The sequence below is a fragment of the Erythrobacter sp. NAP1 genome, assembly GCF_000152865.1.
Lineage (GTDB): Bacteria > Pseudomonadota > Alphaproteobacteria > Sphingomonadales > Sphingomonadaceae > Erythrobacter.
The window spans coordinates 2,699,355-2,809,236 of record NZ_CH672390.1 but is presented as its reverse complement, the minus strand read 5'-3'; the positions used below and the strand labels follow the sequence as shown (position 1 = coordinate 2,809,236).

Here is a 109,882-nt window from a genome sequence, read left to right as displayed (position 1 = left end):
GATGGTGCCGACCTGCCAGGTCCGCCCGATTGCGTCGGTAAGGTGCCATTCGAGCTTGGGGGCGTAGAAAGCGCCTTCGCCCGGAAGTTCCTCCCAGCCATATTCCTCATTGTCCATGCCCGCCTCGGCGACGGCATCGCGCAATTCCTGCTCGGCCTTGTCCCAGTCCTCTTCCGACCCAAAGCGCTTCTCCGGGCGCAGCGCGAGCTTGACGTGGTAGCTGAAACCAAAGTCACGATAGACACTGTCGGCCAGAGCGCAGAACTTGCGCACTTCTTCGACCACCTGGTCCTCGGTGCAGAAAATGTGCGCGTCGTCCTGCGTGAACTGGCGCACGCGCATAAGGCCGTGGAGCGCGCCATGCGGTTCGTTTCGGTGGCAGCAGCCCATCTCGCCAAGGCGGATCGGCAAGTCACGATAGGACGTGATGCCCTGCTTGAAGACAAGGACGTGCGCCGGGCAATTCATCGGCTTGATCGCCATCCAGTCCGCATCGTCGGCGACCTTGGGCGAGGCTTCCGCTTCGCCGCTATCGTCGACGTCGGGTACGATGTCGGGCACCGCGAACATGTTCTCGGCGTATTTCCCCCAGTGCCCGGACTGGGTCCATTGGCGCACATCCATCAGCTGCGGCGTCTTGATCTCGCGATAACCACCGCCGTCCATCTTGCGGCGCATGTAAGCCTCGAGCTCGCGCCAAATGCGATAGCCCTTAGGGTGCCAGAAGACGCTCCCATGCGCCTCCTCCTGCAGGTGGAAGAGGTCCATCTCGCGGCCAAGCTTGCGGTGGTCGCGCTTGGCGGCTTCCTCAAGCCGGTGGAGGTGAGCGTTCAATTGCTTCTTGTTAAGCCAGCCCGTGCCGTAGATGCGCGTGAGCTGAGCATTGCGCTGGTCGCCGCGCCAGTATGCGCCTGCAACCCGCATCAGCTTGAAGGCCTGCGGGTCGAGCTTCCCGGTCGAGGCGAGGTGCGGGCCGCGGCACATGTCGAGCCAGTCGTCACCCGACCAGTATACCGTCAGCTCTTCGTTTTCAGGCAGTTCCTTCGCCCATTCGGCCTTGAAGCTCTCGCCCTCGCTCTCCCACTTGTCGATCAGCTGCTGGCGCGACCAGACCTCGCGGCGCAGCGGCTTGTCGGCCTTGATGATCTCGCGCATCTTCTCCTCGATGGCGGGAAGATCATCCATGGAAAACGGCTCACGCGAGGCGGGCGCCATCACGTCATAATAGAAGCCATCATCGGTCGCAGGTCCGAAGGTGATCTGCGTGCCCGGATAAAGCGCCTGCACCGCTTCGGCGAGGACGTGGGCGTAATCGTGGCGCGCGAGTTCGAGCGCTTCTTCCTCGTCCTTCGAGGTGATCAGCGCGAGTTCAGCGTCCCCCTCAAAAGGCCGGTTGAGGTCGCGAACTTCACCGTCGACACGCGCGGCGAGCGCAGCCTTGGCAAGGCCCGGTCCGATCGCGGCGGCCACATCGGCCGGCGTTGAGCCCGCTTCCATTTCGCGCACCGATCCATCGGGCAGGCTGATCTTGAGCAATTCGGTCATTCTTCAAATCCGTCTCGTTTCGCCGCGCCCTGCCACAAGCAGGCGCGCACCGGAAGGGCGGTGTGTCAGTCTTTTTGCGATTTCGGGAGGACACCGCGCCACCCGAAACCGGGTGGCGAGAGCGCCGAGCCTAGCCCAGCCGCGACCGCCCCCGGAAAACCGAGGTTGTCGTGGTGGTAGTTGTGGTCAGCGTCATGCCCATGGACCGGTAGATAGCGATCCATGGTTGCATTGTCATTACGCGAGTTGCGCACCCAGAGAACGGAAAGCCTCCGTTCCACTTTGGAAAGTTCGCTTGACATTATCGCGAATCAATGACAAGTTTCCTTTCCATAGTTGAAAGGGAGCTTTACCAATGACGGAGCAATCCAAATCTCTCCTATGGGCCGCGATCATCATCGCAGCCGCGCTCGTCTGCCTTGGCATCGACCTGAACACTGGCGCATCATTCGGTGTGATCAGCGGATTGTCGGGGGCTGCATGGGGCTCGCTCAGCAGCGACTTCAGCTGCGGGCGGAGCTGCGTACTATGACGCAGCTTGAAGGCAACGCATGGCGTACGCCCGGCCCGTGGGTCGGGTTGACCATCGGCACCGCCGCCCCGATCCTCGCTCTGGCATCTGCTGGCGCGATCGGGACCGGGCTCGCCGCAGGACTCATGATCGTGCCGCTGGCCCTCGCCATCCAGGTGGTTCGAACCATCAGGAACCCGGTCGAGTTGCAGGTTTATGGCAGCGAAGCGATGCGGACCTACAACAAGCGGATGCTTGTCGCGAGCATGGCTTATGCCGCTGGGGTCATGTGCGGGGTTGGGCTTTACAACAACGCAGAGCTCAGCGGTCCGCTCGCCTTTGTAGCAGCACTCCTTCCGACCATTCCTGCGCTCGCAATGGTGTGGGCGATGGGGCGTTACCTCACAGAAGAAACCGACGAATATCTGCGCCACCGCGCCAGCCTGTCGGCCATGATCGGCCTCGGTTTCGTGTTGGTGGCTGGAACCGTGTGGGGCTTCATGGAGACCTTTGGCGTTGCACCGCATGTGTGGGCCTGGTGGGTCGTTCCGATCTTCGCCATCGGCCTTGGCATCGGCCAGGTCGTGATCTCGAGAAATGAACGGTCGCAAGGAGACGACGAATGACCAAGCAAAACAGCAAGGCCGTGAACCGGTGCCTGGTTGCCGCGGTTTCTTCCGTACTCAGCGCGCTGGCGCTCCTGTTCCTCTGGAAGTCCGACGCCATCAACACCACGACCGCCTATATCCTTGCGATCGTCCCGGTGAGCTTGATGGTCTTCGCTTTCGTCAAGTCACTACGAGGTGCAGCGCGAAGTGGCCCTGCGGCCCAACGCTATCTCACGCGCATCGCGATTACGATGGCGTTTTACCTCATCACGCTTTTCATGGCCGAACACTTCCTTGAAGACCGCGGGGTGACGGGGCCGCTCGCCGTGCTGATCGCCCTATTACCGGGCCTTTCCTTTGCAGGTGTGATTTGGATTTTCGGCGCGCTGATCGTCGAGGAAAAGGACGAGTTCTACCGTCTGCTTTACGTGCGGCAGGGCCTGATCGCCACCGGCATTGCGTTTACGCTCGCAGCAGTCTGGGGCTTCCTTGAGACCTACAAAATTGTCGAATCGGTCGCCGCGTTCTGGTGGCCCACGATCTGGTGCGTCGGCATCGCCATCGGCGCGGTCGCAAACAAGATCAAATACGGCACCTTTGGAGAGATTCGATGAAGATGACCGTCAATCGGCTCGACAAGTTCCTCGTCCTACCGCTGATCGCAAGCCTCGTGATGATCGCAGAAATCGACGCGCCTATGGAGCAGGCAATAAAATTGTCGTCATTGATCAAGGGCGTCGCACTCGGTGGGGCCACGCTGGCTATGGCTTTGATCGTCGCAGCCGCTACCGCAATCGATCGGCGATGCAGCGAGGACTACATTTTCCAAATCCTCGCCAATGCAGCGCTCGTTGCATTGACGGCGACCATGATGATCAACCTGTTCTGGGTGCTTGGCGAGAAAGTCGTCGGCTTACCCGAATTGGCCAGCGACAATATCCTGGGCGTAGTCACGCTGTCCTGGGTCATCAGTTATTACTGGTTCCGAGTGCGGGGGATCGCACAGTGAGGGGCGCGCGATGAACAACCGCCTCAAGGTCCTTCGCGCCGAGCGGGACTGGAGCCAGCAAGATCTAGCCGACCGGCTCGGCGTTAGTCGGCAGAGCGTGAACGCGATCGAGAAGGGACGGTATGACCCGTCGCTTCCCCTCGCATTCAACATCTCCGAGGTTTTCGGCCTCCCGATTGAGGAAATCTTTAGCCGAGACTGAGCGCAAAACGAAAAGGGCGGCAATGCACTCGCCGCCCTTTTCAAAATTCAGTCTGATTGCCGCTTACGCAGTCGCGGGTTGGGGGATGCTCGCCACGGGTGCGGTCTCGCCTTCGGGCTGCGGCATCTCTTCCTCGCCCTGCTTCTTCTTGCGCATCCGGTTGATGGCATAACCGCCCACTCCGAGCGCGATCATGGCCGGAATGCTGAGGCGGCTCAGAACGAACGGCGCCGCTGCGCCAAGCACCGCGCCTGTTGTTCCACCGATATTCTTAGTCTGGTTTGCGAGTTTGCCGCCTGCGACGGCGCCGATAATCTTACCAAGCATTGCATGTCTCCTTCTACCTTTGCGAACAGAAGTGAAGCGCGATTGGTTCCAATTATCAGGCGTCTAGAGTGTTGCTGCCCGCTTGCGTGGTAATGCGCTTGGTTCCTGCAAGCTGTGTCGAACGCTGGCGTATGCCGGAGACAAAGCGATATTCGGTCGTCGCGGCAGAAGGCGTCAGCTCGACAGTCATGTAGCCGCGCTGCGAAGTATCAGCCCAAAGCAATTCGTCATTGGCTCCAACGACGCCAGCTGCGAGCGTTTGCGGCGGGATAGCAGCGAGATAGCTCTCGAAGCCCGGCGAGCTGACCGAGCAAACACCAAGCTCGACACCGACACTTTCACCTTCATGGCCGAGATTGAACGCCCAGCCATTATGCGTGTCGCCCGCCAGCACGAGAAGGTTCGCATCGGCGGCAAGCGCACTTTCGAATACGCGTTCGCGCGCAGCAGGGTATCCGTCCCATGCGTCCATGTTGAGCGGAAGGCCGGCCTCGGCAGCAAGCGACGAGGCGATCAGACGACGACGCGCATAATCGGGCAGGCTATCACCAATCAGCTCGAGCATGCCGCGCGGCGAAGAAAGCTTGCCCATCAGCACCTGCTGCACGAGAACCTGCCACGTCGTACCGCGCGCCTTCGACGATTGAAGCGCCCCTGCCAGCCATTGCTCCTGCGCAGCGCCAAGTAGCTGGCGCTCCGGATTGGCGTAATCTGCTTCTTTAAACGCGGCGAGGGCTGCGATCATGGCCTGCGGGTCTTCCTGCCCCTCGATGATCTTCGCGATGCTGAACTGTTCTTCGCGCCCCTCGAGGCGGGTGTCGAGACGGAACAGGGTAGCAAGGTCACCGATCTCGTATGCGCTGTACGGCTCATCCGAGACAGGCATCCATTCGCGATAGACGCGCTTCGCCACGGCTTTGCGAACCGACCACTCGCCCTCAGTCTCGGGCTGATGGTTTTGAGCCCCATCTTTCCAGCTGTCATTGGTGCTCTCGTGATCGTCCCAGACAGCAATCATAGGGAGGACCTGGTGCAAGCGCTGAAGATCGGGATCCTTGCGATAGGTCGCATAGCGCAGCCGGTAATCGGCTAGTGCGACGATCTCGGTCTCGGGCATCAGGCCGCGCTCCGGGTGCCGATTGCTCGCGTCGGGGTAAGTGTTACCGCCATACTCGTAGATGTAGTCGCCAAGGTGCACGGCGAGGTCGCAATCGTTTGCCTCGGCCGCATGGGCATAGGCGTTGAACCACCCAAACCCGAAATTAGAACAGGAGAAAACCGCGAGCTTGAACGAAGGCTTCGGCCCCTGCGGCAAGGTGCGCGTGCGCCCTACCGGCGACATCGAGCCGTCGGGGGCGACGAAGCGGTAAAAATACCAGCGGTCAGGGGTCAGGCCGCTCGCTGTCGCCTTTACGCAAAAGTCACGATCAGGGCTCGCCATGACTTGCCCTTCGGCGGACACGCTAGAGAATTCGGCCGTTTCGCTGATCTGCCACTCGAGCCTTGTTTCATCGTCCGAGACAAAACGCGTCCACAGCAAGACGCTGTCGGCCTTCGGTTCGCCGCTGGCGACCGAGTGCGTGAACCCTGTCCCGAAGGTTCGGGCGGTTGCCGGGGTGGCCGCTATTGCCGCCGTCGCGCCAGCAAGCGCGAAAATACCTCGGCGAGTGACTGCCGTGGCTGAGTGGTCGTTCGGGCGAGCGGGCTGTCCAGCGGGTTCGGTCTTGATCATGCGAAGCGCGATATAGCGCAGTTTTTTCGTCATCGTGACAACTATTGCACCGACCCCTTCGGTAAGGGCATGAAGTCGCGCAATGATTGACACTCAATTTCACGAAATGCCCGATGGCACTCGCATCGCGCATCGCTTTCACTCTGGCGAAGGCCCTACCCTCGTTTTTCTGCCCGGCTACATGTCGGACATGGCCGGCGGGAAGGCGACCGCACTCTTCGCTGAGGCACAAGACAAGGGGCGCGCTGCGCTTCTTCTCGACTATTCGGGCTGCGGTGAGAGCGATGGCGAGTTCGCTGACGGCTCCCTCTCCAAGTGGCGCGACGAAGTGCTTGCGTTGATTGAAGCGCGCGTCACCGGCGACGTGTTGCTCGTCGGCTCCTCGATGGGCGGGTGGCTCATGCTGCTCGTGGGGGAGGCGCTAGGTGATGGGCTCGCTGGCATGATCGGGATTGCCGCCGCGCCCGATTTCATCCGATGGGGATATTCGCCCGAGCAACGCGAGACGCTCGCTTCCGGCGGAATCGTCCTCGAAGACAATCCCTATGGCCCCGAGCCGACCCCTACGCATCCCGGCTTTTTTGCCGATGCCGAAAGGCTGCTCAGGCTGGGAAAAGAGATCGCAATCGAATGCCCGGTGCGCCTGCTTCACGGGCAACGCGATGCGGACGTCCCGTGGGAGACCAGCGTTCGGCTTGCCGAGGCACTGCGTTCGGACGAGGTACAGCTTTGCTTGATCAAGGACGGTGACCATCGGCTTTCGCGCGAATCTGATATTGCGCTGCTGAAAGCTCAGGTCGACGGATTCTACTAACGGACACCATATCGTGGCACTGATCTCCTCCCTCCTCGTTCTCGCACTGCAAGTCGGGCCCAACCCCAATGCGGGGGCATTGCCGGGTTTGCCCGATGAACTTCTCAACCGCCCACCCCGTCCAGGGGAGGAGAGCGCCGACGCATCGCCCGAAAGTGCGTGGCTTGCAGCGTGCCTTGACCTCGTGGCCGAGGACCCGGCTCGCGCGCACACGCTTGCCCAGCTGCGCCGCAATGAAACCAGCGCGACCAATCGCATTCTTGCCAATCATTGCCTCGGCCTAGCCGCAACCGAACTATCGCTATGGGACGATGCCATCACCGCATTCACGGCGGCTCGTGACGAAACGCCTGACGACGAATTGAGCGCCCGTGCGCGGTTTGGGACGATGGCGGGCAATGCAGCGCTGGCAAGCGGCGATCACGGCGGTGCAAGGACAATCCTGGAGGCGGCAAAACGCGATGCGCAAGCCTCTGCTTCCGCAGATCTGCAGTCCATCGCCGCAACAGACCTTGCGCGCACGCTCGTCGCGCTTGGCGATGGCGAGGCAGCGCTCGCAGAGCTTGAGACAGCGACGACGCTGACACCGGACAAGGCGGAAGGCTGGCTGCTCAAGGCGACCCTGCTGCGCCGGCTTGAGCGGTTCGACGAGGCACAGATCGCGATTGAACGTGCCGGACAGATTGCTCCCACCGATCCGCAAATTGGCCTGGAGGCAGGTGTGATCGCAGTCCTTTCAGGGCGCGATGAAGCGGCACGGGCAAGCTGGCAATCGGTGATCGATATTGCACCGGGCGATCCGGCGGCGCTGACCGCGCAGGACTACCTGGCACAGCTTGGACCGCCACCAACAGCAGGCGTGGAGCAGGAGCCATCATGACCGAGTTTTCCGTCCTTGACCTCGTGCCCGTTCGCGAAGGCGGGAGCGTAGGCGAGGCAATGGAAGCGAGCACCTCGCTCGCCCGCAAGGCGGAAGAACTTGGCTGCAAGAGGTTCTGGGTTGCAGAGCATCACGCCATGGAAGGCATTGCTGGAGGCGCCACCTCGGTAGTGCTCGCCCATATCGGCAACGCGACAAGCCGCATCCGCATCGGTTCTGGCGGGATCATGCTTCCCAACCACACGCCGTTCCAGATCGCTGAACAATTCGGGACGCTCGATGCGCTATTTCCCGGACGGATCGACTTGGGGCTGGGAAGAGCGCCGGGAGCGGGCCCTGAACTTCAACGCGCTCTTCGCAAGAATCTCCAGCAAGCCTCGGAATACTTTCCGCAAGACGTGTTAGAGCTGCGCGCTTTGTTGACGGGCGATGTCGAACTGACAGTCAAGGCCACGCCGGGCCTTGGCGCCAATGTCGAATTCTGGATGCTCGGATCGAGCCTCTTCGGTGCGCAATTGGCGGCAAAGCTTGGCATGCCCTACGCTTTTGCCGCGCACTTCGCGCCCGATCATCTCGACGAAGCGCTCGACCTTTATCGTCGCAATTTCGAGCCTTCCGATGCTCTCGGCGAGCCGCATGTCATGGTCGCCATCAATGCCTTTGCAGCCGACAGCGACGAGGAAGCCCGCACTCTTGCATCCAGCCAGCAACAGGCTTTCGTTGCGTTGCGCACCGGTAATCCTGGCAAACTGCAGCCCCCGATAAAGGATTACACCTCGACATTGCCTGCGCCCCACCTGGCAATGCTCGACCACGTTGGTCAGGCTTCCGCGGTCGGAAGTCGCGAAACGGTGAGGGACGCAATCGAACTCTTCATCAAGCGCACCAGAGCAGACGAAATCATCTTGTGCGGGTCGACCTATGATCCTGCGGCACGAGAAGCTTCGCTCGAGATAACGCTTGAAGCGGTAAGAGCCGTAGCGGCTTAAGCGCTTTACCGGCGCGGTTCTCGCTTGCGCCGACTCTCCAAATTCCTGTATTGCACCGAGCACAATACAAACAACCCGGCACAATAAAATTATACAAGCCAGACCGGGAGCAGGAGCAGTTAGGCGATGAGCGCAAATTCCTCAGGCGCAACCAAATCCGCGCCAGCAAGTAAGCGGAAAGCCCCTCCCAAAACGCTGGTTAAGGAGCTGAGTAAGCATCTCGCAGCCGCGATCCTGCCCGGCGACACTCCCCTTGATGGCGATGCGCTCGAAGAGTCTGCCGAATTCCTGTTGGTGACGGCCCAGTCCCGCCAACCGTCGCAATCCGCGTTAAAACTGCAGTCCGACACATCCGAGCGTCGCCTGCGTATTGCCATCGTCAATGATGACATGCCGTTCCTCGTCGACTCGATCGCCGCGACGATCACGGCGCACGGCCTCAGCATCGACCAACTGATCCACCCGGTCGTAGCGGTAGAGCGCAACGACGCTGGCGAACTCACCAGTTTGACCAAGGCCGGGGGTAAGGGATCGCCTGAAAGCCTGATCTACATCGAGACCCCTCGCGTCGATGCTCGCCAGCGCCGCGAGCTTTTGGCTGAAATCAAGGTGACGCTCGGTGATGTCCGCGCCGCGGTGAGCGATTGGCCGAAAATTCAGGCCGCGATGAAAACCGATGCGGAGTCGATTGCGGACGAAACTCCGGAAAGCGCGGCACTGCTCGAATGGCTTAACTCCGGGATGCTGACACAGCTCGGTCATGTCGTGCGCACTCGCGCCGGAGAACAAAGCGACGCCCTCGGCATCTGCCGCAAGAGCGCCAGTGAAATCCTCGCTGACACATCCTACGAACGCGCATTCGAGTGGTTTGACGTGGACGGTTCGGACGGCAAACCCCGCAACCTGCTCGTCATCAAGGCCAACCGCCTTTCGAACGTGCACCGCCGTACGCCGCTCGACATCTTCATCGTTCCTCGGCGCGAGAACGGAGAGGTAACTGCACTTTCGATCCATGCAGGGGTCTGGACCAGTGCCGGTCTCGCAACACCTCCGAGCGAAGTGCCCGTCCTGCGCACTGCTTTGAGCGATATCATCAGCGCATTGGGTTTTGACCCTCAGGGTCATGCGGGCAAGGCACTGGTCCATGCATTCACCACCCTGCCCCACGACCTCCTGGCTGGCTTCAGGCCGAGCGATATAGAGCGGCTCGCAACCGCGATGATGAGCCTGGTCGATCGTCCGCGGCCGCGCGTCGTTCTGGTGCAGTCCGCGCTGGAGCGGCATGTCTTCGCTTTCGTGTGGCTCCCGCGCGACTTCCTCTCGACCGGCGTGCGCCTCCAGATTCAGGACTTGCTGACCAAGTCCACCGGGGTCGACATGCTAAGCTGGAGCCTTGAAGTCGAAGGCTCGACGCTGGCGATGCTCCAGTTCCTGCTCGATTCGCGCTCGACCGGTCAGATGCCGGATGCCGCAAAGATCGAAAGCGAGCTTATCGATCTGCTCAAGGGCTGGAACGAGGCGGTAGAGGCGCGCCTTGCCGAAGCGGAAGACAGCTCGCGCGTGGCTGCCATTGCGCAACGGTACGCCGGGGCATTCCCGGGAACCTATCGCGCCCGCTATGGAGCCGCCGAGGCCGCGCTCGACATCCTTGAGCTGCGCGCGATTGCCACCGGCGACAATCCCGAAGCGCGCTCCTGCCGACTTTACGCGCTAGACCACGATCCGGTCGGCGACCTTCGGCTGAAGATCTATCACTCAGCCGGCGAAATGGCGCTTTCGGATGCGGTCCCGGCGCTTGAGAACTTCGGGTTCCGGGTGCTTGCGGAAATGCCGACGCGGCTTGACGATGGCAAGCTTGGGACGATCCACGAGTTTACGCTCGAATTGCCCGTCGGATCGCAGGTGAGCGACCTGCTCGATCGTGCAGACACAATCGAAACCGCCATCGCTGAAGTGCTCAATGGTCAGTCTGAGGACGATCCGTTCAACCGTCTGGTTGTCGCCACCGGGCTGAGCGCGCAGCACGCGATCTGGCTACGAGCGATCTATCGCTATCTGCGCCAGACGGGAATGGGTTTCACCATCTACACCGTGGTCGATGCGCTGCAACGTGCGCCGGGCGTGACCCAGGCGATGATCGACCTGTTCGCCGCGCGCCACGATCCCGATTTCAAGGGCGACCGCGACGCCGCCATTGCCGCCGCGATCAGTGCCTTCCAGCGCGGTCTCGGCAAAGTGAGCGCGATCAACGATGATCGCCTGCTGCGTCTCTATCGCGCCGTGATCAATGCGGTTCTGCGCACGAACGCCTTTGCGCTGGCAGCCGACGAGGCGCTGGCCTTCAAGATCAACTCATCGCTCGTCCCCGGCCTTCCGAAGCCCGTGCCATGGCGTGAGATCTTCGTCTATTCGCGCCGGGTCGAGGGCATTCACCTTCGCTCGGGCTCTGTGGCTCGCGGTGGTCTGCGCTGGTCCGACCGGCGAGACGACTTCCGCACCGAAATTCTCGGCCTTATGAAAGCGCAGAAGGTCAAGAATGCCGTCATCGTGCCAAGCGGTGCAAAGGGCGGCTTCTATCCCAAGCAGTTGCCATCGCCTGCAATCGATCGCGATGCCTGGGCTGCCGAAGGTCAGGGTAGCTACGAAGTCTTCATCCGAACCTTGCTCTCGGTCACAGACAATATCGTCGATGGCAAAGTCGTCCACCCTGACGGCGTCCACGTTCTTGATGGCGAAGACCCCTACTTCGTTGTTGCCGCCGACAAAGGCACCGCACGCTTCTCCGATGTTGCCAACGGGATCGCCGAGAAAGCAGGGTTCTGGCTCGACGACGCGTTCGCGAGCGGAGGCTCCAATGGGTACGACCACAAGGCGATGGGCATCACCGCACGCGGCGCGTGGGTGAGCGTGCAGCGTCACTTCCTCGAGATGGGCGTCGACGTCCAGAAGGACAGCGTGACGGTGGCTGGCTGCGGCGACATGTCGGGCGACGTGTTTGGCAACGGCATGCTTCTGTCCAAGGCCATCAAGCTGGTCGCAGCCTTCGACCACCGCCACATCTTCATCGATCCCGATCCCGATCCGGCGACAAGCTGGAAAGAGCGCAAGCGCATGTTCGAGCTGCCGCGCTCGAGCTGGGAAGACTACAATCCTGACCTAATTTCAAAGGGCGGCGGCGTCTATTCGCGCGACCTCAAGCGCATCAAGCTTTCCAAGAAGGCGCGCGATCTCCTCGGCATCGAGGAGAAGGAGATTGAGCCCGATGCGCTGATCAGCGCGATCCTCAAAGCCAAGATTGACCTTTTGTGGTTTGGCGGGATTGGAACCTATATTAAGGCCGAGAGCGAGAACCACATCCAGGTCGGCGATCCATCCAACGATGCGCTGCGCGTCGATGCCCGCGAGGTCGGCGCCAAGGTCATCGGCGAAGGCGCGAACCTCGGCATCACGCAAGCCGGACGCATCGCCTATTCGCTCGCCGGAGGACGGATCAACACCGACTTCATCGACAATTCGGCAGGCGTCGACTGCTCGGACAACGAGGTAAACATCAAGATCGCACTTGCCGCAGCCAAGCGCGATGGCGTGCTGACCGAGACAAAGCGCAACAACCTGCTCGCCAAGATGACCGACGAGGTTGCCGAGATCGTCCTCGAGGACAACCGGCTTCAGGCCTTGGCGCTTTCGATCGCCGAAAGCGGCGGACCCGGAGCAAGTTCCTCATACATCCGCCTGATAGAGCAACTCAGCGAAATGGGAGCGCTCGATCGCCGCAACGAAGGGCTGGCCGATGCCGACACCTATGCGCGCCGCGCTGCGGACGGGCTCGGTTTCACCCGGCCCGAACTCGCGGTTCTGCTCTCGTCAGCCAAGCTCGCGCTGCAAGACGCGATCGAGGCGAGCGGCCTGCCTGATGACCCGATCCTGGAAAGCAATCTGATCGCGATGTTCCCGGGCCCAATGCAGAAGAGGTTCGCCGACCAGATTCGCGATCACCGCCTGCGCCGCGAGCTGATCGCGACTGACCTGTCGAACCGGATCGTCAACCGTCTTGGTCTGATCCATGCTTTTGAGCTGCCTGAGGAAGAGGGCGTGGGCCTTGCTGACGTTGCTGCCGCTTTCGTGGTGGTTGAGCGCCTGTTCGACCTCAAGACGCTGTGGCAGGACATCGACGCAAAGGCGATGAGCGAGACCGCGCGCCTCAGCTTGCTCGACAGGCTTGCTGCGGCGGTTGGCAACCTGATGTCCGACGTCTTGCGCACAGGCGCTGGCCGCGTCGAAGCAAGCGCCATGATCGATTCCCTCAAGTCGGGCGTCAGAAAACTTGCCGATGGCCGGGCCGACCTCATCACCGGCGAGACCCGCGAGCGCTCCGAAGCGCTGCGCGCGCAATTCGTGGAAGAAGGCGCACCCGAGGCCATCGCGAACCGGGTCGCAGACCTGTTCGATTATGATGGATCGGTCGGCCTTGCGAGCCTCGCGCTCAAAACCGAGATTGATCCGACCGTGCTGACCCGCGCCTTTACCGATATCGGCACGCGTATAGGGCTCGATTGGGCACAGGGGACCGCTGCGCATATGACGCCGACCGACATCTGGGAGCGGCTGCTGGTCGATGGCCTTGCGCGCGATTTCCAGCATATGCGGCTTGAATTCCTTGCCAAGCTCATGCGCCGCAAGGGGGGCAAAGACGATCCGCAAGGCGCCATTGCGACCTGGGCCGATCACAACAAGGATGCCGTCACGCAGTTCCGCGCTATGATCGCGCGGGCGCAATCGCGGCCTCCTGTGGCTCCGGCAGTGCTGGCCCAGATCGCAAGCCAGGCGCGGAACCTGCTCGACCGATGATGGCTCCCGGCCCTCGCAGGTGGGGTTGACGCGGGCCATGGTTTCGGGCGAACGCCCCTGCCCATGAACGCAACTGGAAGCACTTCGGCTGACGTCGTCATCGTCGGCACTGGGCATGGCGGCGCGCAGGCGGCGATAGCACTGCGACAGCAGGGGCACGAAAGCTCGATCCTGATGATCGGTCGCGATGCCGAGCCGCCTTACGAACGTCCCCCTCTTTCCAAAGAGTATCTGGCGGGAGACAAGAGCTTCGAGCGCATGATGATCCGCCCGGAAAAGTTCTGGGCTGACAAGGGTGTCCAGCTGCGCCTTGGCTGCGCGGTTATCGAAATCGACTGGATGCGGCACGAAGTGACGCTCTCGGACGGGTCGAAGGTCGGCTATCGCAAACTCATCTGGGCAGGCGGCGGCGATCCGCGCCGGATTGATGTGCCCGGAGCGGGCCTGAAAGGCATATTCTGCGTGCGCGACAAGCGCGATGCTGACGCGATGATGGGGGCGCTCGAAGCAGGTGCAAAGCGCGCGGTCGTCATCGGCGGAGGCTATATCGGGCTCGAAGCCGCAGCCGTCCTGCGCAAGCTGGGCTGCGAAGTCACGCTGCTCGAGGTTCAGGACAGGGTGCTTGCGCGAGTCGCGGGTGAGGAGCTGTCGCGCTTTTACGAAGAAGAGCACCGCCGACAGGGCGTCGATGTGCGGCTGTCTCAAGGCATCTCAGAGATCCTGGGCGAAGACGGCAAAGTGACCAGCGTCCAGCTCGACAATGGCGAAATGCTCGCTTGCGACATGGTGGTGGTCGGCATCGGGATCGTGCCAGCTGTGGCTCCGCTCATTGCAGCAGGCGCGGCGGGCGCCAATGGAGTGGACGTCGATGTGTATTGCCGCACGACGCTCGATGACATCTACGCGATTGGTGACTGCGCGGCACATGTTAACCCCTTTGCCGAGAGCGCAGTCATCCGGCTGGAATCCGTGCAGAACGCCAACGACATGGCCAACACGGTCGCGCGGGCGATCATGGGGGACAAGCAACCCTATCACGCGCTGCCATGGTTCTGGTCGAACCAATATGACCTCAAACTCCAGACCGCTGGGCTAAGCCTAGGCTATGATGCGACTGTGGTTCGCGGCGACCCTGCCGAGCGCAAATTCAGTGTGGTTTATCTGAAAGAGGGCCGCCCAATCGCCTTCGACTGCGTCAATGCAATGAAGGATTATGTCCAGGGCCGAAAGCTGCTCGAACGAGGGATTGAAAAGGTCGACCCTGCCTTGCTTGCCGACACTGAAATCCAGCTCAAGGAACTGATCTGACATCTCATGATGGCGCCGGGTGACAGCCAGCCGATGCTCGAAGGCATCAAGGTCATCGACCTCACCAGCGTCGTGTTCGGTCCCTACGCCACACAAATCCTCGCCGACCACGGAGCCGAGGTCACCAAGATCGAGGCACCCGGCGGCGACGTCTATCGCTACAGCGCAAAGCCTGCGCAGACCCCCGGCATGGCGCCCGGCTTTATCGCGCTCAACCGCGGCAAGAAGTCGGTTGTGCTTGATCTCAAGGACAAAGAGGACGGCGCGCGCCTGCGCGAGATGCTGAGCGTAGCAGATGTGTTCATTCACAACGTGCGCGAGGCTGCGATTGAACGGTTGGGGTTCGGCTATGACGCGGTCAAAGCGCTCAACCCTGCGATCATCTATGTTCACTGCGTCGGCTTTGGTTCGGAAGGTCCCTACGGCGGATTGCAGGCCTATGACGACGTAATCCAGGCGGCGACCGGTGCGACTTCGCTCCTGCCACGCGTCGATGGTGATGAGCGCCCGCGCTACCTGCCCTCGCTGATCGCAGACAAAGTAGCTGGATTGCACGCGGCCTATGCGACGCAGGCGGCGATCATCCACCGCCTACGCACCGGCAAAGGACAGCACGTCGAAGTGCCCATGTTCGAGGCTTTCGCGAGCTTCATGATGAAAGAACATCTCGATGCGAAGACCTTCGACCCGCCCAATGGCGATGCAGGGTATTCGCGGCAGGTCGATGCCGACCGACAACCATTCCAGACCAAAGATGGCTGGATCAGCATCGTGCCCTATGTGCCGCAGCATTTCCCTTATACTGTCGGCCTTCTGGGCGACCCTCAGATGGCTGCTGAAGAGCGCTTCAACGATGTGAAAGGGATCATGTCGGCTGGGCCTGAGCTTTATCGCAGGATCGGTGAGCTTACGAAAATGAAAAGCACGCAGGAATGTCTCGACATTCTACGCGAAGCCAATATTCCCTGCATGAAGGTGACCGATCTCAACGAAGTCATCGACGACCCGCACCTGCGCGAGAGCGGGTTTTTCGAACGCAGCCAGCATCCAAGCGAAGGCGCGGTGTTCCAGATGCGCGATCCCAATCGGTATAGCGAGTGGTCGGCAGGCCCGCTCCAGCACGCCCCGCTCCTTGGCGAGAACAACGAGGACGATTAGCCCACCTTAGCGAGGCGCTCCGCCGCCCAGCTAGCTGCATCGGCGACTGCGGGATCTGGGTCGGACGTCAAATCGCGTACGCGATCGAGCATGCCCGGATCACCGCTGTTTCCAGCCGCATAGAGGCAATTGCGCACGAACCGGTCGCGCCCGATCCTCTTGATCGGTGAGCCAGAGAACAGAGAGCGAAAGCCAGCGTCGTCGAGGCACAGAAACTCGGCAAGCTTGGGCGCGGTCAGCTCTGCCCTCGGAAGAAATTCGCGCGCTGCATTGGCCTCGCTGGCAAACTTGTTCCAAGGACACACTGCAAGGCAATCGTCGCAGCCATAAATCCGGTTGCCCAGCGCCTCTCTGAATTCTTCATCGATCGGGCCCTTGTGCTCGATCGTGAGGTAGGAAATGCACCGGCGCGCATCGAGCTTGTAGGGGTGCGGGAAGGCATCGGTCGGGCAGGCATCGAGGCACGCGCGGCACGATCCGCACTGGTCGCGGTGTGGCTCCGCGGCAGCAAGCTCAAGCGTCGTGTAAATCGCGCCGAGAAACAGCCAGCTGCCATGTTTGCGGCTGACAAGGTTGGTGTGCTTGCCCTGCCACCCTATGCCTGCTGCCTCGCCAAGCGGCTTTTCCATGACAGGCGCAGTGTCGACGAAGACCTTGACCTCGGCTCCCGGCGCTTCGGCGACCAGCCAACGCGCCAGGGCTTTCAGCCGTTTCTTGACGACATCGTGATAGTCTTTGCCCTGCGCATAGACCGAAATCCGGGCGCGGTCCGGATGCGCTTCTAGCGCCATTGGGTCGATTGCGGGCGCATAGCTCATGCCGAGCGCGATCACGCTGCGCGCTTCAGGCCAGAGCCCTTGTGGCGATCGACGGTGATGGAGACGCGTCTCCATCCATTCCATCGAGCCGTGATTGCCTTCGCCAAGCCATTGTTCAAGGCGCTGCGCCCGCACAGGGTCCTCTGCCGCGCTGGCAAACCCGCAGGCGGCGAAGCCAAGGCTTCGCGCCTTCTCCATCAGCCGCTGCTCTAAGTTAAAGGTTGCCGCGTCGTTAACCACGTTTCGGGTTGCTCCCGTTCAGTTTCGCACGTTAACTCCCGCGCTCATGCACATGCAGGTAGGCCAACACATGACGCCAGACAATGCGGCAGCGCTCCACCATGACGCCGAAGCATTAGCTCGTCCCCTCGCAATCGAAGCCCGCGGTCTCGTCAAGAGTTTTGACGGCACGCGCGCTGTCGACGGAGTCGATCTTTCCGTGCCGGAGGGTGCCATTTACGGCGTGCTCGGCCCGAATGGAGCGGGCAAGACGACCACGCTCCGCATGCTTCTCGGCATCATCGACCCGGACGAAGGCGTTCGACGTGTTTTCGGACATGATCGTCCGCACGATATCGGCCGTCTGATCGGTTATCTGCCTGAAGAGCGCGGGCTCTATCCTGCCATGAAAGCTATCGAGGCGATTGCCTTCATGGGCGCGCTGCGCGGCCTGCCGCTCGCCGAGGGGCGCAAGCGCGGCATGGAATTGCTAGAACGACACGAATTGCTTCACGCAGCAGAGCGCACGATCAAGCAGCTTTCGAAAGGCATGGCGCAGACCGTGCAGCTGCTCGGCACCCTGGTTCATCGTCCGCGGCTTGTCGTTCTTGATGAGCCGTTTTCGGGTCTCGATGCGATCAACCAGGGCAAGCTTGAAGGCATGATCCGCAACCTTGCCGAAGACGGCGTGACGGTGATCTTCTCGACCCACGTGATCCACCATGCAGAGCGCCTGTGCGAAGGCGTTGCGATTATCGCGGGCGGCAAGGTTCCTTATGCAGGCAGCGTTGAGACCGCACGCGACCGTATTCCCGCGCAGGTCCGCCTCGAGACCCGGGCGCGCGATGGCGGATGGACTGCGGCCTTGCCCGAAGACACCCGCCGCGAAGGCGACTTCTTCTATTTCTCGCTTCCCGAAACCGGCGTCGAGCCGCTGCTGCGCCAGCTGATTGAAGGCGATGCGGGTATCCTTTCGCTTTCGATCGAACGCGCCGGGTTGCACGACGCCTTCGTCGCGATTGCGGGCGAAGCGGCCGCGCGCCAGCTCGAAGCCGATGCGCAGGGAGGCAACTCATGAGCGTTCACGATCAAGCCGCCATCGATGCGCGCCCGCGCCTCTCCCGGCTCGAAGCCGCCTGGGTCATCGCGCGCCGCGACTTCGTCGCCGTACTGTTCAGCCGCGCTTTCCTGTTCTTTCTGATCGGCCCGCTCTTTCCGGTAATCGTCGGCGGACTTGCCGGAGCGGTCGGCGGGCAAGTTGCGCGCGATGCAGTCGTGATCGAGGTCGGCCTTGCCATGTCTGCAGAAGATAACGCCGCCATGATCGCAGCACGCGACGAGCTCGCACCGCAATTGGGCGGAGCGGTTCCGATCCTTCGTGAAGTTCCCGAGGCGGCGAGCGGCCTATCCTTCGACGCGCGCGAATTCATGGAAGCTCGTCGTGGGAACTACGCCGCCATCGTAACGGGTACGTTGGCCTCTCCCGAGGTCGTAGGAACCAATCGACAGCTGCGCCGCTGGCAGGGGCCGGTTGAGCTGATTGCTGCGCAGGCCACCGCGGTGACACCGCTCACTATCCCGCAATCGAGCGCCCAGACTGTTGCATCGAGCGCAGCGAGCGAGCGATCCAACCGTATTCGCACCGCTCAGGCCGCGCAGATGGTGATGTTCCTCCTCACCATGCTGCTTGCCGGGATGGTGCTTTCAAACCTCGCCGAGGAAAAGGGCAACAAGATCATCGAAATCCTCGCCGCAGCCATTCCGATGGATGCCGTGTTCATGGGCAAGCTGTTCGCAATGCTGGGCGTGTCCTTCGTCGGGATCGCGGTTTGGGGTATGGTCGGTTGGGGTTTCTGGGCGCTCGCCGAAGATGCGATCCAGACTGTGACGCAAACCGACTTCAGCAACCTGCCTGGGCCCGCCGTGGGCTGGCCGCTATTTCTCGCACTGGGCATTGTCTACTTCTCGATGGCATACCTGCTGCTGGGCGCAATGTTCCTCACCATCGGCGCGATGGCGAACACGGTGCGCGAAGTGCAGACCATGTCGATGCCGGTCACAATGATGCAGCTCATGGTGTTCTTCCTAGCGGCCTACACGATCACGCAGCCGGGCACCGCGCTGGAGATGTTCGCGATCATCTTCCCCCTTTCCTCACCCTTTGCGATGCTGGCGCGCGCCGCGCTCGATCCGGCGCTCTGGGTCCATGCGGCCGCGCTCGCCTGGCAGGCGCTCGCGGTGGTGCTGCTCGTCAAGGGCGGATCGCTGTGGTTCCGCAAGCGCGTGATGAAATCGGGCGGCGCGGGACGCGAGAAGAAGAAGCGCAACTGGTTCGGCAGCAAGCCGAGCGCACCCGCAGCGCTTGAACCCGCGGAATAGGTAGCCAAAAGAAACTGACTATTGACATTGCTGTCAGTTACGGCAGGATGAGAATCAAGGGAGAGGGTCGGCAAACGTAACGGCAACGGGCTCCTCCCAAGGAGAGAGACATGGCCAGTATTGCACCCGAACGTCCCAAGGTCCGCACATCGCCCACGGCGTATGAAGCGCTGACCGAGCACTTCGCGAAGCATCCTGAAGAGCGTCCCTCCCACCCGCACAAGTGGGATCTCAGCCGGTCCGACATCTATTTCGAGGACAAGTGGCAGCCGATCGTTGCCGAAATGCAAGCGGCCGGACCGCTGCACTGGATCCCCGACAGCCCCTATGGTCCCTATTGGTCGGTCGTCGGCCACAAGGCGATCCAGCATATCGAGGCTCTGCCCGAAACCTTCTCTTCAAGCTGGGAATATGGCGGCATCACGATCCTTGAGCGCCTGTCCGAAGAAGAAATCGCCGAAAGCGGTGTCGACCGCCGCGAGCTTCCGATGTTTATTGCGATGGATCGCCCACAGCACACCGGTCAGCGCCGCACCGTCGCTCCCAAGTTCACGCCTTCAGGCATGAAGGAAATGGAGCCGGAGATCCGCCAGCGGACCGGCGAACTCCTCGACACGCTGCCGCGCGGCGAAGTGTTCGACTGGGTCGACAAGGTCTCGATCGAGCTCACCACCGGGATGCTCGCCATCCTGTTCGGTTTTCCGTGGGAAGACCGCCGGATGCTCACCTTCTGGTCCGACTGGTCTGGTGATACCGAGCTTGCGACCGTGCGCGAGCTTGACGAGATGCGCTGGGAATTCCTCCACGAGATGGCGGCCTACTTTCAGTCGCTCTGGATGGAGCGCACGATGGAGAAGGAGCCGGGCAACGATCTCATCTCGATGATGATCCATTCAGAGGCGATGAACCAGATGCGCCCTGAGGAATTCATGGGCAATCTCATCCTGCTGATCGTAGGCGGCAACGACACGACGCGCAACTCGATGAGCGGCTTCGTCCATGCGCTCGACAAGTTCCCGGACCAGCGCAAGCTGTTCGAGGAAAACCCCGAGGTCATCCCTAATGCGGTGCAGGAAATGCTCCGCATGCAGACCCCGCTCGCGCACATGCGTCGGACATGCACCGAGGATACCGAGGTGTTCGGCAAGACCATCAAGAAGGGCGACAAGGTCGTACTCTGGTACCTTGCCGCCAACCATGAGGCTGAAATCTTTCCCGAGCCGCACAAGCTCGACCTCACCCGCGAAAACGCCAAGCGCCATATCGCCTTTGGATATGGCATCCACCGCTGCGTCGGGGCGCGCCTCGCCGAGCTTCAGCTGCGCGTCCTGCTCGAAGAGATGCACAAGCGCCGCATGCGCGTGCATGTCGCAGGCGACGTAGAGCGGGTGCGAGCCAACTTCGTGCACGGTTTCCGCAAGCTCGAAGTGGAAATCACAGAGTTCTAATCGGGCCTGCCTAAGCAAGGACGAAGTGAAACTTTTCGGGCTTTTGCGACGTATTAGAGTGAAGAAACACACTCAATTCGCGAGGAATCGCCCATGCCGTTCAACCTGACCAGCCGCCGGACCTTCATCGCCGCAACCGGCGTTGCCGCTGCCATGCCGCTGCTAGCCAGCTGCGGCGGGAGCGGGACCGAGTTCCGCAAGGAACGCTCCTTTCGCATCTCCAAAACCGAAGGCCAGTGGCGACGCCAGCTGACGCGCGAGGAGTTTCGCATCCTGCGCGAAGCAGAGACGGAGCGCGCTTACACCTCACCACTCAACGATGAAAAGCGCCGCGGCATTTATAAATGCGCAGGCTGCGGCAATCGGCTGTATTCCTCGGCACACAAATATGACAGCGGAACGGGCTGGCCGAGCTTCTGGCAGCCGATCGACAATGGCGCTGTGGGCACATCGGTCGATTACAAGATCGGCTATCCGCGCACGGAGGTGCATTGCGCCGATTGCGGCGGGCACCTTGGGCACATTTTCGGCGATGGACCGCGCCCGACAGGCAAGCGGCACTGCATCAACGGCGTCGCTATGGATTTTGTCCCGGCGTAATCGTCTGCGTGTCGCGGGCCGAAACAACGCGCCAGACCTGAAGGCCTGACAGCCCCTCGATAGCGATGGGCTCAAGCCATTCAGGCTCTTCGCCCCTCACGAGCGAAGCGACAAAACCCTCGGGCGCGATCTTCGAATACATCCGCGCTTCGCCTAGGTTGGGACAAATGGCGACATAGGAGGTCCCCCGATTGTGCAGTGTGTCGTATGCTGTTCGCTCGTCGGCGAGGGCTGTTTCGATCAGCACCTTCATCGACCTGTGACCGCGATGATGGCCCGTCGCGACAACCGTGTGATCAGTAACGAGAAGCAGCTCCGGCGCTATGTCCAGCAGGGCATAGAACTCGCCGGTCGGCAACTTCGAGAGCGCTTCGCCAGCATCCTGCACGCGGCAGTCAATCGCCTTGACGGGCGGCGGGCTTGCAGCGCTTACGGCAGCACCGCTCGGCATGGCGCGTGCGGGCAAGGCGCTAGCCAGCAGCATGGCAGGAAGCGCTGGCAGCAGCGCGAAGCACACGCCAACCATCGCGGCCATTCTCGGTGCAGGGCGCTCCATTGAACGGATCGCGCGTAGCCAGTGGCGCAACTGCCAGGCAAGCGGCGCGGCGGCGAGCACGCAGGCAACGGCTCCGGCACGCGACACGAAGATTGATACGAGGAAACTAGCCGCAAGGATGATTGCGTAGTCGCTCCAGAACTGGCGCAACCAATCATGCGATCGCGAGGCAAGATTGATCGCTGCAGCCAGAGCAATCAGAGGCGTCACCGCAAATTGTAAAGCAGTGATGAGCGATTGGCGCCAGATCGGCATGCCCTCGAGGACATTTGCGTGCCAATAGCGCGCCACGACCGGATCAAGCGCTGAAAAGCCACCTCCGGTTGCGCATTGCGGTGCGTTGTAGAGGAGCATTGCAACAGCGCCGCCGCCAGCCAGCGCAAAACCCATGAGGAGAACGCCGCGTGGTGCAGGTTCGAAGCGCGAGAAAAGTGTGAGGACAAGCGCTCCCCAGCCGAACATGGCTAGGTGAATGGGACTGATCGCATCGCAGTAAGCAAGGAGATCGCCAAGCCCGCGGGTCAATCCGAAGAGCGCCGCACTGACAATTGCAAGCGCTTGAATCGCGCTTACCAACCATGCTCGCTCGTTACGACTACGAAGCCAGCGAAGCGCCAGCACTGCGAAGAAAACGGCTGCAAGTGGCAAGCCCTCGATCGAGATGGAAAGCCAGGTAGCAAGCGCACTGCCAATGACCCAGCCTCCGACCTTGGGAGAGCGCGCCATAAGGCCATTCACCGCGATCAACGCGCACACGATCTGCCAGCCGTGGTGGTCGACGCGCAATGGGCCGAGTTGGAAGAGGACCGGCACCGAAAGAGCGACCACCAAGGCAGTCAATGTCGCCTCTTCGTCACCCATCAATCGCCATGCAATACGCGAGGCGAGCAGGATAACGGCCAAGAGCGTAATTAGCGGCACCGCGATCAATGCCGTGGTCTCCGCCGCGCTCGCTCCGATGACCGGAGTGAGGACGAGGATAATCAGCGCAATTGGCAGGTCGACGAGACGCGACCAGTGCATGCCAACACCGCCATTCGGGGCATCGACCCGGTATTGGGTGAGATCGAACCAGCTTTGGCCCGCGATCAGGTCGCGCACCTGAAGCAAGCGCATGATGTCATCGGGATCAGGGAAACGCTGGGTTGCGATGGCGTTCCAGTTGACGGCGACGAGCAGGGCACTGACGAGGGCCCATGCGATGCCAGCCCGCATCAGAAAGGCGAGCGGAAAAGCAGAACGGCGACGCTCTACCAGCATGTCCCTCAGCCTCCTTCGCCGCGAAAGACGATCCGGCTGCGGATCAGCCATGTGACAATGAAGCTCACCACGATCGCGCCCGCCTTTGCGATGCGCGGATCCATGCCGCTCCAATCACCGGCACCGACTATGGCCGTAGTGAGAGCGAGGCCGATCAAGGCCGAGACTACAAACAGCGCTTTCTGCTGAGTGCGCGCGGTCCCTTTGCCGGCAACCTTGTCCTGAAACACCGCACGGCTCGACATCAGCCAATGAGCCACAATCCCAAGCGAATAGCCGACAGCGGATGCAGGTGCGGCCGCTGTCCCCAGCGAGAGAAGGGCCAGAAAGCTGCCGACGTCCACTGCAAGCGCGCCGACACTCGCGAGCACGTAACGCACAAAGCGTACGTCGCGCAGCTTGGTCAGAACGGATGCGGGAGACAGTTCCATCGCATCAAGCCGATTTGCGGATGTCTTCGTCGTATTCCTCGCTGGCCGCGATGCGCTCGGGCACGCCGCGGATCGAGGTGAGTGCTGCGACCTGGTCCTCGGACAGAGGCTTGGTCTCGGCTTCGCGCGCAGGCAGGGCGGTTTCGGCGCCTTCGTCGCCTGCTTCGTGATATTCGGCATCCTCGTTGACGCACCAGGTGTCGTAGATCCGCTTGCCAGAGATAATGTTCTCGACCGTCAGCATGGCGGTCATCATCGCGTGGTCCTGGTTGTTGTAGCGATGCATGCCGTTGCGGCCCACGAGGTGCAGCGTCGGGTGCTTCTCCTCCAGCTCCGCTCGCATCGCATCGACATTGGCTTCGTAATCGTCGTCATAGACCGGATAGGCCTTTTCCTGACGAACCACAGCGCCCGAGACGACCTTTGCCGGATCGCACAGTCCGAGGATTTCCATCTCGCGCGTTGCCTGCTTGACGAGATCTTCGTCGCTCGATGACCAGAGGCCGTCGCCTTCGAAGCAGAAATACTCAAGGCCCACGCATGCCATGTCCTCATCGGGCACCATTTCTGGCGACCAGCTGCGGAAGTTCTGAACTCGGCCTACAGCCACGCGCTCGTCGTGGATGTAGATCCAGTTGTCGGGGAACAGGTCCTCGCTTTTCACCATCAGAGCGACGGTGAGGAAATCGCGGTAGCGCAGATTGTCCGCTTGCAGCGTCGATTGCGGCAGCGGGTGGATGCGCTTCGAAAGCTCGCGCATGGGCGCTGAACTGATGACATGCTTTGCGCGGATCTGAGCGCTTCCGCCCGGTCCGCTTGCGGTCATCGACCAGTCATAGCTTTCATCGTTCGGCCCGATTTTGGCGAGGCGATCAAGCCCATGCCCCATGAGGACCTGACCATTGCCGCTCGCTTCGATGTGATCTTTTGCGGCGTCCCACATCATGCCCGGCCCAAGACGCGGATAGCGGAAGGTCTCGAGCAGAGTCTTCACCGCCTGCCCGTCATTGGGCTTCTTGTTGAGGCCGAGAGAGCGCTTGAGCCCGTCGGTCACGGCATTCCAGAGCGACAGGCCCTTGATGCGTTGCGCGGCCCAGTCGGCGCTCATCTCATCGCAAGGCATGCCCCACACCTTCTCGGTGTAGGTCTTGAAGAAGATCGAATAGAGCTTTTTGCCGAACTGGTTGGTGGTCCAATCCTCGAAACTCTTCACGTCCTTGATCGGGAAGAGCTTGTAGCGAAGATAGCTCAGCATGCAGGCGGTTGAGCGCAGGATGCCGAGATTGCGCAAAGCTTCGAAGGCGCGCAGCGGGTAGCTGTAAAACTTGCCCTCGTAATAGATGCGGCTCATGCGCGGGCGCTGGATGAAATCGTCCTCGCCGAGAATCTCGTTCCACAAGTCGACGACCTGCTGCGACTTCGAGAAGAACCGGTGACCGCCAATATCGAAGCGATAACCTTCGTGCTCGACCGTGCGGCTGATCCCGCCGACATAGGTCTCGTCCTTTTCGATGATTGCGACCGTCTTGCCCTGCTTCGTGAGCAGGTAGCCGGCCGTCAGGCCAGCAGGCCCCGCGCCAATGATCGCCACGTCACAATCGATAATACCAGGCTGCTTTTCGCCAACCACGCTCATTCAGGCCCCCGTTTGATGTGCCATTTTGCGGCTCGATGTCGGGAGTGAAGGAAATTGGTTAGCGAGGAGTAAACGTGACCGGTGAATTCCCTAAAATCGACAAGATAGCGGCACAAAATGCTCGCCACCTGCTCGCCATGCGGGTTCAGGTCAGGAGATCCGGGCACTGCAGCCGCGCTGTAAGCCGAGCAAATTCGCTTAAGGAAAGCGTGTCGTCGAAGACGACGCCGAACTCATTGTCGCGCCGCCAGCGGACCTTTGCGCGAACGTCTTTTAGTTCGTGCCCGCCATCAAGGCTTTCGATGCGCAGGTTCTGATCGATTGCGAAAACCTCGTCGCATTCGAAGCGCGCACCTTGCTGCGACAGGTTCAGAATGACTGCTTCGCTCGACTGAGTGAGTGTCTTCACCTTGATAGGGAAGCAAACGCCCAACCTTAGCCCGCGCTTGGGAAACTCGCCCGCTTCATTAATGAGCTGCGTGACATCAACCGGTTCGGCGAACTCAAAACCAGCTTCGTTGTCGCGCTCCCAGACGGGTTTTAGCTCGTACACACGCCCACCCGGCATGTGCAATTCGATGGGGTCGCCTTTGGGAGCCTTGTGGAACAGGCGGACGCAAACACCCGTTTCCGAGACGTCTCTCAGGACGCCAACAAATTCGCCATGCGAGGAGACAAGCTTCGCCGCTCGGATAAGTAAAGTGATGCGCGGCGACGCGCGTGACCCGCTTTCGATCGACGCGCCGTCCGACCCTGAGTGAGCCTGGTTCTCAGGCTCGCAGCTATCGGCGCTGTACCAATCACCCTGCGTCTGTGGTGTGCTCGCTGCTTCGCTCATCAAAAAATCGCCTATCGTGCCCCGCTCATGACATTGAGGAGGCACGAAAAAGAGGGGTCCCAATCCTTGAGCCCCCAGCCGTAGCGGCAATCCGTTAAAGGTGAGATAATGGTGCGGGTGGCGGGACTCGAACCCGCACGATCAAAGATCAGGGGATTTTAAGTAGCTCAGCGAGCCATATCTGGCGACCTATTGCTGCATAATCAGGGTCCGCGCAGTCAGGAAAACACGACATCATCACCTCATCCGACGCCCCGAGACCTACCGGGGCATCACCGAAACCGGGCCTGAGATTGGGCCTAGAAGGATGAGGCAGATGACCACCAGACTGACCCAGGCGGCGGTTTCGCGGCTCGACGACGAGCGCGAACCGGGCACGCAGGTCTACGACAGCGAGGCGAAGGGCTGCGGCTCGTCGTCGGCAAGAAGGGCACCTCGTACAAGCACGTCGGGAGGATCAACGACGGCACCGACCGGTACGTGACCGTGACCATCGGCAGGACCGACGAGGTGTCGCTTAGGGCTGCGCGTGAGCGCTCGGCAGAGCTCAGGCTGGCGCTGCGGCGCGGCGAGGACCCGAGGCGACCCAAGGTCAAGGTGCCGACCATCGAGGAGGCCATGGAGCGCTACCTGGCAGGCAGGCCGGACCTCAGCGCCGAGACTGTGCGGTGGTACCGCAAGAAGGTCGAGGTGCCGCTGGCGCCGCTGCGCAAGCTGCCGGTCGACCGGATCGACCGCGAGACGGTCCGGTCGCTGCACGAGAAGATAACGCAGAAGGCTGGCCCCTACGGCGCGAACGGCGCCATGCGGGTGCTCAAGCTGCTGCTGAACGACGTGGCCCGCACCCACGACCTAGACCCCAACCCCGTCTCGCGCGGCGTCCGCATGAACAAGGAGGAGCCGCGCGACTGGGCGGTGGGGCCGCAGGAAATGCCGCTCCTTTGGCGTCGGCTCGACGACATGGAGGATAGGGTCCGGCGCGCCTGCTGGCTTCTGATGATGGCCACGGGGCTGCGCTCGACCAACGCACGGTCGGCACGGTGGGAGCACCTTGAGGACGACGGCGTGCTGTTCGTACCGAAGGCGAAGTCCGGGCGCAGCTTCCGCCTACCACTGCCGCGCCTTGTCATCCAGGAGCTGGGCGAGGTGAAGGAGCTGACTGCGCCGCTGGAGAGCCCGCAGATATTCCCCTCGTCAGGCTCGAAGTCGGGTTACATTGAGCGGATGGCGCGGACTACAGAGTTCCCCTACGCGCCGCACCAGATGCGGCACACCTACCGCACGCACGCGCTTGAGGCTGGCATCGACTTCCAGTCGGTCACGATGCTGATGGACCACGCGAACACGCACGTGTCGTTTAACTACGTCACCCGAGCCCATCTCACCGGCCACCTTCGCGAGTGCCAGGAGCGGGTTTGCTCTAGGCTTCTGTCATACCAGGGGTCTTAGCATCAACATCCGGCCTTTTTAGCCCGATGCAAAAACCAAATCGGACACAGGCCGTATTGTGCATAAGCCAAAGGCAAAGGTGTCAATCATCTCAAATCTATTGCAACGGTAAAGAACGGAACATATCGTGTCCATCCGTCTTGAATTTGTGGGGCCCCAATGCTGCTTAAAAATGCACTAGAAATTGAAAAGGCGGCTCCGGTACGAAATGCCAATCGGCGGTTCACCTTCATTGATCTGTTTGCCGGGATCGGCGGGATGCGCATTCCTTTCGATGAGCTCGGCGGAGAGTGCACGTTCTCGTCCGAATGGGATAAGTTCGCCCAAGACACCTATGAGTTGAACTTTGGCCATAGACCTAACGGAGACATTACCAAGATCGACGCCTCGGAAGTCGGCGCTCATGACATTCTGCTAGGTGGTTTTCCATGCCAGGCCTTTTCCAATGCCGGCCTGAAGCAGGGATTCCTGGACACCCGCGGAACGATGTTTTTCGAAATCCAGCGCATTCTCGCAGAATGGCGACCGAGGATGTTTCTGCTCGAGAATGTTAAGCAGCTTCGAGGGCACGATGGTGGCCGAACGCTCGATACAATCCTTTCGATACTTGCTGGAAAAGACTCGCGGGTTCCAGACAATGTCCCGATGTCACTGGAGGCCAGGCGCTCTCTTTCGCGTAAACTCAATTACTCTGTTGGCTATCAGGTCCTGGCAGCGACAGAATTCGGTGTCCCGCAGAAGCGCGAGCGCGTCTACATTGTAGGCTTTGATCGCGACCACTTTGGAAACATCGACGCAAACGACGTTTTTGCTCAGCTAGAAAGAGGGGGGCACCCCACTCGGCTGGGCGATGCGCTAGAACCGGAGGGCGCCAATAGTCTCGCGCGCTATACCATTTCCGACAAGTTATGGTCGGGTCTCATCCGGCGCATGGCGAGACACGAAGCAAAGGGAAACGGCTTTGGTCACAAGGTGTTCAATTATGACGATCCATACTGCAACACGATCACATCTCGCTACTACAAGGACGGCCGAGAGATCTTGATTGACCAGTCTCATTTGGGACTCAACCCGCGGAGACTGACGCCCAGAGAGTGTGCACGCATTCAAGGCTTTCCAGAATGGTTCAGTCTTGACGCTTGCTCGGACACCCAGCTTTACAAGCAGTTCGGAAATTCCGTGTCTGTGCCCGTGATCAGGGCCCTTGCCGAGGCAATGCTGAGTATCGCCGCTGAAGCAGGTGAGGTGAGGGAGCAATCAGCGGTTGGTTGACATCGTTGACCCGCAAAAGCGCTCTGAAATGATGTCAGGGATTGGCGGGAAGAACACCAAACCGGAACTTTTTATACGCAAGCTCTTGCACAAAGGCGGTTTTCGATACCGTCTGCATCGCAAAGACCTCCCCGGAAAACCAGATTTGGTGCTCGGGAAATGGAGAACGGTGCTATTTGTGCAGGGTTGCTTCTGGCATGGCCATGAACACTGCCCTCTCTTTCGCTTACCGAAGACCCGCCAGGAATTTTGGGCAAAAAAGATAAAAAGCAACATTGTGAGAGATGACGAAAATCGGTCCAAATATCTTCAGACAGATTGGAAACTGATTGAAGTCTGGGAGTGCGCCATCAAAGGCAAGACACGGCTAGACCTAGATGAATTCGAAACTCTGCTGGTTGATGCGATCACTACGAGCCAGCAGAAACTCATATCGATAAGAGGTCAGCCCATATAATACCCAAGAAGCTCGTCCTTGGTGATGTTCACATAATCCAAGAGAGCCGCGCGCTTTGCGATGAGCCTCTCCAAATCATCAATGATATCATCAAATTCGGCCATGTGTAACTTTCGATGGGCGAACGGGGAGAGGCAACAAATATTATCTACAACATCCAGCGACACATCAAAGTCGGCTTGCGCTTTCATTGGTATTAAATGATGAGCCTCCATAAACGGGTAGCCCGTACTGCGAGATGTAAAGGTCGGAAGTTCTGGATAGAGTTCGCATTCAAATGAAGCATTTTTTAAGGCCTCGGCGGCGACCTTCGGATCGCGGCTCCATGCTTTCTGGGTAGACGTTATTTGAGATGGCGCTTTCTGATTTATCTCCGACTGATAATCGTCGACTTCAGGTTCAAGAATCGAGCCCCCGTCCTCAGATGCCAATCCATGCTTCCTGATGCGGTCCATAAAAACGTCAGTCGCCTGGAATAGCCAGATGTCATCTCCTCGCTCAAAAACCCCCCAGAAGTGGCCTTCCTTAACTTTGAATTCCTCGTCATTGAAATAGAGGCGAAGTTCGCTGTTGTTGGGCTTAGGATATTTGAGTTTGGGCTGAACAATCCTGCCAGTCGGGAACAGCCGGAACTCTCGCCGAGCGTCTAGCCCAGCCATTGCCAGGACCGTGTCGTTGCCGACATACTTCGCTAAGTCGTCCGCGCCGAAATGCTCGACTACAATTGTTTTTTCGTCGCTTGATACTGTTACCTGCCCGTCTTTCGCCTCGGTCCAGGTTACCTCGGAGAACGCCCCCCGAGATGCATTGAAGTACTTCTTGAGGTTAGCATCAAAAATCTCCGTACCCGCCATCGCCAACTAGCCTTCATTAATCGTGAGTTCGCCAAGGCTTAGCGGTACTCGAAATGAGTATGTTGATCCACTCGCATGTACGGAAACGCTCGACCAATGCATCCGCGCCAAATGGTCGAGGTACTAAGTCGACCTATGGGCCTGACGAAGAGAATGATGGTCAACGTCGCCGCCGTGATCCCCCATGATGTCGCCATAAGCGAGCGAGCACGGAGCGGCAGAGTGGAACAGATAATCGAAGGACTGAAGCGCATCGAAGAGATGCTGTCCGCGAAGGGCGCGGTTCCCCGCGAATACCTGAACATTGAGGAAGCGGCCGACTTCATCGGCGTGAGCCGGCAGACGCTGGACAGGTGGCGCATGGAGGCGACCGGCCCGGCGGTTCACCGCGTGGGGCGGCGCGTGCTCTACTCGCTGGCGGACCTTCGCGCCTTCATGGAGACCCATCGTCAAGAGCCTCTCCAGTGAGGTGATTCGCGCGGATTCGCGGGCAGCAAGCGAAAAGTAGACCGCTATCTATCTGATATGTCCATGGAATCGCAAATAAGGGCAGACGCAGCGCTTCAAGCACTGGCATCCTTCACGCACGTCGTGGGCTACGATCGTCCTCAACGAAACGAGAAGGCCCGCCGCGACCTACCGACGCGACGGGCCAGACCATGAAGACACAGCTTCGCAACGAGTGAAGGAGCAACCAAGCAATGTCCGAGAAGAACACTGCCGCGACAGAGCGGGTCGGGATACCAGCGTTGCCGGACGGCGACCGCCACTTGACCGCCGCCGAGGTGGCCGAGATGAGCGGGCTCAGCGTCCGCACCCTGCGCGACTACCGCTCGACCCGCGGGAGGCAGTACGGCCCGCCCTTCCGCAAGTTCGAGCGCCGGATATTCTACAGCATGAACGAGGTCATCGAGTGGCTCGACTCCCGCAGCTCTCAGCAGGGGGTGCGCCACAATGGGTAGTCGCATCACTGAACCCAGCGAGACTGCCCACCTGGATGAAGCGGGCTACCAGCTGATCCCGCTCCACCGTTGGGACAAGCGCAGGATGGACGATAGGACCGGAAAGGTCCGCGAGCTGGGCAAGGCTCCTATTGACAAGAATTGGACCACCCGGGCCCACGACAACTGCGATGCTATCGCTCGGTTGCAGCGCGGCGGAGGTAACGTCGGCGTTCGGCTCCGCGACACCGACCTCGTCATCGACTGGGATCCTCGCAACGACAGCGGGCAGTGGAGCATGGGCGACTATGTCGAATTCATCCTTCGGAACGGACTCGACCCGACCGGGTGGCCGACCGTGCGCACTGGCTCGGGCGGCTTGCACCACTACCTTACCAAGCTCGCTGACCTCCGCATCGTCGAGCGCCCCGAGGGATACCCGAGCATCGAGTTCAAGACCGTCGGGCGGCAGGTAGTCGCGCCCGGCTCGATCCATCCCACTGGCGAACTATACCGTTGGGAAGGCGAACCCGTCGGAATGTTCGGCGCGCCTGACGCACCCGACCGCTTGCTGGAATCGGCTCGCAGGCATAGCAAGCCGAGTACCGTGCCGAGCCGCTGCGGGGTCTACAGCCCCGAAGAACTGGCCAGTATGCTTGATGCCCTCGATCCGGAGGATTTCGAGGAACACGCGGACTGGCTCGAAATCATGATGGCCTGTCACCACGCCACAGCGGGGGATGGGCGTGAGGAGTTCATCGAATGGTCAACAAGTGACCCTGCATACGCGGACCATGCTGAAGAGATCGCCAGTCGGTGGGACAGCCTGTCGATCGATCGGTCCGGTGGCATTACATACCGGACGCTCCATAAGGCGCTGATTGAGGCCGGACGTGGGGACGTCATACCGAGGCCGGATCCGGCGGATGACTTCGACGACGAGTTGCCCGCTACGGCGAGCGTGAGTTCTGAGCGGCGCTGGCCCACGAAGGTGGTGTACGAGGAAAAGCACGGTGCGAAGAACGCACGTCACTTCCTTGCCCGACGCCCCGGTCGGCTGATCTGCTCCGATGGCAAGGTCTACGACCTTCGAGACGGCATCTGGCAGACGCGCTCCGAAGCGATGCTCAGGGCCGAAATCAGGAAGACCGACCCGACGGACAATCTGGATGTCGAACATGTGAACAAGATGGTCCGCGGAATATCCGACCTGCGCGCGACCGAGGCTCGCCCGTTCGATTGGCTCGAAGAGTCGCCGATCGACGCGGGTCCCGGCGACATCGCTTTGTTCAGGAACGGCCTACTCGACGTGAGGTCCAGAACGCTTCACCCGCTCGACGGTTCATACTTCGCAACCGGACTGCCGGAGCACGGGTTCGATGCCGACGCGAGCTGTCCGAGCTGGATGCGTTGGCTGGATGAGTCGCTTGCCCCCTCCTTTCACCCGACGCTGCAGGAGTGGATGGGCTACCTCATGACTGCCGACACCCGAGCGCATAAGATCATGAATCTGATTGGCGTGAAGCGCGGCGGCAAGTCGACCGCGGCGCAGGTCTGCAAGGATCTGGTGGGAAGACAGCATGTGCATTCTTCAACGCTCGAAGGGATCGCCGGAGATTTCGGGCTCGAGCCGTGCGTGGATAAGAGGCTCTTGGTGGTACCTGACGCGCATGACGTAAACAGTGCCAAGAGGGCCATTGCGCTGGAAAGGATCAAGATGTTCACCGGCGGGGACGAGGTTGACGTCAATCGGAAGAACATCTCAGTGATCCAGGCCACCCTGCCGACCAGGTTGATGGTCGTGGCGAACAAGCTTCCGAAGTTCATCGACGAAAGCGGTGCCCTGGCTGCACGGGCTATCATCATAAAGTTCGAGACGTCCTTCCAGGGACGCGAGGACCACGAACTTGCAGCAAAGCTGCGGGCCGAAATGTCTGGCATCGCGAACTGGGCGCTTGAAGGCTTGGATCGGCTCCGGTCGAACGGGCTGGCCTTCACAATTGGCGAGGCGGGTCGTTTGGAGGCCGCAACATCCGAGCTCAGCCAGTCCCCGGCGCTCCGCTTCGCGCGCGAGCGGCTCTCCATCACCTGCGACCAGCGTGACGCTGTACCGATGAGGGAAGTCTATCGGGCGTACCAGGACTGGGCGCTTACCGAGGGTCTGTCGCGGGGAGAGACCCGCAACCAGACTGACCTGGCGTCGGATCTGAACGCCGCGCTGCCTGAACTGAAATACAAGCAGCGCCGGATGAAGAGTCGAGCGGGTCGAAGAGCCAAGCAGACATACTGCCTCACGGGTGTGAGTTCTGTGGTCTCGACCGAAGACTTCGACGATTGAGCGTGAACCGTCACGTAGCCCTGTGACGCGTCAAATGTCAGGCAAACAGCTGATTTGCTTGCGAAATTACCTGATTCAGAGGTGTCACATGGAATCGCGCACAGTTCTGGCACGGGGCCGCTGACTGCGCGCGTTTCAGTATGTGGACTGTCTCATCGACAATTCTATCTACCGTCAAATGACAACAAAATCTCGATCAGTAGGCTAATCCTTACAGCGGCTTAGGTGTCAAATGACTGCGTCACTTGGTGTCACTCAACTGTGGCTGAAGCGCCAAGCCTTGTACACTGGAAGCCTCTCGCCCCACGAGCAACGCTGGCGGCGGCGTCGGCGGAATGCGCGGCATATCCGTCCCGAGCGCGCGACGGACCCGCCCGGATTCTCCGGCCCCGCGCCGATCAGGAGAGCCAGCATGGGCGCCATGCAGATCAGACCCCCGGCCGACGCCGACGCGCCGAGCCGCTACCACACCCGCGCTGTGATACCCGCCGACGTGGAGGATCGCTTCCTCGCGGCGCTGGAGGAGTTCGGCCAGGTGACCTACGCCGCCAACGTCTGCGGGATGGCGAGGCGCTCGCTCTACGACCGCCGGGGCCGCGACCCCGCCTTTGCCGCCCACTGGGACGACGCGGTCGAGGCCTTCGAGGAGACGCTCACCCGCCGCGTCATCCAGACCGCGCTCCACATGGGCACCGGCCGGTGGGTGCCCGCGCTGGACTCCGAGACCGGCGAGCCCGAGCTCGACGACGACTTCGAGCCGCTGTTCCGCTTCGACTGCTCCAACGTGGACCCGCGGATCGCCGTGAAGCTGATGGCGCTGCGGATGCGCGACCTCAACGCCAGGACCGCTCCTCTGGTGGCCGTGCAGAACAACGTCCACGCGCCGCCGACGAGCGTCGAGAGGGGCGCGCCGATCGACCTAGACGCGCTCCGCGCCGAGGTCGAGGGTGACTAGGCTCGTGGTCCTGTTCGAGGACGGCACCGCGCTCGTGGAGGGGGTCGAGGCCGAGGCCAACGTCCGGCCACCGGCGGGTCGCGACCTGCCCTTCCTGACCGAGGAGGCGAGGCTCGCCTCCTCGCGCGCCGCGATGGCCGAAGACGACCGGGAGGGGGCGGAGCTGTACGCCGCGCGCGGCGTGGTCAGCCCGGCCGAGGCACAGACGCTCCTGACCTTCGTGTCGCCACCCGACTGGGACCGCTTCGGCGCCACGCTGTGGAACGAGACGACCGGACAGGTCCACGCCGTGTTCACCTCGGAGACCATGCTCGTCGGGGGCGTGGCGGTGGCGGACTGCGTGGGCCGACCGTTCGCCGACGACGCCGCCCGGCTCGGCTGCGCCACCTGGTGTCTGCGGAACGGCCTCGACGACATCGCGGAGCGGGTCGCCCGTACGCCAGTCGGCGGCGACGGCCCGCACTGCACGTGGCCGGACGACGACCTGCCGGAGGTCGAGGAGCCACCTGTGGCGGTTCCCACCGTGGACGATGAGCCACCCGAGCCGTCACCGCCGGAGGCGCCGCGGGAGTCCGGACCGGACGCCCCGTCGAACGTGGTGGACCTGTTCGGGGGCACCTTCCCGCGTCGCGTCGAGTGACCGCGGATCCCCTTCGCCCGAAACGGCCCAATTTGCCTAGCGATAACAGCGCCCTGCGGGGCGCCTTAATCCGGACCCAATGTCAGGCCCGAAACGATGGTTCCGTATTCGGAGTAAAGGCACGCACGATGCGCGAGGACCACAGACAGCAAGCAGGAGATGGACCTATGTTCGAGGCAGCGAGGGAGCTCGTGCTCAGGGACCGCGCAAAGGCGCGGAAGGCACTGGTCGAGGAGATGGCGCGCGACGAGGCGGACGACCTGGACGCGGAGCTCGACCGGCTCGCCGACGAGGAGCGCCAGCGCCAAGAGCGTGAGGCGCGGGAGCGCGCCGAGGCCAAGGCGATGGCAGCGGCATCCAAGGAGCTGCGCGAGGTCGGCACGAGACAGCACCAGCAGGCCAAGAAGTTCGACCGCGCGCTGACACAGGCGAGCGCCGCCTTCGAGGAGCTTGAGGCGCTCGCGAACCAGGCTGCGACGCTGGAACGAGCGACCGGAGAGGGCGACGGCGTCCGACCGGTGGTCGTCGGACACGCCCGCACGGGCGCGATCGTCGCGGCCGTGTGGCACGCTGCCCGTCCGCTCGCGGAGCGCCTCAGGCTCTCGGCGGTGCCGGGCAGCCGGCGAAACTTCCGCCCGCTGGGCGACCTGTACACCAAGCCGAAGGAGAAGTGACGTGAACCTGTTCGAGAAGACCGTGGGCCGGAGCGACGAACCCCTGCTGGACGCGATCCTGCGGGTGCACGACGACGCGCCCAACGCCGAGAAGAGGGCGTGGGGCCTGCTCGCCAAGGCGGCGGAGGAGGTGGCGACCGATCAGGCCGACGGCGGCGAGGTGGACCTCCAGCCGCTCGCCGGGGCGCTGGCAGACGCCGCACGGAGACGCCGCGAGACAATCGTGTCACGCGTGATGGATGCCGACAGCGCCATGACCCGCACCGCCGCCGAGGGCGCGGTGGAGGCCACTGCCGTCGGCTCGACGCTCGCGGACATCCTGGACATGGCCGAGCGCATCGAGACCGCAGCGCCGAGCCTCGGCAAGGCCCTGGACGAGAGTCTGGCTCGGCAGGCATCGGAGCGGGCGGTCATCGAGCGCGCGAAGCAGCTTCAGGTCGAGAAGGCGAAGGCCGGTACGCCCGTTTCGCTGGTGCAGGCTATAGAGCTTGCGAAGGCATCCTCCGGCTGACCCAGTGAAAACCGGGTAAATCCTCATTTGAGTCTCTGTCCCTCTCAGGGACCATCCTTCAATTCGCACCAAATAATAGGCTACATCGGTTCTCGCATCCTTTCTTTTTCTCAGGCCCGTGAACTCATCGGGTTTTGAAGAAGGAGAAAAGACGTGAACGACAACGAAGAGAACGCTGAGCGCCTGTTGCGCATCCTTGGCGATCGGGAATGTCCCGATGACCTCGTCCGCGCAGTGGCACCGTCCTTGGCTGGTTTGGTAGAAGCACTGGACGAGCTAACGAAGGCGGTTTCCGTGGTCAGGCAGGCCAACCCCAACTTCCACTACGCCGAGGATTTCGCGCTGGCCGAACTGGTGAGCCGGACTGACCCTGCAGAGTGGCGCCACAACCCGTTCGACTGGCGCTCCGACCCTGAGGCCTGGCTTGATGGAAGCCTGGTTGATCTCGCGGTCAACTGCGCCTCCCGGTTTTCTGAAGAACAGAAGGCAGCGGCGTAGAGTCGAACCATCTAAGTCGGCGGCGCTCAATGGCGCCGCCGATAGCAGTCGGGTTCTTGCAAGCTTGATTGCGCTATGGCCCCTTAAGCAATGTCCGGATGCGACCTTTGATGTTCTCAAAAGTCATAGATAAGTGAGTTTTGGCGTTGTCGGTTAGCAAGCCGGTATGTCCGACGGCATTCCTAACTGGCTTGTAACTCACTGCATCCTTTATGAGTGAAGGATTTGGACCTGGATCACCCTTCCCTTCGATCGACTTTGCCATGTGATCCATTCCGAGGTAGCTCAAGTCGTCATTATCCCGTCGGATAGTGAAGCTGATGTTGGCCTCGCCTTTTCGCTTCGTTTCTCGATCACGCCAATCTTTGACTTCGGTCTTTGAAGGGCCGGAGAGCTCAACTTTCTCGTTGGTCATATATTTCCTGACAAGGTTTTCAGACAGGAAACAATCAACATATGCGGAGATGTTGAACTCAGCATCCGGCGCGAGCTCGTTTAGCCAGCCTTCAACTTTATCGGCGTTCTCGCCGTCCTCGGGTTTGTAATCGCCTTTGGCCTGCGAATAGAGGCTCTTGATCGTCCTCTGCTTCTTAGTTGCCCTCTTGGTGTTGTCCTCATCGCCCTCCCGGCCGCGTTCGAGACGCAGTTTGTCCCACTCGTCCAGGATGTGCGGGAGGACAGTTTGCTTGAGGTAATCCAACAGTGACTGAAAGTTTTCGTCATCTTCGACGATACCCTCACGGCTGCTGGTGAACGGATCGTTGCCAGGTGAATCCATCTCATCGAAGTGCAACTGGCCGTAGAGGTAACTCTCCAAAATGCGCTGAGTTGGAATATGCCGAATTATGTTTTTTTCGCGTAGCCTTCCGTTCACAAACAGGTCGACTGTGGCACGCTCATCTGTCCCTGTGATCTTCAGGTGCCGGGGCAACACAACCGTTGCGAGGAAGCCAGACACGTTCAATGTTGTAGTAAGGGCGATAGGCTCCGCAGCTTTCCCGGTGAAACTCTCGATGAACTCGTCCGAGTAGCTATTCACGACCCAGCAAAATTCTGTATTCCCTGCCAGGTCTTTCAAATCGTCGACCGTGACCGGATCTCCGTTCACATGGATCGTGAAGTCCTCGTCGATCACCGAGAACCGGAAAGTCATTGCTATCAGTTTGCGAAGATGCGCAATTGAGTTGCGAATATGCTCTTTGGTGCCAGCGAAATGGATGATGGTTCCATGTTCGTGCCCCTCCATCGGTTCTTCGATCAATGAGAAGTCGAGGCCCTCAAGCGGATACTGATCCGGCGTCATATCGCTCTTGATCGCAGCATCCAGTCCGCTGTTGTCGATGACGCCCCCGACATAGTCGTTGCCCTCGGTCTTTGTGAACACTGAGACCTTCTGAGCGCAGGAGAGGAGCGCGAGTTTCCCAATGCCTTTCGCGCCAATGAAGGGCCGCTCTCCCTCGGTCTTGTAGGTACCGTCCTTCCGCTTCGAGTAACCCACCTTCAGAAATTTGCCCTGAAAGTCCTCGGCGGTCATTCCGATGCCATCGTCTTTAATGGTGAACGATGAGTTTTCCTTATCGATCGTAATCCAGACGTTCCTTGCTTCTGCGTCCCATGAGTTAGAGATCGCTTCGCCAAGAACGGTTATGAAGTTGCGATAGAGGTTTCGGCCGAGGTGATTTAGAACACTCAGCGAAATCTCAAATTTGAACCCATCGTCAGCCACGGCCTGCATCTCCGTAATGAAGCTGCACGATCTCGTGGCCGATGGCTTCGCCTAGTTTGACGGGCACTGCGTTACCGATCCAGCGACCGACCTCCTTGAGCGAGGGCTTCTCAGCTTTAGGAAGGAATTGATAGTCAGGCGGGAATGACTGAAGGATCGCGGCCTCTCGTAACGAGATGGCTCTGTCCTGGTCGGGATGGCCAAATCGTCCGTTGCCGAACCCGTAGCATTGCGTGGTCATCGTCGGCGATGGGTCATCCCAAGTCATCCGCGCATATACTCCCGGATAGGTCTTGCCGCTCGGCTTCCGGTGACATGCTGCCCGCAGTTCCATTGGCCAATCCCTCCATGTTCCGCCAGGCTTTGATGCCCTGATCCTCCGGAGGTTCAGCTCAGATAGCGAACTGGCAACATGCAGGCTGTCATCGGCATGTGATTCGCCTGCCGCCAATTTCGGCAATTCCCCAATAGCATCCAGCACCGATACGGCGGCCGTGCGCCCTGCATTGAGCTTGACTGCCTGCCTGTCTTTCGCCGCGATAAGGACAAGGCGACGGCGACGCTGAGGAACGCCAAACTCCTCGCACTTGGCGATGGTCCAATCTACCGAATAACCGCCTTCCCGCAGGATCGAGACGAACCTCTTGAACACCGCGCCGGACTTGTACCGTTCCAGTGCCGGAACATTCTCCATCGTGACAAAGTCCGGCCTGACCTCAATGGCAAGTCTGCCGAAATTCTCAACAAGCCCCCACTGGGGATCTTCATCGTACCGCTGCTTATAGGTGGAGAATGGCTGGCACGGCGCGCAGCCCGCGAGCACGCTTGGTTTGTCCCCTGAGAAGTGGGCGCGCACCTCTTTAGCGGTGAGTTTCGAGACGTCTCTAGCGTGAAATGTCGAATCGTTGTTTGTCTCAAACGCGAACTTGCACCTTCGGTCAGTGTCGTATCCGGCTCGGATGGCGAAACCGGCCTGCTTGAGCCCATGGCTCAGGGCTCCGACACCGCAGAAAAGGTCAACCACCTCTCCAACTGGCTCACCCTCTGCCGCCCCGTCTTCCATCCTGCGCCGACCCCTAATTGTTACCTGCCGCGGAATGGATTTAGCCATCTATTCTTGGAAACTTCGGCATCCCAGCGGGATTTGTCGGTCTCCATTGGGCCTAGTTCGGGCCTGGCTCAATCCATTACAGGAGCACCATGACCCGAAATTCTTCAAAAAGTCTAACGATTTCATGGTGCGGGTGGTGGGACTCGAACCCACACGATCTATAGGATCAGGGGATTTTAAGTCCCCGGCGTCTACCATTCCGCCACACCCGCAAGGCTCTGAGCAAGCAGTCAGGAATGCCCGTTAGCCGAAAGCGATAGCGGCTAGCAACATAGGCACGAGGCTGGGGACAGATTGCATCGCACTGACAAGTCAGCGCGAATCCGATCGACAGGGAGAATAGACGTGAGTGCGTTCAGTCTTCGTTTAGGCGGTTGCGGATTTCCTTGCCCGCCTTGAAGTAAGGAACACGCTTGGCGGGGACTTCAACCGCCTCGCCCGTACGCGGATTGCGACCCGTGCGAGCTTCACGATCGCGGGTCGAAAACGCTCCGAACCCGCGAAGCTCGACGCGGCCACCTTCCGCAAGCCTTTGAGATATCTCATCAAAAAATATGTCGACGACCTGTTCAACCTCTTCAGATCGCAGCTCAGGATTGTCTTTATGGAGTTCGGTAAGAAGCTCGGATCTTATCATTTTCGCCCTCCCGGCCCGTGCTGCAGCCCTGGTCTGCAATCACACCGTCGCGACTCTTTGTTCGCCACCAATCAAGAACCCGGACCCGACGGGCGCTATTCGATTGCTAAGGGATGCCAGAATCTTGCTAATTCCGCAAGGATAGCAACAAAATATATTAGAACGTTGATCAGGAAGATCGCCGTCAGCTTTGCTCAACAAGGTCGGCGGGCTTGAGCCCAAGACGCTCCATCCGAGCACGGATTTCGGGCCACTCTTCACGAAGGAACAGGTCGCGCTCTCGCCTGCGAAGCAACTCCGCGGCACCTTTCACGACATACATGCCCACGCCGCGTTGAACTTCGACCAATCCGTCATTCTGAAACTGCTGATACGCCTTCGCCACCGTCAGCGGATTGGCACCCTGCTCTGCAGCAAGCGCCCTAACGGAGGGAAGCATCGCGCCTTCAGGGTACAGCCCTTCGATGATCGCGGCGGCAATCTGGTCGCGCAGTTTGAGGTAAACGGGTCGTGATTGGGTCATAATTGTCTCTTCGCCAGGTGCTTCAGTGCCATAATACAGCCATGCGCGTCAAGCTACGCCTCTGACCGCATGCCGGATGCAGGAGGTCCCAACATGCGCGGCAATCGATCCCGTTCAGCGAAACAAAAGCTTCACACACGCAAAACGCACGCTAGGGTGCGCCGCGTTGAAGCTCGGCACACACGAGCACTTTCGGGGATATTCATACAAAATGGTCGAGGGATTCTTCTTCACATTCGATAGCGCGTTCGAGATGTGGGCATTTCGCGGTGCCTCCGTCGCGCTGGCAGCCTTCCTGCTTGGCGGGCTTTTCCTAATCACGCGGCCCGAGCCGGAGGTAGTCGGACATCCGAAGGGCCTCTTCGTGCTCTTCCTCGCAGAGATGTGGGAGCGCTTTTCCTATTACGGGATGCGGGCGCTGCTGATTTTCTACCTCGTCCAGCACTGGATGTTCTCGGACAGCGAGGCCTCCATTATCTACGGCGCTTACACCGCGCTGGTCTACATTACTCCGGTTGTCGGCGGCTATCTCGCCGACCAGTTCATCGGCCAACGCAAGGCGGTGCTGTTCGGAGCGGTCCTGCTGACGATCGGCCACTTCTTCATGGCGTTCGAAGGGACGGGCGGTCAGGACGATCCGACCATCAACGTCTTCTGGCTTGCGCTCGCCCTGATCATTGTCGGTTCGGGCTTCCTCAAAGCCAACATCTCGGTCATCGTCGGTCAGCTCTATTCGCGCACCGATATCCGCCGCGACCCGGCTTACACAATCTTCTACATGGGGATTAACGTGGGTGCTGCGACCGCGTCGATCATCTGCGGGTTCCTTGGCCAGACCTATGGCTGGGAATACGGCTTTGGTCTTGCCGGTGTCGGCATGCTGATCGGCCTTATCTTCTTCGTCATCGGCAAGCCGCTGCTCATGGGCAAGGGCGAGCCAAAAGATCCGGCGCGCATCGCCGGTGGCAAGGAGTGGGGCATCTATGGCGCAGGCCTCGGCATGGTCGCGCTGTGCTGGCTTGCCATCCAGTATCAGGACATGGTTGGCTGGGTTCTGCTCATCTTCGGCGGCGCGTTGGTGGCCTATGTCATCTTCACCGCCATCGTGAAGCTGCCTTCCGAAGAACGCGACCGCATCTTTGCGGCGATGTTCCTGATCTTCGTTTCGATCGTCTTCTGGGCGCTGTTCGAACAGGCGGGCTCCTCGCTCAACCTGTTCACCGATCGCCACGTGGATACGCAAGGCGTTAACGCCTCGATGTTCCAGTCGATCAACGCGATCTATATCGTCCTGCTCGCGCCATTGTTCGCAATGACGTGGCAGGGGCTGGCATCGAAGGGGATGGAGCCTTCCACCCCGATGAAGTTCGGCCTTGGCGTCGTCCAGGTTGGCCTCGGCTTCCTCGTTCTCGTCTGGGGCGCATCGAGCGTCGGCGTGAACGTACCGACGCCGGTGATCTTCATCTTCCTCATCTACCTGCTGCACACCACCGGTGAGCTCTGCCTCTCGCCAGTCGGCCTGTCGGCGATGAACCGCCTGAGCCCGGCTCATATGGCATCGCTCATCATGGGCACGTGGTTCTTCGCATCGGCTCTCGGCAACTTTGCAGCGGGCCTGATCGCGGCGGCAACCGGCGGTGACGGTATGACCGAAGAGGCCGGCAAGCAGGTCGTGCTCGAGGTTTACTCGACTGTCGGTTGGTACGCGGTTGCAATCGGCGTCGGGGTCATGGTGATCAGCCCGCTCGTCAAGAAGCTGATGCATCTCGACACGCTCAAGGACGACAGCGCGCACATCGAAGGCGAAGCTGAAGCGGGCCTCGAAGCGCACGAAGCAGGCCTTAGCAAAGCCTGACAAGCAAGCTTGTAGGCCAAGCTGTCCAGAAAACTGGACAACACCCTGATTTCTCGCCAAGTGAATGCTTTGCGCGAGAAATCAGGGGGCCAGCATGGCAAGACGTAGGGCAAGCACTCTTCCGGGAATGATGAGGGGGGCTGCACTCGCCGCCCTCGCCAGCGCGCTGGCACTCGGGGCATGCGCCACGACCGGAACGGCCAGCGCCGCCTCGGACGACGATGATGACGAAGCACCGCGCTTCGCCGCAATGACCGAGGCTGACGGGCCCTTCGCATCCACCTATCAACGCTATCCCGGTCGCCCGACTGCGCTGGTCAATGCGACCATTTTCGATGGCGCGGGCGGCATGATCGAAGGCGGCACCGTGCTGTTCCGCGACGGCGAAGTGGTCGCGGTCGGCACCGCTCTTTCTACCGATGGCTATGACGTGATCGATGCGAGCGGGAAGTACGTCACGCCTGGTATCATCGACATCCACTCGCACCTCGGCGACTATCCAAGCCCCAGCGTCGACGCACACGCCGATGGTAACGAGGCGACCAGCCCTACCACTCCCGAAGTCTGGGCCGAACACTCGGTCTGGCCGCAGGACCCCGGCTTCAGCCGCGCGCTTGCGAATGGCGGGATCACCGCGCTTCAGATCCTGCCCGGCTCGGCAAACCTGATGGGCGGGCGATCTGTCACGCTCAAGAACGTTCCCGCCCGCACGGTGCAGGGAATGAAGTTCCCCGGCGCGCCCTATGGATTCAAGATGGCCTGCGGTGAAAACCCCAAGCGCGTCTATGGCAATCGCGGGCGGATGCCTTCGACCCGCATGGGTAACTTCGCGCTCAATCGTCAGACCTGGTACGACGCGATCGACTACGGCAATTCCGAAGACCCCGACCGCGATCTCGCCAAGGAAACGCTGGTGGGTGTTCTCGAAGGCGATATCCTCGTTCACAACCACTGCTACCGCGCCGACGAGATGGCGCTTGTGATGGATATGGCGAAAGAGGTCGGATACCGCGTCACCGCCTTCCACCACGCGGTCGAAGCCTACAAGATCGGCGACCTCCTGCGCGAGAACGAGGTCTGCAGCGCGATCTGGGCCGATTGGTACGGCTTCAAGATGGAAGCCTATGACGGCATCCTCGAAAACGCCGCCTACCTTCAGCGCGAAGGCGCGTGCGTCGTGATCCATTCGGATGATCAGAACGACATCCAGCGCCTCAACCAGGAAGCGGCGAAAGCGCAGGCGGCCGGTCGCCGCGCGGGTATCGAGATTTCGGACGCGACCACCATCCAGTGGATCACCTTGAACGCCGCCAAGGCGATGGGCATCGACGAGATGACCGGTAGCCTCGAAGCTGGAAAGATGGCCGACGTGGTTTTGTGGAATGGCGATCCTTTGAGCGTCTATTCGCGGCCCGAAAAGGTCTGGGTCGATGGCGCGTTGTTGTTCGACATGATGGACCGTTCGCGCCGACCGGTCAGCGATTTCGAGCTCGGCCAACCGGGTGAAGGAGACGTGAAATGAGGAGTGTTCTCACAGCAGGATTGCTAGGCGCGGCAAGCGCTCTCGTCATCGCATCAAGCCCGCTCGCTGCGCAGGACGTCGTCATCACAAACGCAACCATTGCGATTGGCGATGGGACAGAGCCGATTGAGAACGGGACCGTGGTCATCCGCGGCGGGACAGTTGTCGCCGCCGGTGCCGGTGTAGCTACCCCTGCCGATGTGCCAGCAATGGACGCAGGCGGAGCCTGGGTGACGCCTGGCTTGTTCGCTACCGTCAGCACGCTCGGTATCTGGGATGTCAGTGCGGTCAGCGAGTCTAACGATCAGCGCGCCGGTGGCTCACCCTTCAGCGCGGCGCTCGATACAGCGCCGATCGTCAACCCGAACTCGCAACATATCCTGATCGGCCGTTCTGCCGGGGTCACACGCGCAGCAGCCGCCACACTCCCTTCCGCCTCCATCTTCGGCGGCCAGGGCGCGATCATCGATCTCGATGGCGATGCGACACCGGTCATGCGCGAGAAGGCGTTCCAAATGGTGGTCCTCGGCGAAGCGGGCGGACGGATTGCAGGCGGCAGCAGGGCCGCCGCCTTTGCCCTGTTCCATGCCGCACTGCGCGAAGCGGCCGCGCTCGGCGCTGGCATGCCGCGCACGCCCGAAATCGCGCAAGACGGCGAAGTCATGCTCAGCCGCTTCGATGCCGAAGCGCTGCGCAGCGTGGTGAGCGGTGAGCAGAAGCTCTACGTGTGGGTTGAACGTGCCTCTGACATTCGCTCGGTCCTCGCGCTGAGGGAGGAATTCGCCAACCTCGACCTTGTGCTCGTCGGTGCGAGCGAAGGGTGGATGGTGGCAGGTGACATCGCTTCTGCGGGCGTGCCGGTGATCGCCGACAGCCTCGACGATCTGCCCTCGAGCTTCGAACAGCTCGCCGCAACACAGAGCAATATCGGGCGGATGGTCGATGCGGGCGTCAAGGTCGCGATCAATTCTGCGGGCCTCAATCACAGCCATCGCCTCTCGCAATACGCGGGCAACCTCGTCGCGCTCAACAAGGTGCCGGGTGCATCTGGCCTCAGCTGGGGCGAGGCGTTCGCTGCGATCAGCTCCGTGCCCGCCTCGATCAGCGGATATGACGGTAGCGCCGGCGTGCTCGCGCCGGGCGCAGTGGGCGACGTGGTAGTCTGGGATGGCGATCCGCTCGAAGTGACCAGCGTACCGACGCAGGTCTATATAGGCGGGGTCGAGCAATCGCTCGACAGCCACCAGAGCCGCCTTCGCGAACGTTATCGCGATCTCGATGAGAGCATGCTGCCAAAGGCATATGACTGGTGATACGCGCATTGCTGATTGCATCGCTTGCGGCTCTGGCGAGCCCTGCGGCCTTGGCAGAGGCTCATATCGAACCGCCCAGCGAGGAAGAGCTTGCAGAAAAACAGGCCGCTGAGGAGGCCGCCAAGCGCGTCTATCTCAACGCGCAGCAGGCCTACCTGTCTGGACTGATGGCGACCGATGGCTGGTACACAATGCCGGGCGGGCTGCGCTGGCGGTATGTCGAATATCGCGGGACCGGCCCGAAACCCACGCCAGCGGACCGGGTGACGGTCAATTACGAGGGCACCTTCATCGATGGAGAGGTCTTCGACAGCTCGTTCGAACGCGGGACGCCTGCGACTTTCGGGCTGAGCGGCCTGATAGAGGCGTGGGAGATGGCAATACCGCAGATGCATGTCGGCGAGACGATCGAACTCGCCGCTCCTGCGACTCTCGCTTACGGTCCTCAGGGTCGTGGGCCCATCCCGGGCGGGGCGACGCTCGTGTTCAAGGTTGAGCTAATCGGGATCGAAGGGCGCTAGCTGACCTTTGTAGCCCAATCCGTCGGGGCCTCGTCTTCGCCAAAAAGATGCTGCGCTCCCCAATCGGCCATCTCGCGGTACATCGGCGTGAGCGCTTTTGCGCGCTCGGTCAGCATATAGCGCGCGCGCTTGCCTTCGGGCGGCTCGCGCACCATCAGGCCTGCCTCCTGCAGGATAGCCAGGCGTGAGGTCAGCGCGGCACGGTTGATCCCCAAAGGCTCGATGAAATCTTCGAACCGCTCAGCGCCGAAGAAGGCTTCGCGCAGGATGAGCAACACCCAGCGGTCGCCGAGCACGCGCGCAGCACGGCCGATCGGGCAAGGCGAGCGGGAAGGCTGATAGGTCTTCATACAGTCTGCATATCAGACTTGGCAGCGTCGCTGGCAAGAGGCATAAAGTCTGCGAATCAGACTTTTTGGAGATATCCGCCATGTCCTCGTCCCGTTTTGACAGTCCCGAAGCCTCAATCGACTACATGAAGAAGGTCGCCGTGGCGCGCTCCGGCTTTTCCAACTGGCTACAGGTCGAACCGCTGGTCGTATGGGAGGGCAAGAGCGAGTTGCTCCTCGAATTGCGCCCAGAAATGACCCAGCACCACGGCTTTGCGCATGGCGGCATTGTCGGGCTGATGGCCGACAACGCCTGCGCATGGGCCGGAGCGTCGGTCGCGGGCGACGTCGTGACAGGCGGCTACACGATCAATTTCCTGCGCCCCGCCCTCGGCGAGAGGCTCCGTGCCAAGGGAGAGGTCATTAAGCCGGGCAAGCGACAGGTTATCGTGCGTGCGAATGTCTGGGCAGAGAGCGAGGGCGCAGATCCAGTTCACGTAGCGACCACTCAGGCCACAATTATCCCCACAGGACGCGTACAGGCAGACTAGGGGATCGGCTGGGCAAGTGGTATCTTGTCCAGCCATGGACGGGACAATCATCACGCTCATCGCGGCTAACGCTGCCTTTGTCGGCACGCACTTCATCATGTCGCATCCGCTGCGGGCGCCCATGGTGAAGATGTTCGGCGATCTGGGCTTTCAGGTCGTCTATTCGGTCATCAGCATCGCGACGCTCGCCTGGGTGTATTTCGCCTTCAAGGCCGCTCCGCCTTCCGATCTGCCCGGATCGGGACAGGTTGGCTGGATCATCGCGACGCTTCTTACATTGCCTGCGATGGTTCTGTTTGCAGGATCGGTGATGGGCAATCCCGCCTTGCCGACTCCGCAAGCCAAAGAGCAGGCCCGCGCCGCGCCCAAGGGCGTCTTCACCATCACGCGCCACCCGATGATGTGGGGTTTTGCGCTCTGGGCGCTTTCGCACATCGTGCTGTTCTGGAGCCTGCGCACCACCATCACTGCGCTGGCCATGGGCATCCTCGCACTGGTCGGAGCAAAGCTTCAGGACCGCAAGAAAAAGGCGCTGATGGGCGATGCCTGGCAGCAATGGGAGTCGAATACGAGCTTTTGGCCGCGAGTTGGCGGTTTTGCGAAGGCCGGGCCGCTGCCATGGACGCTGGGCCTGATCTTCTTCGTTTTCTTCAGCTGGCTCCACTGGCCGCTTGGCGGTATCCGTGCTGGCATCTGGGCCTGGTTCTAGCGCTCAGCTTCCTGTCCGAGCACCCAAATGAGCCGCGCCTCCTGTGAGCGACGCTCGAATGACAGCGCGTGGCCCGAACCCTCGAACGACTGAAATTGCCAGCCCGCGCCAATCTGAGCGAGCGCGCGTCCGTGGCTGTCATCGATGACGCGGTCGGCGGTGCCGTGCTGGATGAGCACCGGTAGGTCGGAGAACTTCTCAAGCCTTTCAGCATTTTCGTATCGCTCACGCAGCAGGGCGCCGACAGGGGCCCACCACAAGCTGTCCGACGCCGCATCGGTAAGCGAGGTAAATGGCGCGATGAGGACAAGTCCAGCTGGCGGCGATCCCGCCTCGACAAGTTTCAGCGCCGTATAGGTTGCGACCCCGCCGCCAATCGAATTGCCGATAACGTAGAGCTCCGATGGCGATTGGCCATGCTCGCTCAGCCACGCCAGCGCCGCATCGGCATCGCGGTAGAAGCCCTCTTCCGACGGCTCACCCGGATTTCCGCCGTATCCACGATATTCGACAAGCAGAACGCCCAGCCCTGCCGCAGCAAGAGCGCCATTCGACACACTCGCTCCTTCGAGAGTGCCGCCATTCCCGTGAAAGTAGAGCACGCTCGGCGCACCGGGTGAGGGTGCGCGGTAGAAGGCTCGCAGTCGCAACCCGTCATCGGTCTCAAGCGTGACTTCCTCATAGCCCGGCGTCAGCGGGGCAATGCGGTTTGGCGCGGGGTAGATGAAGCGAGATTGAAACAGAAACAGCGCTGCAACCACGAGGGCATAAGCGAGCGCTGCAAACCCGATAAACCGAAGCGCTGTGGTCACGCTTTATTGCCCCTTGAACTGCGCCTCGCGCTTTTCGATCAGGGCAGCGACACCTTCGGCGTGGTCATCGGTGGTGTGCATCATCGCCTGCGTGTTCGCAGCCATCTCGAGCGCGGTGTCATAGCTGACCTGCTGACCCTGGCGCAGCAGCATCTTGGATTGGCGAAGGCTGTGCGGCGGCATCTTGGAGATCTTCGCAGCCATCGCCTGCGCTTCGTCCATCAGGCTCTCATGCGGCACGACTTCGCTCACCAGGCCCCATTCCTTTGCCTGCTCTGCACCGATGACATCACCGGTGTAGAACAGCTGTGAAGCGCGGCTCATGCCGATTACGCGCGGCAAGATCCACGTGCCGCCATCGCCCGGAATTATACCAAGCTTGAGGAAGGTGACGCCGAACTTGGCCTTGTCGCTCGCAATGCGGATGTCGGCGAGACAGGCGACGTCGCATCCCAGCCCGATCGCCGGACCGTTGATCGCCGCAATGACGGGCACGCGCAATGTATGAAGCGCGCGCAGCATCATGTGAATGTTGTCGCGATACCCGTCCGAAATCGCAGGCGTCGTACCTCCGAACGTGCCGGTCTTGTCGCGCATCGCCTTAATGTCGCCGCCCGCCGAGAAAGCCCGGCCAGCCCCGGTCAGGATGACGCAGCGAACCTCCATGTCACGGTTGATCGCCGTACAGACCCGCGTGAACTCATCTCCATCGCCCGGCGCGCCTAGCGGGTTCATGCTTTCGGCGCGGTTGATCGTGAGCGTGGTCACAGGACCGTTGCGGTCGATGGAGAGCAATGTCATTGTTCGAGACAAGTCTTTCTATGAATGAGGCACGAAGATGCCTCGCATAGCAGGGCCGGGCGCCTGGAGGGAACCTTTGCAAAGCCTTGCAGTTGGTAAGGCACGGTAACACAGGAGTATTTGCATGGCGCATGCCGCATTGGCCGTATTGACCTCGCCCGTGCTCGTCGGGCCCATTCCGGCAGCAGCGATGGTCGATGTAAACGTTGCCGGCGTGCCAATTCCGGTGCTCGAATCGCCCGCTTCGCCGCCGCAGGAGCTCTTGCCGCTCAGCTGGTCGCTGACCCCGCGACAGGAAGAGCAGGAGCCGCAGCCCGGCACAACTCCACCCGAGCAAGGCGAAGAAGGCGACGATGAAAACGTCATCGTCGTCGAGGGCGAATATGGCCCGGCCGAAGGCGATCCGATGGAAGAGATCAACGCGGCGAGCTACCGGATCACCCAGGAAGTGGACGAGGCGCTCGTCCAGCCGGTTGCCTATCTTTATCGCGACGCCCTGCCCGATCCGATCCGTGACGGGCTCAGCAATGTTGTTCGCAACCTGCGTGAGCCTGCGAATTTCCTGAACTTCCTGCTGCAGTTCAAGATCGGCGATGCGCTTGAGACGCTTGGTCGGTTCGCGATCAACTCGACGATTGGCGTGGGCGGCCTTTTCGATGTCGCCGAAAAGGACGGGATCGGCCTGCCATATCGCCGCAACGGCTTTGCCAACACGCTTGGCTTCTACGGCGTGGGTTCGGGGCCCTACCTCTACCTGCCCATTGCGGGCGCGACTTCCTTGCGCGACGTGATCGGCGATACGCTCGATCAGTTCGTGCTGCCCGTCGCGGTGGGCCGCCCATTCAACACGCCGGAATATGCGATCCCCTATTTTGTCGTGAGCAACCTCGATAGCCGTCTCGAAGTCGATGCTGAGCTGGACGAGATCCGCCAGACTGTCGATCCCTACGCCGCGCGCCGCGACACCTATCTCTACCGCCGCGAGCGCGAGATCGCCCTGCTGCGAGGCGAAGAACCGCCCGAACGGCCCGCCATCGTTGAGGAGATCGACGAAGCGCTTCCGGGTCTGCAGCCGGGTGAAACCGAAGGCGGTCCGGAGGATGACGATGCTCCCGATAGCCCGAGCATTTCGTACGAGCCAACCCTCGAGGCGATGCAACTAGCGCACGCGATCACGATCACGCGGCCTACCGAATACACGATTGCCTATGCCGGAGCTGAGCCCGCGACGCGCTAAGGCTTGATCGAGAGGTCGAGCCAGCGAGCGTAATTTCGCACGGTTGCAGGCTGTTGCTCCGGCCATGCGGGCATATCTGACACGTCGACGCCGCTAAGCCTGGCCCAGTCATGCGGCCAGTCGAGCGCGATATCGTCACCGTCGATCATGAGGTCGGTGACCAGATCGTCGTCAGGATGAGGCGTCAGGCGTGGCTCCACATAGGAAAGCGCCATGTCCCATACGAATTGTACCGCTGCGGGGCTGCATTCGTCGGACATGAGGCGAAGGAATTCGCTCTGGTTCGGATTGGGCCGCATGCGGGCCAGCCGCTCATGGGCTCGGCGGATGCGCCAGTACCCATAGCCCATCCACGCCGACAGCGCAGCGGCCACGAAGATCGTGCTCGCAAGCCATTCCGGAATGCCCAGCAGCGCGCCCACTGGCGATCACCGTCAGGTTCTCAGGCCCGGGCTTCTTCCTCGATACTGGTCGAGTTGTGCTTGAGCGCCTTTAGGACAGTGTCGACGATATGAGGCGCGCTAAGGCCCGCTTCCTCGTACTGCTTGTCGGGCGAATCCTGGTCCTGGAATGTGTCGGGCAGGCGCATGGTGCGCACCTTCAGCCCGTTGTCGGTGAGGCCTTCGTCCGTGGCGTAAGTCAGCACATGAGCGCCCAGACCGCCGATTGCGCCCTCTTCAATCGTCACCACTACCTCGTGCGTGCGCATCAGGCGGGCGATGAGGTCTTCGTCGAGCGGCTTGGCAAAGCGCATGTCGGCAACCGTGGTCGACAGGCCCTTGGCTTCAAGCTGGTCGGCGGCCTTCTTGGCTTCTTCGAGCCGGGCACCGAGCGAAAGAATCGCGACCTTGGACCCCTCGCGCACGAGCCGGCCCTTGCCGATCTCGAGCTTCTGCGGCGTCTCGGGTAGCGGGACACCAACGCCGCTGCCACGCGGATAGCGGAAGGCGATAGGGCCTTCGTCATACTCTACAGCCGTGTAGGTCATGTGGACCAGTTCGGCTTCGTCCGCTGCGGCCATGACGACCATGTTGGGCAGCGTCGCGAGATAGGTGATGTCGAACGATCCGGCATGGGTGCAGCCATCCGCGCCCACGAGGCCAGCGCGGTCGATGGCAAAGCGCACCGGCAGGTTCTGAATCGCAACATCATGCACGACCTGGTCATAGGCGCGCTGCAGGAAGGTCGAGTAAATCGCGGCGAACGGGCGCATGCCCTGCGCTGCAAGGCCTGCGGCGAAGGTGACGCCGTGCTGCTCAGCAATGCCGACATCGAAACTGCGATCCGGGTGGCGCTGGGCAAAGCGATCGACGCCGGTGCCCGACGGCATCGCAGCCGTAATCGCGCAGATACGTTTGTCGGTGTCAGCCAGGTCTGCCAGCGTGTCCCCGAAAACGTTCTGGTAAGCGGGCGCTCCCGCCGAACCCTTCTGCTTTTCGCCGGTGACGACGTTGAATTTGGGAACGCCGTGATACTTGTCGGCGCTTTCTTCGGCAGGCTTGTAGCCCTTGCCCTTTTCCGTGACGACGTGGATCAGCACGGGCCCTTCAGACGTGTCGCGCACGTTTTCAAGCACGGGGATCAAGTGGTCGAGATTGTGCCCGTCAATCGGGCCGACATAGTAGAAGCCGAGCTCTTCAAAAAGCGTACCGCCGGTCACCATGCCGCGCGAATACTCTTCCGCCTTGCCAAGTGCATCGTGCAGGCGGCGGCTCATCTTCTTGACTGCCTTGGAAGCAAGGCTGCGAAGGCCGAGATACTCGCTGGAGGAGACCATGCGCGCAAGATACGCCGACAGGCCGCCAACCGGAGGCGCGATCGACATGTCGTTATCGTTGAGGATCACGACCAGGCGATTGCCCGCCTGCGCCGCGTTGTTCATCGCCTCGTAGGCCATCCCCGCGCTCATCGCGCCGTCGCCGATCACCGCGATCCCGCGGCCAGGCTTGTCGTTGAGCTTGTTGGCAATCGCAAAGCCGAGCGCAGCTGAGATCGAGGTCGAGGAGTGTGCCGCGCCGAACGGATCGTATTCGCTCTCGGCACGTTTGGTGAAACCCGAAAGCCCGCCACCCTGACGGATGGTGCGGATGCGGTCGCGTCTGCCGGTGATGATCTTGTGCGGATAGCACTGGTGCCCGACGTCCCAGATCAGCTTGTCGTCAGGCGTGTTGAAGACGTAGTGGATCGCCACAGTAAGCTCGACCACGCCAAGGCCGGAACCAAGGTGCCCGCCCGAGACGCTGACCGCGTCGATCATTTCGGCGCGCAGCTCATCGGCCAGTTGGCGCAGCTGTTCAGGCTTGAGTTTACGAAGCTCGTCAGGAGTCGGGATCGTATCGAGCAGCGGAGTGGATGGCGAAAGACTCATGGCGAAATGCCCTACACCTTTGTTTCTAGCCTGTCGATGAACGCTTTACCGCTTGTGGAGCCCGGTTCACCGACAAGTGACAATAGACCCTTACACATAGCCTGTCAGGCTATCACGACTCTGGCGTGTTGGATAGGTTCGTCCGGGAAGACGTAGCGTCAAGCGCAAAGGCGGCATAGGCCGCGGATTTCCAAAACGGGCCGCTTGGCCTGGAAATCACGCGCGGAAGCGAGCGCACGCACGGCGCGGCTTACCTCTTCATCGTCGACATGGCTTGCCTCTCCGCATTCGTCACAGACAAGGAAGATGCAGTCATGCTGACAGCCCGGATGCGTGTTGGCGAGATAGGCGTTGGCGCTTTCGACCCTGAGCGCGAGGTTGTTCGCCACGAACAGGTCGAGGATGCGGTAGACAGAGTTGGGCGCAACGCGTTTGCCGCGCGCTTTCGAGAGGTTGTCGGCGATGTCGTAAGCGGAAGCCGGGCGTTCCTGTCCGGCCAGTTCGCTGAAGACCGCCTCGCGCATGCTCGTCCACTGCTCGCCTGACGCAACAAGCGCGTCGTGGGCGGCGGCGATCAATTTGTCGCCGGCATGCTCTTCATGAGCGTGTTGATGCTGTGTAGCCATCCGCCCTTTATAGGCGCGCGGCCGGCGGTTTGCCAGTCGCGCTGCCCCCACGATCAACCGTCGCGAAGGAAGCTATCCCTGAAGTCGCTCGGGAACATCACACGCAGCGCCTCGACCTTGGGCGCGTCCCAGCGCACGATGTAGGGGCTGCGCGGGTTTTTCACCATGTAGTCCTGGTGGTAGTCTTCCGCCGCATAGAAGGTGCGCATGCGCTCGACCTTGGTGACAATCGGGCGGCCCCAGATGCCAGAGGCGTCCATCTGCGCGAGATATGCCTCGGCAACCGCGCGCTGCTCGGCGCTGGTGGGGACGAGAGCGCTGCGGTAATGCGCGCCCACGTCAGGGCCCTGGCGGTTAAGCAGCGTTGGATCGGCTACGACCGAGAAGAAGATGCGCAGCAATTCGTCATAGCGAATGACATAGGGGTCGTAAGTGATCCGAACCGCCTCTGCATGGTTCGTACCGCCAGCGGTGATGCGGTTGTACTTCGCGGTGGCAGCCGCGCCGCCGTGATAGCCGCTTTCGGCCGACTTCACACCTTTGATGTGGCTGAAGACGCCTTCGACGCCCCAGAAGCATCCGCCTGCGAATATGGCGGTCTTGAGCCCGGCACCCTCGCGCGCGATGCGTTCGGGAGCGGGAGCGTTGACCGGCTTGTCGAGTGCAAGCGCCGGGGTTGCGGCACTGGTCAGCGCGAGGGCGATTGCAGCGTTACGGATTGCGCGGCGGGCTTTGCTCATTCGGCGTTCTCCGCAGTGTCCGCTTCGAAAGGCACGATCAGGAACTCGTCAGCAGGCTGCGGCGCTTCGAGCGGCTGCGCAGCGATTGCGTGCGATTCGAGTTCGGGGCCCCACTGGTCGATGGTGGCAGCACCGACAAGCAGGCCACCAGCGGCAAAGCCGAGGGCGAAGTTGCGATAGAGATCAGGGGCGAAGAGGGTCATTGGTCGTCTCGCGGGGTCTGTTCAGGTTCGACAGTCGTTCCATTAATAACGGCGCGCTTGCGCTGAGCTTAACGGGCGGATCATGCGACATTTCGTTACAGTGTTCGTGCCAAGGTGTTCATGCACGTGTTCGTTGCTGGCCCTGATTTGGTTACGCTTGCCCGTGTGCGAAAGATGCACGCTCCCAAGCCTTTCTTCGTCGTCACGCAGGCGAACTTTGCCGCAAAGTGGACCACCCAAGCCCGCCTTTAGGAAAACGCGAAGTCGCTGCAATCACCTGTTTCCATGAGACAAAATGCTGTTTGAGTGTATTCACGGTGTGACTTTCCGAATTCCGCATTCCGATCCGCCAACCGAGCGGGTTTCGGAGAACGAATTAGCTGCTCAGAACTAAGTAGGAAAATCGAATGTGTAGGCGCTCGCAACCAATCGGTCGCACCAGCGACCGCAAGGGCGACCGCCCGACCGGAGCGGGTGTGTAGCGAAGCGGAACACGTCTAGCGAGGACGAGGGCGCGGATGCGCCCTCGCTAAGCTTTAGTGCCTGAAATGCCGCATCCCGGTAAATACCATCGCGAGCCCCGCTTCGTCGGCGGCCGCGATCACCTCTTCGTCGCGGATCGAGCCGCCGGGCTGGATCACCGCGCTCGCCCCTGCTTCGGCGGCAGCGATCAGGCCATCGGCGAAGGGGAAGAACGCATCCGAGGCGACCGCGCTGCCCACGGTCCGGGGTTCTGCCCACTCGTAGGTCTCAGCCGCTTCCTTCGCCTTGATCGCAGCGATGCGCGCCGAGTCGCGGCGGTTCATCTGGCCTGCACCGATCCCTGCGGTCGCGCCGTCCTTGGCATAGACGATCGCGTTCGACTTGACGTGACGCGCCACGGTCCAGGCGAAGAAGCAGTCCTTGAGTTCCTGCGCTGTGGGTTCGCGCTTGGTCACGACCTTGAGGTCGGCCTCGGCCACCGCGCCATTGTCGCGGCCCTGGATCAGCATGCCGCCTGCAATCGTCTTCATGAAGAAGCCGCCCCGGCGCGGATCGGGCAGCGTGCCGCATTCGAGAACGCGCAGGTTCTTCTTCTTCGCAAAGATGGCGCGAGCCTCTTCGCTGACCTTGGGCGCGATGATGACTTCGGTGAAGATGCTCGCAATCGCCTCTGCGGTCGCACCGTCGAGCTCGGTGTTGACCGCGACGATCCCGCCGAATGCCGAAACGCTGTCGCATTGCAGCGCCGCGTTCCATGCGTCGAGCAGCGTCGCGCCCTGCGCCACACCGCAAGGGTTGGCGTGCTTGACGATCACCACTGCCGGATCGCCGCCTGCAAATTCCGCCGCAAGCTCAAGTGCGGCATCGGCATCATTGAGGTTGTTGTAGCTCAGCGCCTTGCCCTGAAGCTGCTCGGCCTGAGGCACGCCCTGTGCGCCTGTCACCTGAGGCACGTAGATCGCCGCAGACTGGTGCGGGTTCTCGCCATAACGCAGCACGTCTTCGCGCTTGAAGGCGAGCGGCATGGTCTCAACGAAAGGCGTTGCCTTGAGCGCTTCCATGCCAAGTGGATTGGTGAAGGCATCGCCGAAGGCAAACCAGTTGGCGATCGCCGCATCATAGGCTGCCGTGCGCGCATAGGCCTTGCCCGCCATTCGGATGCGGAAAGCATGGCTGGTCGCGCCGTCATTGGCGTCGAGTTCCTCGAGCAGCTCGGGGTAATCCGCCGCATCGGTCATGATCGTCACGAAGCCGTGGTTCTTCGCCGCCGAGCGCACCATCGAAGGCCCGCCAATGTCGATATTCTCGATGATCTCGGCGCGCTCTGCGCCTTTGGCGACGGTTGCCTCGAACGGGTAGAGATTGACCACGACGAGGTCGATTGCGCCGATCTCGTGCGCTTCCATCGCGGCGACGTGTTCGTCATTGTCGCGCAGCGCGAGAAGCCCGCCATGCACCTTGGGGTGAAGCGTCTTCACCCGGCCATCCATCATCTCGGGAAAGCCGGTGAGGTCGGAGACATCGCGCACTTCAAGCCCCGCTTCGCGAAGCGCGCGCGCCGTGCCGCCGGTGCTGACCAGTTCAACGCCTCGCTCTGCCAGCGCCTTGCCCAGATCCGCCAAACCGGTTTTGTCGGACACTGAAAGCAGCGCCCGCTTGATTGCCTTCTCACTCATTTTCCGATGTTACCCCATCTTTTTGAGGAGCCAGCTGAACTGCCCCCCGCCGCGCGATGTCAGGCCCTCTATCACCAATTGCTCGGTAGCGTGAGGGCGTCCTTCACCGTCTACCCACAGGCTGTCTTCGAGAGAGAGCTTGATCTCGCTTTCGCGCGCCGCCTCGCCCCGCAGGCGGAACTGCCACAGCTTGCCATCGGGCGTCAGCAGGCTTGCTCCGCGTGTGTCCTGCGTGATGCGCGCATCGACGCCGCGTCCGAGGTGGAATCGGATCGCGAAGCCGATCTTGCCGCGCTTGCCCTTGCGCGAGACGGGAAGGAGGATGTCCTCGCCGCCGAGTTCGGTCCCGTCGCTGCGCAGCGTCAGGATGCGGCTGTGGGTGAGGCCAAACCGCGCGGCGTAGCCATCGTGGCTCGCCTCGACCCGGATTGCCTCGGCATTGCCGTTGCCCGAAGCGCGCTTGACCACGCGGCGCTCGACCTCGACCGTCTCGGCCCCGCGCCCAAGCTTTCCGTGAAGCAGGACCGCGGTCGAATTGGCATCGTCGAGCACCAGCGTCGAATGCGCCGCCGTGGCGCGCAGGCCCTGACCGATGCGCGCAGGCACCAGGCCGCCCGCAATCGCCGCGCCGCCGCAATTGACGATGAGACGCGAAGGTCCATCCGACAGTTCAAAGGCGAGCGTCGAGGCGCAGCCAACCCGCGTATGGCGCGCGCGCGGCGGTGGTCCGGCGTCGAACTGCACGGTCGTCTTGCCGCCGCGAAGCCGCTGATAGCCCCAATGCTGCGGTTCGTTCAGCGGGCGGGTGCGGATGCCGGTCGAGGCGATGAGACTGGCGACGCGGTCGGCGCTGATCGCCATCTGGCCCTGCCAGCTGCCAAGCGCACCATCCTCGTGTCGCAACGCAAGAAGCGGGGGGACCAGCAGTTCGCGCATCACCCAGATCGCATCGGGCGCATCGACTTCGACCGCTTCGTAGCACGCGATAAGATGGGTGAGGATGCGGATCGCTTCCATCTGCGCCAGCGGACAACGGGCAAGCACTCCACCATCTTCGGCAACCAGCTCGCCAAGCGACTTGATCAGCGCAGCTTCACCGTAAAGACGGCGTGGGCGGCCTTCGGGAAGCAGCAGCCCTGCCGCCGTGACCGCAGCCCAGCCTGCCACCTGCCCAAGCCCGGCGCCGTGACGCACGGTCTTGCGGTCGAGCCAGTTGGCGGTTTCTTCGATCGCGGTGAGAAGCCGCGGCTTCAGCGCGCCATCCTGTCCTGCCAGCACCAGCGGCGCGTGGACCAGCCATGCGAGCAGGCGCAGCCCGGTGTGCTCGACATCCCACGGCGGGCCTTTCGCTGGCGAAGGATTGGCGTCGAGCCACAGCGACGTGATGCGCTCTGCCACCGCGATGCAATCTTCGCGCGGCGCGCTGGCAGCAAGATCGTCGAGCCATGAGAAGGAATGGACCGTGCGCTCAAGCCCGGGGCTGAGGCGCGCGGCGGCGTCGAACTCGACCGAGTGGATCGGCTGCTTGACGCCGTGAACGAGGAAATGGCCTGCACGAAGCGCGATGCCTGCAGCCCGGTCCCCCGCAACGGGGCTCTGCACGGTCGCAAGGATGCGCACCGGCGCGGGCCGGCGGAAGGGCGCGGCAAGGGCATGGCCGGGAACGCCGAGGCGATAAGCGAACCGGATGAGTGCCTCACCCGGCTTGGTGCGCGGCGCGATGACGTCGGTCAGCGCGAGGGCGCGCTCGGTCTCCACATTGGCGGTCTCGACACTGGCCGCGCTCGCAGTTTCGCCCTCTTCGCGAAGCGGCTCGTCTCCAGGCCCCAGGCCAAAAGCTGCGTTCTGGTCTGCGGCGATCTCTTCGAATTCAGCCTCGACCGGCTCCTTGTTGAAGAGTGTCGCCATCAACTCTCTCCCTTGAGCGCCGCGATATTGGCGGCGTAGTGATCGGGGCCGCCTTTGAAGGTCGCGCTGCCTGCGACCAGCACATCGGCGCCCGCCTCGACGCACAGCCTGGCGGTGTCGGGGTTGACGCCGCCATCGACCTCGAGATGGATCTCGCGGCCAGTTTTCTCGATCATCGCGCGGATGCGGCGCACCTTCTCAAGCTGCGAGTGGATGAAACTCTGCCCGCCAAAGCCCGGATTGACGCTCATCACGAGGATGAGGTCGACCATGTCCATGATGTTGTCGAGCACCTCGACCGGCGTGCCCGGATTGATCACCGCGCCTGCCTTCTTGCCGAGCGAACGGATCGCCTGAAGCGTGCGGTGGATGTGCGGGCCAGCCTCGGGGTGGACGGTGATGATGTCGGCCCCCGCCTCGGCGAAAGCTTCAAGATACGGATCGACCGGCGAGATCATGAGGTGGACATCGAAGGTCTTGTCCGAATGCGGGCGCAAGGCCTTCACGACGTCAGGTCCGATGGTGAGGTTGGGCACGAAATGCCCGTCCATGACGTCGATATGAATCCAGTCGGCGCCCGCTGCATCGACCGCGCGCACTTCTTCGCCCAGCCGCGCAAAGTCGGCCGACAGGATGCTGGGAGAGATTAAAGGTGCTGCCATCAGTAACGCTGGTGCATGCTTAACGCGCCTTCGCCGGTTTGGTGACGCATACGGCAGGGGCGATTCGCGCAGCAACGTCTATTAACCGCTTTTCCCCGCCCTTTTGCACAGGCTGGCGCTTGCTTGACCGCGCATTTCCGCCAGTTCAGCCGCAATTCAGCACGCAAATGTCATCTGAGGCTCATATTGTTGCGGCAAAATGTTAGCCGTATTCCCGCTCACCACCTTTTTTGCGAGTTTCACCCGATGGCTTCGACTTCGAAGATCAAACAGATGGCCTTGGCCGCAGGCGCGGCGACGCTGCTTGGCCTTGGCGCTGCGGCGACCAGCGCGCCCGCGCTCGCACAGGCGTCGAACACCAGCGATTATCGCAACCAGATTTCGAACAACATGCGCTCTTGCGCGCCCGGCGGCGGCCCGGCGGTGCGCGTGACGATCAACGGCATCAAGAGCTCCACCGGCAAGGTCCGCGCGCAGGTCTACAACGGCACGCGCGACGACTGGCTTGAGCGTGGCCGCTGGCTCAACCGCATCGAACTACCCGCACGCCGTGGCCGGATGGTCGTCTGCATGCCCGTGCCTGCAAGCGGCACCTACGCGATCGCCGTGCGCCACGACGCAAACGGCAATGGCGAGACCGATATCAGCGAAGATGGCGGCGCGATGTCGAACAATCCGTCGATCAACATCTTCAATCTTGGCAAGCCGGGGGTCGACAAGACCCGCTTCAATGTCGGCAACGGCGTGAGCACGATTGCCATCACGATGAAGTACCTGACGTAAGGCTTCGGGATTACTCGCGCGACTTGCGGTGCTTTCTGAGCGCCCACAGCACGCCCGGCGCCGCGAGCAGCGGATAGCGCTCGCGGAAAGGCGTGACCTCGATTGCAAGGCCGGTGTGCCGCTCGATCTTCCACGCCGCATAGCGCGCCGCGCCCTCGAATGTGGTCGAAGCCTTGGCGAGCCGCGCGAAGTTGAGCGGCTTGCCGAGCCTTTGGCGGCGCTTCCACCATGCGAGGATACGCGAGCGCTCGCTTGCAGCGAGGCTTGGCGTCAGAAGGTCACCTGAGCGCGTGAACTGAACCCCGCCTGCTTCGAAAGCCAGTGGCAGAAGGCCTTCGAAATGCGCTTCGTTGACGCTGAGAATGTCATTCTCGCGCCCCGGCTTCTCGACGCGGAATTCCGCCTTGTAGGTCGCGCGGAAGAGCGCTCTCCAGTAATCTTCCGCCGTGCCGCTCACCGGGCCGAGCGCAGCGGCAAGCCGCGCTGCCGTGATCGCGGCATCACCGATTGCCGAGACGACCGTGGCGCGTGCCGCGTCATCTTGAACCCAGGCAAGCGCGCTTGGCTGGACGAAACGCGCCCAGATCGTCGTATCGGTCAATTCGCCCGAGGCGGCCTCGGCAAATGTCTCGATACCCATCGTTGCGACCTTTGCGCGCAGCGTTGTCTCGCCAGCCTCGCGCTCGTGATAGCTGATGCGCGGCCAGATGCGCGCCGTGGTTTCGCCGGGGTGGAGGACGTAAAAGTCCAGCACCCCGTCAAGCGATCCGGTCCGCAGGTTCGACCCATAGAACAACACCGCCAGCGCGCCGCCTTCAGATGCCTCTTCGGCAAGCGCCTGCGCAAAATCACGCACTTCGGGTCGAACATCGGCGCCGAGTTGCTGCGATATGCGTGAGGACAGGGATTGAGGTGAGCGCGCCATGGCGCGGTGCTCTAGGCCTTAGGGGCGGACGAATTCAAGCTCGGGGCCCTGGCCGATGCGATATTTGCCAGCCGGAAACGCCTCGCCATCGAGGATGAAGCTGTCTTCGATCTCAAGCGTAAATTGCGGCGTGCTCAGCTGGTGAAAGCCACGCTCGCGAGCGCCCGCAGGCGTGTGACCGCGGATCATGCGAAACAGGTCGAGGACCGACTTGCGCGAAATCTGATCGGTGACGGCAAGCTTCAGACCCTTCTTCATCTCACCGAACGGCTTGATCCCGGCAGGCATGGTTTCGAGCGTCGAAGCCAGAAGGATCTGTCGCCATTCCGGGTCGCCCACTCCGCTGTGCTCCATCGCAACCGCGCCGTTGCCGAGCCGGATCGCCATCTTTGCACCGCGACGCCAGGGATTGGCGCGTGAGCCAAGTGCCCACTGCATGACGCCCCAAGCCGCCGTGACCCCAACCACCGTCGAATTGAACGCGCCAAGGCGATGCGCGCCCTGACCTGCATTGATAGCGGTGGTGAAAGCGCCGGCTCCAAAGATGAAGCCGAGCACGCGGCTGACCGGCCCATCGTTCAACGACGTGACCTGCACGGGGCGGCGCACGACACGCGATCCGTTCTCGAAAGCGTCGATCGCGTTCTGAAGCGACCAGTCGCCCGGCACGCCCAGATCGACGGTCAGCGCGTTGGTCTTGCCCTTGGGCAGCACCGCAATCGCGGGCCAATCGTCGCCGAAGATATCGATACCGTGCGTCAGAACGTCACGCACGGTCCCGTCGCCGCCATTGATGACCAGAAGGTCGATGCCGGTGGCGGCAAATTCGGCGAGCGCCTCAGGCAGATCGGAGCGATCGCCGGGTTTCGAGATGTGGACCTGCGGGTTGATGTCGCAGTCGAAGTCCGCGCCTTTGTTGCCATGGCTGCGCGGGTTGTAGATCACACCGACGCTTGGCGGTTCGCCTTCAGCGCGCGCACGATGCGCACGCGCATTCACCGGGCTCATGGCAGAGCCTTTCGGTAGCTGCGAGAACTGATAAATCGGCGTCGCCATGCGTGGTCCTTAATCGTTAGTCGGCATTTTTACCACCGCGTTCATGTCCCGGTATTGTAATATTCGGTCATGTGTCGCAGCGCGGTTACATGGGTGGCTAACTTTCTTTCACAAGCTCTTTCCCGACCGATAGCCCGGCAAGCGGGGCGAACGTTAAACTGCTGGTCTTGGGCGCGATGCGCGCTAATCTTGCGCCCATGCTGACCCAAACCCTGCTCGAAGCCGCCCGCTCGCTCGCACCCGAAACCGTCGCCCTTCGCCGCGCCATTCATGCAGAGCCCGAACTCGGCCTGCACACGCCGCTGACAATGGCAAAGGTTCGCGAAGCGCTGGCCGGACTGCCGCTCGAGTGGAAAAGCGGCCCGTCGACGACCGGAGAGGTGGCGACGCTCGTGGGAGCGAAAGCGGGCGAAGGCGCACGCCGCGTGCTTCTGCGCGGCGACATGGACGCTCTGCCTATGGACGAGAAGACGGGGCTCGAATTTGCCTCCACCATTCCGGGCCGCATGCATGCCTGCGGCCACGACACGCACACCGCGATGCTGGTGGGCGCGGCGAAGGTCCTGTGCGCGATGCAGGGCGAGCTTGCCGGAACGGTCGACTTCATGTTCCAGCCGGGCGAGGAAGGCCATCACGGCGCGCGCTTCATGCTCGACGATGGGTTGATCGACCCGCTGCCCGACGCAGCCTTTGCGCTTCACATTATGCCCAATGCCAAGTTCGGAGTGGTCGCCGGGCGTGCTGGCCCCCTGATGGCTGCGGCTGACCAATTCACCATTACGGTCAAGGGCACGGGCGGACACGCCTCGATGCCACATGACTGCGCCGACCCGATCCCCGCCGCCGCCGCGATCGTCAGCGCGCTTCAGGCGATGGTGACCCGCCGGTTCAAAGCCTCGGACGCAGTGATCGTGACGGTCGCGCGCATGGAAGCAGGCACCACCTTCAACGTCATCCCCGACGAAGCGATGCTGCAAGGCACGATCCGCACGCTTAGCCACGAGCACCGCGAAAAAGTGCATGAGCTCCTGACCCAAACCGCCCGCGCCACCGCCGAAGCGCACGGCGTTGCCGCCGAGGTCGCAATCGAGCGCGGCTTTCCCGTCACCATCTGCGACGAACGCGCCGTGCGTCTGGGCCAGAAGGTCGCCCGCGGCATCGGTGACATCGAAGAAGGCTGGCACGACCTCCCCGCCCCGATCATGGGAGCGGAAGACTTCTCATACGTGCTGGAGAAGGTGCCCGGCGCCATGTTCTTCCTCGGCGTCGCGCCCGAAGGCGACAACTGGAGCGCATGCTGCGCCATCCACTCCCCGCGCATGCATGTCGACGAGACCGCATTGCCCAGAGGCATAACCATGCTCGCAGGCTGCGCGCTGGAGTTCATTGACGAGGGCTTTGGGTAATATTCTGAGCAAGCCTGCTCAAAGCAGGAAGTTGCGGGTCAAAACGCCAAACGCTGCCAGCGCGAGAAGCCACGTGATCAGAAAAGCGACAAAACCGCCCCAGAATTCAGTCGGATGAACGGAAAGATTCAGGTTTCTGATGTTCACCACCGCCACCCCGAAAATGAAGAGCTTGACTAAGCCCGAGGCAAAATGCGCGGTTCGCGATGGACCGAGTAGCTCGGCAAGTCCGGCACTTCCCAGCTCCGCCTGGAGCAGGAAGGGGAGTTGAACGAGAAAGCTCAAAAAGAATGATAGGGCAGAAAAAAGAACCGCAAGTTCGAGCGTCCTTTCCACTTGCTCGGCATCGTCCCTTATGCCCCACACCACCACTGCCGGATACCATGCAAGGACGTAGATGACCGTTGCTGCGATAAGATACAATTCTCCAGTGAAGGGGTAATTTATCCATGAGAAGAATGCCGGAGCATCGCCATTGTCGCTTAATGCAGTTGCGATAACCTCCGCCTTCTTCGCCGCCGCAAAGCGCTCTCCGGCTGCGGCGATGCACAGGAATGTCAGGCTAGCGCCAAAATTTTGCGCAACAGGTTCGCAATAAAGCGTCGAGGGACTGCGGCAAAACTTCCAGAATTGCATGACCGGAAGCCGAACCAGATCGACAATCTTTCCAGCCGTCGAAAGGAAGGCCATTGGTCCAATATCCCCCACAAGCTCGGCCATCATTATTCTGGCGCACCCGACAGGATTCGAACCTGTGACCTCTGCCTTCGGAGGGCAGCGCTCTATCCAGCTGAGCTACGGGTGCCGGTGCCGTGACGGCGGTCATGCTGGTTCGCATGATCGCGTTGGGCGCGCCGCTTAGCAAGCCTGCCGGGCGAGCGCCAGTTGAATTGTTCCCAACCTTGCTCAACCTATCTCACTGCATCATGCTCGCCTCCGTCGCTTAACCATTAGGTAAGTGGCGGCGGATTAATACTCGCCTCATGTCGGCTCTTCCCCCCAGCCAGATGCGCGCAATGCGCCTTGCCGTTCAGCCCGAGGCTGCCCCGGTAATCTCGATCGAGACCCGCTGGGACGCGCTGCAGATGCGCGCTGACGAAGTCGCCGCTCTTGCCCAACTTGCTCCGGAAAGAGGCGTGATGAGCGGCGATGCGCTAATCGCCCTTTTTGCCGATGTTGAAGAATGGCAGGTCGAGCTGGCCCAGCGCGCGATCGAGGATCTCGATGCGCTTATGGATAAGGGGCTGACCGCGCTCGGCACTCTGGTTGAGCGCGGCAACGACACGACGGCACCGGCGCTCGCCCTGTGGCGCGAGTTTTATCACGGGCGCGAAGCGGTGCTTTCGCTGTTGAGACCACACCCTAAAGCTGCCTGAACTGATCATCCACGCTTGACCGCGTTCGCTCTATGTTCCAGTCTTGTGGCATGAGCCAGCGAGCGTCCCCTGTCCTTGATTCGGCTTTGCCCGAGACCGCCGCCGACGTTTCGCGCGGGATCAAGCGGTTGTTTGCCCGCAACGACATCTGGTGCGTTGAGGAGATCGCGTTGAAGAATGGCCGCCGCGCCGACCTGATGGGCGTTGACGCGCGCGGGCAGGTCGTGATTGTCGAGATCAAGGTCGCGCGCTCCGACCTTCTGGGCGATAACAAGTGGCCCGATTATCTCGACTTTTGCGACCGTTTCTTCTGGGGCGTTCCGCCGGGATTGGACCGATCGCCGCTCGAGGGTGAAGCATACCAGCCAGAACGCTGCGGCGTGATCGTGGCTGACGGTTATGACGGGGAGATATTGCGTCCCGCTCCGCTCGAACCGCTGGCTGCGGCCCGGCGAAAGGTGCAGGTCGAACGCCTCGCCCGGATCGCGATGCGGCGCAACACCGCTTTGATCGACCCCGAATGTAGCCAGTTCGGGATTGAGGAATAGGCGCATAATCCCCCTCGCACGCCGCCTGATTGTGCGCCATAAGTCGCTGTCATGATCCCCGGCGACACCCCCTTCTTGCTCGCATTTCTGATCGCCGGCACCGCGATGAGCGTGATGGTCATGCTGCGCTATTTCTTGGCAAGCGGGATGTTCGCCTGGATTACCGCGCGCGCCCGGCCCGGCCTGTATGCCAAGCAGCGCGCGCAGATCATGGCTGAGATACGCTGGTCGCTCATTTCCGCTTTCATTTATGGCGCCCCGACGGGAATCATCTTCTGGCTTTGGCGGCACCACGGCGTCTCGCAGCTTTACACCGACTGGAATGCCTATCCCCTCTGGTGGTTGCCCGTATCGGTGGCGATCTATCTCTTCGTCCAGGACAGCTGGTTCTATTGGAGCCACCGCGCGATGCATCACTGGCCCGCGCTCTTCAAAGCCGCGCACCGCGTTCACCACGAAAGCCGTCCGCCGACCGCATGGACCGCGATGAGCTTCCACCCCTGGGAGGCGGTGAGCGGGGCGATTGTCATTCCGTTTCTCGTCATGCTGGTGCCGATCCACCTCGCTATGCTCGGAGTGGTTCTTGCGGTTGCGACGATCATGGGCGTGGTCAACCACATGGGCTGGGAAATTTTTCCGAGGTCTTTCGTTCATTCAACGTTGGGAGGCTGGGTGATAACCGCCAGCCATCACGAGAAACACCACGAGGATTATCGATGCAATTTCGGGCTGTATTTCCGCTTCTGGGACAGGGTCTGCGGGACCGATCGCGGGCTTTCGACGCGGCTCGAAAAGCGCGAGGCGGCGCTCGCCGAGGTGCAGGGGTGAGGCGCATCGCCGCCCTCACCGGCGCGGCCGCGCTTGCCGGTTTTGCCTCACCCGCATTGGCCGGCACGGTCACGATCACCGTCACCGACCTTCGCAACACCGACGGCGTTATCCGTGCGTGCATGACCACGGTCGAAGACATTTTCCCGCGCTGCATCCGCGACCCCAAGTCGCATCGGACTGTCGTGCCTGCTGGCGACAACGTTACCATCCGGTTTGATGGAGTTGAGCCGGGCCGATACGCGATTGCCCTCCTTCACGACGAAAATGAGGACGGCAAGGCGAACCGAGTGCTCGGCATGGCGCCAAAAGAAGGCTACGGCTTCTCGCGCGATGCGCCGGTGCGCATGGCGCCTCCCAAATGGGATGATGCGGTCTTCGAGGTTAGCGAAGGCAGCCAGCGCGTCACGATCAAGATGCGCTATTTCCTTTAAACGCAGTCGCTTCACTAAGCCCCTGAAACTTCAGCGCAGCACTGCGCCTATGCTCGGCCACGCCATCATCAAGAATTAACGCAACTTTCCGGCGCGACTTAACACTATGTTTACCACGTCCCTTCAAAACCGCGATGAACAGGCGTTTTTCAAGGGGCAAGAGCCGAGCCATGGACAATCTTCGGGGTACTTTCGACAGCGAACTTCCTGCTGACGACAGCGACGATTGGGGTGCAGATACTTCTGGACCCGACGAAGAGGCCGTGCGCGAATTGCCGCCTGAGGCCATCGGCCAGGATGAGCGCCGCATGCAGGTGCGCGCCTACAATCACTGGGCCAGCCTGCTGGGCGAGGCGACCTTCCCGTCAATCGAAGACCTCGAGCCACACAATCTTCCCGATTTCGGACCCTATTCGGTCCTGCTCGATTTTTCTTCCGGCATCGAAGACCCGGTGGTCCAGTATCTCGGAGACGTTCTCGCCGAGGAATGCGGGACCGACAACATTTCGGCGATCGAGCGTCTGTCCGACGTCCCGCCGCGCTCTTTGCTGAGCCGCATCACTGACCACTACATGCAAATCCTCGCCAATCAGGCGCCAATCGGCTTCGAGGCGGAATTCGTGAATCAGCGCGGCTCCTCGATCCTGTATCGCGGTATCCTTCTGCCGTTCTCCAGCGATGATGAGACGATCGATTTCATCTACGGTGTGATCAACTGGAAAGAGATGGCGGACGCCGCCACCGCTGACGAACTGCTACTCGAAATCGACCAGGCCATCGAACAGGGCGATGCCGAAGAAGCCGAAGTCGAAGAAGACACGCCGCACAAGCATCACTCCGACCCGCTCACCGAATGGGCTGATGCGCCCTCGCATGAAGGCTCGCAAGAAGCCGAAGAGCCGGAGCTTCAGAATCCTGCCGATATCGACGAAGACCCTGCCGAACTTGCCAATATTGCGAACCTTGGTTCGGATCTGATCGGCGACCAGTCGCACGACGATGATCAGGGCGATGACCTGCCCTTCCCCGATTTCGGCCAGTTCTCGCTCGATGATGAAGACGAGCTCGACGAGTATGGCGAACTGGACGAGGAAGAAGACGATGGCGCCGGCTACAGCTTCGCCTCGCTTTCCGACTACATCGATGCGCCGACCAAGAAAGCGGTCGACCTCGACGCTGAACGGTTTGACCCGGAAGACTACCGCGTAGACCTCGAACAGCAACCTGTCAGCGAACCTGAAGCCGAAGCCGAACTGGCGAACGACGAGAGCCTCGAGGAAAGCGCCGGCATCGTCGATCCGCTCGACCTTTCGGGCCTCGAAGCTGTCGCCACTGACGAAGAGCCAGCGGTAGAAGAAGCGGCTGAGGCCGAAGAAGACGCTCTCAGCGAGCCGGAGCCTGAAGAGGTCGAAGCACCGCAAGTCGTCGAGGCTGAAGAACAGCCGCAGTCTGCCCCGGCACCTGTACGCGCACCGGACCCAGCTCCCGTAGTCGCGCAGAGCGAACTCGGCGAGGATGCAGACCTGTACGATTGCCTCGCCGCTGCGCGCGAACTCGCACAGACGGCAAGCGTATCAGAAGACCGCACCCGCAACGCGCTTTATGCCGCTGTTGGCCGTGCCTACGATTTCTCGCTGGCGGCCCAGGATGAGCCGGAAGCCTATGAAGAGTTGATCGAGGACAGCGGCCTCACGGTCCAGGACCGCGCGCCGATGACGCCGATCGTCAAGCTCGTCTTTGGTCACGATTACGACAAGACCCGCCTCACCGAATACGCAGCCGTGCTCAGCCACGCGCATCGTATCGGGCTGGATCGTGGGAGCCTTGCTGGCTTCCTCGGCAAGGCCGATGGCGGTCTCAAGGGCGTCGTCGCGGCTGAACGCCGCCTGCGCCGCGAAGAGGCCGGCAAGGAAGTCGAAGCCGAGGGCGATGTCCGCGCACAGCTCGCAAAGAAGCTGCGCGAACTCGAAGAACTCACGCTCGAAGCGCTCTCGGGCGAAGGTCCGGAATTCTCGCTCGTCATGGTCCGCCGCGACGGCAAGGGCAATGTCGCGCTGATCGGCGAGATCGACGACGACGTGAAGCTCATCGAGAAGGCAGGCAAACGCCTCGTAGGCTGATCGCTTCGGCGATACCTCACGCCGCATTTGCGCTATAAACGCTTGGCCTTGAGGGCGGGCCCGGTTACCCGGTGCTCACATGCCCATCGGCCCTCTCTCCCGCCGCGCACCTGTGCGCGTGCAGCCTTTCTTCGGCTATCGCAACGCGTCGCGCCTCACCATAAATGCGCGCGCAATCCGTTCGCGGGAACCTGAATTCGAAAACCGCAGCTTCTGGCGCGATTTCTCGACCATGGTGCGCCAATATATGAGCCACGAGGTCCCGGGCCTGCCAGTTGAACTCGAATACAGCTACGGCGATGCTCCGAGCGTTACCCATACTGCCGTGACCGGGCCGGAGGGCTTTGCGCGTTTCGACCTCGAACTGCCCGCACCCTTTATTCCGCCCAAGCGCACCCGGTGGGAGAAGGCGACGCTGCGCTGGGGCGAGGGAGAGGAGGCTTCGGCCTATATCCTTACGCCGGGAAGCGAGACGCAGCTGGGCATCATCTCGGATATCGACGACACGATCCTCGAGACCGGGATCACGGGCAATTTCCGCAAGATCGCGCGCAACTGGAAAAGGGTCATGGCGCAAATGCCGTCGCAGCGCGTGATCGTACCGGGGGCGAGCGCGTTTTACGCAGCGATTGGCGGCAATCCGGCAGGCGCACGTGAACCTGCAAAGGCGATCGACGAGCTTGCGCCCGAAGCGCGCGTTCGCCCGGTCTTCTACGTCTCGTCGAGCCCGTGGAACCTGTTTTCCTATCTCGTCACCTTCAAGCGCGAGCGCGGGCTACCGCTTGGGCCGGTGATGCTGCGCGACTGGGGCTTCAACCGCAAGACACTGGGCAAGGAAGGGCACGGCTCGCACAAGCGCGATGCGATCGAGCGAATCCTTGCGACCTTCCCAAACCTCAAATTCGCGCTCATCGGCGACGACACGCAGAAAGACCTCTCCGCTTTTGGCAGCATCGTAAAGGCGCATCCGGGCCGAATCGCGGCAGTCTTCATTCGGTCAGTCGCGGGCGAACCCTTGAGCGATGAGGAACTTCACGCAAAAGAGGTGATCGAAAAGGCCGATGTTCCGCTATGGACAGGCGGCGATTACAGCTCGGCTGCCGATTTTCTTGCCGAAACCGGGCTCGATTTCGAAGGCGGGGTCGAACGGCTGGTCCGCACGGCCAGCGAGGGAACACCGGGCTGATTGACAGCGCGCGAACGGAGACACGACGAGTGAAGACATTTCTGACCATCCTCGGCGTGATTGCCGTCATAGGCATTGGCTTCGGCGCCTATCTGACCATGACCCTGTCGCGCAACGGCCCGGCATTGCTGACGGCGATCGACCGCGTGGCTGGGGGGGACGGCGGCGCCAGCGAGCTCGAAGTTGCCTCCACCGGCTCCCACCCCGCGCAAAAACTGCACGTCTGGGGCGCGGAAGACGCGGCCGGCGATGATCGCCCGGTGCTTGTCTTCGTCCATGGCGGGGGCTGGCGCAGCGGCGATCCGGGCACTTATGGATATTTTGGTAGAGCATTTGTGCCAGAAGGGTTCATCGTCGTTCTCGCAGGCTATCGCCTGGGCGAAGACGGCGTCTATCCCGGAATGCTCGAGGACACCGCAAGCGCGATTGCCTGGACCAAGGCCAACATCGCCCGACATGGCGGCGATCCGGAACGGATCGTGCTCGCTGGGCATTCAGCAGGCGCTTACAACGTCGTACAGGTCGCGCTCGAGGATCGCTGGCTTGCCGCGCACGGGCACTCTCCTGCCGATATTTCCGGCGTGATCGGGATGGCGGGCCCTTACGACTTCGCGCCGTTCAAAAGCGATTCGACCATTGCCGCCTTCGGCCATGTCGAGGACGCAGGTTCAACCCAGCCGATCAACCATGTGAGCGCCGATGCACCGCAGATGCTTCTGATCAACGGCCAGAAGGACGAGCTGGTCGGAGCGCGCAATGCACGGGTGCTTGCCGAGAAACTGGAGGCTGCGGGCGGCCAGGCGCTCACCATTCTTCCCCAAGAGATGGACCATAACGGGCCTATCGTCAGCCTCGCCGCCCCATGGCGCGGCAACAGCGACTTCTTCGACCTCGTCTCCGGCTTCGCGATAGCCGTGACCAACGAGGCACGCGACGTTGCGACGACACGCGACGAGGTTTCAGTTCCCGTTCAGGACGAAACGGGTTAGCACCACGCTCGATGCGCCCCGTCCTGATCCCCGCCCGCTCGCTAGCCGCTTACGCGCTCGCATTCTTTGCCGCCTGTGCGATGGCGGTCCAGCCGGTTTCCGCGCAGTCGATCCTGCGCGATGCGGAGACCGAAGAGCTGCTGCGCGATATGGCATATCCGCTGATCGAGGCATCCGAGCTTGAGCCGGAAAACGTCGAGATCGTGCTGATCAACGACAACTCGATCAATGCTTTCGTTGCCGGCGGCCAGGTCGTTTATGTCCATGCCGGGCTCCTGAATGCGGCGGAAACCGCTAACGAGGTGCAGGGCGTTCTCGCGCACGAACTTGGCCACATCACCGCAGGCCACGTTGTCCGATTCAACGAACGCACGAGCGCTGCCCAGGGGATCACGATCCTTTCGCTGCTACTCGGAGTGGGCGCCGCGCTTGCAGGTGCGGGCGATGCGGCGTTGGGCGCAGTGCTGGCCGGACAGCAGGCCGCTGTCGGCAGCTTCCTCGCCTTCAACCGCAATCAGGAAGCCGCAACCGACCTTGCCGGCGCGCGCTACCTTTCGGGCGCAGGCATTTCGGGCAAGGGCATGCTCGATTTCTTCGACCGACTGCGCGACATGGAAATCCGCCGCGGTTTCAGCCAGTCCGAAGCCGCGTCTTACGGGCGCACTCACCCGCTCGCCGGCGATCGCATTCAAACCCTCCGAGGCCTGTTGCAGGAAGACGCGTCATGGGACACGCCGCCCGATCCGGAATTGCAGGAACGCTTCCTCGCCGCGCAGGCCAAGCTTTACGGCTACCTCGCTGAGCCGCAGCGTGTGATGCAACGTTACCCGGAGAGCGACCAGAGCGTACCTGCACGCTATGCCCGCGCCTACGCCTATCACAAGGACGCGCAGGTCGAGAAAGCCGTGGCTGAGGCGGATTCGCTGCTCGGAACCGAACCTAACAATCCGTACTTCCTCGAGCTCAAGGGCCAAATCCTGCTCGAATCGGGCCGCCCCGCAGATGCGCTTCAGCCGCTTCGCCGCGCGGTCGACCTTACACTCGGCCAGCCGCTGATCGCCGGGATGTTCGGCCATGCGCTGATCGCAACCGAAGACGAGGCCAATTTCGATGAGGCGGAACGCGTCCTGCGCTCTGCCGTCTCGCGCGACCGGTTCAATCCGTTTGCCTGGTATCAGCTCGGCGTGGTCTACGCCGCGCGCGGCGACATTCCGCGTGCGCGCCTCGCCAGCGCCGAACAGCAGGTGATGAGCCGCCGCTACCCCGAGGCCTTGCGCAGCGCGCAGGCCGCCGAGGCGGGACTGCCCGTCGGCTCGCCCGACTGGATCCGCGCACAGGATATCTCGCTTCAGGCGCGCGCCGCGCTGGAACGGATTCGCGACAGCCGCTAAACGTGGGCCCCAATGGATAACACCTTCAAGAATTCGCTCCTGACCGCGATCACCGCGCTCATCTTCGGTTTTCTCGGTGCAGCCGCCTGGTCCTATGCGGGCCTCGCGGACAATCGCACGCGCACTTACCTGATGGAGAACCCCTCGATCCTTCAGGACGTCGCGCAGGCTCTGTCGGACGAGCAGGCGCGCGAACGCCTCGCTTCGGTGGGGGACGAGCTCTTCACCCCCTTCCCCGGCGCGATCATCGGCAATCCGCAAGGTTCCAAGGTGCTGATCGAGTTCACCGACTACAATTGCCCCTATTGCGAGGCGAGTCTCGCCGATGTGCAGAAACTCGTCGCCGAAGACCCCGACCTCAAGGTCATTATGCGCGAGTGGCCGATCTTTCAGGGCAGCGAAGACGCCGCCCGCATGGCTCTCGCCGCAGGGATGCAGGGCAAGTACCGCGAATTTCACGAGACCATGTTCGACCTTGGCGACACCTCGCCGCTCGGCGTAGAAACCGCCGCGCGCCAGATCGGCCTCGACATGGAGCAGGCGCGGGCTGACGCTGCGAGCGAAGCTGTCAGCCTCGAACTCGTGCGCAATCTGACCTTCGCGCAGAGCCTCGGCTTTTCCGGAACGCCTGCCTTTATCGCGGGGGAGACCCCGTTTGGCGGAGCGGTCGGTTATGAGGCCCTCAAGGAAGCGCTCGACGAAGCGGACAGCTGATGGTCGCACGCCTAATCCCGGCGCTGTGTCTCCTCGCGCTGCCCGTTGCAGCTAGGGCCGAGGTTAACTGGGACCGCATCGACCTTGCTGCCGAGCGCGCTGCAATCGAGAACTACCAACGTTTCGACCAGCGCCTTCAGGATGTGGGCTGGAAGCTGGTGCGCGGCAACGCCGATTTCTGCGACCGGGTGATCCCGTCGATCGGCCTGCAATTGCAGGACTTGGCCAGCTATGGAGGGCCAGCAATCGCACGCCGTGCGCTCGGCATGACCGGCGATTTCGCGGTGCAGACCGCGGCTCGTGGATCGCCTGCGGGGACAAGCGGAGCGTTTGCTCAGAACCGCGAAGTGGTCGCGCTCGGCGCGCTCGACCCGAACAGATGGGAGGCGGAGGACCGCCTCGACTGGGCGCGGCTCAAGCGGGCGCACGACCATGTCGACGCACAGCTTGAAGGTGCCGGCTCGATCAAAATCGCCTTCGCCGACGGCGACGTAGCGAACCCCGCAGCGGTCCCCGTCTGCGCCACGCGTTTCGAGCTCATGGGCGATGGCCGCAAGGCGGTTGCAGATGGCGAGCGGGTGGTGATCGGGATCAAGTTCGAAGCATTCTCCTACGACGAAGACGTGTTTGCGGGCGTTGTTGCGCATGAGCTTGCGCACAATTTCCTCGGCCACACCGCATGGCTCGACCGCAATGGACGCGGACGCCGCAATGTGCGCCGGACCGAGCGCGAGGCTGACCGGCTTATGCCATGGCTCATGGCCAATGCAGGCTACGATCCGGTCGCGGCGCAGACTTTCATGGAGACATGGGGCAAGCGCCACGATGGCGGGCTGCTGCGCGGGCGAACGCATGATGGCTGGGACGAGCGCGCGGAGTTCATCGCGGCAGAAATCCCCACGATCCGCGCTCTGATTGAGCAGACCGGCAAGGCCGACTGGCGAGCCTATTTTCGCCGCGAGGTCGATCCGGACGCCGGGCTTTAGCGCGCGGCCAAACGCTCGTGAAACTGCGGCAGGCGGTTGCGCATATGCGCCCACCGCCGCCGCGTGGCGCAATAGACCATGCGACGAACCGAAAAATCGGCTACATGAGGCATCATGTCGATGATGCGCATCCAGCCTGCGCCCTTTTTCGCGAGCAAGAACCGTGCGTTCTGGAACCTGCAGCTTGCAGGCTGGGGCGGCTATTTCCTGCTCCGTACAGTCGTCGCGGTTGCCAACGACCAGCCTCTGAACCTGCTCGCGGTGCTGGTCGTGACCACAGTTACCGGCTTTTCGATCAGCCTCATCCTGTCGGTCATCTATCGCCAATTGATCGACCGCCAGCCCATCGTCACCTGGGGCGGATCGGCTGTCGCGCTGATGGGTGCGGTGATCGTCTATGCGAGCATCGATGCGTGGCTGCAGGGCCTCTATTACGGCGCCGCGCGCGAGACGACCTTTGCCCAGCGCTTTATCGGGCTGTCCTTCATTCCGCTGACGCTGCTGGGCGCATGGAGCGCGCTTTACTACGCCATCAACTTCTTCCTGACGGTCGAGAAACAGGCCGACAGGCTCGAAAGGCTTGAGGCTCAGACCACCGCCGCGCAGCTCGCCATGCTGCGCTATCAGCTCAATCCGCACTTTCTGTTCAACACGCTGAATTCGATCAGCACGCTGGTGCTGCTCAAGCAGACCGAGCCTGCCAACGCTATGCTGACGCGTCTGTCGGGCTTTCTTCGCCATACGCTCATCACCGAGCCGGGCAGCCAGGTGACGCTCGCGCAGGAGGTCGAGACGCTCAAGCTCTATCTCGACATCGAACGCATGCGTTTCGAAGAGCGCCTGCGCACCCATTTCGAGATCGACGATGCGGCGATGGATGCGTGCCTTCCGGCAATGCTGCTTCAGCCGCTGATCGAGAACGCGATCAAATACGCCGTCAGCCCGCAGGAGGAAGGCGCGCGCATCTCGCTGACCGCCCGCGTGATTGGCGAGCGGCTTCGCATCGCGGTCGAGGATACCGGGCCGGGCATCGAAGGTCCCGTTCAGCTTTCTATGCTAGAACACCTGCCCGAAGGCGCCGGAAAGCCGGTTTCGACCGGCGTCGGCCTTGCAAACATCCGCAATCGGTTGATGCAAGGCTACGGCGAGGATCACGTCTTCGAAACCACCTCACAGCCCGGCGGCGGGTTCACCGTGCTGATCGAGATCCCCTTTGAACCTGTAGAGAAATCGCAATCCGCTCCCTCAGCGGCATCAAAAGGCAGACCCGCGAAATCCGCGTCCCCCGCAAATGAAACGCCGGACAACGTGGTCGCCCTCAACCCCCAACGCGCAATCGGGAACACATAATGACAATTCGCACCATCATCGTCGACGACGAGAAGCTGGCCATTCAAGGCCTCGAGTTAAGGCTCAAGGCGTTCGAGGATGTCGAGGTGATCGACACCTGCTCGAACGGGCGCGAGGCCATCCGCAAGATCAAGACCGAGAAGCCCGACCTCGTCTTTCTCGACATCCAGATGCCCGGATTCGACGGCTTTTCGGTCGTCAAAGGCGTGATGGAGATCGAACCGCCGCTGTTCGTCTTCGTCACCGCATTCGAGGAACACGCGATCCGCGCATTCGAAGCCAATGCGGTCAACTACCTCATGAAGCCGGTCGACGAAGACAAGCTCGCCGACACGGTCGAACGCGTTCGCCAGCGCCTTGCCGAGAAGAAGTCGGCTGAGGATGCCGAACAATTGATGGACGTGCTCGCCGAAGTTGCGCCCGATCGCGCGGCGGACTTTGGCGGCGATAGCGCCGAAAGCGCAGATCGCTTCGAAAAGCTCATCAACGTCAAGGATCGCGGCCAGATCTTCCGCGTCGAGGTCGACCAGATCGAACGCATCGAGGCCGCGGGCGACTACATGTGCATCTACACCGCCGAGAACTCGCTGATCCTGCGCGAGACGATGAAGGACCTCGAACGCCGCCTCGACCCGCGCGTTTTCCAGCGCGTGCACAGGAGCTGGATCGTCAATCTCGACCAGGTGCGGCAGGTGAAACCGCACACGAACGGCGAATGCTTCCTGGTGCTCGATTCGGGCGCAGAGGTGAAGGTGAGCCGGTCATATCGCGATGTGGTCGCGCGCTTTGTGCATTGACCTCAATCCTCGTCATTGCGAGGAGCGATAGCGACGAAGCAATCCATGGAGCGGTGCTCTAAACCGAGAGCGCGCGCCATGGATCGCCACGGGGCTTTGCCCCTCGCGATGACGATATTGGGGCTGATATGTCATTTGGGTTAGTCGGTTTCGACCTCGACAAATTCATCCGCGAAACGCTTGCCGAGGATCTTGGCGAGGGGCTTGAGGGTGGCGGGCGCGATGTCACTTCAGAAAGCGTGATCCCCGAAGACGCGCGCTTTGCAGGCGTCATGGACAGCCGCGATGCCATCGTGGTCGCAGGCCTTCCGCTGGCGGAAGCAATCTTCCGCCATCTCGACCCGCACTGCACCGTCCGCAGCCTTGTCAGCGATGGCGATGCGGTGGAGCCGGGTGCAGACCTCATGCACCTCGAAGGCAATGCCCGCGCGCTCCTGACCGCAGAGCGAAGCGCTCTCAACATTGTTCAGCACCTTTCGGGCATCGCTTCGATGACGCGCGATTATGTCGCAGCGATGAGCGTGGGCAGCGCCAAATGCGTGCTGCTCGATACGCGCAAGACGCTTCCCGGTCTGCGCGCGCTCGAGAAATACGCCACGCGACAGGGCGGCGCGCAGAACCACCGCATGGGCCTGTGGGACGCCGCCATGATCAAGGACAACCACGTCGCGGTCGCAGGCAGCGTCGGCGAAGCGGTCGCCCGCGCTCGCGAGGCGGGCGTCAGTCCGATTATCTGCGAGGTCGACCGGATCGACCAGATCGAACCCGCGCTCGAAGCGGGCGCGCATCACCTCCTGCTCGACAACATGTCGCCGGTGATGCTCAAGGAAGCGGTCGCACTGGTAAACGGGCGCGCCAAGACGGAGGCTTCGGGCGGGATCAACCTCGACACCATCGCAGCCAAGGCCGAAAGCGGGGTCGACTATTGCTCGGTCGGACGCTTGACCCAGAGCGCGCCAGCGGCAGACGTCGGTCTGGACTTCAAACCGCTGTGAGCCTGGCCAGAAACCCGCGACCTGCTTCGATCCATGGCTTCGCGCTGCTGACAATCGCTGCAGGCCTGTCCGATCTCATCGAGAGCCTGCTCTTTATAGATCCGTCGTCTTATGAGTACTTGTTTCCGATTATCGACTGGACCCGCGAAACGGTGATCGTCTTTGCCTCTGCGATGTTCACGATCGTTCTCATACCAGTCGTGGCCGTCTGGTTCTTTGCCAGCCGCACGGCTCGTACCATCGTCACGGTCATGTTCGCGATTTCCCTCCCGTGGCATTTGCTGACCGTATGGTCGGCGGTCACCGACCTCGTCCAGAGCCCGCTCGACCTGCTCGAGGCGCTTGCCGTCATTGCCGCCATCGCCCTCCTGCACAGCCGCGCTTCCTCGCGCTGGCTGGAGCGAAATGGTCGCCGCCCGGAGGCCGCGCTTGCTTAAGGGAAGGCTCGTTTCAGCTGGCTGCGTACTCATCCTTGCAAGCGTCCCGGCACTCGCAAACGCACAGGCCTATCAATGCCGCACGCCGCAGGTCTCCAGCGTCCCGCAGATTGCCCCTGACGGCGCAAGGCGGGACACGCCTGTCACCGGCTACACCCTCGCGCTCAGCTGGTCGCCAGAGTTCTGCAAACCGCGCGAGGACAGCCGCGCTCATCGCGTCCAGTGCAGCGGTGAAAATGGGCGTTTCGGCTTTGTCGTTCACGGCCTTTGGCCCCAATCGCCGCGCGGGAGCTGGCCGCAATGGTGCGCTGCGCAAAGCCGCCTGACCCCTGCGCAAATCCGCGAGCATATGTGCATGATGCCCTCTGCGCGCCTCATCGCGCGGCAGTGGGCCAAGCACGGCAGCTGCATGACGAGGCGCCCGGAAACCTATCTCGGCGTCACCCGCATCCTGTGGGACAGCCTCCGTATCCCAGATTACGATCGGATCAGCCGCGAAGAGGGCCTGACCGCAGGCCGCATCCGCCAGGCCTTCGCCGATGCCAACGGATCGAGCTGGCAAGCGTTTCACGTCGGCGTGAAATTAAACGAACGCGGCTGGCTGCAGGAGATACGCCTTTGCTACTCCCGCCGCTTTCGCCCTACGCGGTGCGACGATGCGCGTTTCGGCGCGCGCGATGACGTGGCGGCAAGGATCTGGCGGGGGCTGTAGAACCAGCTGGCCTGCTATACCCACTTCGCGCTACAATCGCGGCATGGCTGAGCAGAAACCCACGACCGAGCGTCAATCACGGCTCAGCGCCCCGGAAACCACCGCCGATCGGGCCTTCATGCTGGTGGAGCGGCTGCTTCTCATCTTCGTTGCAGGCATGACCGTGCTTGCAGCCGGGGTCGAAGTGGTCACCGTCTACGAGCGCGGTTCGATCAACCTTGCAGATATCCTGCTGATGTTTCTCTACACCGAAGTCATCGGGATGATCGCGGTCTACTACACCGGCAAGGGCACCTTCTTCATCTACCCGATCTTCATCGCGATCACCGCCATCGCCCGGCTGATCGTGTTGCAGGGCAAGGACATGGCGCCGGAAAACGTGGTGTTCGAAGCAGGCGCGATCCTGCTGCTTTCCATCGCGGCGCTCGTCCTTTCGCACAGCAAGGAAGCCTAGCTTCTCCTCCCTCGGGTTAAAGCCATTATAACCCGCATCGCATGCGATGGTCGGTTGCGCAAAAAAGGCTTGCCAGAGTGGCGGCGCCAAGTCCGCAACGTGGCATTGACGTCGATCAAGGAAGGCACGCTGATCCGTGGTACAATGGCGGCCATGCTAGACATCGAACGCCTCGCACCGCACGCCCACCGCATCGTCGTCATGGCCCAGTTCCAGCAAGACGATGTAAAAACCCTGCTCGACTTCGTGAAGGATCAGAACGCCTCCGCCGAAAAGGGCGGCCATCTCCTGATCGACGTGACAGCCATGGCGGGCTTTTCCTTAGCCTCGGTGGTCGAAGAGCTCGGCCACATGGGCACCTTCATGAAGTATATTTACGGTCTAGACCGGATTGCGATCGTGTCCGATGAAGAATGGATCAGGACAGCCGCGCGGCTGGAAAGTGCGCTGCTCCCAGGTGTCGTCTATGAAGTCTATGACGAAGATGAAGCTGACGCCGCGCGCGCTTGGATCATGGAAGAGGCTGACGAACCGCATAAGGGCGCTTTTCACCCGCTCTACATCGATGCCCCCGGCATTGCCGCTTTCGAGCTCACCGGCAGGCTCGACCGCGAAGAATCCGAACGCGGCGTGGCACTGGTGCGCGCTTCGCTCGAAGACCCGGAATGCTCAAACCTGATGATCGTGATCAAGCGCTGGCACGGTTTTGACCCGGACGCCGCGATCAGCCGCGAAGTCATGGCGGGCAAGCTTGAATTGATGAAAAAGATCGAACGCTATGCCATCGTCGGCGGCCCAGCCTGGATCCGCAACCTCGCGAGCACATTCAGCGTATTGGTAAAGCCTGAGATCAAGAGCTTTGAACTGGACGATCAGGACGACGCGATCGCGTGGCTCCGCGAAGAAGCCACGCAATCTGTCGGTGCTTAGAGGCTTCGGCTAAGCTGAACCGAAGGGATCGCTCGATCGAAGCCCGTTTTGCGGTAAGCCGCGCGGGCCGGAGCGTGGCTTGTGTCTCCTCCGGTAGAGACAACCGCCACCTTCATCCCAGCCGATCGCATCAGTGCAAACGCGTTTTCATAAAGCGCCGCGCCAATTCCCCCGCCAGCGAAGTCGGGGTGGACGCCGTTCAAACCGATCTCGCCGATCAGGGTCTCGGCGTTGCAACTGTGATCGCAAAAGCCAACGACCTCGCCGCTTGAAACGGCGACGTGAACGCTGTGGCCCGCCGATGCCTCGCCGCATATCTTGTCCAGCCATGCGCCCTGCGCCTCTTCGGCTTTGGCAAAGAGGAGAGGAGCGATTTCGGGACCTGCGAGCTCCCGGAAGGATGCGAAGACTGGCGCGAAAGCGGCGATACGGACGCGGTGGACTGCCGGTTTGTCCGCGGCCTTGAAGGCGCGGATGCTGAATTCAAAATTGCTCATGATTGCCTCATCGTAAATCCCGCCCGAACGCGAGAGGCCGGGCGGTCAAGGTGATTGTTTGCGATTTCGATGAGCGATCAAACCAACACGGTGCGTCCCCTGTGAGAGGGGCTCAGCATAGGTCACGCCTGCGACCCGTCAACTTGCAGCCTTCAGCGACGCTCGCGAAAGAACCCGCGCAGCATGTCTGCTGCCTCTTCTTCGCCGAGCCCTGAATAAACCTCGGGCCGGTGGAGGCATTGTTCCTGCTCGAACACGCGCGCGCCGTGTTCTACCGCGCCGCCTTTGGGGTCGCTTGCAGCATAGTAAAGACGCGCGATGCGGGCATGCGCGATGGCGCCCGCGCACATCGCGCAAGGCTCCAGCGTCACCCACAGATCGCAGCCCGTCAGCCGGTCATCTCCGAGTGCGGCGGCGGCGCGGCGAATCGCCACGATCTCGGCATGGGCTGTCGGATCGTTCTGGTCGCGCGTTTCGTTGTGTCCCTCGGCAATGATCTTGCCGTCCTTTACGACCACAGCGCCAATCGGCACTTCGCCAAGCTCGCTGGCGGCGCGCGCCAGGGAAAGCGCGCTAGACATGAAAGAGGCCGGGAAACGCATGATCTGCGCTGTCCCGGCCTCTCTTGATTAAGTCAAGCTGGTTGGGGTTATTCGCCCGGCTCGCCAGCGTCAGCTTCTTCGACATCGACGTCGAGCGTCGGAACTTCGACGGTCTCGGTGTCGCCTTCAACCGATACTTCAGCTGCGTCGACGTCATATTCGGGCAGGTTACCGCCCTCGACTTCGGGAAGTTCGGCTTCTTCGGTCTGTTCGACGTCGCAAGCGGCAAGGCCGAAAGTCGCAGCAGTCAGTGCAGCAGCAGCAATAATCTTTTTCATGTATTCCTCCAGAAAAGAACGAAGGACCGGTCCTTAGACGAACTCGGCCACATTCTCGACATAAACGTTTGGTGCCACCATAAGGTTCCAACTTGACCTTTGGTGCCCTCAAACGTATGTGCGCCGCTTTCCGGGATAACCCGAATTTTTCCACGGCGCGCCGATTCGACCGGTGAGCCTCACGCATATTGAACGAGACGAGAGATACCATGTCGCGTATTTGCGAACTGACCGGCAAGGGTCGCCAGGTTGGCAACAATGTCAGCCACGCCAACAACAAGACCAAGCGCGTCTTCCTGCCCAACCTGCAGAACGTCACGCTGATGAGCGAAAAGCTCGACCGCAGCTTCAAGTTCCGCGTGTCGACTCACGGCCTTCGTTCAGTCGAGCACAATGGTGGCCTCGACAACTGGCTGCTCAAGACCAAGGACGACAAGCTGTCCACGCGCGCCCTCAAGGTGAAGCGTGAGCTGAAGAAGGCTGTCGCCGCAGCCTAATCGCCCTTTTGGCGTAAAATGATGCGGGAGAGGCGTGCGGGTTGACCGTCACGCCTTTTTTGCGTTTGCGCAGCCTATTGCGCTTCGATCGAGGGGTCGAACACCAGCTTTGCCAGCAATGTGCGCTGCAGGACCGAGAAATTGTCGTCCGACATGATCCACACGGCGATCGTCCCATCACCGTTGGCCCGCACCGCAATGCCTTCATAGTTTTCCGGCGGTATCACAGCGTCGAGGTCGAACAGGATCTCGGCTGACCACTCGCCTGTCATGCCGCTTTTGGGAGCGTTCGCGATGGCGAGTTTCCCGGTGAATGGCGGGATACCCCAGGCAACATCGCGCAGAAGCAACAGCAACCTGCCATCGGGCAGCTGGGCTATGTCCGTCACGGCATGATCGCTTGCCGGATTTGCGAACGCGATCTCTTCAGGCGCGCCGCCTTCGACCGGATCGGCGGGGTAGATCAGCGCTTCGCTGCGACCCTCTGGAACGGCGAGGAAGCGCCCGTCCGACAGCCGCTCCATCGCTTCGAGCCCGCCATTATCGTACCAGTCGACCTCACCGCCCAGCATCCGCAACTCTTCAGGTTCGCTGCGTGCGGAGAACCGGTGGATCGCATGGGTGTTCTCGAAACCAAGCCAGAATGACCCCGTCTCCGGGTCGCGGGTGGCGGATTCTATGTCCCAGAGCATCCAGTAATGCTCGGGCTCGGCAAAATGCATGCGCGAGACACTCCGATCCTCGGGGCGCTCAAGCGGTTGGTCAGGCTCGGTTATCGTCAACAGGAAACCGCGATCCGAATAGGCTCTCAATCTCCCGCTACTGAGCGCAAGGAGCGCGGAGTAGCCTCCGAAGCGCAGGTTGGGAGCGGTGGTGTATTCCCACACGCCGGCAACGCGCCAGCCGGCCGCGTCGATGTCGCTTTCTCCGGCAATCTGCTGAAGCTCAATCGACGTCGGGTTCTCTCGGACGATCTCGCTGCGGAGCCAGACTGTCGGTGCGCAAAGGGCCGCGACGACCAGGGCCGCGATCAAACGCCGCTTGCCGCGCATGCTAGTCCATCGGGCCCGTGAACAGCAGCGGATCGAGCCGCGCGGCGTTCCATTTCAGACCCCAGTGCAGGTGCGGCCCGGTCGCTCTCCCCGATGCGCCGACATTGCCGATGTGATCGCCCTGCTTCACCGCCTGCCCTTCCTCGACAACAATGCGCGAGGCGTGGAGGAACGCGCTGTTCAGCCCTGCGCCGTGATCGATGATGATAAGCGAGCCTTCAAGGCTGAATCCCGTGCGCGCGAGCACCACGACGCCATCGGCGGGAGCGACGAACGGGACGCCGTTACCCGGCGCGATGTCGATACCCGAATGATAGCTGCCCGGCTCGCCGCGATAGATGCGCTGACGGCCGAAAAGCCCGGAAATGCGGCCCTTTACCGGCCAGATAAAGTCTTGGGTCCAGCCGGTCGCCCCGGTTTCCTTCGCGCGCGCGTCCTGAATGGCATTCCATTCAGGCTCGCGGCGTTTCCACCAGGCTTCGCTCGACCCGCTGGGGCGCTTGGCGACGTTGACGCGCTGAATCTGCCATTCGCGCGGCGAAACCGAAAGGTCCTCGCGGAGGATCCGCCCGCTTTCAAGCGTCGCGGTAAGCGGCAGGCTGTCCGCGCTGTCGCGGTCGAAGGCAGCAAAGAAGCTGCCGTCGGGCGCGATGTCGAGCACCTGTTCGCCTAGCGAGGCGCTGGCAGTTCCTGCGGGGACGGTCCCGCGGATGAAGCCGCCTTGGGTCAGCTCGCCGGAAAAGTCGAACTTCGCCTCTACGGGCTCCACCGGTGCCGCGTCACTCGCAGCAGACTCGGCGTCGGCGACGCTTTCGGGCTCGCTCGCAAGAGCTGCGTCCGCTGGCGCGCTCGGCTCTGTCCCGGCACAGCTGACGAGCGCCGAAAGTCCCAGGACTGTAGGCGCCAGTGCTGCTCGGATCATGGAAGGCTCGCTCACCCCTCGCCAAGCAGGCGGCGGGTTGCGATTTCAGCCGAGGCGTAGGCCTCCTGATGCTCGGCGCTCCAGTAGCGCAGTTCTTCGAGCGGGATGACTTCGGCAGAAACGGCACAGATCACATGCTGGCCAGGGCGCAACACGCGGAAACTGGAGGCGCCGTAATAGAGCTTGGCGGCTTTTTCGCTGGAGGACATCAACATGGGGCTTGCCTTAGCATGGGGGGTGGGGGGCTGTCAGCCGGTCAATCTTAACCGAACAGGTCATCCTGTTTCGGGTTTGGCGCCGGGGCGCGGCGCTTCTTCGCTGGCGCTGGCGCAGGCCTGGCAGGCGGCGGTGGCGGCGTGTCGCCAACACCGACATCGAGTTTGCCATCGCTGAATTCAAGGATGAGAACAGCCCGCTTTGCAGCCTCGGCGCTCGACGTAACAACTTCGCCCGTCTCGCTGCGCACGATGGCATAGCCGCGTTCGAGGGGCTTTTTGGGGTGAAGCTGGCTCGCCAGCCGGGCGAGCGCCTTCAGTCGCTCTTGCGCGGTGAGAATCGGGCGTTCAACCAGCTGGGGCGACAGCCTCGTGCGATCAAGCCGCTCCCTCCTACCCGAAAGCGCTCCTTCGAGAAGGCGCGGGGCGAGCCGTGATGCGGTTCCGGCCAGTTGCTGGCGCCCATGCGCCGCCCGGTCGGTGAGCCCGCGCCGCAGCCGCTCGGCAAGATCGTCGAGCCGTTGTGCCTGTGGTTGCAGCAGCACCTCAATCCGAGGCATCCGCCGGGTGCGCGCCTCGAGCCGCTCTCGCCCCAGTTCGACGGGACGGTGCACCGCGCGCCGCTGGCGAGCGGCGAAATCGGCGAGCGTCGCCTGCAAGTCGGCGCGCACTGGCACGGCCATTTCTGCAGCCGCAGTGGGCGTCGGCGCTCGGCGGTCGGCGGCGTAATCGGCAAGCGTCGTATCGGTCTCATGCCCGACGGCTGAGATAACCGGAATGGTACACTCCGCAATGGCGCGAACCACGATTTCCTCGTTGAAGCTCCAAAGGTCCTCGATCGACCCACCACCGCGCGCGACAATCACTACATCGGGCCGCCGCACAGCATCATCCTGCGAAAGCTCTGAAAACCCTCGGATAGCGTCTGCAACTTGCTCCGCCGCACCCTGCCCTTGAACGAGAACCGGCCACACGATCACATGGCTCGGAAAGCGATCCGCGAGGCGGTGGAGGATATCGCGGATAACCGATCCGGTTGGCGATGTGACCACACCGATCGTGCGCGGCAGGAACGGCAGGCGGCGCTTGCGCTCGCGCGCGAACAGGCCTTCTGCTTCCAGCCTCAGCCTCGTTTTCTCGAGCAGGGCCAGCAAAGCGCCCTCGCCCGCAATCTCGAGACTGTCGATGACGATCTGATACTTCGAGCGCCCCGGATAGGTCGTCAGCTTGCCCGTCGCGATCACTTCGATGCCGTCTTCGGGGACGAATGCCAGCCGCCCAGCATTGCCGCGCCACATCACCCCGTCGAGCACCGCCTTGTCGTCCTTGAGTGCAAGATACATGTGCCCGGACGCGGCGCGTTTCACCCCCGACAGCTCCCCGCGAAGTCGCACATAGCCAAAGCGTTCCTCGACCGTGCGCTTCAACGCCTGCGAAATCTCGGTGATCGAGAGCGGCTCGGCGTTGTCGCCCGCCCGGCTGCGCGCTACCAGCCCGGTGTCTTGCGATGAGGATGAGGGAGTGCGCGCCATGAATGTCCTGCTGTTGGGATCGGGAGGTCGCGAACATGCGTTAGCGTGGAAGCTGGCGCAATCCCCGTCTCTAGGGAAGCTCTTCGCCGCCCCCGGAAATCCCGGCATCGCCGAGGAAGCCGAGTGCGTTTCGCTCGACGCGAGCGACCATGGCGCGGTGGTGAGTTTCTGCCGCTCGCACGAAATCGCATTGGTCGTGATCGGGCCGGAAGCGCCGCTGGTCGACGGCCTCGCTGACAGCCTGGCCGCCGCCGATATCCCCGCCTTCGGCCCGTCCAAGGCCGCTGCCCAGCTGGAAGGCTCTAAGGGCTTCACCAAGGATCTTTGCGCCCGCGCCGAGATCCCTACCGGAGGCTATGTCCGCACCCATTCGCGCGATGAGGCGGTTGCGGCGCTAGACGGATTCAGCGCGCCCTTTGTGCTCAAGGCCGACGGGCTTGCAGCGGGCAAGGGCGTCGTGATCTCACCGACACGCGAACACGCCGAGGCGACGCTATCCGACATGTTCGGCGGGCAGTTCGGGTCGGCAGGTGCGCAAGTTGTGATCGAGGAGTTCCTCGAGGGCGAAGAGGCGAGCTTCTTCGCCATCACCGACGGCACGCACGTGATACCCCTCGGCACGGCGCAGGACCACAAGCAGGTTGGCGAAGGGGACAAGGGCGCGAATACCGGCGGCATGGGCGCCTATTCGCCCGCGCCCGTGCTGACGGAGGCGCTTCAACAGCGCGTGATGGACGAGATCATCCGGCCCACCGTCGACACGATGCGCTCAGAGGGGATGCCCTATTCGGGGGTGCTTTATGCTGGCCTGATGCTGACCGCGACCGGGCCGCAGCTGATCGAGTACAATTGCCGCTTCGGTGATCCTGAATGCCAGGTGCTGATGATGCGATATCAAGGCGACCTTGCCGCGATGATGCTCGCCTGCGCGAAAGGCGAGCTTGAGGGAGCGGGCGCGGCATTCGCGCAGGAAACCGCGCTCACTGTGGTGATGGCGGCGAAAGGATATCCCGGCACGCCGCAAAAGGGCGGCGCAATCGCGCTGGGTGATGCCGAAGCGAACGGCGCGAAGGTTTTTCACGCAGGCACGGCGATCAAGGATGGCTCGCTGGTCGCCAATGGAGGCCGCGTGCTGAACGTAACTGCCACCGGAGCCAGCGTCACCGAAGCGCAAAAGGCCGCTTACGATGCAGTAGCCAAAGTCGACTTCGCCAGCGGATTCTACCGGAGCGATATCGGTTGGAAGGAAGTGGCGCGGGAAAAGGGCGACACGCCGCAAAATTGATCTGGGTCAACGACAGGTGCGCGCCGGTGAGCCATTATGCGGGCATGACAAAACACATCGCCCCGCTCGCCCCCGTCGCCGCACTCATGGCGCTTGCCGCCTGCCAGTCGGCCTATACCCCAAGAGTAGCGACCGAAGCGCCGCCTCCGCCCGCCTTCGTCGAAGCGGCCTGCGGAGGTTGCCATGCGGTTGAGCCGCCGTTCCTGTCACCCAATATGCGCGCGCCAAGTTTCGAAGCGGTGGCCAATCGCCCCGGCGTCACCAAGGCGACGATCAGGGCCTGGCTCAGGGATGCGCATAATTACCCCGAGGATATGGATTTCGACCTGACACGCGAGAGGGTCGACGAGGTCGCGGACTACATGATCACGCTGCGTCGCGCCGATTACGTGCCCATGCCTTGAGACTGCGCAGATTGGGTTTTCCTACTCGTTCGCGCGCTGCCAATATGTCGGCGGCTCTTTCACATCGTCAGGTTCGGTCAAGCGGCGCGTAAGGTCACGCTTCCACGCAAAGGGTGACACTTTTCGCACCTAAGCTGACAGAAAGCGGGTTTTGCCCCTGGACCGTGTAACATGCGGTCCACTTCTCGCCTAAATCGCTGAAAAGGCGAGGGTTGCCTAAGACCCTTACAGCCTCTCGGCCATCAGCGCCTTCATGTCGGCTTCGGGACGCGGACCGTAATGGGCGATCACCTCAGCCGCGGCAATCGCGCCGCGCTTGAGGCACACTTCAAGTCCCTCGCCCTTCGCGTAGCCCGAGAGGAAGCCAGCGGCGAACTGATCGCCTGCACCGGTCGTGTCGACGACCTTGGCGACCGGAGCAGCGGCAGTCACCGCGCGCTCACCGTGAGCGCTGGCGACCGCGCCCTTCGCGCTGCGCGTGGCGACGAGAACGGGAACCTTGGGCGCGACGGCGTTAAAGCCGGTTTCGAAGTCGTCCTCTCCCGTCAGCGTCGCAAGCTCGCTCTCGTTGACGAACAGAATGTCGATCAGCCCGTCGTCGATCATCGCGCGGAAGTCGTCGCCGTGACGCTCGATCACGAAGCTCTCGGACGCGGTGAAGGCGACCTTGCGGCCTGCTTCGCGCGCAACCTCGATCGCGCGGCGCATGGCGCGGCGGGGCTCTTCGGGGTCCCAAAGATAGCCTTCGAGATAGAGGATTCCGGCGCTTGCGATCAGGTCTTCGTCAAGCGCTTCGGCGGGCAAGAACTGGCCTGCGCCAAGGAAGGTGTTCATCGTGCGCTCGCCATCAGGCGTGACGAAGATGAGCACGCGGCCTGTTGCGGGTTCGCCGTCGCGCGCGGGCGTGTCGAAGTCGATGCCGGTTGCGCGCATGTCGTGGCGGAAGACCTTGCCAAGCTGGTCATCGGCGACCTGCCCGATGAAGGCGCATTGCAGGCCGAGGGTCGAGAGGCCCGCCAGCGTGTTGGCCGCCGATCCGCCCGAAAGCTCGCGCGCTGGGGGCATGGCATCGTAGAGCTCGTCGGCGCGCGCTTCGTCGATCAGGGTCATGCCGCCCCGGTTAAGCGAAAGCTCGTCGATCAGTCCCTCTTCGCAAGAGGCGATGACGTCGACAACTGCGTTGCCGATGGCGATGACGTCGTAGCGGGTGTCGGTCACGAAGAAGGCGTCCTTGTGGTATCTGGTCTGATGGAAGGTTGCCGCAGCGCCTAGCCGCAAGCGCGCGGAAGGCCAAGAGGTTTGGCTTCGATGTTTGACAGGCGCCCCAACCCATCGCATCGCGGCGTGCGATGATGTCAGTGTTCAAAGCGCTTGGTCTGGCGGTGAGCCAGTTGACCCATGGGCCGGTGCTCAAGGTGCTGCTCAAGTCAGTCGCGATCACGGTGGGCGTGTTCATCCTCTTCGGTGCGCTGCTATATTGGGGGCTCGTCGAGGTCTTTGCAGCTTACGGATTAGAGGGCGGAGGGTTCGTCGGCGCTGCCGCGGCGGTGCTGGTTGCGGGGCTGTCCTTCTGGTTCCTGTTCCGCCTTGTTGCTCTGGCTGTGCTGCAGTTCTTCGCCGACGAGATCGTGGTCGCGGTGGAAGCCCGGCACTATCCCGAGGCTGCGCGAATGGCCCGCAAGCTGCCCTTCCGGCGCGATCTCGCCAATTCGGTGAAGGGAATCGGCAGGACGGTCGCGCTCAATTTGCTCGCCTTGCCGGTGGCGGTAGCGCTGGTTGTGACCGGCATCGGCTCGGCTGCGGTGTTCCTTGTGGTCAATGCGTGGCTTTTGGGCCGGGAACTCACCGATATGGCCTGGCTTCGCCACTGCGGGAGTGAACCTGCGGAGAACCCAGTGTCTTGGCAAAAGCGCGCCTTGCTGGGGGCGGCGGTTGCGGTGATAATGCTGATCCCGTTCGCAAATCTGCTCGCACCCGTGATCGGTGCTGCGGCAGGAACCCATCTGACCCAATCGGCATTGTCGCTGCGTGATGAGAAAGCTCTGCACCTGCATGGACAAAGAGATGCGTAGAATCGGTCTGCTGGCATTGCTCGCGATGGCCACGAGTGCGTGCGCCGGGGGTGCGGCGAGCGGCAACTACATCCGCACCAGCAACCCTCAAGCAACAGCGCAGCCAAGCTCGGCACCTGCCTATCGCGCACCCACAGCGAGGTCTGGCCCCGGCGCTGACAGCATCCTTGGCCAGTCTGCCCCCTTCCTTGTAAGCCGCTTCGGAGCCGCACGGATCGACATGGCCGAAGGCGATGCACGCAAGCTGCAATTCGCCTCTGAAAGCTGCGTGCTCGACATCTACCTGTACCCCGTTGGCGCAGGCAATGCGCCGGTTGCGACCCATGTCGCCACGCGGCTCAGACAAGGCGGTGGAGAGACCGACAATGACCGCTGCATTGCCGATGTCGAAAGCGCTGCGTCCGGGGGATGATCATCTGCGGGCGGCGTGCTTGGTAACCCGGTCTTAAGCACATTCTGCGATGCCGATGGTTCAATAACAGGGACCAGACGGCCAATGACGACCCAATTCACCGATCTTGCACGGCGCGTTGCTACCGATGGACAGGTAACGGCTGACGAAGTTCTGGCGCTGCGCCGCGAAGGCTGGGGCGACGGGATCATAACCCGCGAAGAGGCCGAGGCGCTGTTCGCGATCAACAACGTGCTCGATGTGCGCGACGAACAGTGGAGCGACTTCTTCGTCGAAGCGATCGGCGAATTCGTGTTGAATGGCACTCAGCCGCGCCTTCAATGCAGCGTCGAGGAAGCCGGGTGGCTCATCGGCCAGGTCGATCATGACGGCGTGGTCGAAAGCCTCGTCGAACTCGAAACCATCGTTCGCATTATCGAGCGCGCCGAAAACACTCCGGATAGCCTCAAGAACTACGTGATCGAGCAAGTCGAGCGCGAAGTCCTTAGCGGCACCGGCCCTACACGCTGCGGCGGCGAACTGTCAGACACGCATATCACCGCAGCTGAAGCGAATATCCTTCGCCGCGTAGTCTTTGCAAGCGGCGGTCACGGTCCCGCGGCCGTCAGCCGGTTCGAAGCCGAAATGCTCTTCCGCCTGAAGGACGAGACGCTTGCCGAAGCAAACGCTCCGGAATGGGACGAGCTCTTCCTCGACGGGGTAAGCAACTACCTCAAGGGCTTTGCTCTGCAGAACGCGCAGCTTGAGCATGACCGCGCGAAGGAACTTCAGGAGTTCGTTGCCGACAACAAGGCTAATGTCGGGCGCTTCATCGGACGCATGGCGCGCGAAGCGCCGCAAGTTGCCAATCACTTCGGCAAGGTCTTCGGCAAGCGCGATGCTGGGCCGAGCTTCACCGAACAGGCGATTGCTGGCGAGGAAATCACCGATCACGAGCAGGAATGGCTCGATAAGATGATCGAGAGTGACGGCGAGATCGACGAGCTCGAACGCCGCCTGATCGCCCGCATCATCGACGAAGGCGAGTAAGCTAGGCTTTCAACGCCGCAAAATCGCTGCTCGCCAGCGCGCGCCAGCGCTTCTGCCGGTGCGCGTAAAATCGCTTGGCATAGGCGGCGACGCCGGGCGTCAGCAGACCTGCCTCAATATGGACGCGGTCCGTATAGTGCGTGGCTTGCGGCGAGCTTCCAGGCTTGAGGATGATCCAGTGGTCCCAGCGCTTGATCATCGGGCTGTACCCGTTGTCGCGTAACATGAAGCTGCCTGCCGGGGCGTCGGCATACTCGATAACGATCACCTGCCAGCCAATTGGAGCCTTTCCGAAGGCATAGATCTGAACGCGGTGTTCACCCTCGGGCCAGGGCGCTGAGCGGTCGAAACCGTCCTCGTACTCGAACCGAATCAGGGGATGCGCGATATGATCGAGGAGGGCGGGCTTTCGCACCCAATCCCACGTCTCTTGCAACGTACAATCAAGCTCGGTGGAAAGCTCGACCGTTGTCGCCATCAGACCATGAAGCTTTCGCCGCACCCGCAAGCGCCCTTGGCGTTGGGGTTGTCGAACACGAAGCCTGCGGTGAAATCGTCCTCGACCCAGTCCATGGTCGAACCGACGAGATAGAGAACGCTCGCACCGTCGATGTAGAACGTGCCGCCAGGCGTTTCGATCTTCTCGTCGAACTTGGCCTCTTCGGTGACGAAGTCGACCGAATAAGCGAGCCCTGAGCAACCCCGGCGCGGCGTCGACAGCTTCACGCCGATCGCGTCATCGGGGGCCTTGCTCATAAGTTCGGCGATGCGGGCTTCAGCGCCCTTGGTGAGGATGACGGCGGCGGGGCGCTGGCGTTCATTGGCTCTTGTCTTGGTGTCGGCCATCAGAGCATCCCAAGTTCTAGGCGCGCTTCGTCGCTCATTTTCTCAGGCGACCACGGCGGATCCCAGACAAGCTCGACCTCGGCATCGCGGATGCCGGGAACCGAAGCAGCGCGCAGTTCAACCTCGCCCGGCATGGTTTCGGCAACCGGGCAATGCGGCGTGGTGAGCGTCATCGTGATCGTCGCATCGGCTTCGTCGTCGACCTCGACGCCATAAATCAGGCCCAGGTCGTAGATGTTGACCGGGATTTCCGGGTCGTAGATCTCCTTGAGCGCGTCGATAACGGCCTGCTGCAAATCGCTGCCTGCCCCGCCGACCGGACCCTCGGCGGGCTTTTGATGGAGAAACCCTTCAAGATAGTCGCGCTCGCGCTTGGGAGCGGGCGCATCGTCCTCGTCGATCGCATCCTCAACACGCGCGCGCGGCGGCTTCTCGACCACCACGTCGTTGGGCGCGGGAGCGGCAACATAGTCTTTCTCGTCCTGAGGCTTGTCCATCAGCCTAGTCCTTTCCAAAAATCCGGCGCGTGCGGGCGATCCCCTCAAGCAGCGCATCGACATCGGCCTCGGTCGAATAGAGCCCGAAGCTGGCGCGCGCGGTCGCGGGAACGCCGAGATAATCCATCAGTGGCTGTGCGCAATGGTGGCCTGCGCGAATGGCGACGTTTGCCTCGTCGAGGATAGTGCCCAAATCGTGCGGGTGAATGCCGTCGATGGCAAAGCTGACGATGCCGGCACTGTTGTCAGGGCCGAACACCGTCACATCGTTCATCGCGGTAAGCTCGCGGCGCAGCCTCGTGACGAGCTTCGATTCGTCCTCGTGCATCTTCGCAAGTCCGACTTCGCTGACATAATCGGCGGCGGCTGCGAAAGCTATCGCTTCGGTGATGGCGGGTGTGCCAGCTTCGAATCGCTGTGGCGGTGCATCGTAAGTGGTCTTTTCGAAGGTCACGCGGTCGATCATGGACCCGCCACCTTCCCATGGGGGCATGGCTTCGAGCAATTCGCCCCGCGCCCAAAGGGCTCCGATCCCAGTGGGACCGTAAAGCTTGTGGGCCGAAAAAACATAGAAGTCGCAATCGAGCGCGGCGACGTTGACCGGCATATGCGGCACCGCCTGACAGCCGTCGAGAAGGATCTTTGCACCGACCTTGTGCGCCATGTCTGCTGCACGTTTTGCGTCGAGCACGCTACCCAACACGTTCGAAACATGCGCCAATGCGACGAGCTTGTGCTCTCCGCTGATCATCGCCTCGGCGGCGTCGAGATCGATCTGGTGATCGTCGGTCAGAGGGACGACGTCGATTTTCGCACCAGTCGCTTCGGCCACCATCTGCCACGGCACTATGTTGGAGTGATGCTCAAGCTGCGAGAGCAGAATCCGGTCGCCTGCCTTGAGGTTCGCCCTGCCCCAGCTGTTCGCGACGAGATTGATCGCTTCGGTCGCGCCTCGGGTGAATACGATCTCGTTCTCCGCGCCGCCGATCAATTCGGCAATCCGCCGACGGGCCGCTTCGTAGGCAAGCGTCATGTCGGCCGAGCGCGAATAAACCCCGCGGTGAACGGTCGCATAATCCTCGCCCATGGCGCGCGCCATCGCATTGATCACTGCGCGCGGCTTTTGCGAAGTCGCGGCAGTATCGAGATAGTGCCAGGGCTCGCCATCGCGGGTCACAAGACCCGGGAAGTCACCGCGCAGATCGCGGGTCAAGGCGGTCGGAGCGTTCACAGCGATGCTTCCTCGAGCGCTTTGAGCGCGTCTTCGAGCATGCGCTCACGCGTCGCCTCGTCTTCAAGCGCGACAAAGGCATCGCCGATGAAGGCCTGAACAAGCAGGCGCTTAGCAGCGTCGGGCGAGAGTCCGCGTGCTGCCATGTAATAGCGCGCCGCCTCGTCGAGCTGGCCAACAGTTGCACCATGCGCGCACTTCACATCGTCAGCGAAAATCTCAAGCTGCGGGACGGCATTCGCGCTCGCGCCCGCTTCGAGGAGCAAGCCCTTGAAATCCTGCGCGGCGTCGGTTTTCTGCGCGTGGCGAGCAACCTTGATCTCACCCAAGAAACTACCCGTGCTCTGCCCCCAATGCACCGCTCGAACAGTCTGGTTCGAGGTCGCGTTGGGATGATCATGGCGGGTGAGCGTCACGAATTCCTGGACCTTGTCGCTGCCGCCGATTGTTACGCCGCCAAATTCAAAATGCGCGCCTTCTTCAAGGGTCACGTCGAGCTCGACGCGCGCATACTTGCCGCCGGTGATTACCTTGAACGCTTCGAAGCGTCCGCCCCTGCCGACATGCACGCGCAGGCGGTCGACCATGCCCGGCGATTGCGGGCCAGCGCCGTGCACCGTGCATTCGCGGCGCGTCTCGCCAGCGGGCACTTCGAGCGTGCGCCAGTGGTTGATCGCCTCGGGTTTCGCCTTGGCGAGGTAATCGGCATCGGCATAGCGCCATGCTTCGTCCCGGCGGGTGGGGAGGGTTGCGGTGTCACTCATGAGGCATTGCGCTCCATCGCGCGTTCAACTCTGCGCATCAATCGTGCGCGTGTTTCTCGAATACAGCTGCTCACAGCCTGCTGGTCGCTCGCCCCTTCGCGCACGCATTGGGTCACTGCTCGGCAAAAGCGGTCGTCGAGGCGCGGACGCCCGGTCGACTTGCTGAGCGAGCAATGCCAGTTGCCTTCGCGGTCCTGGCCCACGCTCGCCTGAACGCTGCGCAGGTTCCCCAGCACAACAATCTCGGGCACGGTCTCAGCCGGCGCGGCCTGAATGGCAAGGAGGAGCGAGGTCAGGATCACGCGGACATCTCTGCCATGATCGCGTCGTAGCCTTCACTTTCGAGGCGAAGCGCAAGCTCGGGACCCCCGGTTTCAACGATGCGGCCATCGGCAAGCACCGACACGCGGTCAGGCTTCACCACGTCGAGCAGACGCTGATAGTGCGTGATGAGCAGCACGCCCTTGTCGGGAGCACGCATGATCGAATTGATACCCTCGCCAACGACACGAAGCGCGTCGATGTCGAGGCCGCTATCGGTTTCGTCGAGAACGGCAAAAGCAGGGTCGAGAATGCCCATCTGGACCATCTCGGCGCGCTTCTTTTCGCCGCCCGAGAAACCGACATTGACCTGCCGCTTGAGCATTTCCATGTCCATCTTGAGCAAGCCCGCCTTTTCCTTGGCGAGCTTCAGGAACTCGCCGCCGGAGAGCGGTTCTTCGCCGCGATACTTGCGCTGGGCGTTGAGCGCCTCGCGCAGGAATTGCACGTTGGAGACGCCGGGAATCTCGACCGGGTATTGAAAGCCCAAAAACAAGCCCGTCGCCGCACGCTCATGAGGGTCCAGGTCGAACAGCTGGGCGCCGCGAAACGTCACCGATCCGGCGGTCACGTCGTAGCCCGGCTTGCCGCCCAGCACATGCGCGAGCGTCGATTTACCGGCGCCATTGGGGCCCATGATGGCGTGGACCTCACCGGCCTGAACTTCGAGGTTCAGACCCTTGAGGATCGCCTTGCCGTCTACTTCGGCGTGGAGATTATTGATTGTCAGCACTGCGTGCCTCCCGTTCTTCATAAGCGGCCTGTGCAGCGTCCGCAGTCTCGTCTGTGCGCGCCTTGACGACCGATGCGTCGCGCAATTCGAGCACGAGGCCTTTGGGTCGTTCGGCTTCGTACTGCTCCTGGGCTGCGGCCTGTGAGCGCTGCACGAATGTGAATTGGTTATCGAGGTCTGCGCCGCGCGCGATGTGGATCCTCCCGATATGCTCGAAGATCTCGCGCACATCAGCTGCGGTGTATTCGGCGTTCTCCCCGCGACGGCTGAGGACCGAGCTTGCACCCTCGACCGAGGCGTCGAGAACCTCTGCGCAGCGAGGAAGGTCCGAGCGATGCTGCGATTCAAAGTCGGCCTGCCCGCGAACCTTGCGCAACTGCACGGATAAACAGCGCCGGTAGTCGGCTACGAAAGGCTGAATCAGGCGCGGATATTCGAGCGTCCACGTCTCGGGCGCATCGTTCTCGATGGCAACGGGCGCCTGGCCCACGCCCTGAAGCGCGACCAGGGGAGCGATAATGAGAGATAAGCTGGTCATTGTTCGGCTGTGTCCCGTGATTGATACCTGCTGGGTGTGGAGGACGCGCGGTGTTCACGCCGCGCTTGACGCTTGTCATCAATGCGAATGCGCATTCCGGCGGTGATCCGCTGAAGGACGGCGTCCATGTTTTCGAGAATATCGCTTGCCTTGATTCGCATGACACGGATGCCGACCGCTTCGAGGCTCTTGTCGCGGCGCTTGGCCAGCGTTTCATCCTGATCGTCTTCGTCGATCATGATCGCCATTCCAAGATTGTGGCAATTGAAGTCGACAATCGCGCTGCCGACTACGGCAAAGCGCTTAAAGGTGTAGCGACCAAGGTCGGCATCGGCGAACCGCTTGGCGAGCGCCTTGTGCGCAGGCGACGCAAAGCGCTTCATCTCGCGCGCACGATCGTGCAACTCGTCGAGGCGCTTATCCGAAATTTTCCAGCCGCGACCTTTCTTGTTGAGCGACGGCTCTGTGCTCGAAGTGTCCTTGAGGCCCAGGGTTTTACGAGCGGTTTCCTGATCGCTTTTCGCAGTCAGCAAATGGCGTTTGTGCACCCGGTCGACAGGTGTCCCGTCTGTAAGAGGTACGCCCGGGGTCACGTCATGATCCTCAAAACCCATCTTCGCATAAAACTCTAGGCCGCCGGTATTGTCGGCACGAACTGTCGCGTTGATCGCCTCAAGACCGAGTTCGACGGCGCTCGCTCGCGTCGCTTCGAACAGGGTTTTGCCGATCCCTTGCTGCGTTGCTCCAACCTTGGCGAAGGTGGCGATGTCAGCAACACCTTCGGGAAGTGCATCGTTGTGCACCAGCGCTTGAAAGCCAAGCAGATCGCCCGTTTCGCTGTCGACTGCAGCCACGCAGTTGTGAACGCCGGGGCCGGTCAAATAAACTTCGGCCAGATGCTCAGGGGTGAACGCCTCTTCAAGCGCGGTTGTCCCGCCCTGCGCGATAATCTCATTGAGGATTACCGTCAGCCCCGGCGCGTCATCTTCTGTGACAGGCCTGACTACGATGGCTTCTTCAAGAAGGCTCACCCCACGCTCCCTTCGAGGCTAATGGCGAGAAGCTTCTGCGCTTCGACGGCAAACTCCATCGGCAACTCTTTGAGCACGTCCTTGGCGAAGCCGTTGACGATCAGCGCCACGGCATCTTCCTCGTCCAGCCCGCGCTGCATCGCGTAGAACAGCTGCTCGTCGCTGATCTTCGAAGTGGTCGCTTCGTGCTCGATCTGGGCGCCGGGGTTCTTGACCTCGATATAGGGCACGGTGTGCGCGCCGCATTCGTTGCCAAGCAGCAGGCTGTCGCACTGGGTGAAATTGCGCACGCCTTCGGCTTTGGGGCCGACGCGGACCAATCCGCGATAGGTGTTGTTCGATTTGCCCGCCGAAATACCCTTGGAAATGATCGTCGAGCGCGAGCCTGCGCCGTTGTGGATCATCTTGGTGCCGGTATCGGCCTGCTGATGATTGTTAGTGACAGCGACCGAATAGAACTCGCCTACGCTGTCTTTGCCGTTGAGCACGCAGGACGGATACTTCCACGTCACCGCGGAACCGGTCTCGACCTGCGTCCAGCTGATCTTGGAGCGGTCGCCTTGGCACAACCCGCGCTTGGTGACGAAGTTATAGATGCCGCCAACGCCTTCGGAATTACCCGGATACCAGTTCTGGACAGTCGAATATTTGATTTCGGCGTCTTCCATCGCGACCAGTTCGACGACGGCAGCGTGGAGCTGGTTTTCATCGCGCATCGGCGCAGTGCAGCCTTCGAGATAGCTGACGTATGAACCCTTCTCAGCGACGATCAGGGTGCGTTCGAATTGTCCGGTGTTTTCGGCGTTGATGCGGAAATAGGTGCTGAGCTCCATCGGGCAGCGCACGCCTTCGGGCACATAGACAAAGGTACCGTCGGAAAAGACTGCGCTGTTCAAACAAGCAAAGTAGTTGTCGCGCTGAGGCACGACGCGGCCGAGCCACTTTTTGACAAGGTCCGGATATTCCTTGATCGCTTCGGAAATCGACAGGAAGATAACGCCCGCCTTCTTGAGCTCCTCACGAAAGGTGGTTGCGACGCTCACACTGTCGAAAACGGCATCAACCGCGACTTTGCGCGCGCCTTCGACCCCGGCGAGCACTTCCTGCTCCGCCACGGGGATCCCGAGCTTGTCGTAAACCGCCTTAATCTCTGGATCGAGTTCGTCGAGCGATTTGAGCGTCGGCTTCTTCTTGGGCGCGGCGTAATAATACGCGTCCTGATAGTCGATCGCCGGATAGCCGACCTTGGCCCAGTCGGGCTCCTTCATTTCTTGCCAAAGGCGAAAGGCCTTCAGACGCCAGTCGAGCATCCATTCCGGCTCGCCCTTTTTGGCCGAGATGAAGCGGACGGTCTCTTCGGAAAGTCCTTTTTCCGCATACTCGGTCTCAATATCCGAGGACCAGCCGTGCTCGTATTCTGCAGCATTAGCGGCAGCCGCCTTGGCCTCTGCGTCCATCTCTTGTGTGTCGATCTGTTCGGTCATGCCATGTGCTTTTCGTAGGAAGTTGTGGGCGCCGGGGAGTGGCGCAGATGTTCGAGAGTGACCTCGGCGAGGGCGCCGCGCAGTTTCGCGTTGATGATCGGCCAATGCGGCTTCATCGAACAGCGCGCTTCGTGTTCGCACTCCTTGTGGTCGACGCAGGCGGTCAAGGCGATCGGACCTTCTACCGCCTCGACAATATCAGCGACAGTGATTGCCGCTGCGGGACGCCCAAGCTGCAAGCCCCCACCAGCCCCGCGAACCGAGCGCAGCAGCCCGGCGGAAGTCAGCTTTGAGACCAATCGCTGTACGGTTGGAACAGGAAGCCCCGTCTCACTCGCCAGTTCAGCAGCGCTCACGCGTCCATCGCCACAATGCGTAGCGGCCTGGCACATCGTAATGACGGCATAATCGGCAAGGTTTGAGAGGCGCATGGGCTCAGGAAAATCTGCTTGTTGCGAGTCATTCTTAAATCGGACTGAATCAGTCGGATTTCAAATACGCACAATTTGGTCTGATTTCAAGCTGTGTGATTCTCTATGCCAAGCGCCATGAAAGGGCTCAGGCGGTTGAGATTCTTCATTCTGAGCATCGTCTGGAACAGTGGCTCCGCTTCACCGCCCAGCCGCGACGGTGTGTAGCCACAATATCGTCTGATCTCGTTGATCATGTGCGGCTGGTCGTAGAAGGCGGAAGCGATCTCCGCTTCGGCTTCGTCTGACAGGTCTGGCTGGGCAAGCAGGTGAGCCGCGCGGACTGCACGCATCTTTCGGGCAAGGGCTGCGGGCGCAAGGCCGAAATACTTTGCGACCAATCGTTCAGACTGACGTCTGGAATAAGCAAGCTCGTTATAGAGCGCTTCGATGTCCGGATTGAGCGAAGTACCCAGCCAAGCGAGGACTGTCCTGATCACGGTTTCATGCGGCTTGGGTACTGACTTCAAACGCTGAGCGATCCAACCGGCCAATTCGGCGCACGCTTCCGGGCCGCCAGTCTCGCCCGAACGATAGCGCGCGACCAGATCGTCATGGAACTCGGTCACTTCGTCACCGAGCAATTCCTCTGCCGGGATGAAGCGGTCGAGGTGCGTGCTGGCGTCGGCCCCCGACAAGGCGGCCCAGCCGAGCGGGGAGAGCGACGCGCCAATGGCGTGCCAAGGCCCCGACATGCGAAACGGAGCAGCAGTCTTGAAACCGCTGAACATGCAAGGCTTTCCACCGACCTTCTGAACGACATCGCCGAACTCGATTTCGCCTGACCCATAGGGCGTGAAGAACAGCTGCCCCAAAGCGCCGGGGTGGCGGTCGGCGATCTCCCGTTCATCCCATTTGAAATGAAACAGCGCGAGCACGTGCTGCTTCAGGCCTTCAGGCGGATCAAAATAGGTGAGTTGAAAGTGCCTGTTGCTTGCGTCGGCCGCCTTGCCCGAGTTCATTGATCGTCTCGCAAGCGGGGCGGCACGATCGACCAAGTGCGACCCTTCGGTCGCACCGCCCCCAGTGCCTCTGCGCCAGGCGCTGGAGAACCGCGTTTGCGCGGCTCTTCAGCAGGGACATATGCTGGCTCGACCATATCGCCTTGTAATACAGCGACATGACGCTTTTCAAAGCCTAAGTGGTTGTTATTCCTTCTCAAGCGCGTCGCGTGCATACTTTCCAGGCGGTCCATGGGCGGCAGGATCGAATGTCCGCACGACCAGGTCCCCCTCCTCCAGAATAGTCGGCGTTCTCCCGGTGTAACGACGCAAGTCGTTGATCAGATGCGACTGATCGAAATAAGCCAGCGAGATCTCGTCTCGAACCGTGGCTGGCAAATCCGGTTGCGACAACAAGGTCGCTGCCCGCATTGCTCTTACTCGTTTGAGGAGTTGCCTCGGCGGGACACCGAAGAACCGATTGCTGAGCCGTTGGGCCTGTCGCCGCGATATTGCAAGCTCGTCGAACAGGGCCTCGACAGGCGGATTGAACTCTTTCGAGAGCCAAGACATGGTCTCGTCTATGAAGGTCGCATGAGCGGGCTTGATCGGCGTGATTGCTTCACGGATCACCTGCGAGAGCGCTTCGGTCGCCTGCGCAGGATCGTCAGGATCTGCCTGTCCAATGCCGACCAAGCGATCAGCGAGTTCGTGGCTCAGAGCATCGTGTGGTGGGATCATACGGTGATGAACCGCGTCAACGGGCTCGCCAACCAGTTCAGCCCATCCGCGGTGTGTCAGCGATGCGCCCACGCAGCGGAAGGGCCCGAGAACCGACAAGCGGGTCGCTTGCAACAGGGGCGCATTGAGGAAGACCGGGGCGGGTGCTTTTTGCGTACCGCTCTCAAAATGCAGCTCGAACGTGCCTTCGAAAATAGCATAAACCTGACCCGAATAGGCCGGCATGACGTCCTCGATACGCTCGGCGCCTGAACGCATGGCGTAGAAGATGTTCACCTGTTCTCGAAGATCAGGCGGAGGGGCGATAAGCTCAAATTCGACAGGATGTTTGGTTTCGAAGAGCATGCCTTGTGTTGGGCAGCTTTGCTGCGCCCCCTTATGAGTCCAGCTCGCGCAGATTTTTCGGCGCGATCATTTCGGACAGGTAGGGGTTGTCCGGGTTCTTGAGTCTGGCAGGGGTGCGGCCGACGAAACGGTTGATCTCTCTGATCATGTGCGACTGATCGAAAAACGCTTCGCCAAGTTCGGCTTCGAATTCTGGGGTCAGGGTGGGGAAAGATAGCAGCGCCGCCGCTCTGAGCGCGCGATATTTGCGAGCCAGCGCTTGCGGTGAGAGGCCAAAATATCGCTCTGTCAGGCGTTGAACCTGGCGCTCCGAATAGGCCGCCTTTTCAAGCAGATCGCCAAGGTCCGGGCTGAGAGATGAACCAAGCCAATTGTTGACGACCTTGATGAGCTCTGCGTGTCGCGAGTTCACGCGTTTGACCGAGCTGCCAATGAACTCACCAATCGCAAGCGCGCATTCCTGCCCGGTTTTCGTGCCCGCGCGATACTCGGCGATCAAGTCAGCACCAAGCTTGGTCGCACGGTCGCCAAGAATCTCGCCAGCATCGCGAAGCCGGTCGCGATTCTCGCCCGCGTGAAGGCCCGTCAGCGCGGCCCAGCCAAGCGGCGTGAGGGCTGCGCCAATGGCATGGAACGGGCCATCGACCACGATTGGATTGGCGGTCGACAGCGGTGTCATCACGGCCACTTCGGGATTGGGGTCGCTGTGGCCTGCCCGAAAGTGCATTTCACCCTTGCCGTAAGGGAACAGCGACAAATGGCCTACCGAGGCAGGCTGGATATCGGTGATCTTGGGCTCGTCACAGCGGAAGTGATAAAGCGTCGTTACGTAGTCGCTGATCGCCGCTGGCGGAGCGATGTAATCGACGTGGATGAGCGACTGAGATGTGAGCTCATAGCTCACCTCATCAGGCTCAAATTCTGTGTCTCCATTCATGGAGTCTGTGAATTTTTCCATCAACAACGCCCCGATATGGAGGCGTGTAGCGTCTTTCTGGCTGTTATAACATCAAAAAAAAGGGCGGCCCACGGTTGGGCCGCCCATTTGAGTTGAGGAACTCTTTGCATTGCTGCTCCGAGCCCTTCGGGTCGCAGAACAGTGTCTAGACGCGAACTCGGCCTAAGAATTGTATGCAAACGACAAGGTATCATGGAGCAAATTTTCGGTTCGATCACAAAGTCTTGAGCTTACCGCTTGGTAGAATGGTCGGACGTGCTCCTCTCGACAGATCGGATGAAATCAGCTTACGCGCAGAACCATGACGCTCACCTCTCGCCTCTTCGCGCTCGCTCGTCCGGCCATCTTTGCGCTCGACCCCGAGACCGGCCACCGCCTTGCGATTAACTCGCTGAAAAAAATGCCTTTTGCTTCAATCTCTTCTGGAGACTCTGGAAGCAATTCGCTGGCGGTACGAGTTGCCGGATTGGACTTTCCAAACCCGGTGGGGGTCGCCGCTGGGTTCGACAAAGACGCTGAAGTGCCCGATGCTCTTTTGAGACTTGGCTTTGGCTTCACCGAAGCAGGGTCGATCACTCCGCGCCCTCAAGCTGGCAATCCCAAGCCTCGACTCTTTCGACTCGCCGAAGATCGAGCGGTGATCAATCGGATGGGCTTCAACAACGCCGGCGCGCAAAAAGCTCTCAAGCGATTCGCAGCACGCAGCGGCCGCCCAGGCGTCGTCGGAATCAACATTGGCGCCAACAAGGATTCCGAGGATCGCACGGCAGACTATGCTGAGATGGCCCGGCTCATGGCACCTTATGCGAGCTATCTTGCGGTCAACGTGTCGAGCCCGAACACTCCGGGCCTTCGAGCGCTTCAGGACGAAGCTGCATTGGCTGGCCTGATCGATGCCGTGATCGAGGCGCGTGGCCAAGCGGAGACGGAAACTGTGCCCCCGATCTTCCTCAAGGTCGCGCCGGATCTTGAGTACGATGATATCGACGCGATTGCGCGCATAGCCATCGACAAAAAGCTCGGCGCACTCATTGTGTCGAACACTACCATCTCGCGACCTGACCTTAGATCACGGCATGCAAACGAAACCGGGGGGCTTTCGGGTGAACCGCTGCGCGCCATGGCGCTCGAACGCGTTCGCGATTTCCGCAAGGCAACCGGCGGAGAGATGCCGCTTGTCGGCGTTGGCGGCATTGCGACAGCCGAGCATGCGTGGCAGCGCATCAGGGCGGGCGCGAGCCTTGTCCAGCTTTACTCGGCCATGGTCTATGAAGGGCCCGGTCTCGGCAGCCAGATCGTGAGCGGACTGGAGCGGCTCATGAAACGCGACGGATTTTCGAGCATTGCAGAGGCGGTGGGAAGCGAATAGCAGTCGCACCCGATGCTCAAACACTTCTCGATAATCGCCCCGATCGCGCTTCTGGCCACAGCCTGCGCGGACATGGATGCTCCCGTCGCAAGCCCGGCATCGGCCGCGCAAATCACAACGCCGGGCGCGGTCAGCGCAGCGGACCCGCGCGCCGCAGCAGCGGGCGAAGCGATCCTCGCGAAGGGCGGCTCTGCGGCCGATGCAGCCATCGCTGTCATGCTGGCCCTGACAGTGGTCGAACCGCAAAGTTCCGGAATTGGCGGCGGCGGCTTCATGATCCATGCCGGCTCTGACGGCATCGAAAGTTTCGACGGTCGCGAGACAGCTCCGGCCACGGCCACGGGGACTCGCTTTCTTGACGCAGATGGCGAACGCCTGCCGCGTGAGACCCGAGTTACCTCGGGTCTAAGCGTCGGGGTTCCAGGCAACATCGCCCTCGCAGCGCTCGCCCATAAGGAACACGGCAACCTTGCATGGGCCGAGCTGTTCGAGCCAGCAATCGCCCTTGCCCGCGAAGGCTTCGTTATGAACCGCCGACTTCACCAGTCGCTTAGCGGCCAGCAATCGCGTGCGGGCAAAACCGAAGCCGCGCGGGCCATATTCTTCGGTGAAGATGGCGAGCCGCTTCCTGTTGGGGCGATGGTAAAGGTGCCTGAACTTGCGGATACACTAGAACGGATCGCGGCTGGCGGGCCCGAAGTCTTCTACCGCGAAAGCGCTGCCGAGTTTGCGCAATACGTCGCTGCTGAAACGCCGCAAGATGGCAAGATGAGCGCCAGCGATGTGCGAGCTTATACAGCCAAGATGCGCGATCCAGTATGCGCCCCTTATCGAACGTACAAGGTGTGCGGCATGGGCCCGCCCTCGTCGGGCGGCGTGGCGGTTGCACAGATGCTTGGCCAGCTTGAGGGATTTGATCTCTCGGCACTTGGCCCGCAAAGCGCCGAATTCTGGCACCTATTTCTGGAATCGCAGCGGATCGCTTACGCTGACCGCGAGCTTTATCTGGGTGACGCGGATTTTGTTGAAGTGCCAGTCGATGGTCTCGTCAATCCCGATTACATGGCCAGCCGCGGTGCCCTGATTGATCGCAGCACCGCGATTGCAGAGGTACAACCAGGAACGCCCCCCGGTGCACCGATGGCCCGCGCTGACGGTGACGAACCGCCAGAAAACGGCACCACCCACTTCTCCGTGGTCGATGGTGAAGGCAATGCGGTCAGCTACACCTCAACCATCGAAGGAGCGTTCGGCTCTGGCCTCCATTGGGGCGGATTCTATCTCAACAACGAGCTCACCGACTTCAGCTCTTCGCCTGATGTCAACGGTGTCCCGGTGGCAAACCGGGTCGAAGGCAGCAAGCGTCCGCGTTCTTCGATGGCGCCTACAATCGTCTTCGATGCGGATGGAGAGATCGTTCTCGTGATCGGAGCTGCTGGCGGGCCGACTATCCCAGTACAGGTCGCGCGCTCGATCATTGGCGTCATTGACTTTGGCATGAGCGCTGAAGAAGCGCTTGCCCTTCCCTTGCTGATGTCATTCGGATCGGTCGCGATCACCGAAGAAGGCAGCGTCGCGGCAGCTGTGGCGGATCAGCTTACAGCCATGGGCCACGGCGAAATCCGGGTGATCTCACCGCGAGGCAAGACCAACGCGTTGCTTCGGACCGAAAATGGGTGGGAATCGGCTGGCGACCCAAGGATTGCAGACCTTTTGCGCTACGAACCCTTGTCAGCGTCAGAAGGCAATCGGGGTGCTGAGCAGCCCTGAGCCGGAAGGCGCCAGCTGACGGCAACGCTTGTCGCTACGCGCTTGGGGGTTTATCTTAACAATAATACTAAAAATGCAACGCCTCCAGCGCGGCTATAGCCTGGCGCAGCGGGGCGGGAAGAGGAGCTTCATTCCGTGCACGCACCCAACACCCCCCCGGCGGCGGATCCGAACGACAATCCGATCCTGCAGGATGTCGATAGAGCCAACAATCTGGTCGAGCTATTTCTGAAACGCGCTGACGAAAAGGGCGACGCTCCTTTTCTAGGTCGAAAGCAGGACGGCGAATGGAAAACGCAGAGCTGGCGCGAAGTTGCTGACCAAATTTGCCTGCTCGCCGAAAGCCTGCGGCATCTTGGCTTGAGCGATGGCGACCGCGTTGCGCTCGTCTCCGAAAACCGTCCTGAATGGTGCATCGCGGACATCGCGATCATGGCGGCGGGCTGCATTTCGGTGCCGACCTACACTACCAACACCGAACGCGATCACGCGCACATCCTCGACAATTCGGGAGCACGCGCCGTCGTCGTCTCGACCGAAAAGCTGCTGGGTCCGGTGGTTGGCGCGATTGGCCGCACAGGCATTGTCGACCACGTGATCGGCATCGACGACCTTCACCGTCAGCAGGCTGGTAGCTTCGAGTATCATTCCTGGGACGATCTTATCGCAGGCGATGCAACCGCAGCGCGCAAGGCGGTCGAAGAGCGGATCGCTGGTATCACACGGGATGATCTCGCCTGCCTGATCTACACCAGTGGCACCGGCGGAGCGCCGCGCGGTGTCCGCCAGCACCACGGGTCGATCCTGTGCAATGTTGCTGGCGCTGCGGAAATCCTGATCAACGACTTCGGCATCAAGGACGAACGCTTCCTCTCCTTCCTCCCTTTAAGCCACGCTTATGAACACACCGGCGGCCAATATCTGCCGATCGGTGTTGGGGCCGAAATCTTCTATTCCGAAGGCCTCGAGAAACTGGCCTCCAATATCGAGGAAACCCGCCCGACTATCATGGTCGTCGTCCCGCGCCTGTTTGAAGTGCTGCGCACGCGGATCATGAAGCAGGTCGAAAAGCAGGGCACGGTCGCCAACTTCATGATGGATAGCGCGCTGAAAATCAGCGAGAATTCGCGCGACGGCAAGATCCGCAAGCGCGACATGCCACTCAACATGCTGGTCGAAAAGACCCTTCGCCCCAAGATCCGCGCCAAGTTCGGCGGCAGGATCAAGGCGATGGTTTCAGGCGGCGCGCCTCTCAACCCGGAAGTTGGCAATTTCTTCGAGGCAATGGGGCTCACGATGCTCCAAGGCTATGGCCAGACCGAGGCGGGTCCGGTGATGAGCTGCAACAGGCCAAAGGTCGGCCTCAAGATGGACACGGTCGGTCCGCCGATGCGCGGCGTCGACATCCGCATTGCCGATGATGGGGAAATCCTGTGCCGCGGCGAGCTTGTGATGCACGGCTATTGGCAGAACGAGGCCGAGACCGCGCGTACGATCGTCGATGGCTGGCTTCACACAGGCGACATCGGACACCTCGACGACAAAGGCCGGATCGTAATCACCGACCGCAAGAAGGACATGATCGTCAACGACAAGGGCGACAATGTTGCTCCGCAAAAGATCGAGGGCATGCTGACACTCCAGCCGGAGATTGCGCAGGCGATGGTGAGCGGTGACAAGCGCCCCTATGTTGTCGGCCTGATCGTGCCTGATGCGGAATGGGCGCTCGAATGGGCGCGCGCAAACGATGAAAAGTTCGACCTGAAGGCGTTGCAGGAATTGCCCGCTTTCAAGAATGCCGTGCGCGCCGCGGTTGACCGAACGAACAAGGACCTTTCGGTAATCGAAAAGGTGCGCCAATTCGCCTTTGCGGATGAGGCGTTTTCAATCGAAAATGAGGAAATGACGCCGAGCATGAAAATCCGGCGTCACAAGATCCGCGACCGCTATGAGGACAAGATCAACGGGCTTTATCGCAGTTGATCGAGAGGCAGCCTAAGCCGCCTCTACGTCCTCGACATATTCGGGATAGAAACTCGGGCGGCGTTCGGACCAGCCCGGCGCTGTCGCAGCTGCTTCGCTGAGCGATTGCAGCAGCACTTTGCGTTGGTGTGGGCGGATGGTCGGCAGCGCTGCCGCTGCACAGAAGGCTGCAGGCAGGTATGGCCGCGCTTCGGCTCCAAGAAGACGTTCATACAGAAAGCGGAAAGCTGAGAAGCTGTTCAGGCGTTCTTGCGAAAGATCGAAAGACGTCATCCTTACCAGCTTGCCGATAAAGCGCTCGATCTCACCCATGGCGCCCTCTTGCGGGACCAGGTCGCGCAGCACTTTGAGATCCTGATAGGCGACGTACTGGCGACGGATCGCAGTGTTCTCAGCTTCTGTGCGGCCCCACAGCTTGAATGCATCGCACCGGCCGAGGCCAATATCGAGGCTGCGCTTGATGTAGCGTTGCTCACATGCAGCGAAGGCCGCGAATTCGCGCATTTCGCCGATGGCCATGGTCGAAGTGGTGGCAAGGGTCACTGGCTCGTCTCCTCAAGTGCTGGAGACGTTTGTCCGACAGTTTGGTTAACACCCGGTAACCATGGCGCAGAAACTAGCGGCTAAATCAGATCAGCCCTGCAAGCGGGCTCGAAGGATCGGCATATTTGCGCCGCCCCATGCGCCCGGCAAGATAGGCTTCGCGGCCCGCTTCAACCGCGAGTTTCATCGCGCGCGCCATCCGAATGGGATCTTTTGCCTCCGCGATGGCAGTGTTCATCAAGATTCCATCGCAGCCCAGCTCCATGCCGACAGCCGCGTCCGAGGCTGTTCCCACTCCCGCATCGACCAGCACGGGCACGTTCGCACCCTCTACAATGAGGCGGATGGTGACCTGATTTTGTATCCCGAGGCCTGATCCGATTGGCGCACCAAGAGGCATGATAGCGACCGCGCCCGCATCTTCGAGTTGCTTGGCGGCAATCGGATCATCCACGCAGTAGACCATGGGAAGAAACCCTTCCTTCGCCAGCGTCTCCGTCGCAGTCAGCGTCTCTCGCATGTCCGGGTAGAGCGTGCGAGCCTCACCCAGCACTTCGAGCTTCACCAGATCCCAGCCGCCCGCCTCGCGTGCAAGTCGCAGGGTGCGAATGGCCTCTTCGGCGTTAAAGCACCCAGCGGTGTTGGGCAGGTAAGTGATCTTCTTTGGATCGATATAGTCTGTCAGCATCGGCGCCTTGGGATCGCTTACATTGACGCGGCGCACCGCGACGGTGACGATCTCTGCACCACTCTCCTCGAGCGCGGCGGCGTTTTGTTCGAAATCCTTGTACTTCCCTGTGCCCACGATCAGGCGAGAGCTGAATGTGCGGCCGGCAACGCTCCACGTATCCTTGGCGGGCGCGGAATGGTCGCCGCCACCGACGAAGTGTACGATTTCCAGGGTGTCCCCTGAACCAAGTGAAGCCTCGTTCAAGGTCGACCGCGGGACGATTTCGCCATTGCGTTCCACCGCCACTTTTTCAGGCACAAGGTCGAGTTCGCGGACCAGATCTGCGATGGTAGCGGCATTGGTGCGGCGCACTTCGCCATTCAGGGTTATGGATTTCGTTTCGGTCATGGCGATCATGGAATAGCCGCCAAACCCGCAGGTGCAAGCCTAGCGTAGCGAGGACCGAATGTTGAGCAGATGGCCGGCGGCAACGAGGGTGACGCCGATCATCGTCAGGACGATTTCTTCCTCACCATGAGGCATGGCCAATGCGCCACCCATGAAGGTAAGCCCCATCATAGCAATCACGAAGGGTGCTGCGCGGCGATGCCTGAGCGCGCCCCAGCCGATTGCGACGGCGGCGATGACGAGGGCAATAGCGAGACCGACGCGGTGAATCTCGGGCGCAAGCAGGAAGTGTCCGCCGATGCCCAAGAACGAAACGACCACAATCGTTGCAAGGCAATGCAACGCACACAGACCCGCAAGGCCAATGCCAAGCTGGTCGAGCCGCCGGTTCGTTTCGGCCGTAGAATCAGAGAAGGGTCCCGGTGCCATCGCGATTGCCATGTATGTAATGTTGTCACATTGCGCAAGGGCTTGCGCCCCGCGCAGCATCCTTTTTCACGAACGCACTTGTCACGATGCGCGTTCCCTCACATTTACGCAGGCGTCATGGCCAGCCTTGCAGACAGCCCCTCTATCAAGACCAGCGAAATCGGATCACGCGCCCGCCCCTTGGCGATTGCGCGCTGGCTGGAGGTTGTCGCGTTCGTCGTCGTTATGATCGTGCTGGTTGGCGGGATCACCCGGCTGACCGAAAGCGGGCTGTCGATCACAGAATGGGAAGTTGCGACCGGCATCCTGCCTCCGCTAACCGATGCAGCGTGGCAGGCTGAATTCGCGAAGTATCAGGCGACGCCGGAATATCGGCTTGAAGCAAGCTTGACCGGAATGACGCTGGCCGATTTCAAATTCATCTATTTCTGGGAGTGGTTTCACCGCCTGCTCGCCCGTATGGTCGGACTGCTCTATGCAGCTCCTCTCGTCTGGTTCTGGGTAAAGGGAGCCATCCCGAAAGGATTCAAACCGCGCCTCGTCGGGCTGCTTGCTCTTGGCGGACTGCAAGGCCTGTTTGGTTGGCTGATGGTACAGTCGGGCCTTGTCGGGGACATGACCGATGTCAGTCATTTTCGCCTCTCATTGCACCTTCTGACCGCGCTGTTGCTGTTGGGCCTGTTGGTCTGGACCGCGCGCGACATGCGCCGCCTCGCTCGTGTGCCCGGTGCAGGGGCGGCGCCGCTGACCTTGCCTGCAGCGCTCGTGGCCGTTGTTCTCTTTATCCAACTGCTCCTCGGCGCTTGGGTTGCCGGCCTAAACGCAGGTCACGCTGCCTACGATTGGCCGCTGATGAATGGGCGATTGGTGCCGGAACTCGATTTTTCTTCGGGCTTCTTGTGGACGCTGACTCACGACCCCTTCCTGCTTCACTTCCTGCACCGTTGGTGGGCATGGATTGCTGTCGCTGCATTGATTTATCTCGCGAGACGGGTCCGCAAGAGTGATCGCCGCGCATCGATCGCGGTTCACAGCGCCTTCGGCGTCATGATCATCCTCGGGATTGCAACGGTCATGACCGAAGTCTCGCTCTGGGTCGCGGCAGCACACCAGTTGACAGGCGCGCTCCTCGTCGCGTCAACGGCCTGGGCGATGCATAGTGATGGCGTTCGCATTCAAGGGCAGCGCGCCAGCGCAAAGTCGGCATGAACGACGTTCAGGCCGCCTTGGCCTGGTGCCCGTTTCCCGACGTCGAAAGCGCAAAAGATGTTGCAGAGACACTTCTCGAAGAAAGGCTGATTGCCTGCGCCAACATCATTCCAGGCATCATCTCCGTGTTCGAATGGGAAGGCCAGTCCTCAGCGCAGTCGGAAGTGGCAGTCCTATTTAAGACGACGGAAGAATGCCTCGATCGCCTGATGGCTCGACTGGGCGAATGTCACCCATATGACACACCGGCGATTGTCGGGTGGCTTTGCAACGCTGCACATCCTGATACAAAGCAATGGCTTGGAGTGACTCTGGGCAACACAACTTCGGGATAATGGGTGCGCCGAGCAGTTGTGGCGCGCCGCGAGA

The 109,882-nt window shown here is 61.5% G+C and carries 117 protein-coding genes and 2 tRNA genes (1 of these 119 running past the window's edge); 64 read left to right on the top strand and 55 right to left on the bottom strand.

Features of this window, described 5'->3' with window-relative positions:
• Positions 1-1,545 carry the 5' portion of a threonine--tRNA ligase gene (thrS, locus tag NAP1_RS13505; protein WP_007165876.1) on the bottom strand. 471 nt of this gene lie to the left of the window's left edge, so the window shows 1,545 of its 2,016 coding nt (coding positions 1-1,545); its start codon is at positions 1,543-1,545; its stop codon lies off the left edge, out of view.
• 355 nt (positions 1,546-1,900) lie between these two features.
• On the opposite strand from thrS, the gene NAP1_RS16525 reads away from it, so the two are divergent.
• Genes NAP1_RS16525 through NAP1_RS13480 form a run of 5 tightly spaced genes read left to right on the top strand, consistent with a single transcriptional unit; the run spans position 1,901 to position 3,875 of the window.
• Entirely contained in the window at positions 1,901-2,077 is a 177-nt protein-coding gene (locus NAP1_RS16525) for a hypothetical protein (protein WP_007165874.1), read from the top strand.
• On the top strand, positions 2,074-2,682 hold the full coding sequence (locus tag NAP1_RS16070; RefSeq protein ID WP_007165873.1) for a hypothetical protein: 609 nt from the start codon (positions 2,074-2,076) through the stop codon (positions 2,680-2,682). Before NAP1_RS16525 ends, NAP1_RS16070 begins: the two co-directional genes overlap by 4 nt.
• Positions 2,679-3,278 (top strand): hypothetical protein, encoded by a 600-nt coding sequence (locus NAP1_RS13490; protein WP_007165872.1) that lies wholly within the window; start codon positions 2,679-2,681, stop codon positions 3,276-3,278. Before NAP1_RS16070 ends, NAP1_RS13490 begins: the two co-directional genes overlap by 4 nt.
• Positions 3,275-3,673: a hypothetical protein gene (locus NAP1_RS13485; protein WP_007165871.1), complete on the top strand. Its 399-nt coding sequence runs from the start codon at positions 3,275-3,277 to the stop codon at positions 3,671-3,673. Before NAP1_RS13490 ends, NAP1_RS13485 begins: the two co-directional genes overlap by 4 nt.
• 10 nt (positions 3,674-3,683) lie before the next feature.
• Positions 3,684-3,875 carry a helix-turn-helix transcriptional regulator gene (locus NAP1_RS13480; protein ID WP_007165870.1) on the top strand — a complete coding sequence of 64 codons (192 nt, stop codon included), beginning with the start codon at positions 3,684-3,686 and terminating at the stop codon, positions 3,873-3,875.
• A gap of 63 nt (positions 3,876-3,938) precedes the next feature.
• On the opposite strand, the gene NAP1_RS13475 is transcribed toward NAP1_RS13480, so the two are convergent.
• Both NAP1_RS13475 and NAP1_RS13470 read right to left on the bottom strand, forming a co-directional pair.
• Entirely contained in the window at positions 3,939-4,202 is a 264-nt protein-coding gene (locus NAP1_RS13475) for a hypothetical protein (protein WP_007165869.1), read from the bottom strand.
• A 55-nt stretch (positions 4,203-4,257) separates the two neighbouring features.
• Positions 4,258-5,967: an alkaline phosphatase gene (locus NAP1_RS13470; protein WP_007165868.1), complete on the bottom strand. Its 1,710-nt coding sequence runs from the start codon at positions 5,965-5,967 to the stop codon at positions 4,258-4,260.
• Between the two features lie 49 nt (positions 5,968-6,016).
• Between NAP1_RS13470 and NAP1_RS13465 the strand changes: the two genes are divergently transcribed.
• The 6 genes from NAP1_RS13465 (at position 6,017) to NAP1_RS13440 (ending at position 15,931) form a co-directional block, all read left to right on the top strand.
• Positions 6,017-6,748: an alpha/beta fold hydrolase gene (locus tag NAP1_RS13465; protein ID WP_007165867.1), complete on the top strand. Its 732-nt coding sequence runs from the start codon at positions 6,017-6,019 to the stop codon at positions 6,746-6,748.
• 13 nt (positions 6,749-6,761) lie between these two features.
• A complete protein-coding gene (locus NAP1_RS13460; protein WP_007165866.1) occupies positions 6,762-7,628 on the top strand; it encodes a tetratricopeptide repeat protein in 867 nt (288 codons plus the stop codon).
• A complete protein-coding gene (locus NAP1_RS13455) occupies positions 7,625-8,617 on the top strand; it encodes an LLM class flavin-dependent oxidoreductase (RefSeq protein WP_007165865.1) in 993 nt (330 codons plus the stop codon). The genes NAP1_RS13460 and NAP1_RS13455 overlap by 4 nt, the downstream gene beginning before the upstream one ends.
• 126 nt (positions 8,618-8,743) lie before the next feature.
• Positions 8,744-13,465, top strand: coding sequence for an NAD-glutamate dehydrogenase domain-containing protein (locus NAP1_RS13450; protein WP_007165864.1), 4,722 nt, complete (start codon positions 8,744-8,746; stop codon positions 13,463-13,465).
• Positions 13,466-13,528: 63 nt separating this feature from the next.
• Positions 13,529-14,773 carry an NAD(P)/FAD-dependent oxidoreductase gene (locus NAP1_RS13445; protein WP_007165863.1) on the top strand — a complete coding sequence of 415 codons (1,245 nt, stop codon included), beginning with the start codon at positions 13,529-13,531 and terminating at the stop codon, positions 14,771-14,773.
• Positions 14,774-14,779: 6 nt separating this feature from the next.
• Positions 14,780-15,931 (top strand): CaiB/BaiF CoA-transferase family protein, encoded by a 1,152-nt coding sequence (locus tag NAP1_RS13440; protein WP_007165862.1) that lies wholly within the window; start codon positions 14,780-14,782, stop codon positions 15,929-15,931.
• On the opposite strand, the gene queG is transcribed toward NAP1_RS13440, so the two are convergent.
• Positions 15,928-16,947 carry a tRNA epoxyqueuosine(34) reductase QueG gene (gene queG, locus NAP1_RS13435; RefSeq protein WP_007165861.1) on the bottom strand — a complete coding sequence of 340 codons (1,020 nt, stop codon included), beginning with the start codon at positions 16,945-16,947 and terminating at the stop codon, positions 15,928-15,930. The two genes, NAP1_RS13440 and queG, sit on opposite strands and share 4 nt — an antisense overlap.
• 112 nt (positions 16,948-17,059) lie before the next feature.
• On the opposite strand from queG, the gene NAP1_RS13430 reads away from it, so the two are divergent.
• The 4 genes from NAP1_RS13430 (at position 17,060) to msrB (ending at position 21,395) form a co-directional block, all read left to right on the top strand.
• Positions 17,060-18,046 (top strand): ABC transporter ATP-binding protein, encoded by a 987-nt coding sequence (locus tag NAP1_RS13430; protein WP_050750495.1) that lies wholly within the window; start codon positions 17,060-17,062, stop codon positions 18,044-18,046.
• Complete coding sequence (locus NAP1_RS13425; protein ID WP_007165859.1) at positions 18,043-19,347, top strand: ABC transporter permease; 1,305 nt, start codon at positions 18,043-18,045, stop codon at positions 19,345-19,347. Before NAP1_RS13430 ends, NAP1_RS13425 begins: the two co-directional genes overlap by 4 nt.
• A 110-nt stretch (positions 19,348-19,457) precedes the next feature.
• Complete coding sequence (locus NAP1_RS13420; RefSeq protein WP_007165858.1) at positions 19,458-20,795, top strand: cytochrome P450; 1,338 nt, start codon at positions 19,458-19,460, stop codon at positions 20,793-20,795.
• A 93-nt stretch (positions 20,796-20,888) separates the two neighbouring features.
• Positions 20,889-21,395 carry a peptide-methionine (R)-S-oxide reductase MsrB gene (gene msrB, locus NAP1_RS13415; RefSeq protein ID WP_007165857.1) on the top strand — a complete coding sequence of 169 codons (507 nt, stop codon included), beginning with the start codon at positions 20,889-20,891 and terminating at the stop codon, positions 21,393-21,395.
• Here msrB and NAP1_RS13410 read toward each other — a convergent pair.
• From NAP1_RS13410 to NAP1_RS13395, 4 genes are all read right to left on the bottom strand, one after another.
• On the bottom strand, positions 21,373-23,211 hold the full coding sequence (locus NAP1_RS13410) for a hypothetical protein (protein ID WP_007165856.1): 1,839 nt from the start codon (positions 23,209-23,211) through the stop codon (positions 21,373-21,375). The two genes, msrB and NAP1_RS13410, sit on opposite strands and share 23 nt — an antisense overlap.
• Positions 23,212-23,216: 5 nt before the next feature.
• Complete coding sequence (locus NAP1_RS13405) at positions 23,217-23,642, bottom strand: GtrA family protein (RefSeq protein WP_007165855.1); 426 nt, start codon at positions 23,640-23,642, stop codon at positions 23,217-23,219.
• 4 nt (positions 23,643-23,646) lie between these two features.
• Positions 23,647-25,278 carry an NAD(P)/FAD-dependent oxidoreductase gene (locus NAP1_RS13400; protein ID WP_007165854.1) on the bottom strand — a complete coding sequence of 544 codons (1,632 nt, stop codon included), beginning with the start codon at positions 25,276-25,278 and terminating at the stop codon, positions 23,647-23,649.
• A gap of 145 nt (positions 25,279-25,423) precedes the next feature.
• Positions 25,424-26,116 carry a PilZ domain-containing protein gene (locus NAP1_RS13395; protein WP_007165853.1) on the bottom strand — a complete coding sequence of 231 codons (693 nt, stop codon included), beginning with the start codon at positions 26,114-26,116 and terminating at the stop codon, positions 25,424-25,426.
• Positions 26,117-26,432: 316 nt separating this feature from the next.
• Here NAP1_RS13395 and NAP1_RS16520 point away from each other — a divergent pair, with 316 nt between their 5' ends.
• The 4 genes from NAP1_RS16520 (at position 26,433) to NAP1_RS13380 (ending at position 29,294) form a co-directional block, all read left to right on the top strand.
• Positions 26,433-26,600: a hypothetical protein gene (locus NAP1_RS16520; protein WP_156777278.1), complete on the top strand. Its 168-nt coding sequence runs from the start codon at positions 26,433-26,435 to the stop codon at positions 26,598-26,600.
• Entirely contained in the window at positions 26,522-27,565 is a 1,044-nt protein-coding gene (locus NAP1_RS13390; RefSeq protein WP_241761257.1) for a tyrosine-type recombinase/integrase, read from the top strand. The genes NAP1_RS16520 and NAP1_RS13390 overlap by 79 nt, the downstream gene beginning before the upstream one ends.
• Before the next feature lie 159 nt (positions 27,566-27,724).
• Entirely contained in the window at positions 27,725-28,837 is a 1,113-nt protein-coding gene (locus NAP1_RS13385) for a DNA cytosine methyltransferase (RefSeq protein WP_007165851.1), read from the top strand.
• Complete coding sequence (locus tag NAP1_RS13380; RefSeq protein WP_007165850.1) at positions 28,830-29,294, top strand: very short patch repair endonuclease; 465 nt, start codon at positions 28,830-28,832, stop codon at positions 29,292-29,294. The genes NAP1_RS13385 and NAP1_RS13380 overlap by 8 nt, the downstream gene beginning before the upstream one ends.
• Here the strand turns inward: NAP1_RS13380 and NAP1_RS16065 are convergent.
• Positions 29,282-30,148: a hypothetical protein gene (locus NAP1_RS16065; RefSeq protein ID WP_007165849.1), complete on the bottom strand. Its 867-nt coding sequence runs from the start codon at positions 30,146-30,148 to the stop codon at positions 29,282-29,284. The two genes, NAP1_RS13380 and NAP1_RS16065, sit on opposite strands and share 13 nt — an antisense overlap.
• Before the next feature lie 222 nt (positions 30,149-30,370).
• On the opposite strand from NAP1_RS16065, the gene NAP1_RS16545 reads away from it, so the two are divergent.
• From NAP1_RS16545 to NAP1_RS13335, 8 genes are all read left to right on the top strand, one after another.
• On the top strand, positions 30,371-30,616 hold the full coding sequence (locus tag NAP1_RS16545) for an AlpA family transcriptional regulator (RefSeq protein ID WP_162013486.1): 246 nt from the start codon (positions 30,371-30,373) through the stop codon (positions 30,614-30,616).
• A 233-nt stretch (positions 30,617-30,849) separates the two neighbouring features.
• On the top strand, positions 30,850-31,110 hold the full coding sequence (locus NAP1_RS13365; protein WP_007165847.1) for an AlpA family transcriptional regulator: 261 nt from the start codon (positions 30,850-30,852) through the stop codon (positions 31,108-31,110).
• Positions 31,103-33,427: a phage/plasmid primase, P4 family gene (locus NAP1_RS16060; RefSeq protein ID WP_007165846.1), complete on the top strand. Its 2,325-nt coding sequence runs from the start codon at positions 31,103-31,105 to the stop codon at positions 33,425-33,427. The genes NAP1_RS13365 and NAP1_RS16060 overlap by 8 nt, the downstream gene beginning before the upstream one ends.
• A 412-nt stretch (positions 33,428-33,839) precedes the next feature.
• The gene (locus NAP1_RS13355) at positions 33,840-34,382 is read left to right on the top strand and encodes a hypothetical protein (RefSeq protein ID WP_007165845.1); all 543 of its coding nucleotides are present in this window, start codon (positions 33,840-33,842) and stop codon (positions 34,380-34,382) included.
• A 4-nt stretch (positions 34,383-34,386) separates the two neighbouring features.
• Complete coding sequence (locus tag NAP1_RS16515) at positions 34,387-35,022, top strand: hypothetical protein (protein WP_156777277.1); 636 nt, start codon at positions 34,387-34,389, stop codon at positions 35,020-35,022.
• A gap of 167 nt (positions 35,023-35,189) precedes the next feature.
• On the top strand, positions 35,190-35,696 hold the full coding sequence (locus NAP1_RS16345) for a hypothetical protein (RefSeq protein ID WP_007165843.1): 507 nt from the start codon (positions 35,190-35,192) through the stop codon (positions 35,694-35,696).
• 1 nt (position 35,697) lies between these two features.
• Entirely contained in the window at positions 35,698-36,207 is a 510-nt protein-coding gene (locus NAP1_RS13340; protein WP_007165842.1) for a hypothetical protein, read from the top strand.
• Positions 36,208-36,360: 153 nt separating this feature from the next.
• A complete protein-coding gene (locus NAP1_RS13335; protein ID WP_007165841.1) occupies positions 36,361-36,705 on the top strand; it encodes a hypothetical protein in 345 nt (114 codons plus the stop codon).
• A 73-nt stretch (positions 36,706-36,778) separates the two neighbouring features.
• On the opposite strand, the gene NAP1_RS13330 is transcribed toward NAP1_RS13335, so the two are convergent.
• The 5 genes from NAP1_RS13330 to NAP1_RS13310 form a co-directional block, all read right to left on the bottom strand.
• Complete coding sequence (locus NAP1_RS13330; RefSeq protein WP_007165840.1) at positions 36,779-38,440, bottom strand: ATP-binding protein; 1,662 nt, start codon at positions 38,438-38,440, stop codon at positions 36,779-36,781.
• Positions 38,424-39,494, bottom strand: coding sequence for a DNA cytosine methyltransferase (locus tag NAP1_RS13325; RefSeq protein WP_007165839.1), 1,071 nt, complete (start codon positions 39,492-39,494; stop codon positions 38,424-38,426). Before NAP1_RS13325 ends, NAP1_RS13330 begins: the two co-directional genes overlap by 17 nt.
• A gap of 173 nt (positions 39,495-39,667) precedes the next feature.
• Positions 39,668-39,754: transfer RNA gene (locus tag NAP1_RS13320), tRNA-Leu, on the bottom strand.
• A gap of 143 nt (positions 39,755-39,897) precedes the next feature.
• Positions 39,898-40,179, bottom strand: coding sequence for an integration host factor subunit beta (locus NAP1_RS13315; RefSeq protein WP_007165838.1), 282 nt, complete (start codon positions 40,177-40,179; stop codon positions 39,898-39,900).
• Positions 40,180-40,363: 184 nt separating this feature from the next.
• Positions 40,364-40,702, bottom strand: coding sequence for a GntR family transcriptional regulator (locus tag NAP1_RS13310; protein ID WP_007165837.1), 339 nt, complete (start codon positions 40,700-40,702; stop codon positions 40,364-40,366).
• A gap of 211 nt (positions 40,703-40,913) precedes the next feature.
• On the opposite strand from NAP1_RS13310, the gene NAP1_RS13305 reads away from it, so the two are divergent.
• The 4 genes from NAP1_RS13305 to NAP1_RS13290 all read left to right on the top strand — a co-directional run bounded on the left by NAP1_RS13305 (position 40,914) and on the right by NAP1_RS13290 (position 45,913).
• Positions 40,914-42,557 (top strand): peptide MFS transporter, encoded by a 1,644-nt coding sequence (locus tag NAP1_RS13305; protein ID WP_007165836.1) that lies wholly within the window; start codon positions 40,914-40,916, stop codon positions 42,555-42,557.
• Positions 42,558-42,684: 127 nt separating this feature from the next.
• On the top strand, positions 42,685-44,079 hold the full coding sequence (locus NAP1_RS13300; RefSeq protein ID WP_007165835.1) for an amidohydrolase: 1,395 nt from the start codon (positions 42,685-42,687) through the stop codon (positions 44,077-44,079).
• Positions 44,076-45,392: an amidohydrolase family protein gene (locus NAP1_RS13295; RefSeq protein WP_007165834.1), complete on the top strand. Its 1,317-nt coding sequence runs from the start codon at positions 44,076-44,078 to the stop codon at positions 45,390-45,392. The genes NAP1_RS13300 and NAP1_RS13295 overlap by 4 nt, the downstream gene beginning before the upstream one ends.
• On the top strand, positions 45,389-45,913 hold the full coding sequence (locus NAP1_RS13290) for an FKBP-type peptidyl-prolyl cis-trans isomerase (RefSeq protein ID WP_007165833.1): 525 nt from the start codon (positions 45,389-45,391) through the stop codon (positions 45,911-45,913). The genes NAP1_RS13295 and NAP1_RS13290 overlap by 4 nt, the downstream gene beginning before the upstream one ends.
• Here NAP1_RS13290 and NAP1_RS13285 read toward each other — a convergent pair.
• Positions 45,910-46,263, bottom strand: coding sequence for a helix-turn-helix domain-containing protein (locus NAP1_RS13285; RefSeq protein WP_007165832.1), 354 nt, complete (start codon positions 46,261-46,263; stop codon positions 45,910-45,912). The genes NAP1_RS13290 and NAP1_RS13285 overlap by 4 nt on opposite strands.
• Positions 46,264-46,343: 80 nt before the next feature.
• Between NAP1_RS13285 and NAP1_RS13280 the strand changes: the two genes are divergently transcribed.
• Together NAP1_RS13280 and NAP1_RS13275 are read left to right on the top strand one after the other, a co-directional pair.
• Positions 46,344-46,793 (top strand): PaaI family thioesterase, encoded by a 450-nt coding sequence (locus tag NAP1_RS13280; RefSeq protein WP_007165831.1) that lies wholly within the window; start codon positions 46,344-46,346, stop codon positions 46,791-46,793.
• A 34-nt stretch (positions 46,794-46,827) separates the two neighbouring features.
• Positions 46,828-47,502, top strand: coding sequence for an NnrU family protein (locus NAP1_RS13275; protein WP_007165830.1), 675 nt, complete (start codon positions 46,828-46,830; stop codon positions 47,500-47,502).
• Here NAP1_RS13275 and NAP1_RS13270 read toward each other — a convergent pair.
• Complete coding sequence (locus NAP1_RS13270; protein ID WP_007165829.1) at positions 47,499-48,314, bottom strand: alpha/beta hydrolase; 816 nt, start codon at positions 48,312-48,314, stop codon at positions 47,499-47,501. The genes NAP1_RS13275 and NAP1_RS13270 overlap by 4 nt on opposite strands.
• A gap of 3 nt (positions 48,315-48,317) precedes the next feature.
• Positions 48,318-49,115, bottom strand: coding sequence for a crotonase/enoyl-CoA hydratase family protein (locus tag NAP1_RS13265; RefSeq protein ID WP_007165828.1), 798 nt, complete (start codon positions 49,113-49,115; stop codon positions 48,318-48,320).
• Between the two features lie 124 nt (positions 49,116-49,239).
• Between NAP1_RS13265 and NAP1_RS16055 the strand changes: the two genes are divergently transcribed.
• Positions 49,240-50,352, top strand: coding sequence for a VacJ family lipoprotein (locus tag NAP1_RS16055; protein WP_007165827.1), 1,113 nt, complete (start codon positions 49,240-49,242; stop codon positions 50,350-50,352).
• Here NAP1_RS16055 and NAP1_RS13255 read toward each other — a convergent pair.
• From NAP1_RS13255 to rpe, 8 genes are all read right to left on the bottom strand, one after another.
• Positions 50,349-50,774: a hypothetical protein gene (locus NAP1_RS13255; protein WP_007165826.1), complete on the bottom strand. Its 426-nt coding sequence runs from the start codon at positions 50,772-50,774 to the stop codon at positions 50,349-50,351. The genes NAP1_RS16055 and NAP1_RS13255 overlap by 4 nt on opposite strands.
• Before the next feature lie 20 nt (positions 50,775-50,794).
• Positions 50,795-52,720 (bottom strand): 1-deoxy-D-xylulose-5-phosphate synthase, encoded by a 1,926-nt coding sequence (gene dxs / locus NAP1_RS13250; protein WP_007165825.1) that lies wholly within the window; start codon positions 52,718-52,720, stop codon positions 50,795-50,797.
• 158 nt (positions 52,721-52,878) lie between these two features.
• Positions 52,879-53,346 carry a Fur family transcriptional regulator gene (locus tag NAP1_RS13245; protein ID WP_007165824.1) on the bottom strand — a complete coding sequence of 156 codons (468 nt, stop codon included), beginning with the start codon at positions 53,344-53,346 and terminating at the stop codon, positions 52,879-52,881.
• 53 nt (positions 53,347-53,399) lie between these two features.
• Positions 53,400-54,086: a peptide-methionine (S)-S-oxide reductase MsrA gene (gene msrA / locus NAP1_RS13240; protein ID WP_007165823.1), complete on the bottom strand. Its 687-nt coding sequence runs from the start codon at positions 54,084-54,086 to the stop codon at positions 53,400-53,402.
• The gene (locus NAP1_RS13235; RefSeq protein WP_007165822.1) at positions 54,083-54,289 is read right to left on the bottom strand and encodes a hypothetical protein; all 207 of its coding nucleotides are present in this window, start codon (positions 54,287-54,289) and stop codon (positions 54,083-54,085) included. Before NAP1_RS13235 ends, msrA begins: the two co-directional genes overlap by 4 nt.
• A 536-nt stretch (positions 54,290-54,825) precedes the next feature.
• A complete protein-coding gene (purH, locus tag NAP1_RS13230; RefSeq protein WP_007165820.1) occupies positions 54,826-56,448 on the bottom strand; it encodes a bifunctional phosphoribosylaminoimidazolecarboxamide formyltransferase/IMP cyclohydrolase in 1,623 nt (540 codons plus the stop codon).
• A gap of 9 nt (positions 56,449-56,457) precedes the next feature.
• Entirely contained in the window at positions 56,458-58,356 is a 1,899-nt protein-coding gene (locus tag NAP1_RS13225; RefSeq protein ID WP_007165819.1) for a heparinase II/III family protein, read from the bottom strand.
• The gene (rpe, locus tag NAP1_RS13220; RefSeq protein ID WP_007165818.1) at positions 58,356-59,018 is read right to left on the bottom strand and encodes a ribulose-phosphate 3-epimerase; all 663 of its coding nucleotides are present in this window, start codon (positions 59,016-59,018) and stop codon (positions 58,356-58,358) included. The genes NAP1_RS13225 and rpe overlap by 1 nt, the downstream gene beginning before the upstream one ends.
• A 246-nt stretch (positions 59,019-59,264) precedes the next feature.
• On the opposite strand from rpe, the gene NAP1_RS13215 reads away from it, so the two are divergent.
• Positions 59,265-59,801 carry a DUF2141 domain-containing protein gene (locus NAP1_RS13215; RefSeq protein WP_007165817.1) on the top strand — a complete coding sequence of 179 codons (537 nt, stop codon included), beginning with the start codon at positions 59,265-59,267 and terminating at the stop codon, positions 59,799-59,801.
• Positions 59,802-59,811: 10 nt separating this feature from the next.
• On the opposite strand, the gene NAP1_RS13210 is transcribed toward NAP1_RS13215, so the two are convergent.
• Positions 59,812-60,726, bottom strand: coding sequence for a hypothetical protein (locus NAP1_RS13210; RefSeq protein WP_007165816.1), 915 nt, complete (start codon positions 60,724-60,726; stop codon positions 59,812-59,814).
• Positions 60,727-60,744: 18 nt separating this feature from the next.
• Positions 60,745-61,782, bottom strand: a complete 1,038-nt coding sequence (locus NAP1_RS13205) for a diacylglycerol kinase family protein (protein ID WP_007165815.1) — start codon at positions 61,780-61,782, stop codon at positions 60,745-60,747.
• Between the two features lie 197 nt (positions 61,783-61,979).
• On the opposite strand from NAP1_RS13205, the gene NAP1_RS13200 reads away from it, so the two are divergent.
• The gene (locus tag NAP1_RS13200; protein WP_040464469.1) at positions 61,980-63,188 is read left to right on the top strand and encodes a M20 family metallopeptidase; all 1,209 of its coding nucleotides are present in this window, start codon (positions 61,980-61,982) and stop codon (positions 63,186-63,188) included.
• An 18-nt stretch (positions 63,189-63,206) separates the two neighbouring features.
• Here NAP1_RS13200 and NAP1_RS13195 read toward each other — a convergent pair whose 3' ends face one another.
• Together NAP1_RS13195 and NAP1_RS13190 are read right to left on the bottom strand one after the other, a co-directional pair.
• The gene (locus NAP1_RS13195) at positions 63,207-63,911 is read right to left on the bottom strand and encodes a hypothetical protein (protein WP_007165813.1); all 705 of its coding nucleotides are present in this window, start codon (positions 63,909-63,911) and stop codon (positions 63,207-63,209) included.
• Between the two features lie 5 nt (positions 63,912-63,916).
• Positions 63,917-63,993: transfer RNA gene (locus tag NAP1_RS13190), tRNA-Arg, on the bottom strand.
• A gap of 178 nt (positions 63,994-64,171) precedes the next feature.
• Between NAP1_RS13190 and NAP1_RS13185 the strand changes: the two genes are divergently transcribed.
• The 10 genes from NAP1_RS13185 (at position 64,172) to NAP1_RS13140 (ending at position 73,760) form a co-directional block, all read left to right on the top strand.
• The gene (locus tag NAP1_RS13185; RefSeq protein ID WP_040464467.1) at positions 64,172-64,564 is read left to right on the top strand and encodes a hypothetical protein; all 393 of its coding nucleotides are present in this window, start codon (positions 64,172-64,174) and stop codon (positions 64,562-64,564) included.
• A 50-nt stretch (positions 64,565-64,614) separates the two neighbouring features.
• Positions 64,615-65,112, top strand: coding sequence for an MmcB family DNA repair protein (locus NAP1_RS13180; protein ID WP_007165811.1), 498 nt, complete (start codon positions 64,615-64,617; stop codon positions 65,110-65,112).
• Positions 65,113-65,163: 51 nt separating this feature from the next.
• On the top strand, positions 65,164-65,940 hold the full coding sequence (locus NAP1_RS13175; RefSeq protein WP_007165810.1) for a sterol desaturase family protein: 777 nt from the start codon (positions 65,164-65,166) through the stop codon (positions 65,938-65,940).
• On the top strand, positions 65,937-66,374 hold the full coding sequence (locus tag NAP1_RS13170; protein ID WP_007165809.1) for a DUF2141 domain-containing protein: 438 nt from the start codon (positions 65,937-65,939) through the stop codon (positions 66,372-66,374). Before NAP1_RS13175 ends, NAP1_RS13170 begins: the two co-directional genes overlap by 4 nt.
• 170 nt (positions 66,375-66,544) lie before the next feature.
• Positions 66,545-68,494: a hypothetical protein gene (locus NAP1_RS16785; protein ID WP_007165808.1), complete on the top strand. Its 1,950-nt coding sequence runs from the start codon at positions 66,545-66,547 to the stop codon at positions 68,492-68,494.
• A 79-nt stretch (positions 68,495-68,573) separates the two neighbouring features.
• Positions 68,574-69,680: an App1 family protein gene (locus NAP1_RS13160; protein ID WP_007165807.1), complete on the top strand. Its 1,107-nt coding sequence runs from the start codon at positions 68,574-68,576 to the stop codon at positions 69,678-69,680.
• A 29-nt stretch (positions 69,681-69,709) separates the two neighbouring features.
• The gene (locus tag NAP1_RS13155) at positions 69,710-70,669 is read left to right on the top strand and encodes an alpha/beta hydrolase (RefSeq protein ID WP_007165806.1); all 960 of its coding nucleotides are present in this window, start codon (positions 69,710-69,712) and stop codon (positions 70,667-70,669) included.
• A gap of 11 nt (positions 70,670-70,680) precedes the next feature.
• Positions 70,681-72,060, top strand: a complete 1,380-nt coding sequence (locus NAP1_RS13150; protein WP_007165805.1) for a M48 family metalloprotease — start codon at positions 70,681-70,683, stop codon at positions 72,058-72,060.
• A 12-nt stretch (positions 72,061-72,072) separates the two neighbouring features.
• Positions 72,073-72,774: a DsbA family protein gene (locus NAP1_RS13145; RefSeq protein ID WP_007165804.1), complete on the top strand. Its 702-nt coding sequence runs from the start codon at positions 72,073-72,075 to the stop codon at positions 72,772-72,774.
• Complete coding sequence (locus tag NAP1_RS13140; protein WP_007165803.1) at positions 72,774-73,760, top strand: hypothetical protein; 987 nt, start codon at positions 72,774-72,776, stop codon at positions 73,758-73,760. Before NAP1_RS13145 ends, NAP1_RS13140 begins: the two co-directional genes overlap by 1 nt.
• On the opposite strand, the gene NAP1_RS16720 is transcribed toward NAP1_RS13140, so the two are convergent.
• Positions 73,757-73,891, bottom strand: coding sequence for a hypothetical protein (locus NAP1_RS16720; protein WP_007165802.1), 135 nt, complete (start codon positions 73,889-73,891; stop codon positions 73,757-73,759). The genes NAP1_RS13140 and NAP1_RS16720 overlap by 4 nt on opposite strands.
• Between NAP1_RS16720 and NAP1_RS13135 the strand changes: the two genes are divergently transcribed.
• The 7 genes from NAP1_RS13135 (at position 73,875) to NAP1_RS13105 (ending at position 79,435) form a co-directional block, all read left to right on the top strand.
• The gene (locus NAP1_RS13135) at positions 73,875-75,110 is read left to right on the top strand and encodes a sensor histidine kinase (RefSeq protein ID WP_040464466.1); all 1,236 of its coding nucleotides are present in this window, start codon (positions 73,875-73,877) and stop codon (positions 75,108-75,110) included. The genes NAP1_RS16720 and NAP1_RS13135 overlap by 17 nt on opposite strands.
• Entirely contained in the window at positions 75,110-75,907 is a 798-nt protein-coding gene (locus NAP1_RS13130) for a LytTR family DNA-binding domain-containing protein (protein WP_007165800.1), read from the top strand. The genes NAP1_RS13135 and NAP1_RS13130 overlap by 1 nt, the downstream gene beginning before the upstream one ends.
• A gap of 128 nt (positions 75,908-76,035) precedes the next feature.
• The gene (gene nadC, locus NAP1_RS13125; RefSeq protein ID WP_007165799.1) at positions 76,036-76,902 is read left to right on the top strand and encodes a carboxylating nicotinate-nucleotide diphosphorylase; all 867 of its coding nucleotides are present in this window, start codon (positions 76,036-76,038) and stop codon (positions 76,900-76,902) included.
• Positions 76,899-77,339, top strand: a complete 441-nt coding sequence (locus tag NAP1_RS13120; RefSeq protein WP_007165798.1) for a hypothetical protein — start codon at positions 76,899-76,901, stop codon at positions 77,337-77,339. The genes nadC and NAP1_RS13120 overlap by 4 nt, the downstream gene beginning before the upstream one ends.
• Entirely contained in the window at positions 77,332-78,051 is a 720-nt protein-coding gene (locus NAP1_RS13115; RefSeq protein WP_241761222.1) for a ribonuclease T, read from the top strand. The genes NAP1_RS13120 and NAP1_RS13115 overlap by 8 nt, the downstream gene beginning before the upstream one ends.
• Positions 78,052-78,094: 43 nt before the next feature.
• Positions 78,095-78,505 carry a phosphate-starvation-inducible protein PsiE gene (locus NAP1_RS13110; RefSeq protein ID WP_007165796.1) on the top strand — a complete coding sequence of 137 codons (411 nt, stop codon included), beginning with the start codon at positions 78,095-78,097 and terminating at the stop codon, positions 78,503-78,505.
• 99 nt (positions 78,506-78,604) lie between these two features.
• Positions 78,605-79,435 carry an STAS/SEC14 domain-containing protein gene (locus NAP1_RS13105; RefSeq protein WP_040464464.1) on the top strand — a complete coding sequence of 277 codons (831 nt, stop codon included), beginning with the start codon at positions 78,605-78,607 and terminating at the stop codon, positions 79,433-79,435.
• Here NAP1_RS13105 and NAP1_RS13100 read toward each other — a convergent pair.
• From NAP1_RS13100 to NAP1_RS13090, 3 genes are all read right to left on the bottom strand, one after another.
• The gene (locus tag NAP1_RS13100) at positions 79,432-79,932 is read right to left on the bottom strand and encodes a GNAT family N-acetyltransferase (protein WP_007165794.1); all 501 of its coding nucleotides are present in this window, start codon (positions 79,930-79,932) and stop codon (positions 79,432-79,434) included. The genes NAP1_RS13105 and NAP1_RS13100 overlap by 4 nt on opposite strands.
• A gap of 152 nt (positions 79,933-80,084) precedes the next feature.
• Positions 80,085-80,534: a nucleoside deaminase gene (locus tag NAP1_RS13095; protein WP_007165793.1), complete on the bottom strand. Its 450-nt coding sequence runs from the start codon at positions 80,532-80,534 to the stop codon at positions 80,085-80,087.
• Between the two features lie 47 nt (positions 80,535-80,581).
• Positions 80,582-80,812: a hypothetical protein gene (locus NAP1_RS13090; RefSeq protein ID WP_007165792.1), complete on the bottom strand. Its 231-nt coding sequence runs from the start codon at positions 80,810-80,812 to the stop codon at positions 80,582-80,584.
• A 209-nt stretch (positions 80,813-81,021) separates the two neighbouring features.
• On the opposite strand from NAP1_RS13090, the gene rpmB reads away from it, so the two are divergent.
• Complete coding sequence (gene rpmB, locus NAP1_RS13085; protein WP_007165791.1) at positions 81,022-81,309, top strand: 50S ribosomal protein L28; 288 nt, start codon at positions 81,022-81,024, stop codon at positions 81,307-81,309.
• 74 nt (positions 81,310-81,383) lie between these two features.
• Here the strand turns inward: rpmB and NAP1_RS13080 are convergent, their stop codons facing one another.
• The 4 genes from NAP1_RS13080 to xseA are packed head-to-tail and all read right to left on the bottom strand — an operon-like array spanning position 81,384 to position 85,030.
• The gene (locus NAP1_RS13080) at positions 81,384-82,361 is read right to left on the bottom strand and encodes an esterase-like activity of phytase family protein (protein WP_007165790.1); all 978 of its coding nucleotides are present in this window, start codon (positions 82,359-82,361) and stop codon (positions 81,384-81,386) included.
• A gap of 1 nt (position 82,362) precedes the next feature.
• Positions 82,363-83,283 (bottom strand): M23 family metallopeptidase, encoded by a 921-nt coding sequence (locus NAP1_RS13075; RefSeq protein WP_007165789.1) that lies wholly within the window; start codon positions 83,281-83,283, stop codon positions 82,363-82,365.
• A gap of 11 nt (positions 83,284-83,294) precedes the next feature.
• Entirely contained in the window at positions 83,295-83,498 is a 204-nt protein-coding gene (locus tag NAP1_RS13070) for a DUF2093 domain-containing protein (RefSeq protein WP_007165788.1), read from the bottom strand.
• Positions 83,499-83,545: 47 nt separating this feature from the next.
• On the bottom strand, positions 83,546-85,030 hold the full coding sequence (gene xseA, locus NAP1_RS13065) for an exodeoxyribonuclease VII large subunit (RefSeq protein ID WP_007165787.1): 1,485 nt from the start codon (positions 85,028-85,030) through the stop codon (positions 83,546-83,548).
• Here xseA and purD point away from each other — a divergent pair.
• Entirely contained in the window at positions 85,029-86,315 is a 1,287-nt protein-coding gene (purD, locus tag NAP1_RS13060) for a phosphoribosylamine--glycine ligase (protein WP_007165786.1), read from the top strand. The two genes, xseA and purD, sit on opposite strands and share 2 nt — an antisense overlap.
• A 44-nt stretch (positions 86,316-86,359) precedes the next feature.
• Positions 86,360-86,719 carry a hypothetical protein gene (locus tag NAP1_RS13055; RefSeq protein ID WP_040465049.1) on the top strand — a complete coding sequence of 120 codons (360 nt, stop codon included), beginning with the start codon at positions 86,360-86,362 and terminating at the stop codon, positions 86,717-86,719.
• 225 nt (positions 86,720-86,944) lie between these two features.
• Here the strand turns inward: NAP1_RS13055 and NAP1_RS13050 are convergent, their stop codons facing one another.
• Complete coding sequence (locus NAP1_RS13050) at positions 86,945-87,937, bottom strand: adenosine kinase (RefSeq protein ID WP_040465048.1); 993 nt, start codon at positions 87,935-87,937, stop codon at positions 86,945-86,947.
• A gap of 134 nt (positions 87,938-88,071) precedes the next feature.
• Between NAP1_RS13050 and NAP1_RS13045 the strand changes: the two genes are divergently transcribed.
• The 3 genes from NAP1_RS13045 to NAP1_RS13035 all read left to right on the top strand — a co-directional run bounded on the left by NAP1_RS13045 (position 88,072) and on the right by NAP1_RS13035 (position 90,232).
• Positions 88,072-88,791: an EI24 domain-containing protein gene (locus NAP1_RS13045; protein WP_241761221.1), complete on the top strand. Its 720-nt coding sequence runs from the start codon at positions 88,072-88,074 to the stop codon at positions 88,789-88,791.
• Positions 88,784-89,203, top strand: a complete 420-nt coding sequence (locus NAP1_RS13040; protein WP_156777275.1) for a hypothetical protein — start codon at positions 88,784-88,786, stop codon at positions 89,201-89,203. Before NAP1_RS13045 ends, NAP1_RS13040 begins: the two co-directional genes overlap by 8 nt.
• Before the next feature lie 84 nt (positions 89,204-89,287).
• Complete coding sequence (locus NAP1_RS13035; RefSeq protein ID WP_007165781.1) at positions 89,288-90,232, top strand: hypothetical protein; 945 nt, start codon at positions 89,288-89,290, stop codon at positions 90,230-90,232.
• A 1-nt stretch (position 90,233) separates the two neighbouring features.
• Here NAP1_RS13035 and NAP1_RS13030 read toward each other — a convergent pair whose 3' ends face one another.
• From NAP1_RS13030 to NAP1_RS12960, 14 genes are all read right to left on the bottom strand, one after another.
• Positions 90,234-90,710 carry a hypothetical protein gene (locus NAP1_RS13030; protein WP_007165780.1) on the bottom strand — a complete coding sequence of 159 codons (477 nt, stop codon included), beginning with the start codon at positions 90,708-90,710 and terminating at the stop codon, positions 90,234-90,236.
• Positions 90,710-91,078, bottom strand: a complete 369-nt coding sequence (locus NAP1_RS13025) for an iron-sulfur cluster assembly accessory protein (protein ID WP_007165779.1) — start codon at positions 91,076-91,078, stop codon at positions 90,710-90,712. Before NAP1_RS13025 ends, NAP1_RS13030 begins: the two co-directional genes overlap by 1 nt.
• Positions 91,078-91,575, bottom strand: a complete 498-nt coding sequence (locus tag NAP1_RS13020; protein WP_007165778.1) for an SUF system Fe-S cluster assembly protein — start codon at positions 91,573-91,575, stop codon at positions 91,078-91,080. The genes NAP1_RS13025 and NAP1_RS13020 overlap by 1 nt, the downstream gene beginning before the upstream one ends.
• Positions 91,576-91,579: 4 nt before the next feature.
• Positions 91,580-92,806: a cysteine desulfurase gene (locus tag NAP1_RS13015; RefSeq protein WP_007165777.1), complete on the bottom strand. Its 1,227-nt coding sequence runs from the start codon at positions 92,804-92,806 to the stop codon at positions 91,580-91,582.
• A complete protein-coding gene (locus NAP1_RS13010; RefSeq protein ID WP_007165776.1) occupies positions 92,803-93,570 on the bottom strand; it encodes a SufD family Fe-S cluster assembly protein in 768 nt (255 codons plus the stop codon). Before NAP1_RS13010 ends, NAP1_RS13015 begins: the two co-directional genes overlap by 4 nt.
• Positions 93,567-93,872: a hypothetical protein gene (locus NAP1_RS13005; protein WP_007165775.1), complete on the bottom strand. Its 306-nt coding sequence runs from the start codon at positions 93,870-93,872 to the stop codon at positions 93,567-93,569. The genes NAP1_RS13010 and NAP1_RS13005 overlap by 4 nt, the downstream gene beginning before the upstream one ends.
• Positions 93,869-94,624: a Fe-S cluster assembly ATPase SufC gene (gene sufC / locus NAP1_RS13000; protein ID WP_007165774.1), complete on the bottom strand. Its 756-nt coding sequence runs from the start codon at positions 94,622-94,624 to the stop codon at positions 93,869-93,871. Before sufC ends, NAP1_RS13005 begins: the two co-directional genes overlap by 4 nt.
• Complete coding sequence (locus tag NAP1_RS12995) at positions 94,608-95,162, bottom strand: hypothetical protein (protein WP_007165773.1); 555 nt, start codon at positions 95,160-95,162, stop codon at positions 94,608-94,610. Before NAP1_RS12995 ends, sufC begins: the two co-directional genes overlap by 17 nt.
• On the bottom strand, positions 95,159-96,193 hold the full coding sequence (locus NAP1_RS16690; RefSeq protein WP_007165772.1) for a GNAT family N-acetyltransferase: 1,035 nt from the start codon (positions 96,191-96,193) through the stop codon (positions 95,159-95,161). Before NAP1_RS16690 ends, NAP1_RS12995 begins: the two co-directional genes overlap by 4 nt.
• Positions 96,190-97,677, bottom strand: coding sequence for a Fe-S cluster assembly protein SufB (gene sufB, locus NAP1_RS12980; protein ID WP_007165771.1), 1,488 nt, complete (start codon positions 97,675-97,677; stop codon positions 96,190-96,192). The genes NAP1_RS16690 and sufB overlap by 4 nt, the downstream gene beginning before the upstream one ends.
• Positions 97,674-98,108, bottom strand: a complete 435-nt coding sequence (locus tag NAP1_RS12975) for an SUF system Fe-S cluster assembly regulator (RefSeq protein ID WP_007165770.1) — start codon at positions 98,106-98,108, stop codon at positions 97,674-97,676. The genes sufB and NAP1_RS12975 overlap by 4 nt, the downstream gene beginning before the upstream one ends.
• 86 nt (positions 98,109-98,194) lie before the next feature.
• A complete protein-coding gene (locus NAP1_RS12970; protein ID WP_007165769.1) occupies positions 98,195-99,109 on the bottom strand; it encodes a helix-turn-helix domain-containing protein in 915 nt (304 codons plus the stop codon).
• A 186-nt stretch (positions 99,110-99,295) separates the two neighbouring features.
• Positions 99,296-100,174, bottom strand: coding sequence for a helix-turn-helix domain-containing protein (locus NAP1_RS12965; RefSeq protein ID WP_007165768.1), 879 nt, complete (start codon positions 100,172-100,174; stop codon positions 99,296-99,298).
• A 31-nt stretch (positions 100,175-100,205) separates the two neighbouring features.
• Positions 100,206-101,132, bottom strand: coding sequence for a helix-turn-helix domain-containing protein (locus tag NAP1_RS12960; RefSeq protein ID WP_007165767.1), 927 nt, complete (start codon positions 101,130-101,132; stop codon positions 100,206-100,208).
• 301 nt (positions 101,133-101,433) lie between these two features.
• Between NAP1_RS12960 and NAP1_RS12955 the strand changes: the two genes are divergently transcribed.
• The 3 genes from NAP1_RS12955 to NAP1_RS12945 all read left to right on the top strand — a co-directional run bounded on the left by NAP1_RS12955 (position 101,434) and on the right by NAP1_RS12945 (position 106,254).
• Positions 101,434-102,501 carry a quinone-dependent dihydroorotate dehydrogenase gene (locus NAP1_RS12955; protein WP_007165766.1) on the top strand — a complete coding sequence of 356 codons (1,068 nt, stop codon included), beginning with the start codon at positions 101,434-101,436 and terminating at the stop codon, positions 102,499-102,501.
• 12 nt (positions 102,502-102,513) lie between these two features.
• Positions 102,514-104,271, top strand: a complete 1,758-nt coding sequence (ggt, locus tag NAP1_RS12950) for a gamma-glutamyltransferase (RefSeq protein WP_007165765.1) — start codon at positions 102,514-102,516, stop codon at positions 104,269-104,271.
• Between the two features lie 135 nt (positions 104,272-104,406).
• Complete coding sequence (locus NAP1_RS12945; protein WP_007165764.1) at positions 104,407-106,254, top strand: long-chain fatty acid--CoA ligase; 1,848 nt, start codon at positions 104,407-104,409, stop codon at positions 106,252-106,254.
• Between the two features lie 12 nt (positions 106,255-106,266).
• Here NAP1_RS12945 and NAP1_RS12940 read toward each other — a convergent pair whose 3' ends face one another.
• From NAP1_RS12940 to NAP1_RS12930, 3 genes are all read right to left on the bottom strand, one after another.
• Entirely contained in the window at positions 106,267-106,773 is a 507-nt protein-coding gene (locus NAP1_RS12940) for a hypothetical protein (RefSeq protein ID WP_007165763.1), read from the bottom strand.
• Positions 106,774-106,882: 109 nt separating this feature from the next.
• Positions 106,883-107,875: a sulfur carrier protein ThiS gene (thiS, locus tag NAP1_RS12935; protein ID WP_040465040.1), complete on the bottom strand. Its 993-nt coding sequence runs from the start codon at positions 107,873-107,875 to the stop codon at positions 106,883-106,885.
• 39 nt (positions 107,876-107,914) lie between these two features.
• Positions 107,915-108,304 carry a MerC domain-containing protein gene (locus tag NAP1_RS12930; RefSeq protein ID WP_040465039.1) on the bottom strand — a complete coding sequence of 130 codons (390 nt, stop codon included), beginning with the start codon at positions 108,302-108,304 and terminating at the stop codon, positions 107,915-107,917.
• Between the two features lie 117 nt (positions 108,305-108,421).
• Between NAP1_RS12930 and NAP1_RS12925 the strand changes: the two genes are divergently transcribed.
• Positions 108,422-109,513 carry a COX15/CtaA family protein gene (locus NAP1_RS12925; protein ID WP_007165760.1) on the top strand — a complete coding sequence of 364 codons (1,092 nt, stop codon included), beginning with the start codon at positions 108,422-108,424 and terminating at the stop codon, positions 109,511-109,513.
• Positions 109,510-109,848, top strand: a complete 339-nt coding sequence (cutA, locus tag NAP1_RS12920; RefSeq protein ID WP_007165759.1) for a divalent-cation tolerance protein CutA — start codon at positions 109,510-109,512, stop codon at positions 109,846-109,848. The genes NAP1_RS12925 and cutA overlap by 4 nt, the downstream gene beginning before the upstream one ends.
• Positions 109,849-109,882: the final 34 nt, after the last annotated feature.

Excerpts from the sequence above, each read along its gene's own strand:
- NAP1_RS13265 (WP_007165828.1), bottom strand. The coding sequence starts at position 49,115 with ATGACATTGCTCTCCATCGACCGCAACGGTCCTGTGACCACGCTCACG.
- NAP1_RS12925 (WP_007165760.1), top strand. The coding sequence starts at position 108,422 with ATGGCCAGCCTTGCAGACAGCCCCTCTATCAAGACCAGCGAAATCGGA.
- NAP1_RS12960 (WP_007165767.1), bottom strand. The coding sequence starts at position 101,132 with ATGGAAAAATTCACAGACTCCATGAATGGAGACACAGAATTTGAGCCT.
- NAP1_RS13225 (WP_007165819.1), bottom strand. The coding sequence starts at position 58,356 with ATGGCGACACTCTTCAACAAGGAGCCGGTCGAGGCTGAATTCGAAGAG.
- NAP1_RS13490 (WP_007165872.1), top strand. The coding sequence starts at position 2,679 with ATGACCAAGCAAAACAGCAAGGCCGTGAACCGGTGCCTGGTTGCCGCG.
- NAP1_RS13215 (WP_007165817.1), top strand. The coding sequence starts at position 59,265 with ATGGCTTCGACTTCGAAGATCAAACAGATGGCCTTGGCCGCAGGCGCG.
- sufB (WP_007165771.1), bottom strand. The coding sequence starts at position 97,677 with ATGACCGAACAGATCGACACACAAGAGATGGACGCAGAGGCCAAGGCG.
- NAP1_RS13295 (WP_007165834.1), top strand. The coding sequence starts at position 44,076 with ATGAGGAGTGTTCTCACAGCAGGATTGCTAGGCGCGGCAAGCGCTCTC.
- NAP1_RS12995 (WP_007165773.1), bottom strand. The coding sequence starts at position 95,162 with ATGACCAGCTTATCTCTCATTATCGCTCCCCTGGTCGCGCTTCAGGGC.
- NAP1_RS13355 (WP_007165845.1), top strand. The coding sequence starts at position 33,840 with ATGGGCGCCATGCAGATCAGACCCCCGGCCGACGCCGACGCGCCGAGC.
- NAP1_RS13045 (WP_241761221.1), top strand. The coding sequence starts at position 88,072 with ATGTCAGTGTTCAAAGCGCTTGGTCTGGCGGTGAGCCAGTTGACCCAT.
- purD (WP_007165786.1), top strand. The coding sequence starts at position 85,029 with ATGAATGTCCTGCTGTTGGGATCGGGAGGTCGCGAACATGCGTTAGCG.
- NAP1_RS13400 (WP_007165854.1), bottom strand. The coding sequence starts at position 25,278 with ATGAGCGTGGTTGGCGAAAAGCAGCCTGGTATTATCGATTGTGACGTG.
- NAP1_RS16065 (WP_007165849.1), bottom strand. The coding sequence starts at position 30,148 with ATGGCGGGTACGGAGATTTTTGATGCTAACCTCAAGAAGTACTTCAAT.
- NAP1_RS12955 (WP_007165766.1), top strand. The coding sequence starts at position 101,434 with ATGACGCTCACCTCTCGCCTCTTCGCGCTCGCTCGTCCGGCCATCTTT.
- NAP1_RS13285 (WP_007165832.1), bottom strand. The coding sequence starts at position 46,263 with ATGAAGACCTATCAGCCTTCCCGCTCGCCTTGCCCGATCGGCCGTGCT.
- NAP1_RS13035 (WP_007165781.1), top strand. The coding sequence starts at position 89,288 with ATGACGACCCAATTCACCGATCTTGCACGGCGCGTTGCTACCGATGGA.
- NAP1_RS13485 (WP_007165871.1), top strand. The coding sequence starts at position 3,275 with ATGAAGATGACCGTCAATCGGCTCGACAAGTTCCTCGTCCTACCGCTG.
- purH (WP_007165820.1), bottom strand. The coding sequence starts at position 56,448 with ATGAGTGAGAAGGCAATCAAGCGGGCGCTGCTTTCAGTGTCCGACAAA.
- NAP1_RS13480 (WP_007165870.1), top strand. The coding sequence starts at position 3,684 with ATGAACAACCGCCTCAAGGTCCTTCGCGCCGAGCGGGACTGGAGCCAG.
- NAP1_RS13040 (WP_156777275.1), top strand. The coding sequence starts at position 88,784 with ATGCGTAGAATCGGTCTGCTGGCATTGCTCGCGATGGCCACGAGTGCG.
- NAP1_RS16720 (WP_007165802.1), bottom strand. The coding sequence starts at position 73,891 with ATGCGCATCATCGACATGATGCCTCATGTAGCCGATTTTTCGGTTCGT.
- NAP1_RS13420 (WP_007165858.1), top strand. The coding sequence starts at position 19,458 with ATGGCCAGTATTGCACCCGAACGTCCCAAGGTCCGCACATCGCCCACG.
- rpmB (WP_007165791.1), top strand. The coding sequence starts at position 81,022 with ATGTCGCGTATTTGCGAACTGACCGGCAAGGGTCGCCAGGTTGGCAAC.
- NAP1_RS13025 (WP_007165779.1), bottom strand. The coding sequence starts at position 91,078 with ATGGCCGACACCAAGACAAGAGCCAATGAACGCCAGCGCCCCGCCGCC.
- NAP1_RS12975 (WP_007165770.1), bottom strand. The coding sequence starts at position 98,108 with ATGCGCCTCTCAAACCTTGCCGATTATGCCGTCATTACGATGTGCCAG.
- NAP1_RS13055 (WP_040465049.1), top strand. The coding sequence starts at position 86,360 with ATGACAAAACACATCGCCCCGCTCGCCCCCGTCGCCGCACTCATGGCG.
- NAP1_RS13080 (WP_007165790.1), bottom strand. The coding sequence starts at position 82,361 with ATGCGCGGCAAGCGGCGTTTGATCGCGGCCCTGGTCGTCGCGGCCCTT.
- NAP1_RS16785 (WP_007165808.1), top strand. The coding sequence starts at position 66,545 with ATGGACAATCTTCGGGGTACTTTCGACAGCGAACTTCCTGCTGACGAC.
- NAP1_RS13430 (WP_050750495.1), top strand. The coding sequence starts at position 17,060 with ATGACGCCAGACAATGCGGCAGCGCTCCACCATGACGCCGAAGCATTA.
- NAP1_RS13175 (WP_007165810.1), top strand. The coding sequence starts at position 65,164 with ATGATCCCCGGCGACACCCCCTTCTTGCTCGCATTTCTGATCGCCGGC.
- NAP1_RS13150 (WP_007165805.1), top strand. The coding sequence starts at position 70,681 with ATGCGCCCCGTCCTGATCCCCGCCCGCTCGCTAGCCGCTTACGCGCTC.
- NAP1_RS13160 (WP_007165807.1), top strand. The coding sequence starts at position 68,574 with ATGCCCATCGGCCCTCTCTCCCGCCGCGCACCTGTGCGCGTGCAGCCT.
- NAP1_RS13310 (WP_007165837.1), bottom strand. The coding sequence starts at position 40,702 with ATGACCCAATCACGACCCGTTTACCTCAAACTGCGCGACCAGATTGCC.
- NAP1_RS13090 (WP_007165792.1), bottom strand. The coding sequence starts at position 80,812 with ATGAAAAAGATTATTGCTGCTGCTGCACTGACTGCTGCGACTTTCGGC.
- NAP1_RS13030 (WP_007165780.1), bottom strand. The coding sequence starts at position 90,710 with ATGGCGACAACGGTCGAGCTTTCCACCGAGCTTGATTGTACGTTGCAA.
- NAP1_RS12970 (WP_007165769.1), bottom strand. The coding sequence starts at position 99,109 with ATGAACTCGGGCAAGGCGGCCGACGCAAGCAACAGGCACTTTCAACTC.
- NAP1_RS13475 (WP_007165869.1), bottom strand. The coding sequence starts at position 4,202 with ATGCTTGGTAAGATTATCGGCGCCGTCGCAGGCGGCAAACTCGCAAAC.
- NAP1_RS13205 (WP_007165815.1), bottom strand. The coding sequence starts at position 61,782 with ATGGCGACGCCGATTTATCAGTTCTCGCAGCTACCGAAAGGCTCTGCC.
- msrA (WP_007165823.1), bottom strand. The coding sequence starts at position 54,086 with ATGAGCAAAGCCCGCCGCGCAATCCGTAACGCTGCAATCGCCCTCGCG.
- NAP1_RS13275 (WP_007165830.1), top strand. The coding sequence starts at position 46,828 with ATGGACGGGACAATCATCACGCTCATCGCGGCTAACGCTGCCTTTGTC.
- NAP1_RS13130 (WP_007165800.1), top strand. The coding sequence starts at position 75,110 with ATGACAATTCGCACCATCATCGTCGACGACGAGAAGCTGGCCATTCAA.
- NAP1_RS13395 (WP_007165853.1), bottom strand. The coding sequence starts at position 26,116 with ATGAGCGAAGCAGCGAGCACACCACAGACGCAGGGTGATTGGTACAGC.
- NAP1_RS13140 (WP_007165803.1), top strand. The coding sequence starts at position 72,774 with ATGGTCGCACGCCTAATCCCGGCGCTGTGTCTCCTCGCGCTGCCCGTT.
- NAP1_RS13470 (WP_007165868.1), bottom strand. The coding sequence starts at position 5,967 with ATGACGAAAAAACTGCGCTATATCGCGCTTCGCATGATCAAGACCGAA.
- NAP1_RS13245 (WP_007165824.1), bottom strand. The coding sequence starts at position 53,346 with ATGGCTACACAGCATCAACACGCTCATGAAGAGCATGCCGGCGACAAA.
- NAP1_RS13465 (WP_007165867.1), top strand. The coding sequence starts at position 6,017 with ATGATTGACACTCAATTTCACGAAATGCCCGATGGCACTCGCATCGCG.
- NAP1_RS13425 (WP_007165859.1), top strand. The coding sequence starts at position 18,043 with ATGAGCGTTCACGATCAAGCCGCCATCGATGCGCGCCCGCGCCTCTCC.
- NAP1_RS13330 (WP_007165840.1), bottom strand. The coding sequence starts at position 38,440 with ATGCAGGCCGTGGCTGACGATGGGTTCAAATTTGAGATTTCGCTGAGT.
- NAP1_RS13445 (WP_007165863.1), top strand. The coding sequence starts at position 13,529 with ATGAACGCAACTGGAAGCACTTCGGCTGACGTCGTCATCGTCGGCACT.
- NAP1_RS12930 (WP_040465039.1), bottom strand. The coding sequence starts at position 108,304 with ATGGCACCGGGACCCTTCTCTGATTCTACGGCCGAAACGAACCGGCGG.
- ggt (WP_007165765.1), top strand. The coding sequence starts at position 102,514 with ATGCTCAAACACTTCTCGATAATCGCCCCGATCGCGCTTCTGGCCACA.
- dxs (WP_007165825.1), bottom strand. The coding sequence starts at position 52,720 with ATGAGTCTTTCGCCATCCACTCCGCTGCTCGATACGATCCCGACTCCT.
- xseA (WP_007165787.1), bottom strand. The coding sequence starts at position 85,030 with ATGGCGCGCACTCCCTCATCCTCATCGCAAGACACCGGGCTGGTAGCG.
- NAP1_RS13195 (WP_007165813.1), bottom strand. The coding sequence starts at position 63,911 with ATGATGGCCGAGCTTGTGGGGGATATTGGACCAATGGCCTTCCTTTCG.
- NAP1_RS16055 (WP_007165827.1), top strand. The coding sequence starts at position 49,240 with ATGGCGCATGCCGCATTGGCCGTATTGACCTCGCCCGTGCTCGTCGGG.
- NAP1_RS13095 (WP_007165793.1), bottom strand. The coding sequence starts at position 80,534 with ATGCGTTTCCCGGCCTCTTTCATGTCTAGCGCGCTTTCCCTGGCGCGC.
- NAP1_RS13185 (WP_040464467.1), top strand. The coding sequence starts at position 64,172 with ATGTCGGCTCTTCCCCCCAGCCAGATGCGCGCAATGCGCCTTGCCGTT.
- NAP1_RS13020 (WP_007165778.1), bottom strand. The coding sequence starts at position 91,575 with ATGGACAAGCCTCAGGACGAGAAAGACTATGTTGCCGCTCCCGCGCCC.
- NAP1_RS16525 (WP_007165874.1), top strand. The coding sequence starts at position 1,901 with ATGACGGAGCAATCCAAATCTCTCCTATGGGCCGCGATCATCATCGCA.
- rpe (WP_007165818.1), bottom strand. The coding sequence starts at position 59,018 with ATGGCAGCACCTTTAATCTCTCCCAGCATCCTGTCGGCCGACTTTGCG.
- NAP1_RS13075 (WP_007165789.1), bottom strand. The coding sequence starts at position 83,283 with ATGATCCGAGCAGCACTGGCGCCTACAGTCCTGGGACTTTCGGCGCTC.
- nadC (WP_007165799.1), top strand. The coding sequence starts at position 76,036 with ATGTCATTTGGGTTAGTCGGTTTCGACCTCGACAAATTCATCCGCGAA.
- NAP1_RS13405 (WP_007165855.1), bottom strand. The coding sequence starts at position 23,642 with ATGGAACTGTCTCCCGCATCCGTTCTGACCAAGCTGCGCGACGTACGC.
- NAP1_RS13280 (WP_007165831.1), top strand. The coding sequence starts at position 46,344 with ATGTCCTCGTCCCGTTTTGACAGTCCCGAAGCCTCAATCGACTACATG.
- NAP1_RS13325 (WP_007165839.1), bottom strand. The coding sequence starts at position 39,494 with ATGGAAGACGGGGCGGCAGAGGGTGAGCCAGTTGGAGAGGTGGTTGAC.
- NAP1_RS13440 (WP_007165862.1), top strand. The coding sequence starts at position 14,780 with ATGATGGCGCCGGGTGACAGCCAGCCGATGCTCGAAGGCATCAAGGTC.
- NAP1_RS12940 (WP_007165763.1), bottom strand. The coding sequence starts at position 106,773 with ATGGCCATCGGCGAAATGCGCGAATTCGCGGCCTTCGCTGCATGTGAG.
- NAP1_RS12965 (WP_007165768.1), bottom strand. The coding sequence starts at position 100,174 with ATGCTCTTCGAAACCAAACATCCTGTCGAATTTGAGCTTATCGCCCCT.
- NAP1_RS13210 (WP_007165816.1), bottom strand. The coding sequence starts at position 60,726 with ATGGCGCGCTCACCTCAATCCCTGTCCTCACGCATATCGCAGCAACTC.
- NAP1_RS13365 (WP_007165847.1), top strand. The coding sequence starts at position 30,850 with ATGTCCGAGAAGAACACTGCCGCGACAGAGCGGGTCGGGATACCAGCG.
- NAP1_RS13010 (WP_007165776.1), bottom strand. The coding sequence starts at position 93,570 with ATGAGTGACACCGCAACCCTCCCCACCCGCCGGGACGAAGCATGGCGC.
- NAP1_RS16345 (WP_007165843.1), top strand. The coding sequence starts at position 35,190 with ATGTTCGAGGCAGCGAGGGAGCTCGTGCTCAGGGACCGCGCAAAGGCG.
- NAP1_RS13450 (WP_007165864.1), top strand. The coding sequence starts at position 8,744 with ATGAGCGCAAATTCCTCAGGCGCAACCAAATCCGCGCCAGCAAGTAAG.
- NAP1_RS13200 (WP_040464469.1), top strand. The coding sequence starts at position 61,980 with ATGCTGACCCAAACCCTGCTCGAAGCCGCCCGCTCGCTCGCACCCGAA.
- cutA (WP_007165759.1), top strand. The coding sequence starts at position 109,510 with ATGAACGACGTTCAGGCCGCCTTGGCCTGGTGCCCGTTTCCCGACGTC.
- NAP1_RS13385 (WP_007165851.1), top strand. The coding sequence starts at position 27,725 with ATGCTGCTTAAAAATGCACTAGAAATTGAAAAGGCGGCTCCGGTACGA.
- NAP1_RS13300 (WP_007165835.1), top strand. The coding sequence starts at position 42,685 with ATGATGAGGGGGGCTGCACTCGCCGCCCTCGCCAGCGCGCTGGCACTC.
- NAP1_RS13100 (WP_007165794.1), bottom strand. The coding sequence starts at position 79,932 with ATGAGCAATTTTGAATTCAGCATCCGCGCCTTCAAGGCCGCGGACAAA.
- thiS (WP_040465040.1), bottom strand. The coding sequence starts at position 107,875 with ATGACCGAAACGAAATCCATAACCCTGAATGGCGAAGTGCGCCGCACC.
- NAP1_RS13235 (WP_007165822.1), bottom strand. The coding sequence starts at position 54,289 with ATGACCCTCTTCGCCCCTGATCTCTATCGCAACTTCGCCCTCGGCTTT.
- NAP1_RS16060 (WP_007165846.1), top strand. The coding sequence starts at position 31,103 with ATGGGTAGTCGCATCACTGAACCCAGCGAGACTGCCCACCTGGATGAA.
- NAP1_RS16520 (WP_156777278.1), top strand. The coding sequence starts at position 26,433 with ATGACCACCAGACTGACCCAGGCGGCGGTTTCGCGGCTCGACGACGAG.
- NAP1_RS13135 (WP_040464466.1), top strand. The coding sequence starts at position 73,875 with ATGTCGATGATGCGCATCCAGCCTGCGCCCTTTTTCGCGAGCAAGAAC.
- NAP1_RS13410 (WP_007165856.1), bottom strand. The coding sequence starts at position 23,211 with ATGCTGGTAGAGCGTCGCCGTTCTGCTTTTCCGCTCGCCTTTCTGATG.
- msrB (WP_007165857.1), top strand. The coding sequence starts at position 20,889 with ATGCCGTTCAACCTGACCAGCCGCCGGACCTTCATCGCCGCAACCGGC.
- NAP1_RS13070 (WP_007165788.1), bottom strand. The coding sequence starts at position 83,498 with ATGTTGATGTCCTCCAGCGAAAAAGCCGCCAAGCTCTATTACGGCGCC.
- NAP1_RS13455 (WP_007165865.1), top strand. The coding sequence starts at position 7,625 with ATGACCGAGTTTTCCGTCCTTGACCTCGTGCCCGTTCGCGAAGGCGGG.
- NAP1_RS13110 (WP_007165796.1), top strand. The coding sequence starts at position 78,095 with ATGGCTGAGCAGAAACCCACGACCGAGCGTCAATCACGGCTCAGCGCC.
- NAP1_RS13180 (WP_007165811.1), top strand. The coding sequence starts at position 64,615 with ATGAGCCAGCGAGCGTCCCCTGTCCTTGATTCGGCTTTGCCCGAGACC.
- NAP1_RS16070 (WP_007165873.1), top strand. The coding sequence starts at position 2,074 with ATGACGCAGCTTGAAGGCAACGCATGGCGTACGCCCGGCCCGTGGGTC.
- NAP1_RS13305 (WP_007165836.1), top strand. The coding sequence starts at position 40,914 with ATGGTCGAGGGATTCTTCTTCACATTCGATAGCGCGTTCGAGATGTGG.
- NAP1_RS13315 (WP_007165838.1), bottom strand. The coding sequence starts at position 40,179 with ATGATAAGATCCGAGCTTCTTACCGAACTCCATAAAGACAATCCTGAG.
- NAP1_RS13145 (WP_007165804.1), top strand. The coding sequence starts at position 72,073 with ATGGATAACACCTTCAAGAATTCGCTCCTGACCGCGATCACCGCGCTC.
- queG (WP_007165861.1), bottom strand. The coding sequence starts at position 16,947 with ATGGAGAAGGCGCGAAGCCTTGGCTTCGCCGCCTGCGGGTTTGCCAGC.